The sequence below is a fragment of the Thermaerobacter subterraneus DSM 13965 genome, from assembly GCF_000183545.2.
GTDB lineage: Bacteria > Bacillota > Sulfobacillia > Thermaerobacterales > Thermaerobacteraceae > Thermaerobacter > Thermaerobacter subterraneus.
In genome coordinates this window covers 2,359,236-2,474,578 of the sequence record NZ_JH976535.1, presented here as the reverse complement: position 1 = coordinate 2,474,578, position 115,343 = coordinate 2,359,236, and the positions used below count along the sequence as shown (strand labels likewise).

The following is a 115,343-nucleotide window of genomic DNA, read 5'->3' as shown; positions in this document are numbered from 1 at the left end:
TGTTGCGCATGGCTCTAAGTTTTGTTTCACTCTTGATGGTGTTCCTGGTTACCGGCCGGCCCCTGGCCATCCTCGCGGCCGTTGCCGGGCTCATCCTGGCCGGTGACGCTCCCCTGTTCTTCCGGATGCGAGCAAGGAGGGAACGGGCTTGACCCCATGGCTGCAGCTGGCCGCCGCGGGCGGCGAGGCGGCGGAGGGCGGGCACGTGGTCTTCCACCTGTTCGGGCTGCCCGTGCACGAGTCCATCGTCACCATGTGGATCCTCATGGCCCTGATCATCGTGCTGGGGATCGCGGCGGCCCGCGGCCTGCACCTGGTGCCGCGCAACCGGTTTCAGATGGCCGTCCAGTGGGCCGTGGAATCCCTTTACGGCTTTGTGACCGACATCATGGGCCGGGAGCGGGCGCGGCAGTTCACTCCGCTGTTGGGCTCCTTCTTCGTTTTGATCCTGCTGAGCAACTACACCGGCCTGCTTCCCCTTCTGCCCCACGAGAACTGGTTCCAGCCGCCGACGAGCCGCTGGGGCGTGACCGGCGGCCTGGCCATCTTCACCTTCGTGGCCGTCCAGGTCTACGGCTTCCGGCGCCACGGGCTGGGGTACTTCCGGCGCTTTCTCGAAGGGCCTGTCTTCCTCTGGCCGCTGACGGTTCCCCTGGCGGTCATTGAAGAGCTGATCAAGCCCTTCTCCCTGTCCTTGCGTCTGTTCGCCAACATCTTTGGTGGCGAGGCGGTCCTGGCAGGGCTTTTGGCCGCCCTGCCCTGGTTCCTGCCCATGGGCGTGATGTTCATCGAGGTCATTGCCGGGTTCGTGCAGGCGCTGATCTTCACCATGATGTCGGCCCTGTACATCGAGGCGGCCACCGCCGAGTTCCACCACGAGCATTGAGGAAGATTTTCAGGCTTGACCCGCGGGCGGCTGCGGCGGCCCGCCGGGCAAAGTTTTCGGAAAGGAGGGGGAGACGCGGTGGAAGGAATCACCGGGATTGCGTTCTTCTCCGCGCTGGCGGTCATCGGCCTGGCCATCGCAGCCATCGGCTCGGCCACCGGCCAGGCGCGGGCGGCGGCGGCGGCGCTGGACGCCATCTGGCGCCAGCCTGAGGCGGCCGGCCGTATCCAGACGGTCCTGATCCTGTCGCTGGCCTTCCTCGAGTCGCTGACCCTGTTCACCTTCGCCCTCGCCTTCCTGTTCGCCGGCCAGGTGGCCGGTTGATGGGACGCCGGCAGGGGCGTAGCAGCCCCTGCCGGCGGCGAAGCGGATCGGGTGGCGGGGGGCGGCCGGGCCCGGGCTCGATCGGTTGCATCGGACCGCCCCCCAATGGCGTTGTGGGGCCATGGACCACGCCCCGGCGGGGCCGGGCAGGCTACGGCCTGCGACGGCAGGCCACGGCCTGCCAACGGGTACCGCCCGCGGCTGGAGGGAACAACGGTGCATATTTCACCCGAGTTGATCTGGGCGTTCATCAACTTTTTCCTGTTCGTCATCGTGCTCGCCCGGTTCTTCTGGCGCCCGGTGATGGAGTTGCTGGACCGGCGCCGGGAGGAGATCGAGGTCAACCTGGCCGCTGCCGAGCGCGCCCGGGAGGAGGCGGCCCGGGCCGAGGCCGAGTACCGCCAGCGGCTGGCGGTCGCCCAGCGGGAGGCCCAGAGCATCCTGGAGCGGGCGACCCAGCTGGCGGAGCAGGAGCGCCAGGAGCGGCTTGAGGCAGCGCGCCGCGAGGCGGAGCAGCTGCTGGAACGGGCCCGGGCCACCATCGAGCGGGAGAAGGAGCAGGCCATCGCCGCCCTGCGGCGGGAGGTGGCCGATCTGACCCTGCTGGCCACGGAGCGGGTGCTGGGCCGGGTGCTGGACGCCGAAGACCAGCGCCGGCTGGTGACCGAGGCCGTGGAAGAGGTGGCGAGCCTGCGATGAAGCGCCGCCCCCTCGCCCAACGCTACGCCCGGGTTCTGTACGATCTCGGCCGCGAGAGCAGTGAACTCGACCGCCTGGCCGCCGACCTGGCCCGCGTGCTCGACGTCTTCAGCGAGCATCCCGAGTTGCGCCAGCGCTTCGAGAGCCTGGCCGTCCCGGCGCGTGACAAGCACCAGCTGATCGAGTCCGTCTTCGGGGACCGGGTCCATCTGTGGGTAGGCAACCTGCTGCGGCTGCTGGTGCGCCGGCGGAGGGAAAACCTGCTGCCGGACATCGTGGCCGAGTTTACTGCCCTGCGCGACCGGGAGGCGGGCGTGCTGGAGGCCGAGGTGGAGGCGGCGGCGGAGCTGGATGCCGCCACCCGGCAGCGCCTGGAGGAGGAGCTGGCCCGCTCCCTGGGGGCTCGCCAGGTGCGCCTCGCGGTGCGGGTTCGTCCGGAGCTGCTGGGCGGCCTGGTGGTGAAGATCGGCGACCGCCGGCTGGATGCCAGCCTGCGCCGCCGGCTGGTGCAGCTCCACCGCCGGCTGGCCACGGGCGGTCAGGCGTAGGAGGGACGAGCTGGTGAGCATTCGTCCGGAAGAGATCACCGCCATCATCCGGCAACAGATCGAAAACTTCGAGGGCCGCGCCGAGCTGGAAGACGTGGGCACCGTGATCCAGATCTCCGACGGCGTGGCCACCGTGTACGGCCTGGAGAAGGTCATGGCCAGCGAGCTGGTGGAGTTCCCCAAGAGCGGGGTCTACGGCATGGCCCTGAACCTGGCCGAAGACTCCGTGGGCGTGGTCGTCCTCGGGCCCTACACGGACATCAAGGAAGGCGACGAGGTGCGGCGCACGGGCCGCATCATCCAGGTGCCCGTGGGCCCCGAGCTCCTGGGCCGGGTGGTGAACCCCCTGGGCCAGCCCATCGACGGGGGCCCTGCCATCAATGCCACCCGGACGCGGCCCATCGAGTCGCCGGCTCCCGGCGTCATCGTGCGGCAGTCGGTGAACCAGCCCCTGCAGACGGGGTGGAAGGCCATCGACTCGATGATCCCCATCGGCCGCGGCCAGCGCGAGCTGATCATCGGCGACCGCCAGACCGGCAAGACCGCCCTGGCGGTGGACACCATCATCAACCAGAAGGACCAGAACGTCATCTGCGTCTACGTGGCCATCGGCCAGAAGGCGTCCACCGTGGCGGGCGTGGTGGAGACCCTGCGCAAGTACGGCGCCATGGACTACACCATCGTGGTGTCCGCCACCGCGTCCCAGCCGGCGCCGCTGCTCTACATCGCGCCCTACGCCGGCTGCGCCATGGGCGAGTACTTCATGTACGAGGAGCACCGGGACGTGCTGGTCATCTACGACGACCTCACCAAGCAGGCCTGGGCGTACCGCGAGCTGGCCCTGCTGCTGCGGCGGCCGCCGGGACGCGAGGCCTACCCCGGTGACGTGTTCTACCTGCACTCCCGCCTGCTGGAGCGGGCGGCCCGGCTGAGCGACGAGGTGGGCGGAGGGTCCCTGACGGCCCTGCCCATCATCGAGACCCAGGCCGGCGACATCTCGGCGTACATCCCGACCAACGTCATCTCCATCACCGACGGCCAGATCTTCCTGGAGTCGGACCTGTTCTACTCCGGCGTCCGGCCCGCCATCGACGTCGGCCGGTCGGTGTCCCGCGTGGGCTCGGCCGCCCAGATCAAGGCCATGAAGCAGGTGGCCGGCCGCCTGCGCCTCGACCTGGCCCAGTACCGCGAACTGGCCGCCTTCGCCCAGTTCGGCTCCGACCTGGACAAGGCCACCCAGGCGCGCCTGGCTCGCGGCCAGCGGGTGACGGAGATCCTCAAGCAGGGCGAGCACCAGCCCATGCCCGTGGAGGAGCAGGTCGTCGCCATCTACTGCGGCGTCAACGGGTATCTGGACGACGTGCCCGTGGAACGGGTGCGGGAGTTCGAGCGGGAGTTCCTCCAGTACCTGAAGCGGTTCAATCCGGAGGTGCTGGAGTCCATCCGCACCCAGAAGGAGATCACCAAGGAGAACGAGCAGCGCCTGCAGGCGGCCATCCAGCAGTTCAAGGCCGGCTTCCTGGCGGAGGGGCAACAGGGCACGGGGCAGCCCGCCCCGCAGGCGCAGCGGGCGTCGTGAGCCCGGCCGGGAAGGGTGAGTGGCCATGGCCTCGATGAGGGACATCCGGCGGCGGATCCGGGCGGTGCGCAGCACCCAGCAGATCACCCGCGCCATGTACATGGTCGCCGCCGCCAAGCTGAAGAAGGCCGAAGAGGCCGCCCGTTCCGGCCGCCCCTATGCCGCCGCGCTGCGGGCCATGCTGGCCCGCCTGGCAGGCTCCGAACAGGCGCGCCAGCATCCCCTGGTGGCGCCGCGGCCCGTGCGCCGGGCCGGGCTGGTGGTCATCACCGGTGACCGGGGCCTGGCGGGCAGCTACAACGCCAACGTCATCCGCCGGGCCGAACAGGAACTGCGCCAGCTGCCCGAAGGGGTCGAACCGGTCCTGGTCACCGTGGGCCGCAAGGGCCGCGACCACTTCCGCCGCCGGGGCTACCCGCTGGCCCATGAGCTGACGGGCATCGGCGAGGACGTGGACTTCGCCACGGCCCGGGAACTGGCCCGCTGGCTGGTCGACCGCTACCTGGCGGAGGCCATGGACGAGGTCCGGCTGATCTACACCGAGTACCGCTCGGCCATCAGCCAGCGGCCGGTGGTGATGCGCCTCTTGCCGGTGGCCGGCCTGGAGGAGCAGCCCGGCGGGGAGCCGGGCCGGGGCGCCGCGAGCGCCGCCGGGGCCGAGCCTGCAGGACGGCAGGCTCCCGGTTCCGGCCCCACGCCCGGCTCCTGGCGGGAATACATCTACGAGCCGTCGGAGCAGGCCATCCTGGAGGCGCTGCTGCCCAAGTACGTGCAGATCCTGGTCTTCCGCGCCCTCCAGGAGGCGAAGGCCAGCGAGCACGGGGCCCGCATGACGGCGATGAAGAATGCCACCGACAACGCCGGCGAGCTGATCGACACCCTGACCCTGGAGTACAACCGGGCCCGCCAGGCGGCCATCACCAAGGAGCTGGCGGAGATCGTCAGCGGCGCCGAGGCCCTCAAGGGCTAGCCGTCCCGGCTGGCGGCCCCCGCCGGGTCCGGCCCGGAGCGGCCGGGCCTGGACCGGCGAGGGCCAGGCCGGAGGCGGCCGGTTCGTCCAGCACCGGGCGGGACGGAGGCGCCGAGGACCGGAGGGAACACAGCAATGGCCGAGAAGAACGTGGGCCGGGTCGTGCAGGTCATCGGCCCGGTGGTCGACATCGAGTTCCCCGAGGGCAACCTGCCCGACATCTACAACGCCATCAAGATCCAGGCCAAGACCGAAGAGGTGGAGATCGACCTGACGGTGGAGGCCGCCCAGCACCTGGGCAACAACGTGGTCCGCTGCGTGGCCATGGCCTCCACCGACGGCCTGCAGCGCGGCATGCCGGCCGTGGACACCGGCGGCCCCATCTCGGTGCCCGTGGGCCGTGAGGTGCTGGGGCGGATGTTCAACGTCCTGGGCGAGCCCATCGACGGCAAGGAGCCGCCCCAGGCCAAGAAGCGGTATCCCATCCACCGGCCCGCGCCGGACGTGGCCGACGTCAACCCCGCCACGGAGATCCTGGAGACGGGCATCAAGGTCATCGACCTGATCTGCCCCTTTGCCCGCGGCGGCAAGGTCGGCCTCTTCGGCGGCGCCGGCGTGGGCAAGACCGTCATCATCATGGAGCTGATCCACAACATCGCCTACAAGCACGGCGGCTTCTCCGTCTTCGCCGGCGTGGGCGAGCGCACCCGCGAGGGCAACGACCTCTACCACGAGCTCAAGGAGTCCGGGGTGCTCGACAAGACGGCCCTGGTGTTCGGCCAGATGAACGAGCCCCCGGGCGCCCGCCTGCGGGTGGGCCTGACGGGCCTGGCCATGGCCGAGTACTTCCGGGACGAAGAGGGCCAGGACCTGCTGCTCTTCATCGACAACATCTTCCGCTTCACCCAGGCCGGTTCGGAGGTATCGGCCCTGCTGGGCCGCATGCCCAGCGCCGTGGGTTATCAGCCCACGCTGGCCACCGAGATGGGCAACCTGCAGGAGCGGATCACCACGACGCGGAAGGGCTCCATCACCTCGGTGCAGGCGGTGTACGTCCCCGCCGACGACTACACCGACCCGGCGCCGGTGACCACCTTCGCCCACCTGGACTCCACGGTCCGGCTGGAGCGGGCCATTGCCGAGCGCGGCATCTACCCGGCCGTCGACCCGCTGGCCTCCACCTCCCGGATCCTGGACCCCAACATCGTGGGCCAGGAACACTACGAGGTGGCCCGCGGCGTCCAGCAGGTGCTGCAGCGCTACAAGGACCTGCAGGACATCATCGCCATCCTGGGCATGGACGAGCTGACGGAAGAGGACAAGCTGATCGTGCAGCGGGCGCGCAAGCTGGAGCGCTTCCTGTCCCAGCCCTTCTTCGTGGCCGAGGTGTTCACCGGCACGCCGGGCAAGTACGTCAGCCGCGAGGAGACCGTCCGGGGCTTCAAGGAGATCCTGGAGGGCAAGCACGACGACCTGCCCGAGGCGGCCTTCTACATGGTCGGCACCATCGACGAGGCCGTGGAGAAGGCGAAGACCCTGGTCTGAGAGGGGCGACACCATGGCGGAGCGCGCCATCACCCTGGAGGTCATCACGCCGGAGCGGGTGGTCTTCCGCGAGGAGGTCGACTCGCTGATCGTACCGGGCGCCGAGGGCTTGCTGGGCGTGTTGCCCGGCCATGCCCCCATGGTGGCGGCCCTGAAGATCGGCATCCTGACCTACCGCAAGGACGGCGAGCGGCGCCGGGTGGCGGTGGCGGGCGGGTTCTTCGAGGTGGCGGACAACCACGCCGTGGTGCTCTCCGACGCCGCCGAGCGGGCCGAAGAGATCGATGTGCTGCGGGCGCGCCAGGCGGCCGAGCGGGCGCGCCGCCGCCTGGCCGAACGGGAGGCCAACTGGGACTTTGAACGGGCGCGGGCGGCCCTCAACCGGGCGCTGAACCGGCTGCGGGCCGCCGGGGCCGACACCGGCGACCTGGCCTGAACCCGCCGCTGCGCGCCGGCCCCGCGCCGGCGCGCAGCGTGCGTGGGCACGCATCGCCCGGGCCGGTCGCCGCCCCCCGGGGCCGGCGGAGGTCCACCCGCCGGACGGCGGGGACCGGGCCTGCGCGACGGGTGGGCAACCCCCAGGGCGGTGGGCGCCTTCCCAGGAGCCGCCTGGAACCCCGGACGGGCCGGGGACGATAACATACATGGGGATCCACGCGGCGGCCCCCGCCCGCCCCAGGGCGGCCGGGCGCATAACCGGGCGGCCGCCCGCGAATCCCCTATCGGCGGGCACGCCGAAGGTGCGCCGGCAGCGTGCGCGGTGCCACGGAACAGAGCACCGCGCGGCAGGGTAGGGCCCCGGCGCTCGGCGTGTCCCGGTTGCGGCCCGCCCGCCTGCGGGCGTGGCCCTGGAGGGGGTTGAGACGGTGGAACGAATCGTGGTTCGCGGCGGGCGCCCCCTGCAGGGTCAGGTGAGGATCAGCGGAGCCAAGAACGCGGCCTTGCCGATCCTGGCGGCTACCTTGCTGGCGGAAGACACCTGCTTGCTGTACGACATCCCGTCGCTGGACGACGTGGTCACCATGACCCGCATGCTGACCCAGCTGGGGGTCACGGTGGAGTCCACGGGGGAGGGTGCCCTGGCCGTCCACCCGGCGGCGGAGCTCCAGTACGCCGCGCCCTATGACCTGGTACGGCGCATGCGGGCGTCCATCCTGGTCCTGGGACCGCTGCTGGCCCGCCTGGGACGCGCCCGGGCCGCCCTGCCCGGAGGCTGCGCCATCGGGCAGCGTCCCATCGACCTGCACCTGAAGGGCTTTGCCGCCCTGGGCGCCGACGTGGAGGTCAGCGGCGGCGAGGTGGAGGTCCGGGCCCCCAGGGGGCTGCGCGGCACCTCGATCTACCTGGACGTACCCAGCGTCGGGGCGACGGAGAACATCATGATGGCCGCCGTTCTGGCCGAGGGCACCACCACCATCGAAAACGCCGCGGAAGAACCGGAGATCGTCGACCTGGCCAACTTTCTCAACACCCTGGGAGCCGACGTGCGCGGCGCCGGCACGCGGGTGATCCAGATCCACGGCGTGCCGGTGCTGGGAGGCGGGACGTACACCATCATCCCCGACCGCATCGAGGCGGGCACCTTCCTGCTGGCGCCCCTGGTGGCCGGCGGCCAGGTGACGGTCACCGGGGTGGTGCCGGAACACCTCAAGTCCCTGCTGGCCAAGGTGCGGGAGATGGGCGCCGATGTGGTGGTCGACGGGGACGAGGTGACCGTGGCGGTCAGCAGCCGGCCCAAGGCGGTGGACATCAAGACCCTGCCCTACCCGGGCTTTCCCACCGACCTGCAGGCGCCCATGATGGCGGCCCTGGTCACCGCCGAGGGAACGGCCACGGTGACCGAAACCCTCTTCGAGAATCGCTTCGCCCACGTGCCGGAGCTGCGCCGCATGGGTGCGCGGATCCAGATCCAGGGGCAGACGGCCATCATCACCGGGGTCGAACGGTTGCAGGGTGCGCCGGTCACCGCCACCGACCTGCGCTCGGGTGCGGCCCTGGTGCTGGCCGGGCTCGGGGCCGAAGGGATCACCGAGGTCAGCGGCGTCCACCACATCGACCGGGGCTACGTGGCCATCGAGCAGAAGCTGCGGGCCCTGGGCGCCGACGTGGCGCGTCTGTCCACGGAGGACGACCCGCTGGCGGCGGCCCTGCTCCTGCACTAGGCCTTGCACCAGGCCGCCCAGCGCAGGTCGCGCGGCGCCGGATCCGCCGTCGCGGAGCCGGGTGGCGCCAGGAACTCCGAACCCTTTCGGCCGAGCGCGGGCCCCGGAGCCATGGCCTGGGGCTCGCACCGCTTTTATGAAGGTCTTGCGCCCCTATCTTCCCGGGCCTCGTGCCCAGGGCCCCCGTCCCCGTGGTGCCGGCGCAGGCATGTCCCCCCTCCCCGTTGCATAGAGATGTCCCGAATCCGAGGGAGGGATCGCCCTTGCCTGTTCGGCCGGCGTGGCGCCGCCCCGTAGCCGGCTGGTTCCTCCTGGCGCTGGTGCTGACGGTGCTGCTGCCTTTTCTCGTGGTGCTGACCCGGGGCCTGCGTATCGAGACGCCTCAGGCTCCGGCCGTGCCCCTGGACCCCGGCCAGCTGCCGGTGCGGGTGTGGATTCCGGGACAGGATGGCGTGCAAACCCTGCCCCTGGAGGTCTACCTGACGGGCGTGGTGGCCGCCGAGATGCCCGCTTCCTTCCACATCGAAGCCCTCAAGGCGCAGGCGGTGGCGGCCCGCACGTACACCGTGCGGCAGATGCAGGTCTTCGGGGGGCCGGGTTGCCGGGAACAGGCGGAGGCGGACGTCTGCGGCGACCCGCAGACGGGACAGGCCTGGCAGCCCCTGGAGGCCCGGCGCCGGGACTGGGGGCTGTTGAACGGGTGGCGCTTCGCCCGGAAGATCCAGCAGGCGGTGCAGGAGACGGCCGGCCTGATCCTGGTCTACCAGGGGGCGCCCATCGACGCGGTCTACCACTCCACCTCCGGCGGGCGCACCGAGGACGCTGCCGCCGTCTGGGGCAACCAGGTGCCTTACCTGCGGCCCGTGGACTCCCCGTGGGAGACGGCCTCACCCCACTGGCGCAGCACCCGGACCATGACCCTGCAGGAGTTCGCCCGCCGCCTGGAGGTGGACCCCAAGGTCGTGCGGGACCTGCCGGGGGACCAGTGCTTTGCGCGGGTCGAATCCTCGCCGGGGGGGCGCGTGGGCCGGGCCACCGTGGGCGAGAAGGCCTTCACCGGTCCCCAGCTCCGCCAGCGGCTGGAGCTGCCCTCCACCTGGTGGACGTGCCGCCGGCAGGGGGAGCAGCTGACCTTCACCATCCGGGGCTGGGGCCACGGGGTGGGGATGTCCCAGTACGGTGCCGACGGAATGGCCCGCCAGGGGCGCACCTACCAGGAGATCCTCCGGCATTACTACCCCGGGACCAGCCTGCGGCCCATCTTCAGCGAGTAGCCCACCCGTCTCCGGCGGGAAGCCCGCCCGGCCCGTCGGCGGGTCCGGCCATCGGGACCGGACGGCCTGCCCCTTGGCCCGGGCCGACCCGCCGGGCCCCTACGCCACGGCCCTGCTGCCGGTGCGACCGGTGAAAGCCGCACTTTCCTGCATAAATGCACCAGCCCTGGTAACACTACCGCCCAGAGGTGGTGCCACATGCAGGAGACCCCGCAAAGCGGGCAGAGCCGCCTGGCGGGCCGGCTGGCCGGCTGGATGGCCAGGATGCGCGGGCGGCCGGCGCTGCGGTCGCTGGTGGGTTTCGCCGTGCTGGTGGCCGTCTTCATCGGGTCTTATCTGTACTTCCAGGGCTGGCCGGGGTTGAGCGGGCCCGAGACCGCTTCCCTGGATGAGCAGACCCCCTTGGAGACGGGTGCCGACCAGGGCGTGGCACCCAGCACGGCGACCCCGGAACCCATGACCGGCCAGGCCGGGGCCGGCACGGAGGCGGGGACACCGGCGCAACCCCGGGACAACGTGCCCACCCGGGAAGTCACGGGCGAGACGACTCCGGCCTTCATCTGGCCCGTCGCCAGCGGCAAGACGGCCATGGGCTTCGGCTGGCAGTACTCCGAGACCATGGGTGACTGGCGCTGGCACCCCGGCGTCGACCTGGCGGTCGAGGAGGGCGCCCAGGTGGTGGCCGCCGCCGACGGGCGGGTGGTCGCGGTCCACCGCGACCCCGATCGCGGCCTGACGGTGACCATCGAGCACGACGGCGGGTACCGCACGGTCTACGCCAGCCTGGCCGAGGCGACGGTGGAAGCCGGACAGCAGGTGCGGCGCGGCCAGGCCATCGGCAAGGCGGGCCAGTCGGCCCGGATCGAGGCGTCCGCCGGCACCCACGTCCACTTCGAGATCTGGCGTGGCGACGAGGCCGTCGACCCGCAGACCCTGATCGGCTAGGAGGATCTCCCGCCGGACGAACCGGCCGGAAGAACCGGCCCCCGGTCGGAGAACCGGCCCCGGCCTGGAGAACCGGGCCCGGCCCGGAAAACCGCACCGGGCCCGGCGCCGGCCACCGGGGAACCCGCATCCCCGTACCACCCGCGGCCCCGCTCCCCCGACCCCCTCGGGGGAGCGGGGCCGCGGCCTTTGGCAGGGTGAGCCGCCCCCACGCCCTGGCGGGCCCGGCGGCCCAGCGGGCCTGTCCGCCCGTCCGCGGCCGTCCGGCGGCCTGCGGCCAAGGTATGTTTGCCTAACGCCCTCATATAGATGGTACCAGACCAGGGCGAAGGGGGCAGGTCGGTGAAGGACTACATCTGGAAGCGCGTGGTGGAGGTGAGCACGTACATCGCTCGCACCCGTTCCACCGTGCGCGAGGCAGCCAAGGTGTTCGGTGTCTCCAAGAGCACCGTCCACAAGGACGTCACCGAGCGCCTGCCCAAGATCGACAGCCAGCTGGCGGCCAAGGTCCACCAGGTCCTGGAGACCAACAAAGCGGAGCGCCACCTGCGGGGCGGCGAGGCCACCCGCCTCAAGTACCTGCAGGAACAACGGGGCCAGGAAACCAGGCAAACCCCTTCGGAGCCCCCCGTCGGGGCCTGACGCGCCGTCCCTGCCCGCACCGGCCCTGGCCCCTGGACGAACGCGGCCGTGGCGGCGGCCCGCCGGGTTCCACCCGGCTGATCCCGGCCCGCAGCCCGGCCCCCTTCCTTCCCGCCCCCTTCAGGGCCCGTCCGGACGCGGCCCCCGCCGCCCCCCATCCCGGCCACGGGACGGACAACCCAGGAATTCCCCTTCGCCAGCCGGCACGGCGTGGAGCCCGGCGGTCAAGAGGAACCCGGCCTTATGGCAAAGAAATCCGCCACAGCAACCGCAGCGCCACAGTCAGACGGATTCCTGCCAGCCCTGAGGCCCCGGCGCGGCCGCCGGCACCGGGACATCCCGCCGGTTCCCCGCCGTCGCCCAGGCGGCTGCCGGGCGGTCAGGAGGGGGACAGGCTATGGTCGGGTTCGTCCGGGACCTGGGGGTCGACCTGGGAACGGTCAACACTCTGGTCTTCGTCGAAGGCCGGGGCATCGTGCTCAACGAGCCTTCCGTCGTCGCTATCGATCGGGAAACCGGGCGGGTGCTGGCCGTGGGGTCGGAGGCCCACCGCATGCTGGGCCGCACCCCGGGCCACATCGTGGCCGCCCGGCCCCTGCGGGGCGGGGTGATCGCCGACTTCACCGCCACCGCCACCCTGCTCAAGATGCTGCTCCAGCGGGCCATGCCCCGACGCCTGGGGGTCCGGCCGCGGATGGTGGTGTGCGTCCCCTCGGGGGTGACCACCGTGGAGCGGCGGGCGGTCATCGAGGCCGGCTACGAGGCGGGGGCCCGCAAGGTCTACCTCCTGGAAGAACCGGTCGCCGCCGCCCTGGGGGCCGGCCTCAACATCCACGAGCCCGGCGGCCACATGGTGGTCGACGTGGGCGGCGGCACCACGGACATTGCGGTCCTGTCCCTGGGCGGGGTGGTGGTGGCCGGTTCGGCCCGGGTGGGCGGCGACACCTTCGACGAGGCCATCGTGCGCCATGTCAAGCGCCGGTACAACGTGCTGATCGGGGAGCGGACCGCCGAGCAGGCCAAGATCGCCATCGGCCGGGCCGAGCCGCCGGAGGGGGATGGGGAGCAGTTCGAGGTTCGCGGCCGCGACCTGGTGACCGGACTGCCCCGCACCCTGCACCTGACGGCCGCCGAGGTGCAACAGGCCCTGGACGAACCCGTCTCGGCCCTCATCACGGCCCTGCGCAGCACCCTGGAGCGGGTTCCTCCCGAGCTGGCGGCCGACATCCTGCACCGCGGCCTGGTGCTGACGGGAGGCGGCTCCCTGCTGCGTGACCTGGACCGGCGCATCGCCCGGGCCACGGGCCTGCCCGTGGTGAAGCCGGAACAGCCGCTGCTGACCGTGGCGCTGGGTACCGGCGTCGCCCTCAGCATGCTGGACCGCCTGGACGGCGTGCTCATCGCCGGCTGACGGCCGCCGGTCCCTAAAAGGCACGCCGGCCGCCTTAACCGGGAAGGAATTCCCCTCCAGGTGTCGAATGGGCATGTAAAGCCTCCTGAGGCCGTACGTTCTAAGACGTGGTCCCGCGCATCAGGCGATGCACGTCGGCGAAAGTACGGCCGAGGCACCACAGGCTGCAACACGACCGTGACACGGCACGTGACCACGCCGCGATAAAGGCAAACCCGCCGAAAGGCGGGGGCGCAAAGCCACGGGTCTACCGCACGGCGGGACGGAGGGACGCCTCGCCCGGCGCGCACCGGAATGCGGGAGTCGGGCCAGGTTCCCGGGACAGAGAACCTGGCGCTAGAACGGTACGGAGGCGCCAGCCCCGGCCCGGCTCCGGTTCCGGAGAGCAGCCGGGCCGGTTCCTGCAGCGAGGTGTTCCAGCCCCTCCCGCCGGCCATGACGGCCGGGCTGCCGAACGGGTGGAAGGGATCTGCCGCCGGGTTCGCCCGCCGAACCCGGCGCGGGGCCAGGATGTTCCACCCCCGGTTGCCGCCGGGGGTTTCGTGTTTCACGGCCGGCTGCATCTCCGGCGGCGGGCGGCGGTTGCATGCTGCGGGACGGCCAGCCGGCGGGGCGGGGCGATCGCGGGGTCTGGCGTGGCGGAAGGGGTGATCCGGTGCTGCGAGGTCTTTACACCGCGGCCAGCGGCATGCTGGCCCGGGTGCTCCAGCAGGAGCGCCTGGCGGGCGACCTGGCCAACGTCAACACGCCCGGGTACAAAGCGAGCCGCAACGTGACCGAGGCATTTCCCGAGCTCCTGCTGTCGCGGCTCGACGGGACGGGAGCCCCGGTGGTGGGGCCCCTGGGCACGGGTACGGTAGTGGCCGAACCGGGCGCCGACATGCGGCCCGGACCCTGGGTCACCACCGGGCGACCGCAGGACCTGGCCCTGGAGGGGGACGGCTTTTTCGTGGTGATGGGCCCCGGCGGCCCGGCCTACACCCGGGCCGGCAACTTCACCGTGGGGTCCCAGGGGTACCTCCAGGCACCCGACGGCTCGCCCGTCCTGGACACCACGGGCCAGCCGCTGCTGGTGGGTAGCGCCCAGTTCACCGTCCGGCCCGACGGCCAGGTGGTGGTGGGGGACGCGGTCCTGGGCACCATCGCCCGGGTCACCTTCGCCAACCCCGCCGGCCTGCGGCGGGTGGGCGACAACCTGTGGCAGGCAACGGCCGAGTCCGGTCCCGCCGTACCGGCGGCCACGCCCGTGCGCCAGGGGGTGTTGGAGCAGTCCAACGTCGACCCGGTGCAGGTGGTGGTCGCCATGCTGGCCAACTTCCGCGCCTTCGAGGCCGCCCAGCGGGCCGTCCAGGCCCAGGATCAGACGCTGGGGCTGGCCATCCAGGAAGTGGGGCGGGTCACATGATCCAGCGGGCCCTCTGGTCGTCCGCCGCGGGCATGGCGGCCGCGGCCCGGCAGGTTGATCTCACCGCCGGCAACCTGGCCAACGTGAGTACCCCGGGCTTCAAGGCCGCCCGGGCGGACTTTGCCGATCTGGTTTACGCCGCGGCCCAGGTGCCGGTGGCGCCTCCTGCCGCCGCGGCGGGAGGCGTCCAGGTTGGACACGGCGTCCGCCTGGCGGCCACACCCCGGTTGTGGAGCCAGGGTCCGTTGCAGGCCACGGGTTCCCCCTGGGACCTGGCCATCGAGGGTGCAGGCTTCTTGCAGGTGGCCGATCCCGGCACCGGCGAGGTCCTCCTGACGCGGGGCGGGACCTTTGCGGCCAGCCCCGTACCCGCCGGCGTCCCCGGCGGTGGGGAGGCCGGCGAAGCGCTTCTTGTGACCGACGGCGCGGGGCGGCCGCTGCTGGCGGCCGGCGGCCAGCCCCTCCTGCTCCCGGCGGGATCCCGCGGCTGGGTGGTATCGCCGGACGGAGAGGTACGGGCCCTCCTGGCCGGGGGTCGCGAGGTGCCCGCCGGGCGGCTGGCGGTGATGGTCCCGCCGGCGCCCGATGCCCTGGAAAGCCGCGGCGAGGGCCTGTACGCCCTGGGCGGCAACCCGGTGCCGGCCGGGGCGCCCGGCCAGGACGGAGCGGGGTGGATCCGGCAGGGGATGCTGGAGCAGTCCAATGTGGACCTGGCCCTGGAGATGACCCGGCTGCTGGCGTCCCAGCGGGCGTACCAGCTCAACGCCCGCGCCGTGCTCACAGGCGATGAGATGCTGAGCCTGATCAACCGGTTGCGCTCCTGAGGCACCGCTCATGCACTCCAGTGCATGCGCCCAAGACTCTTAGCGGTTTAGCCCGACGGCCCGCATGGGCCTCCCCCCTGATGCGGCCGGAGTCCGGGCGGCAGGCGCCGCCCGGACTCCGGCCCTTTTCCGGCGTTCCGCCCTGTGCCCGGCCGGTCCCCCGGCCAGCTTCCCGCCCCCGCCCGGCCCCCGGGGGCCCCGCATGAAAGCTGCCGATGCTTGGTATATACTCGTAATCGAGCGCAGGAAAGACTGGATCCTGGGAACGGGCAGGATTCCGGTGCCACCGGGCCGGTCCTGGCGGGGCGGACCTGCTGTGCTGCCGCCAGCCTGTCCCCGCAACCGGTGGCGCCGGGGCCGGTTCGTCCCGGGAACCGGTCGCTGCGCACCTGCCGATTCAAGGAGGGATTGCCGGTGGCTTACCAGTTGCCGCCCCTGCCGTACGACTACAACGCCCTGGAGCCCCACATCGACGAGCAGACCATGCGGATCCACCACGACCGGCACCACGCCACCTATGTCAACAACGTCAACGCCGCCCTGGAGAAGTACCCCGAGCTGCAGGACAAGCCCATCGACCAGCTCCTGCGCCAGATCGACCAGGTTCCCGAGGACATCCGCACGGCGGTCCGGAACAACGGCGGCGGCCACGCCAACCACTCGCTCTTCTGGGAGATCATGAGCCCCAACGGCGGCGGCCAGCCCACGGGGGCCCTGGCGGACGCCATCAACAAGGCCTTCGGCAGCTTCGAGACCTTCAAGGACCAGTTCACCAAGACGGCCACGACCCACTTCGGCAGCGGCTGGGCCTGGCTCGTGGTCGACGAGAAGGGCGACCTGCAGCTTTACAGCCTGCCCAACCAGGACAGCCCGTACATGAAGGGCCATACGCCCATCCTCGGCCTGGACGTGTGGGAGCATGCCTACTACCTGAAGTATCAGAACAAGCGGCCCGACTACGTGGCGGCTTGGTGGAACGTGGTCAACTGGGACGAGGTGGCCCGCCGCTACCAGCAGGCCCGCGGCTGAGCCGCCCATTGCCACCCGCATCCACCCGGCCCGTGGTGACAAGGACTACGGTGGCAAGGACCGCGATGCCAAGGGGAGCCGGCGATCCGGCTCCCCTTTATTTTCCATCCAGAAGGGGGACGGCGGGGGGCGGCGAATTCTGAATCCTAGTGACGAACCTTCGTACCGGGTCGGCCACCGGGGCAGCCTGGGTGGCGGAGGTTCGCGACCAGCCAGCGTGGAGGACTGGGACCAGCCCATGGCGGAACAGGATCAGCCCCAGGGGGGCTTGGACATCCAGGCGATCCTCGAGGTGTTGCCCCACCGTTACCCCTTTCTCCTGGTCGACCGGATTCTTTCCCTCGAACCGGGACGCCGGGCGGTGGGCCGGAAGTGCGTAAGCGCCAACGAACCCTTCTTCCAGGGTCACTTCCCGGGCCGGCCCATCATGCCTGGGGTGCTGATCCTGGAGGCCATGGCCCAGGTGGGGGCGGCGGCGGTGCTGTCCGTCCCCGCGAACCGCGGCCGCCTGGCCCTCTTCGCCGGCGCCGACCGGGTGCGCTGGCGCCGGCCCGTGATTCCGGGCGACTGCCTGGAGATCGAGGTGGAGATCATCGCCATGCACGGTCCCCTGGGCAAGGGCCGCGCCCGCGCCACCGTGGACGGCGAGCTGGCCGCCGAAGCCGAGTTGAGTTTTGCTTTGCGGTAGGCGACCGGTCACCCCGCAGGCGTCACATCACCCCCCGATGGATCCCTGGCCCAGGGGCCCTGTCTCGGAACCGTTTGCACCGGCCTCGCACCGGCCTTGAACTGTTTCCCTCAGGTGGGAACCCTGGCACCGGAACCACCAGCGGGCGCAACCGGCACGGCAACTTCGGTCCTCGTTGCCCCTTGCATGTCCGTTGCCCGGCCCTGGATGGACATGGTGAAAAGCCTGGCCGATCTGCTCACTTTGGATAAGGCGGGTGCATATTCCATAACCTACATGCAGGTGCACCGTACGAGTGGCGTGGTATCGCTTGTGGCCGGGCGTGGCGGAACCCGGCCCCGGCCTTGAGGAGGCGTCTTCCCGTATGCCGGATGCGATGAAGGATTCCCTGCTTCCTGAGGAGGATTCGCCCGCGTCACCGCCCGTGCCATCGCCGGTGCCATCCGGGCCTGCTCCGCCCCCTGACCTCGCCGGACGAACCGGCCGCACCGGCCCGGGCCCGGAGCGGGAAGGGCGCGTCCCCGTTGCCCTGGAACCGGCCCGGGCGGCCGGCGCAGCGGTTTCCGCCGGGGCCGGAACCGGTTCCGCTACGGTACCGGCGGCGGGGCAGGCGGCAGGGCCGGTGGCAGCAGCGGGCGAGGGAGTGCGGGACCTGGCCGGGCTTGTGCCCCTGGCGCCCGGGACCCGGGTCCACGGCACCATCACGGGCATCGTGGACTACGGCGCGTTCCTCGTGACCGACGACGGCCGCCGGGGGCTCATCCACATCTCGGAGATCTCCGACTGGTACGTGGAACGGGCGGAAGATTACTTCTACAAGGGCGAGCGGGTCCAGGTCGAGGTGGTGCACTTTGATCCCAACAGCGGCAAGTACGCCTTTTCCACCCGCCGCCTGGGAGGCAAGCAACCCCTGGCCAACCGCTACGCCGACCGCCTGCTGGAGCTGCACCGCCATGGCGTGACGGGCGCCCGGTACCGGTACGGCACCGGTTGGGCTCGCCGCCCCCACGCCCGACGAACCGGCCGCCCCGGCCCGGCAGCCGGCGCCACGGGCTCCCAAGGCTCTGCCGGCGGCCCTGGATACCGGCTGCCGGGCGGCACGAGCGGCGATGGCCGGCGGGGCCTGGGAGCGCCGCGCAGCCTGGCGCGGCAGGGCAGTGATCCGGCCGGCGCGACCGGCACCGCCGGGAACGCCGGCCACGGGCCGGCGGGCCACCACGGGCCGGCGGAACACGGTGTCCCGAGCCACGGGCCCCGACCGGGCGGCGGCGGGAACCTGGAAACGGCCGGGGGCGCCGCCAGACCGGCGACCGGCAGCTGGCGGGACCGTGATGCGGGCCGCCTCCGCACGCGGTACCAGGCAGGTGCGGGCTGGCGCAGCGCCGCTCCGGTCGCCGGTGAGAACCGGGAATCGCGGGAGGCCCTGCTCCAACTCCTCCGCCATCACGTGGGTCAGGTATCGCCCGCCGCCCGCACCGAGCTGGACCGGCTGGTCGAGACCTACGGGAGCGAGCGGGTGGCCACCGCCCTGGCCCGGGTGCTGGAAGAGACGGATCGGGCCCTCCAGGTGATCGAGGCAGCGGGCCGCCGGTTGGCGAGCGGCACGGCGGACTGAGCGTGGGGCCGGAGGCGGGTCTGGGCCTGGCCACAGGGCTCAGGCAGGACCCGCCCGTGACCGCGGCCTGCCGCAAGCGAGGCCGGCCTGAAGGCGAGCATGGCCCCGCGGGTGAGGGCGGGCTTGAGGCGAGTGGTCCGCAGGCGAGCACGGCCCGCAGGCGAGGGTGGGCCGCAGGCCAGCACGGGCCGCGGGCGAGGGCGGGCTGCAGGTGAGCATGCCGGCCAGCATGGCCCGAGGGCGGGCATGACGAACGAATCTGCACAGCGGCGCAACCACGGGTAGAGCCTAGCGTCGCCCGCCGCCGTGATTCACCCGCAGTCATTCGACACTACCGGGCGGTCGACCACGGCAATAAACTGATATCTGGGGTCAATAGCTGGGGCCCGGGCTAGGCGGAAGACCGGAGGCTGCAGGGCGACGCCCCGGACAACCCGCCGCCCGGGCCCCGTCGTCCCCGTTGTCTTCCGGAACGTGATCCCCGGTTGCTATACAGCGTCGCCGGTAGGGTGGAGCCGGGCCCGGGCCCTCGTGGCATGGCTGAGTGGGAGCCCGGGGTGCTCGAAGTCGCCTGCCCCCGTAACCGCACCTGCACCATCATCACCAGCGCCACCGCAACCCCAACCCCAATCCCGACCACAACCACAGCCACAACCACAACCGGCGAGGACCCGCACGCACGGGATCCCGGCTCAGCATGGCCCCGCCCCGCCCTGGGCCCCGGGCTTCCCTGTAACCCTATAATAGGAGGCGGTTTGATCTTCAAAGGAGGATGCCCCTTGCTCCCTTACCTGATCGCCCTCGACGTCGACGGCACCCTCTTGGACAGCCAGGGCCGGCTGCGCCCGCGGGTGAAGAACGCGGTCCGGGCGGCCGTGGCCGCCGGTCACCACGTCTGCCTGGCCACCGGCCGCCGCTGGGTGGCCAGCCGCCCCTTCGCCCAGGAGCTGGGCCTGCGCACCCCCTGCATCGTGCACAACGGTGCCGTGGCCGTCGACCCCCTAACCGACCGGCCGGTGTGGAAACAGCCCCTGCCGGCCGAGTTCGCCCGCCAGGCCATCCTGAAGGCCCGGGAACTGGGGGTGACCCTGTTCTTCCACGACCTGGACCATCCCCACGGCGACCGCATGCTCTACGAGCCCGGGGCCCGGCTGCCCAAGGCCTCCTGGTTCTTCGAGGCGGGGCGCCTGACCCAGGAGGTGCCCGACCTGCTGGAGTGGGTGAGCGTCGGGGCGGTGCGGGTGCTGGTCCGTGACCGGTACGAGGGCGCGCAGGCCTTCCGCCGGTGGATCACGGCCGAGTGGGGCGACGCGGTGCGTGTGCTGGCGGGGACCGACCTGGAGCCGGGCCTCTACGCCGTGGAGGTGTCCGACGCCCCCGTGTGCAAGGGCTGGGCGGTGGAGCGCCTGGCCGCCCACCTGCAGGTGCCGGTGGAGCGGGTGGTGGCCTTCGGCGACTGGGACAACGACATCGAGATGCTCCAGTTCGCCGGCATTGGCGTCGCCATGGCCAACGGCTCCCCCGCCGCCCGGGCCGCCGCCAACCGGGTCACCGCCACCAACGATGAAGACGGTGTTGCCCTGGTGCTGGAGGAGCTGCTCGGCGGGGCGGTGGGGGTGGGGCGATCCTGACCTGGCTAGCGGCTGTACGGCCTATTGACTGTCCCACACCGGTAGCCTGCGGATGCCTAAGCGGATGTCTGATCAGATGTCGGAATCAGATGTCCAATCAATGGTTGTCTCTACCCGACCAGCGTTGTCACCCGCACCGGCGAACGCAATCTCGCGTTCGCGAAAGTCGCATCTGGCATCAGGCATCTGGCATTGGGTCCCCATGCGTGGGGAACCGGCCGTTGGGTGCCGTTGGCATGGAAACTGGGCAGTGGCCGCCTAAATTAGGACCGCGCCCGCCCTAACATGGCAGTCCCCTCCCCTCGATATTCCGGGTAGCCAAGCTCACCCCGGGCCGGCAGGCGCGCATGCCGTCGCCGGGGTGGAACCCGGAACAGGGAGGGCTGTACCCGATGCGGATCAACCACAACGTGGCCGCCCTGAACGCCTGGCGGAATCTCAGCCAGACGAACGGCCTGCTCAACAAGAGCCTGGAGCGGCTGTCGTCGGGCCTGCGGATCAACCGGGCGGCCGACGACGCGGCGGGCCTGGCCATCTCGGAGAAGATGCGGGCCCAGATCTCCGGCCTGCAGACGGCCCAGCGCAACGCCCAGGACGCCATCTCACTGATCCAGACGGCCGAGGGCGCGCTGAACGAGAGCCATAGTATCCTGCAGCGGATGCGGGAGCTGGCGGTGCAGGCGGCGAGCGATACGAACACAGCGGCGGACCGGGCGCAGATCCAGAAGGAAATCGACCAATTGGCGCAGGAAATCGGCCGCATCGCCCGCACCACGGAGTTCAACACCCAGAAGTTGCTGGACGGGTCGTTCGAGCAGGATGGCATCACCTTCCAGATCGGAGCCAATGCTGGTCAGAACATTTCGGTCAAGATCGGGAACATGGGCGGCTTTAGCCTGGGCGTGGTGAGTGACCAGGTCAAGGCCCAGGCGACGGTTAGCGCTACGGTAACCACAGGTACCACTCAGGACATTGCGGATGGCACCTACACTGCCCGGTCGGGTGCGAGCGGCGGCTATGAATTGGTCGATACAAGCGGAACTGTCGTAGCGAAGTCAAACGATGGTAAGGGATGGACTAGCACGGCTGGCGGCGCCGACGCGGACACGTTTACCTTCTCGGTTGCGGTGACGAACGGTACCGTCACCATTGCGACGAGTGGCACGACTACTACTGCTACTGCCAGCACTGTCGTCTCCTTCACGAACGGTGGGCTCGAGGCGGGTACTTACACCTACGACGCCACCGCCAAAGTCCTGAAGGATAGCAGCGGCAACGTGGTCGCGACCGAAGATCCGACGACGGCCGGCAAGTTCATTGATAGCAAGGGCAATGTGGTGTTGGATGCGAGCGGCTTAGGTACGCTGAGCGATGGTCAAGTCTTCACGGTTAGCGGTCTCGACGTGACCTCCCAGGCGTCCGCCAGTTCGGCCATTACCGCGTTCGACAGCGCCATCGAGAGCGTTTCGGGCCAGCGCGCCGACCTCGGTGCCATCCAGAACCGTCTCGAGCACACCATCGCCAACCTGGGCGTGGCGGTGGAGAACCTGCAGGCGGCCGAGTCCCGCATCCGCGACGTCGACATGGCGCTGGAGATGGCCAACTTCACGCGGAACCAGATCCTCCTGCAATCCGGCACGGCGATGCTGGCGCAGGCCAACGCCATGCCCCAGGCGGTCCTGCAGCTGCTGCAGGGTTAAGCGAAAGCGTAGATTCCCCCAACTAAGGTGGCGGCTTCGTCCGATCCACCGAACTCCCCCATCGATGGTCCGTGGTGAACTCCCCCCCCCACCGGACCGGAGCGGAGCCCCCATGTGGAGCCGGCCGTCAGGCGACGGCCGGCTTCCTATTTCAAGCGGCGATAAGCGAAACCGTGGCATGAGCCCAGCTTGAGTTCAATGTTACCGGTCATCCAGTAGGCGAGCCTCCCAGCCGGATTTCCGTCGTCGAAAAAGCGTGTTCGATAGGAGTCAATTCACGAATATGCTCTAACCCGAACCAAGAGCACGGCCCATGGTGACCTGGAGCACAGGCCAAGGAGCAGAAGAAGACCGGGCAGTGCCAACGAGATTAGGACCCCGGTACCGTAAACGATCCAGCGCGTCCAACCGATACGACGGGCAAACGGTTAAGCGTGGCATACGGGACTGGGTCGGGTGGGTGAACCCGGTGCACCTGCGGTCCACTCGGTAAACCGGGCCCAGCCCACCGTGGATAAGGCCTGCCGTGTGTCACTTGTTTCGCTGCGGAGTTCGACCAGGGAGACGTGAGGTCCGTGATGGTTTCACCCCAGCAACCCCTTAGGGCAGCTTTCCATCCCATGGTGGCGGCGGGCGGCGTCCCCGCCCAGGCCGCACAGCCTGATCCCGAGAGCGTGGGGCGTGTTCTTCCAGCACCAGGCACGGCTAGTAGCTCCGGAGCCATCGTCGGGGCCACGGGCCTCCGTGGTCCTGGTGGAAACCCCGGCGCCGTCGAACTCCGAGAACATGCCGATCTGGCGGGCCATGCCGGCCCGGCGCATCACGCCGCGGCTGCGGGAGACGAGGCTGCTTCCGCCGCCGCGACCGCGGGCGACTCCATGCCCCACGATTTCAGCCCGTGGATGCCACCTCTGCCCGACCTGCACCGGGACCCCTTCAGCTACCAGCTCCACTTTCACCTGGACGAGGCCACTGGCCGGGTGGTGGCGGAGGTGGTCGACCGGGAGACGGGCGAGACCGTGCGGCAGGTTCCACCCGAGCACGTGCTGCGGATTGCCATGTACGTCAAGATGCTCCTCGGGCAGCAGGTCGACCAGCGCGGCTAAGCCGGTGGGGCGGCGAGGGCCGCCATGTGATTCGGGTGATCTGGCCAGGTGACGCAGGCAACTGGGTGATTCGGGCGATCCGGCCAGGTGACGCGGGCGGTTCGGTGATGCGGACGAGGCGGTCGGGCGACTCGGCGGTTCGGTGATTTGAGCGAGGCAGGCCAAGGGTTCGGGCAAGGAGGATGTCACCATGCGCATCGGTGGACTGGCCAGCGGTCTCGACTGGGAGCAGCTCGTCGAGCAGCTGATGCAGATCGAGCGGCGGCCGCTGCTGCTGCTCGAGCGGCGCAAGCTGGAGATCGAGTCCGAGAAGAACGCCTGGAGCGACATCCGCTCCCGCATCGACACCCTGCAGGACCGCATCGCGGATGTCCTGGCGCAGGACCTGTTCTGGCGGCCGCGGTCCACCAGCAGCGACGAGGCACGGGTGACGGCGGAGGCTTCCGCCGCCGCCACCCCGGGCACCTACACGGTCGAGGTGCAGCAGCTGGCCACGGCCCACTCCATCGCCACCTACGACCCGGTGGCCGACCCCCAGGCCGCGCTGAACCTGAGCGGGACCTTTCGCATCACCGTCGGCAGCACCAGCTTTGACGTCACCGTCGACACCACGGACTCCCTGAACGCCATCCGCGACCGGATCAACGCGGCGGTCGAACAGGCGGTGCAGGCGGACCCCGCGGCGGAGGCCAGCGCCGTGCGGACGGAGGTGATCGGCGGCCATCTGGTGATTACCCGCACCCACACGGGCCAGGGCGCCATCGACATCAGCGATGTGAGCGGCACGGTGGCCCAGTCCCTGGGGCTGATCGACGCCGCCGGTGCGGAACGCCGGGTGCTGGTCACGGGCCAGGATGCCCAGTTCACCGTCAACGGCCTCGCCTTCACCCGCTCGTCCAACACCGTGAGCGACGTGGTCCAGGGGGTCACCCTGGAACTGCACCAGGCCGCCCCGGGCAATCCCGTCACCGTCACCGTGGCCTGGGACGACGACGCCGTGGTCGGCGCGGTGAAAAAGTTCATCGAGCAGTACAACAGCGCCCTGTCCTTCATGGCACAGCAGCAGGACTACCAGGGCGCGGGCGGAGGCAAGCTGGGGGGCGACGTGCTCCTCACCACCCTGCGCAACGAGCTGCGGCGCATGGTCTCGGACCCCGTGGCGGCGCTGGCGGGTTCGACCACCCTGGACCGGCTGGCCGCCGTGGGCATCACCACCCAGGACAAGTCGGGCACCCTGCAGCTGGACGAGGCGAAGCTGCGGGAGGCGCTGGCGGCTGACCGGGCGGGGGTGCAGCGGCTGCTGGCGGGCGACCCCGACGCCTCCGCCACCAGCGACGACGGGGTCTTCGTGCGGCTGCAGAAGGCCCTGGACGGATGGCTCAAGACGAACACCGGGCTCTTCGACCGGCGCATCGACTCCCTGGACGACCGGGCCCGGGACTACGCCGAGCAGATGGAGCGGATGGAGTACCGCCTCAAGTTGCGGGAGCAGAACCTGACCCGGCAGTTCGAGGCGCTGGAGACCCTGCTCTCCACCCTCCAGTCCCAGGAGCAGTGGCTGGTCCAGCAGGTGAACCAGCTGGCGTCCCTGCGGCCCAAGGACTGAGGGCGATGGGACTTGGGATGACAGGACGGGGCCAAGCACGGCTGGATCGACCTGATAATGGAGGATGGATTTCGTCCGCCGAAGCCGGGGTGAGCGCGAGGGCAACCGCGGCGCGAACACACGGGTAAACGGCGGGGCCGGCGGCTGGTGGGACCGCGGGTGCAAGGCAGGGTAAAGGCCGGGTTGAATGGCAGAGCAAAATGCCGGCGGGACGACAGGGTGACGGGCAGGGCAGCCGGCCCAGCGCGGCCGGGCAGCAGGCGGGAGGGGTTGGCCCATGCTGAAGGCAAGCGGCGGCCAGGGCGGAATCGCTGAGCAGGGCGAAATCGTCGCGGGTGTGAAGCCGGAGCCGGAGACCGGCGGGATGCTGGGATCGGAAGCCGCCGGATCCGCAACCGGCCGGCGCTCGGGCGAGGCGGGGGCACCGGCGCAGGGGGCCCGAGGGGGAGGGGTCTTCCCCACCGGCCTGCCTCGGCGGGCTGTTGCCCATCCGGCCCGGTCCTACGTGGCGACCCGGGTGCTGACGGCGCCGCCCCAGGTTCTGGTCTTGATGCTGATGGACGGCGTGCTGCGGGAGGTGGCCCGCGCCCTGCAGGTCGACCTCAAGGCCCCCGGCGGCCGCGAGCGGCTGCACCGGGCCCTGACCCGCGCCCAGGACTTCCTGCGCGAGCTGATGCTGGCCCTGGACCACCAGCAGGGGGGCGAGCTGGCCGCCCGGCTGACCGCCCTGTACCTGTTCTGCCAGGAGCGGCTCATCGAGGCCAACGTGAAGGCCAACCCCCGGCTGGCGGCCGACGCCGTACGGGTCCTGGCCCCCATACGGGAAGCCTGGGCCGCCCTGTGCACCGAGGGCGCGGGTGGAACCCGTCCGGCGCCGTCCCCGGAGGTGCCGTCATGAGCGAGACCGACCTCTGGGAACTGGTGCTGGAAACCCGCAAGGACCTTGACCGGTGGATCGAGCGGGGCCGGCGGGCCCAGGCTGCCGCCGGGCGGGGTGACTGGGAGACCGCCCGGGCGGAACTCGAGGCCCGCCGGTTCCTCCAGGAACAGGTCAGCGCCAGGCTGCACCGGCTGCATGCGGGGGCGGCCCCCGGCGGCCGCGGCTTGCCCGGCGGGGAGGCTGCCCGGCAGTGGCTGGCCCAGCTGGAAGAGCACCTGCGCCAGGCCCTGGAGGCCGACCGCCAGCTCCGCCTGGCCCTGGCCGTCCGCCATGAAGCCCTGGCCGAGCGGGCCCACTTCCTCGAGCAGGCCCGGCGGGCCGTGGCCGCCTACGCCCGCAACGCGCCGCCGTCGACACCCGTTGACAGCGCCAATTGACACCACGACGCGGGGGTTGCTAGACTAACGTGGGTTTTCGCAGGCCCGGCCGGTTCGTCCGCTCGATGGCACGGGACGCGCCGGAAGAACCGGCCGCGGGGCGGGACGCTGCGGCCTTCCGCCACCCCACCGCCCGGGCCGCAGGGATGGAGGCTCCTTCTCCTCGGAGAAGGGGTCGTTTTATCTCTATCTCTGTCTCGCGGAAAGGAGGAACCCCGCGTGACGCGAGCCAGGGGCCGCCACCTGTTTACCTCGGAATCGGTGACGGAGGGCCACCCCGACAAGATCGCGGACCAGATCTCCGACACGGTCCTGGACGCCATCCTCGAGCAGGATCCCCAGGCCCGGGTCGCCTGCGAGACGGCGGTGACCACGGGCATGGTCCTGGTGATGGGTGAGATTTCGACCACCTGCTACGTCCACATCCCGGCGCTGGTCCGCGACGTGCTGCGCGAGATCGGCTACACCCGGGCCAAGTACGGGTTCGATGCGGACACCTGCTCGGTGCTGACGGCCATCGACGAGCAGTCGCCGGACATCGCCCAGGGCGTCCTCGATGCCTGGGAGGTGCGCCACGGCGAGGCCCCGCCGGACGACTTCGCCCGCATCGGCGCCGGCGACCAGGGGATGATGTTCGGCTTCGCTTGCCGGGAGACGCGGGAGCTGATGCCGCTGCCCATCACCCTGGCCCACCGGCTGACCCGGCGGCTGGCGGAGGTGCGCAAGTCCGGCCTGCTTCCCTACCTGCGCCCCGACGGCAAGGCTCAGGTGACCATCGAGTACGACGGGACGCGTCCCGTCCGCGTGGAGGCCCTGGTGTTGTCGACCCAGCACCGGGAGGACGTCAGCCGCGCCCGGCTGGAAGAGGACCTGCGCCAGCACGTCATCGGCGCTGTCGTCCCGGCGCCCATGCTGGACGAGAAGACGCGGATCTACATCAACCCCACCGGGCGGTTCGTGGTTGGCGGGCCCCAGGGCGACGCCGGTCTGACGGGCCGGAAGATCATCGTCGACACCTACGGCGGCTATGCCCGCCACGGCGGTGGCGCCTTCTCGGGCAAGGACCCGACCAAGGTCGACCGTTCCGGCGCCTACGCCGCCCGCTGGGTGGCCAAGAACGTGGTGGCGGCGGGCCTGGCGGAGCGCTGCGAGATCCAGGTGGCCTACGCCATCGGCGTGGCCCAGCCCGTGTCCATCCGGGTCGACACCTTCGGCACGGGCGTCATCCCCGACGACCGGATCGAGGAACTGGTGCGGGAGCACTTCGACCTGCGGCCGGGCGCCATCATCCACCACCTGAACCTGCGCCGGCCCATCTACCGCCAGGTGGCCACCTACGGCCACTTCGGGCGGCCCGATCTGGACCTGCCCTGGGAGAAGATCGACCGGGCAGCCCAGTTGCGGGAGGCGGCGGGGCTGGGGGCGATGCCCGACGATCCGCTGGCCGAGGTGGCGGTGGCGCTGTAGGGTCCGGTGCTTGCAGGGCGCGACCGGGGCCGGTTGCGGGCCGCGGCCGGGGTCGCGGGGCCGCAGCCCGGTCGCAGGGCTGCCGATAAGCCGTCCGGCCGAGGAACGGCCCTGCGGCACGGCAACGCGCCACCCGGTGCAGCCAGAGAATGTGACCGGGTGCGGATGTGACCGGGTGCCCGTCGCGGCAGGCCTTCGGGGTTGCAGCCTTGTACAGCCGCTTTGACGGGCCTTATGCGTCCTGGCCGGGCAGGCGGCGGCGCCCCGCAGGGGGCGGCGGCCGGTCCGGCCTTTTCCGTCTTGGGGACCGCCCGGGTGACGGTTCGTCCGCTCAGGGACCTTCCGGCCCGCCACGGCATACCTTGGAACCGCGACAGCGCCATTACGACCCTGACCTCCCGGCCCCACGGGGGTGCCGAGTCCATGGGGCACGATGCCGTGTGGTGGGCCCTGGCGGTCCTGGCCGTCGTGACGGCGGCCGGTGTGCTGGGCGCGTTGCGGGGTGCATGGCACCGCGGGCGGCGCCGGGTCCAGCCCCAGGGGTGGGAACCCTGGCCCCTGGTGGTGCTGGTGCGGGACGCGGCTTCCTTCATCGAGGGATTCGTGGAGGACCTGGCCGCCCTCGCACCCGGTTCGCCCATCGTGGTGGTGGACTGCGGGTCTGCCGATGAAACCGCCGCCATCCTCTACCGTTTGCGCCAGCGGGTCCCGACCCTGCAGGTCCTGCGCTGGCCGGCCCAGCGTTCGGGGGCGCCCGGCCCGCTGGAGGCGGCGCTTTTCGTCACCGGGGCGCCGCTGGCGGTGACCATCGACCTGACGAATCCCGGCGGATGGCGCTGGCAGGACCTCCGCGTACCCCTCATTCACCTGCTCGAGGCGTCGGCATCCAGCAGGAAATGCATGACAGGTTGAGAATGAAATAAGGACCGCGACACGGGGTGGGGGTCACGATCGCCGGTGAGGTCCTGGCGTAGCCCGCAGCGGGTGTATATCCTGGCCGTCGGTGTGGGCGGGATGGTGGCTCTGATCCTGGCCTTGCGCCAGTGGGAGCCCGTTCCCGCCCTGCCCATGTTGATGATGCTGGCCGCGGCCGTCCTGATGGACGCCTACCCGCTGCCGATGCCCGGCGGCGGGGCGATGTCGCTGACTTTCGGGGTCACCCTCACGGCCCAGTTGCTGTACGGTACCGTGCCCGCGGCCATCATCAACGTGCTGGGCAACCTCATCGGCTACGGGGTGCTGAACCGCCGGCCTTGGGACCGCACCCTGTTCAACGCCGGCCAGTTCGCCCTGACCATCCTGACGGCAGGGGCCGTTTCGACGCGGCTCGGCCTCCATCCCTGGCCCGCGCCCACGGGGATCACCGTTCCGCCGCTCCACCTGGTCTTTGTTTATGTGGCGATCTACTGGGTGATGAACAATGCCCTGGTGGGCCTGGCCCTTTACTATCACCAGGCCCATCCCACCCGGGAGTTCCTCCGCCTGTTCTTCCGCTGGTTGCCGGTGGATGCCCTCAGCACCGCCTTCGCCGTGGCCGCCCATTCGGTGGTGATGATCGCCTTTCAGGCGTACGGTGAAATCGGCATGGCCGTGGGCCTGACCCTCTTCCTGATGATCAACTACCTGCTCCGCCTGCACATGCGGCTGGTGGAGGCCCACCACGACCTGCAGTCGCTGTATGAGATCACCAAGGGACTGGCTTGCGTGCTGGAACTGGACGATGCCTTCGGCTGGATCGACCGGGCCGTGCAGCAGCTGGCACCGTCGGACGCCTTCGCCGTCTACCTGGCGGAGGAGGGCGACGTGCTGCGCCTGCAGCATGCGGTCCATCCCGATGCCGGGGAGGTTCAGGGCCGGGTGGCAGGGGAGGGGGCTGTCCGGCGGGCCGCCAGGGAGCGCCAGCTTGTCGAGCACGTGGACGAGCCCACCCTGGTGACGGAGAACTTCGAGCCGTCCAGCGTGCTGGCGGTGCCCCTCTCGGCCGACGAGCGGCTCATGGGCTGCCTGTGCCTGGCCCGGCGCCACCGGGCCTTTGGCGATCGCGAGCGGCGCCTGCTGTCCATCCTCGCGTCGCCAATGGCCATGGCCATCCAGAACGGCCTGATCTATGGCCGGACCCAGACCATGGCCCACACCGACCCGATGACGGGCCTCTACAACTACCGGTTCTTCAGCATGCGCCTGCGGGAGGCGGTGCGGCGGGCCAGTGCTACGGGCCAGCCCCTGGCGCTGATCCTGATCGACCTGGACAACTTTTCCGACATCAACAACCAGTTCGGCCACCGGGACGGCGATCACGTCCTGCGGCAGTTCGCCGACCTTTTGCGGCATTCGGTACGCCAGCAGGACCTGGTTGCCCGGTATGCGGGCGACGAGTTCGTCGCCATCCTGCCCGGTGCCCGCCGGGAAGAGGCCGAAGCGGTGGCCGACCGCATCCGGGAAGCCGCCCTGAGGTACCGTTTCACCGACCTCTCGGGCCAGATCTTCTTCCCCCTCCGTTTCAGCCTGGGGGTCGCCGTGTACCCCTATGACGGCCCCTCCGATGAAGACCTCATCGCCGCCGCCGACCGCAACATGTACCGCGAAAAGCGCCACCACCGGGAGCGGTACCGCCGCGAGCACGCGTGAGGCTTTTCCGGCCGGCGGCCGCCCAGGGCTGTCACCGCCTGGCGAGCGCAGGGAGAGGGGCTGGGAGGCGATGCCCCCGCAACGTTCCGGGGAGTGCCGGGCAGGCTGGGCCTTCACCGGCCCCCGCCCGAGGCCAGGGGGGAACTGGCAGAAGGTGTGGGCCGCCGTGCGCGACGAGCTCCTGGCCTGGGTCTTCCCCTGGCCACCCTATTGCCTGGGCTGCGGGGCGGACCTGCCCCACTGGCCGCCGGCCGACCCTGCGATATGCCCGCGCTGCCAGGCCCGGCTGGGACACGAGCCCGGCAGCCGGTGCCTGTGGTGCGACCGGCCTGCCTGGCTTGCCCATCCGGACGAACCCTGCAGCCAGTGCCGCACCCTGGGACCGCCCTGGGTGGCCGTCCGGGCGGTGGGGACTTACCGGGGCCTCTTACGGCGCCTCATCCTGCGGATGAAATACGAAGACGAGCCCTACCTGGCCGAACTCCTGGGTCGCGCCATGGCCGCCCGGACCGGGGGCTGGCCGGCAGCGGCGCTGGTTGTACCCGTGCCCATGCACCCCGACCGGCTGCGCCAGCGGGGCTTCAATCAGGCGATCCTTCTGGCTCGGGCCGTGGCCCGGACGGGAGGCTGGCAGCTGGCGGAAAACCTGCTGGTGCGGCGCCAAGCCGGAGCCGGCCAGGCCACCCTGGGGGCGGCGGGGCGGCGGCTGAACGTGGCCGGCGTCTTCGCCCCCTCGCCCAGGGCCCGTCGGCTGGCGGGGCGGCCGGTTCTTCTGGTGGACGATGTGCTCACCACCGGGCGCACCCTGGCTGCGGCCTGCGAGGCCCTCCAGGCGCTGGGGGCGGGGGCTGTCTACGGCCTGGTGGCAGCGGCCACCCCCCTCCAGCCCGCCCGGTATACCGCGCCCGAACGCTCGGGGGAGATGATGCCGTTGTAACGGTGCCGCAGTCCCCTCTAAACATCACGACCCGGCGTCACGAAAACCGGGTTAGTCACAGCTGGCGAGGAGGACGGGGCAATGATCATCTCCCGGCAGCAGGTCTTGAATGCGCTGAAGGCCTACGGCATGCAACCAGGCGCCGGTACCCCGGCCGCTGGCCCGGCGGGGAGCCCGGGTCCCGTCCAGCCGGCCGCACCCGGAGTGTCTTCGGGTACCGGGGCAGCCGGCGGCGCACCAGTACCCGGCCGCGATCGGGTCGACCTTTCCCCCGCGGCCGCGGCAGTCCAGCGGCTGGTGGACGAAACCCGCGGGTTGCCCGAGGTTCGGGCGGAGCGGGTGGCGGCGTTGCGGGCGCAGATTGCCCGCGGGGAGTACCGGATCGACGCCCAGCAGGTGGCGGAGCGGATGCTGTACCGCCTGCTGGCGGACCGGGTTCAGGAGGACCGGTGAGCATGGCGCCCATTGTCCCGGCCCGGCCCGGCCCCGCCCTCCCGGCCGCCGGCGAAGGATCGGAGCCCGCCCCTGCCATTCCCGTGGCCCCGGCCCCTGCGACCGGCGAGGCACCGGCCGCACCTGCCGCAGCCCTGGCGCATCAGCTGGTCGCCCAGCTGGCGGCCATGGTGGAACCCTGGGCGCGGCTGCTGGAAGCCACCCGGGCGACCAACCGGGCCCTGGTTGCGGGGGACCCGGCGGTCATCGAGGCGGCCCTGGCCTCCGAAGAGGAATGCCTGCGGGTGATCGGCGAGCTGGAGCGGCGCCGGTTCGACCTGCAACAGGAGCTGGCGGCGGCATGGGGGCTCGATCCCGCCCGCTTGTCCTGGGAGGAGCTGGCCCGCCGCGTTCCCGACCTGGCCCCGGCCCTCGCCCGCTGCCGGGATCCCCTGAAGGCGCTGGCAGAGGGTGTAGAGCAGCTCAACCGCCAGAACCGGGCGCTGGCGCGCCAGGGCCTGGCCTGGGCCCGGTTCGGCCTGCAGAGCCTGGCGGCGGCCCGAGGTACCGCCGGCCCGGGGTACGGACCCGACGGCCAGTTGCAGTGGCGGCCGCCGGCCCTGGCCGTGGACCGGGCCTTTTAGGCTTCTTATGTTAGGCATTTAGGTGTTTAGGCGTTTCAAGGGTCAAAGGATGATGCCCCCGTGCGCAGCACCTTCTTCGGACTCGAACTGGCCCGGCTCGGCCTCTGGGCCCAGCAGCGAGCCCTGGATGTGACCGGGCACAACATCGCCAACGCCAACACCCCCGGTTACTCCCGGCAAGTGGCGCGCCTGGCGCCCACGCCTGCCTACGCGCCACCCTCCCGGGCCATGGCGGTGGAAGCCGGCCAGGTGGGGACCGGGGTGCAGGTGGCCGGGATCCAGCGGGTCCGGGACCTGTTCCTCGACCGGCAGGTGCGGGACTTGCAGGGGCAGCTGGGACGCTGGCAGGTTCGCACCCAGACCCTGGCGGAGTTGGAGACCATCCTGGGCGAACCATCCGACGCCGGCTTGGCCCGGGCCCTCGCCGACTTCTGGGAGGCCCTGGGGGTCGTGGCGAACCGTCCTGACAGCCTGCCGGCCCGGACGGCGGCCATTCAGCAGGCCCATACCCTGCTGGAACGCTTTCAGGAGGCGGACCGCCAGCTGGCGGACCTCCAGCGCAACCTGGACGCCAGCATCCTGGCCCGGGTCGACCGTGCCAACCAGATCGCCACCCAGCTGGCCGACCTCCACCGCCGCATCCAGGTCGCCACCGCAGCGGGGCAGTCGCCCAACGACCTGCTGGATGAACGGGACCGGCTGGTGGAGGAGCTGGGCGGCCTGCTGCCGGTCCGGGTGACGGAACGGGAGGGCGGCGCCCTGCGGGTCGAGGTGGCCGGGCTGCCCCTGGTGGACGGCCGGGTCGTCCACCTGCTGGTGGTCCGGGAAGAACCGGTCGCGGCCACCGGCGCCGGCACCGGTGGCGCCGGCAGCCCGGGCGGGGGGCCGGCCCCCGGCGATCCGGGTGCCGGCGACCTGGTGGTCCGGATCTACTGGTCGGGAACGGCCCAGGTCCTGGCGGAGGGTACCGGGACGGGTGCCTTGGCCGGTGAGCCGGGTGCCGGCACCGGGGCCGGACCCGCCCTCCTGCCCCTGGACGACACGGTGCTGGAGGGCGGCGAGATCGACGGCTTTCTCGAGTCGCGGGACCGGCTGGTGGCGGGCTTGCGGCAGGATCTGAAGGCGCTCTTTTTCGCGCTGGCCACGGCCGTCAACCAGGTCCACCGGCAGGGGTACGGGCTCAACGACGCCCCCGCTCCCGGCTCCCAGGGCGGCGGGGCAGGCCGGGACATGTTCCTGCTGGGGACGGGGACCGACCTGCAGGCGGTGGTGGTCAATCCCGCCCTGGACGATCCGGCCAACCTGGCAGCGGCCCTGGAGGCCGGTGCGCCCGGAGACGGGCGCAATGCCTTGGCCCTGGCGCAGCTGCGCCACGCCGCCCTGGCTCTGCCCGGCGGGGCGCCGGCCCAGGATTACCTGGAGAGCGTGGTAGCGGGGCTGGGCATCGCGGGGCGCCAGGCCCAGGAAGGCCAGCGCACCACCCAACTGCTCATGGATCAGGTGGCGGCCCAGCGGGAGAGCGTGCGAGGCGTTTCCCTGGACGAGGAGATGACGCAGCTGGTCCGGTACCAGCACGCCTACGCGGCGGCGGCCCGGCTGGTGACGGCGGTGGACTCCATGCTGGCCGTCCTCATCGAGCGGACGGGCCTGGTGGGTCGTTGAGGCGGCGTCCTCGAGGGCTGCTCACAGGAGGGAGCACGGGTGCGCATCACCGGCGGAATGATGATCACCACCCTGCTGGCCGACCTGCGCCGGGCTCAGCAGCGGCTGAGCACCTTTCAGAACCAGCTGGCTTCGGGCAAGCGGGTGCAGCGCCCTTCGGACGATCCCGTAGCCACCGTGGACAGCCTGCGCCTGCGGGCGCGCCTGGCCGAGGTGGAACGCCTGCGGGCCAACGCCCAGGATGCCCGGGACTGGCTCGAGATGACCGACAGCGCCCTGGACCGGGCGACCCAGATCCTCCAGCGGGCGCGGGAGCTGGCGGTCCGGGCGGCTTCGGGTACCCTGCCGGACAGCTCCCTCCAGGCCATCCAGGCCGAGGTCCAGCAGTTGCAGGACCACCTGCTGGAGGTGGCCAACAGCACCCTGGGCGACAGCTACCTGTTTGGCGGTTTCGGGACGCAGCAACCGCCCTTCGTGGCCGATCCGGCCAGTCCCAGCGGCGTCACCTATCAGGGAATCAACGGGCCCATCCAGCGGGAGGTGGCGCCCGGCACCACCCTGACCATCAACGTGCCCGGGGACGCCGCGTTCGACCCGGCTTTCGCGGCCCTGAGCGGGTTGCAGGTGGCCCTTCAGAATCGGGACCTGCAGGCCGTATCCGCAACCGGGATCGCGGCTCTCGACCAGGCACTGGACGGCCTGCTGCGGTTCCGCGCCGAGGTGGGGGCCAAGGTGAACCGAATCGAGCTGGGTCTTTACCGCATGGACGAGATCCGCGTCGACACCGAGCAGCTGCTGAGCGGCGTAGAGGATGCGGACATCGCCGAAACGGCCATGCGCCTGTCGGTGTCCCAGGCGGCGTACCGGGCGGCGCTGATGGCCGGTGCCCGTATCGTCCAGCCCACCCTGATGGACTTCTTGCGGTAACCGGGATGGACTTCGCGCGGTAACCTACGGCCCTCCGTAACGGCGGCGCCGTGGAGTCCTCCGGCTGCGCAACCAGGTCTCCCCGGGAGGAACCCTAAGCCAGGTTGCGAAGGTTCCACCGAGGTGAGCACCGGGTGAGCGACGCGCAGCAGAAGGGACACGCAGACCGGAACCATTCCCAGTCCCAGCCCCAGCCCCAAACGGCATCGGTACCCGCCACGCCCATCCGCTTCGGCACCGACGGCTGGCGGGCGGTCATCGCGGAAGAATTCACCTTCGCCAACGTACGCCGGGTCGCCTGGGCCCTGGCGGAGCATCTCGAGGCCACCGGCCGCGCCGGCCAGGGCGTGGCCGTGGGCTATGACTGCCGGTTCCTCTCGGACCGGTTCGCTGCGGCGGTGGCGTCGGTGCTGGCGGCTGCCGGCATTCCCGTCCTTCTTTCCCGGTCCGCCTGCCCGACGCCGGCGCTGAGCTGGGCGGTCGTGTCGCGAAAGCTTGGCGCCGGTGTCATGATCACCGCCAGCCACAACCCGCCCGAATACAACGGGTTCAAGCTCAAGGGCTGGTTCGGAGGCCCGGCCCTGCCGGAAGAAACCCGCCAGCTGGAGGCGATCCTGGCCCGGCAAGAAGCCGGGCGGGCCGGGGCTGCGCCGCCGGCCGGATTGGACCTGACGGAAGCCCGGCGCCTGGGCCGGGTGGAAGAGGCCGACCTCGTCGGCCCGTACGTCCAGCAGCTGCGGAATCTGGTCGACTTCGAGAGGCTGCGGGCGGCCCGGCTGCGCCTGGTGGCCGACCCGATGCACGGGGCAGCCCGCGGGGTCTTGGCGGACCTTCTGCGGGAGGCCGGCGCCGAAGTGACCGAGATCCGGGGCGAGTTCAACCCCAGTTTCGGCGGACTGGCCCCCGAGCCCATCGCCCGCAACCTGGGCCCGGCGGTGGAGACCGTACGGCGCCTGGGGGCCCAGGCCGCCCTGGTCACCGACGGGGACGGCGACCGGGTGGGGGCGGTGGACGCCACCGGCGAGGTGCTGGACGCCCAGCGCATCTTCGCGCTGCTGCTCCAGCACCTGGTGGAAGTGCGCGGCTGGAGGGGGTCGGTGGTCAAGACCTTCGCCGGCACGCGCATGGTCGACAAGCTGGCGGCCCGGTACGGACTGCCCTTCCATGAGACGCCCATCGGCTTCAAGCACGTCTGCGAATATGCCCTCAAGGAAGACGTCCTCATCGGCGGCGAGGAAAGCGGCGGCATCGGCATCAAGAACCACATGCCCGAACGGGATGGCCTTCTCTGCAACCTGCTGCTGGCGGAGATCATGGCGACCCGCGGCCGCACCTTGGGCGAGCAGGTGGCGGCCCTGATGGCGGAGATCGGGCCGCACTACTTCCAGCGCCGCGACCTCCACCTGACGCCGGAAGGGAAGAACCGGCTGATGGCCCTGCTGCGGGACGACCCGCCGGCCCGCCTGGCGGGCTGGCCGGTGGAGAAGGTCGACCCCTTGGACGGCTACAAGCTGATCTTCGGGCCGAGCCGCTGGATCCTCTTCCGTGCTTCCGGTACCGAACCCGTGGTCCGCGTGTATGCGGAGGCCGAATCGCCCGAGGAGGTCGGTGCCCTGCTGGACGACGGCCTCCGGCTGGTGGAGTCCGCCACCCGCTGACCGGCCGGTCTTGCACCGCGGGCACCGCCGGCACCGTCGCCCCGCAGGCCCGTGGTCCGCGGCCTGCAGGCCCGTAGCCCGCGGCCCGGGCGGGCACCGGCGGTTCTTCGAATGTTGCAGGGCGTGGTGGCCTGTTCGTCCGGAATTTAACGAAGAATGGATAGGCTCGGATGGTCCCTGGTAGGGAACGGAGGGCCGGTTATCCCCAGCCCAATGAACAAGGAGGTGCCGGCCCTTCGCCGTACAAAAGGGGCGAACTCGTACTTATCAACAGATCATCCACATTATCCACAGTGGCCCGGGGGCAGACTATCCACACCAGGCATCGCCGGGAGCGGTGATTGGTACCATACTTTGGAATCGGGGCCCCGGCCGCAGGTACGCGGAGCGGGCAGGTTGAGTCCCCGCTGAGAACCGGGAGAGCCGGCCGCCCGCCGCCTTCGCCCGGTAGGAGGACGCCGGTCGGGTGCGGAACTACTGCAGTAGTTCAGGGGAAGGAGTGAGGGCTGTTGAACATCGCCATCTACGGCAAGAACATCGACGTCACCGAAGCCCTCAAAGAGTACGCCCGCAGGAAGGTTGGCAAGGTGGCCCGCTACTTCAACGGCGAACCCCTGCAGGCGCAAGTCACCCTGAGCATCGAGCGGGACCGGCACATCGTCGAGGTCACCATCCCCGTACCCACCAACGGCCTCCTGATCCGCGCCGAGGAAGAATCCGACGACATGTATGCCTCCATCGACATGGTGGTCGACAAGCTGGAGCGCCAGATCCGCAAGTTCAAGACCCGCCTGAACCGCAAGGCGCGTCGCCTGGAGGCCACCACCGGCCAGGTCGTGACCGAGCTGGATACCGCCGTGGACGAACCGGCGTGGCCGGAGGGAGAGGAGGAAGGCCGGGTCGTCCGCACCAAGCGTTTCGCCGTCAAGCCCATGACGGTGGACGAAGCGATCCTCCAGATGAACCTGCTGGGCCACGACTTCTTCGTCTTCGCCAATGCCACCACCGGCCAGGTCAACGTGCTGTACCGGCGGCGTGACGGGCAGTACGGCTTGATCGAGCCGGAGTTCTAGGCCGGGGGAACGGGTCGAACGCGGCCACGGGCCCGGCGCCCGTGGCCGCGTTCGCTTGCGCCCGCGCCGCGGCCCCGCGGCCGATCCCGGATCGGACGGCCGTCTTCTGGTCCCCAGTTGCCGGGTTCTGGCTACGCCACCGATTGACCTCGAATCTCGCTCCCTCCGCTGCTCGCCCCGGGCCGCTGGCTCCCGGATGGGATGGGTGAGGTTGGATGCGCGCTGCGATTTCCAATTTCGACACTTCTCGTCTCCGTACGGGAAGGAGAAACCCGTATCCGCGGGTTCCGCTGGGGGAGCAGGGATTTTGGGACTATACCGGACCCGTGGGGGAGGTTAAGGTGGAGAAAGGCAGAATCGTCTATTCCTGACACCAGGGGCCGTCACCGCGGCCGGCGGGAGGATGCTACGGGTGTCGCAGCAATCGTCGTGGTCCGATCAGACCGCCCGGGCCATGGAGTCCGCGCTCCTCGGTCTGCCGGGCGTGCTCTCGTCCCATGTGGAGGTCGACGCCGGCGGCCGTGTTCAGGAAATCCACCTGCTGGCAGGACCCGGACGGGCCGAGCACCAGCTGTTTCGCGATGTCCAGTCCCTGATGGCCATCAGCTTCGGTCAGGACGTGGAGACCGGTGCCATTCACCTCACCCGGGTCGGTGCCGGTGACGAGTACGGGGAGTCCCGCTTGCGCCTTCTCCGTCATCGCCTGGAGACCGAGGGGACCCAGATCGGCGTCGTGGTGGAACTCGGCAACGGCGAGCGGATCTTCCGGGGCGAGGCCCGCGGCACGCGAGGCCCCACTTCCGTCCTCCGTATGGCCGCTGCGGCCACGGCGCGAGCCGTCGTCGCCGCCCTGTACCGCATGGTGGAGGTTGAGGTGTTTTCCGTGCAGCGGGTACGGCTCGGCCACCGGGCTGTGGCCCTGGTAGGCATCACGGCCGGGGGCGGCATTCTGCCCGTGCAGGAATACGTGGGCGCAGTCCTCATCAAGCTGGACGAGACGGAGGCCACGTGCCGGGCAGTGCTGGACGGCGTGAACCGCTTCTTTGCCCTGGCCGGGCAACTGGCACCGGAAGGAATCAGCGGTAGGACAACGAATGTGTGAAGCACGCGCTGGCACGGATTACCGGCCGCTCTCAGGACACGGACTTCCAGGGCGAATCCACCGTGCCGCGGCGATGTTTGTCGATACGAAGTTTTGACAACAGGTTTCGGTTACTGTGGCCGGGTTTTACGCAGCGTGGCCATGAGCGGAGCTCGCTTCCCGGCGGTCGAGTGACCGCCGCGGGGGCAGATCGAGCGGAGTGATTCTTCATGGCCCGCGTGATCAAGGTTCTGCTTCTTCTGGCGACCCTGGTTCTGGCTGCTGGTTCGAGCGTCCAGGTTAGCTGCTAGCTGCTGGCTGCCCTCCGGCCACAGTAACCAGTTATTGTTAAAAGGGATGTGAACATGCTCGCCTTGCCAAGGGACCCGAAGGTTAAGTACCTGATTTACGCGTTGGTGACAACAAGCATTGTTGCTTGGACCTCAGTATTGCTTAATCAAGCCAAACCAAACCATATTCTGCTATTATTCTTCTTTACTCTTCTTGCTGAAGCCTTTCCAATTCAGATACCTGCTATTCGTGGTTCTGTATCATTAAGCTTCATCCCGATATACGTTACAATCATGTCGCAAGGTGTTTGGCCCGGTGTGGTGGTCGCAACTCTAGGAACTGTCCGGCCCGCGGACTTCGCGGGTATGCCTGTACGGGCTGTTGTTTTCAACCGTATTCAACTTGGAGCCGCGGCAGCCGCAAGTGGAATCGTGTTCCATTGGTTGGTTAAGGGTGAGTCTATAACTGATCCGTGGGTTGTATTTAGTTTTGCGGTAGCGGCCGCTGTCTATTTTGCCACTAACATTGGTCTCTCAATCTTGTATCTGAAGCAATTCAGCCAGGCAAGTTTGGGGAAGCTGGTTCACCAATTCAAGAGTACAGTTGCCCTGAATTATCTTGCGCTGATGCCTTTGGCGTATTTAATTGCCGTTATTGAAGAGCGGGTTGGCTTGTTCGGAGTGCTTCTTTTTATGTTGCCGCTCGTCGTTGCCCGATTCTCCTTTCAGAGATATGTTGACATTCATCAGATGTTTCTTGGAACCATTCGTGCCCTTGCTCTTGCTCTTGAAGCTAAGGATCGTTACACGTACGGCCACGCCGACAGAGTGGCCAGGTTGGCTGTAAATATCGGGCGCCAGCTCAACTTGAACGATATTGAGTTGGAACAATTGCAGTATGCCGGAATCCTTCACGACATTGGCAAGATTGGTGTCCGTGACGAGATCTTGAACAAACCAGGCAAGTATTCTCCGGAAGAATACGAGGAGATGAAGAAGCGCCCTGTTATTGGTGCCCGTATCGTAAGTGGTGTCAATTCCTTAGAGACAGTTGCCTACTGGATTCGCCACCATCACGAAAGATATGACGGTACGGGCTATCCGGATGGACTCAAGGGAGAGGAAATTCCTTTGGGTTCACGGATCATCGCTGTTGCTGATGCATTTGATGCTATGCTTTACGATCGTCCCTACAAGGCAGGTCGGCCCTTGCCCGAGGTGATTGATGAGTTAAAACGTTGTTCTGGAACGCACTTTGATCCAAAAATCGTGGATGTGCTGCTTGATCTGATATCGAACCCTGAACGGGTTGCCGATCTAACACGTCCTCCGGAGCTTCAATTCATCCAGTATCTCGCAACACTATACGGCTGGGTTCCCAGGTCGCCCAGGGATTATGTGGATGATGTCGCAGTAGCTGCCGAAGAACCCCTCTTGGTAGTGGACGATGATGCCTCGCATGATGCATACGTGCCGAGGCAGTGAGGGCCGGAACCGGGGTGATGGGTGCCGATGTTCCTTTTTGCCTTGGCTTTGGCCATGCTTGTTGGCTGGTTGCGAGGCGGCACCATTGTTAATGTGGCAAGGCTCCCGTTGCGCTGGGGGCTGGCCGTGCCTGTGCCCTTTGCCATTCGCGCCGTGCTGCTGCACACCGAGGCTTCGAGCAATCCATGGCTCCATCATTGGTCACCCGTACTGCAGGGAATAGCTTATGGGTCAATGGTCATTCTTGCTCTGGTCAATCGCCACCTCCCCGGGGCAGCCTTCCTGATTACGGGAACCCTCGCCAATGCCCTCGTCATCATGGCCAACGGTGGGCGGATGCCGGTCAGTGAATGGGCGGTTCGGGTTGCCGCCGGGGGGGCGGACCGGGCTACGGCCCTCACCCTTCTGCGTATGGAGGACAGCCTCACCCACCAGCTGCTGGGACCGGGGACGCGGCTTCCCTGGCTGGCGGACATCATCCCTTTGCCTCGACCCTTCCCCTTCCCCTCCGTCGCAAGTGCGGGAGATGTAGTGCTGGCAATCGGCCTGATGTGGCTCATCCTGGCGGCCATGGGGAAGCGGGCCGGGACGGCCGTTGATGAATCGGGCCACCCTGACCCGGGCGCAGGTCCGGCGAAGCGGGCACTGGATCGGTGTGGCTCGCTATGACGAGGGTAGGCCAAACCGCCGGCCCAACCAGCGCCGGGCGCTTCCAGGCGCCGGGTGCCCTTCGGGCGTGGAGGGGGCCCGGGCACGTGGTAAAATAACTAGGACGTACAGGACGACGGGTGGACCGCGCCAGCCGGGTTCAGCCGGCCCTGCGGGGGATCCGGATCTGCGACCGGGCGTGACAGCATCCCCGCACAACGGCGTCCCCGCACATCGGGGCGCGCGCCGTGGCACCGGGTGACCGGGTTGAGCCGTGCCGCCCGCCATCCGTTCGGGCCGCAGGTAGCCCGTGGCGAGGAGGCCAACAAGGCAAACGATTGAGACGGGCTTACGAAAAGGCTGGGTCGGGCTTTAGAGGATACTGCAACCCGCAGTGAATCCGGCTCGGTGGATCCGGCGCGATGCACGGTGCGGCCGCATTCCCCTATGCCGCCGACCGGCTCAGGTGTTTGGGCCCGCTGAGGTGGACGCGGGCCGGATTCCGCGGCGTGAGAAGCTAGCGGCGGGTGGAGCGTCCAACCAGCGGTCCGCGGCCTGGTGCCGATTCGACCGTGCCGGCGCGACTCCAGACGCCGGTTTTTTCTTCAGGAGATGAGAACGCCATGCTGGGGCTGTTGCGCAACCTGTTCAACTACAACGAGCGGGAGATCCGGCGCCTGTCGCGAGAGGTCGAGCGGATCAACGCCCTCGAGCCGGAGATGGTGCGTCTCACCGACGCCGAGCTCCGCGGCAAGACCGGCGAGTTCCGCCAGCGCCTGGCCGCCGGGGAGACGCTGGACGATCTTTTGCCCGAGGCTTTTGCCGTCGTCCGGGAAGCGGCCCGGCGCACGCTGGGGATGCGGCCCTTTGATGTCCAGCTGATGGGCGGCATTGTCCTCCACGAAGGCAAGGTCGCCGAGATGAAGACCGGCGAAGGCAAGACTCTGGTGGCGACCATGCCAGCCTACCTGAACGCCCTGCTGGGACGCGGCGTCCACATCGTCACCGTGAACGACTACCTGCCGCGGCGCGACGCCGAGTGGATGGGCCGGATCTACCGCTTCCTGGGCCTGACGGTGGGTGTCATCGTCCACGGGCTGAGCTTTGACGAGCGCCGCCGGGCCTATGCGGCCGACATCACCTATGGCACCAACAACGAGTTCGGCTTCGACTACCTGCGGGACAACATGGCGCTGTACCCCGACCAGATCGTGCAGCGCGAGCTGTATTACGCCATCGTCGACGAGGTGGATAGCATCCTGATCGACGAGGCGCGCACGCCGCTCATCATCAGCGGCATGGCCGACAAGCCCACCGAGCTCTACTACCAGTTCGCCCAGATCGCCCGCAAGCTGGAACGGGACCGGGATTACACCGTCGACGAGAAGGCGCGCACCGTCGCACCGACGGAGGAGGGCGTCCACCGGGTCGAGCAGATGCTGGGCGTCGAGAACCTCTACGCGCCCGACAACCCCGTGGACTACGCCCACTACCTGATCAACGCCCTGAAGGCCAAGGAACTGATGCGGCGCGACGTGGACTACGTGGTGAAGGACGGCCAGGTGATCATCGTCGACGAGTTCACCGGCCGCCTGATGTTCGGCCGCCGCTACTCCGACGGGCTGCACCAGGCCATCGAGGCCAAGGAGAACCTCAAGATCGAGCGCGAGTCCCAGACCCTGGCCACCATCACCTTCCAGAACTACTTCCGCATGTACCAGAAGCTGGCCGGGATGACCGGCACGGCGGCTACGGAGGAAGAGGAGTTCTCCAAGATCTACGGCCTGGACGTCGTGGTGATCCCGACGAACAAGCCCATGATCCGGCGGGACCTGCCCGACGTGATCTACAAGACCGAGGCGGCCAAGTTCCGGGCCGTGGTGGAGGAAATCGCGGAGTGCCACCGGCGCGGCCAGCCGGTGCTGGTCGGCACCATCTCCATCGAAAAGTCCGAGCGCCTCAGCGAGATGCTCAAGCGCCGCGGCATCCCGCACCAGGTGCTGAACGCCAAGTACCACGAGCGGGAAGCGGAGATCATCGCCCAGGCCGGCCGCGTGGGCGCGGTGACCATCGCCACCAACATGGCCGGGCGCGGCACCGACATCCTGCTCGGCGGCAATCCCGAGTTCCTGGCGCGCCAGCGCATGCGGAAGCTGGGCTATGAGCCCGACGTGATCAGCGCCGTCTCCGGACAGCTGGACCCGGACGACCCGGAGCTGGCCGAGGCCCGCCGCGATTACCTGCGCCTCCTGGAAGAGGCCAAGCGCGAGACCGAAGCGGAGCATCAGCGGGTGGTCGAACTCGGCGGCCTGCACATCATCGGGACCGAGCGGCACGAGTCCCGGCGCATCGACAACCAGCTGCGGGGCCGCGCCGGGCGCCAGGGAGACCCCGGCTCGTCCCGGTTCTACCTTTCCTTGGAAGACGACCTGATGCGGCTGTTTGGCTCGGACAGCATCCGGAGCATCATGGACCGCCTGGGTGTGGAAGAAGACGAGCCCATCGAGCATCCCCTGATCACCCGCGCCATCGAGAACGCCCAGCGCAAGGTGGAGCATCGCAACTTCACCCTGCGCAAGCAGGTGCTCGAGTACGACGACGTGATGAACAAGCAGCGCGAGGTGATCTACGCCGAACGCCGGAAGGTGCTGAGCGGCGAGGACGTGCACGAGCACATCCTGGGCATGATGGACGACATCATCCAGCATGCCCTGGACAACTACTGCAACGAGCACGCCCACCCCGAAGAGTGGAACCTGGAAGGGCTCGTGGAGTACCTGGAGGGCAACTACCTGCCCGCCGGCACCCTCAAGGCGGAGGAATTGGCCGACCTGGGCCGCGATGCGCTGGCCCAGGAGATCAAGGCCGCGTTCCTCCGGATCTATGAGGAGAAGGAGAAGGCCATCGGCAGCGCCATGATGCGCGAGCTGGAGCGGGTCGTGCTGCTCCGGGCGGTGGATCAGAAGTGGGTCGACCACCTGGCGGCCATGGACGATTTGCGGGACGGCATCGGCCTCCGGGCCTACGGCCAGCGGGACCCGCTGCTGGAGTACAAGTTCGAGGCCTTCGAGATGTTCCAGCAGATGATCGAAAGCATCAAGGAAGACGTGATCCGCATCCTGATGCACATGGAGGTCCGGCCGGGCCAGGCCGAGCCCCAGCGCCGGCGAGTGGCCGTGGGGGCCCGGGAGGAAAGCGGGCGGGTGCCGGTGTTCGCCCTGGCGGCGGGTGCCGGCGGAGAGCACGAGGACGGTCAGGGCTTGGCCCCTGCCCGGGCCGGTGCCGGTCCCATGGGCGCGGCGGCCTCGCCGGCCCAGGGCCCGCGGGAGCCGGTGCGGGTGCAAAAGGTGGGGCGAAACGACCCTTGCCCTTGCGGGAGTGGGAAGAAGTATAAGAAATGTTGTGGCCGGACGGCCTGATGGCCGGCCCCGGCGGCGCCCGCCGGCGCGAGCGGGACCTGCAGGGGCAGGTGCAACGGCATCGCAGGTGCAACGGCATCAGGGGAGGATGAGAGCATGTGGGATGAGGTGCTGCGCCGCATCCGGGCCCTGCGCCCGCGGCTTGACGAATTGAGGGATGATCTTTGACCTCGCCGGGAAGCGGCGGGAGATCGAGCGCATCGAGCAAGCCATGACGGAACCCGGTTTCTGGGATGATCCGGAGCGGGCCCAGCACCAGGTCCGGCAGCTGAAGGTCCTCAAGGGGCCCGTGGAGCGCTACGAGGCCCTGGACCGCCAGCTGGAGGACCTGCAGGTGCTGGCCGAACTGGCAGCGGAGGAGGCCGACGTCTCGGTCATCCCGGAGCTGGAAGAAGGCATCGCGCAAGTGGAGGAGGGCCTGCGGCAGCTGGAGCTGGAGCTGCTGCTGACGGGGCCGTACGACGGGTACGACGCCATCGTCTCCCTGCACCCCGGTGCCGGCGGGACCGAGTCCCAGGACTGGGCCCAGATGCTCTGGCGGATGTATACCCGCTGGGCGGAAGACCGGGGCTACCAGGTGGAGGTCCTGGACCTGCTGGAGGGCGAGGAGGCGGGCATCAAGAGCGTCACCTTTGCCGTCCGCGGGCCCAATGCCTACGGTTACCTGCGTAGCGAGCACGGGGTGCACCGGCTGGTGCGCATCTCGCCCTTCGACGCCGCGGGGCGGCGCCATACCTCCTTCGCTTCGGTGGACGTCCTGCCCGATCTGGGGGACAGCCCCGAGATCGAGATCCGGCCGGAGGACCTGCGTATCGACGTCTTCCGGGCGGGGGGTCACGGGGGCCAGCACGTCAACAAGACCGAGTCGGCGGTGCGCATCGTGCACCTGCCTACGGGGATCGTGGCCACGTGCCAGAACGAGCGCTCCCAGCACTCCAACCGGGAGACGGCCATGAAGATCCTTAAGGCCCGCCTGGCCCGCTACTACGAGGAACAGCGCCTGAAGGAGATCGCAGCCCTGCGGGGTGACGTGGGCGAGATCGCCTGGGGCAACCAGATCCGATCCTACGTTTTCCAGCCCTACACCCTGGTCAAGGACCACCGCACCGGGGTGGAAGTCGGCAACGTCCAGGCGGTGATGGACGGCCAGCTGGACGTGTTCATCAACGCGTATCTGAAGTGGGAGGCCGCGCGGAGCGGGAAGCTGGGGGCGCGCAGCGGGGAGGGGCCCGGCCAGGCCCGGGATGCGGCGGCCGCCCGGGGTCAGGGCGAGTAGCAGGCTCCCGGCCCCCGGGGGTGCCGGTCCACGGGCCGTCCATTCCCACAAGCGAGCCGGCCGCGGGAGGCGAGCCGCTGCCCGAGGTCAACTCCGGGCGGCGTCATACGATAACTGTACGGGAGGTCCACCGCCGGCCTCCCCTTTTTGCGTCTCCGCAGGACGCCGGGGATACCGATTTTCGGCCATGGTGGCGAATTCCACCCATCAGCGGGGAGGGTTTGACCCCGTAAGGTCGAAGTACGCCGGGCGCGGGAATTGTCGAGAGGTGGCACCCCCCGTGATCGAGTTCATCAATGTCAGCAAGGTCTACCCCAATGGCGTCACGGCGCTTCAGGACGTCAGCCTGCACATCGAACGGGGCGAATTCGTGTTCCTGGTGGGGCCCTCGGGGGCGGGCAAGTCGACCCTGGTTCGCCTGATCTATCGCGAAGAGGTGCCCACCCGGGGCATCGTGCTGGTGGACGGCCTTAACGTGGGGCGGATGCGCCGCCGGGACGTGCCGTACCTGCGGCGGCAGATGGGCGTGGTCTTCCAGGACTTCAAGCTGCTGCCCAACCGGACGGCCTACGAAAACGTGGCCTTTGCCATGTTCGTCACGGGGCACACCCAGCGCCAGATCCGGCGCCGGGTGCCCGAGGTCCTGGAACTGGTGGGCTTGCGGGACAAGGCCGGTGCCCTGCCGTCGGAACTGTCGGGCGGCGAGCAGCAGCGGGTGGCGGTGGCCCGGGCTGTGGTCAACCACCCCAAGATCCTGCTGGCCGATGAGCCGACGGGCAACCTGGACCCCGAGACGGCGTGGGGCATCATGGAGCTTCTGGTGGAGATCAACCGGCGCGGGACCACGGTGGTGGTGGCGACCCACGCCCACAACATCGTGAACGCCCTCAAGCGGCGCGTGGTGCGGGTTGAAGCCGGCCGCGTCATTGCCGATCAGACCCAGGGGGTGTACGAGCGTGCGATTTGAGACGCTCGGGTACTTCCTGCGCGAGGCGTTGACGGGGATCCGGCGCAACGGGTTCATGAGCTTTGCGTCGGCATCCACGGTGTTCGTTTCCCTGGTGGTGCTGAGCCTGCTGCTGGTGGTGGCGGCCAACGTCCGCCACCTGGCGGCCTACGTCGAGTCGCAGGTCGCGGTGGTAGCCTTCCTGGCGCCGGGTACCGGCCGCGCCGAGGGCCGGGCGCTGGAGCAGCGCATCGCCGGCATGGAGGGCGTGGCCGGCACCCGGTTCGTCACCCGGGAAGAAGCCTTGCAGGACCTGAAGACGATGTTCGGCGACCGCGCCGACCTGCTGGAGGGCGTGGAGCAGGAGAACCCGCTGCGCGACTCCATCGAAGTCCGCCTGGCGGATCCGCGCTATGGCGAGAAGGTGGCCGCGGCGCTGCGCCAGTCGGCCGGGGTGGAAGACGTCAAGTACCGCCGCGACCTGGCGGACCGCATCCGCCGCGTCGGTGACGCGGTGCGGACGGGTTCCGCCGTGCTGGTGGGCTTGCTGGCGGTCACCACCCTGTTCCTCATCTCCAACACCATCCGGCTGACGGTGTACGCCCGCCGGCGGGAGATCCAGATCATGAAGCTGGTCGGGGCCACCGACTGGTTCATTCGCTGGCCCCTGATCATCGAAGGCATCCTGCTGGGGCTGGCCGGGGCAGGGGCGGCGGCCGCTCTGGCCTGGTGGGGATATGACCGGCTGCTGGTCGAGGTGACCCGGGCGATGCCCTTCATCCCCCTGGTACCCCGGGAGCCGCTGCTGCCGCAGGTGGCGCAGGTGGTGGTGCTGGGCGGAGCCCTCCTGGGAGCCCTGGGCAGCTCCTTGTCCCTGCGCCGGCACCTGCGGGTCTGAGCCGGGGCAACGTCTTGGCCGGGCCCGAAGGGCTCTGGCCGTAAGGGGACCGCCGCAGGCGGAGGCGACGGCCGGGCCGGGTGCGACGGGGCGCGTTGCCCGGCCGGGCAGCCCGGCCTAGACCGCGTCCATCGGCCCTGTCACGGCGAGTCCGGCAAGTCGAGTCCGTTGTGTCCGTTGTTCAGAGGGGACGAACCGGCCACGGGCGCGGCCGCTCCGGGGGTGGGCACCCCGGGCTGGCGGCCGCGCGGGTTCGCCGCGGCCGGGGTTCATCCGGGGAGGGCATTGCGCATGGCGTGGTGGCGAGGGCCGTGGTTTGCGCGCTGGGGGGAGGACGAGCCCTGGGCCGGAAACGTGCAGCCCCGGGGTGTTCGCAAGCTCCTGGGGCGGGCGGGCGCGAAGAGCGGCCGGCCGGGGACCGGCGCCCTCGAGGGGTGCCGCGGCGGGTGCCGTGGCGAGGGGGCGCCGGCCGGCGGGGGTGCGCCGGAAAGGCCGCTGCCGGTTCCCAACGCCGGGTCGTCCCCGGCCCGTGACGCTGGGGGCGGGACCGCCGTCCGGACCAGGACAGGGGAGGCTCCGGGCCGGCCGGGTCGCAACCGGAGGGCGGTGCGGCGCCGGGGGACGCGGGCCGTCACGGTGCTGGTGGCGGCCGCCCTGGTGGCGGGGGTGCTGTCCGGGGTGGCCGGACCGGCGCCGGCTCCGGTGCGGGCGGCAAGCTCCATCAGCGAGCTCCGCCAGAAGATCAACGAGGCCAACGAGACCCTGCGCCAGCTGGAGCAGCGCCAGGCGGAAGCCCAGCGCAAGCTGAAGGCGCTCAAGCAGGACGAGGCCTCCATCGCCGAGCGGGTGCGGATTCTGGAGGCCCAGATCCGTGAAACCCGGGTGAAGCTGGCGGAGCTGACGGAGAAGGTGCGCGAGGCCGAGGCCCGGGTGGAAGCGAAGCAGCAGGAGATCGACGAAGCCACCCGCCAGCTGGAGCAACGGGAAGATTACGTGGCCCGGCGGATTCGGGCGATTCAAGAGAACGGCACCGTGGGCGTGCTGGAGGTTCTCTTCGAGGCCAACAGCTTCTCCGACTTCCTGACCCGCCTCGACCTCTTGAGCCAGATCCTGCGCCACGACCTGGACGTGATGGCCCAGGTGCAGGCGGAGCGGGAGCGCCTGGTGGCCGAGAAAAAGGAGCTGGACGCCGAGCGCCAGAAGCTGGTGGCGCTGAAGGCCGAGGTGGAGCGGCAGCAGAGGCAGCTCAACGCCACCGTTGCCAGCCACAAGGACGAGCTGGCCAGGCTGGCGGAACAGCGGCGGCGCATGGAAGAGCACCTTGAGGCCCTGGAGGCCGACTCCAAGGAAGTGGAAAGGCTGCTGAAGAACCTGCAGGCGGATCTGAAGCGCCAGCTGGAGGCGCTCAACCGCAACCGGGCGCCCCGGAGCGGGGGCCGCTTCCTGTGGCCGGTGCCCGGCGAGTACACCATCACCTCCGGGTTCAACCCGGCCCGCCGCCATCCCATCTACGGGACGGTGCGGCCCCACACGGGGATTGACATCGACGGCCAGGGGCCGCCGGACCCGAATCCCAGCACCTGGGATGAGATCGTGGCGGCCGACGACGGCATCGTGGTGGCCTCGCGCTACATGTCGGGTTACGGCAACACCATCATCATCGCCCACGACGAGACGTACTCCACCCTGTACGGCCATCTGAGCCGCCGCTACGTGGAGCCGGGCCAGGTGGTGCGGCGGGGGCAGGTCATCGGGCTGATGGGCACCACGGGTGCGTCCACCGGAACCCACCTCCATTTTGGGGTTTGGGTCAACGGCCAGCCCGTCAACCCCATGCCGTACCTGCGTTGATGTCGCGGCATGGACGGGTGGGCCTGCGCTGACGGTGCGGTACGGTGACATCGGCGTACGGCGGTGGGTGGCGCCAAGCTGCCGGTGGGGCCGCTGGAGCCCCCCGAGCCGCCGGATTTGACGGAGCAGGGCCGGGAAGCCGGAGCCGGGTTCATCGCCGGGTTCTTCCGCGGCAACCCGGCCCGCTTGTCCTTGAGGGGGGCCGGACCTGTACCCTCACCGGCTGCGAACCCGGGGAACTGCCGGGGCCGGCCACGGCGCCCGCCGGTTCGACCGGCGGGCGGCTCCAGCGCCGCCGCTGCTGCACCCGGGACCGGCCCCCGCGCCGGGTGCCCCTGGCCCGGCAACCGCCCCGCCACCCCAGCCCTCCCACCCCGGCCCCGCCGCCCCGGAGCCGCCCCCGGACCCGCTGTCCCGCACCAGCCGGTTGCCGGCCCCGGCCCGGGCCTGCCGGTGGGGCCGTCGGGCGATGTGCTATCCTGAATTGAGTGAATCGAGATGGCCCTGCTGGCGTGACCCCGCCGGCCCTGGCCCTGCCGGCGAGGCCTTCGGGTACGCATCCGGGGGCTTCGCTCTCCGGCCCTCGACAGTGCGGGCGGAACGGCCGGGGGCATAGGCTGGTGGAGGCACGAGCCTCGCACCGGCTGGGAGGATCGGAACCACCATGACGTCCTTCGGCCATTCCTTCGACACCGGACCGGCCGGGCGGCAGGGGGACCGCCCGGTCTTGACCTTGCGCCAGGCGCTGGCCGGCGCGCTGGTCCTGGTCGTCCTGACGGCGGTGGTGACCCTGGCCGTCTCCGACCGGGTGGAAGGCTTCTGGCTCCGCCTTTTCCCCCAGAGCGTGGCCCTCACCGATGCCGAAAAGCAGCAGCTGCTGGACGAGCTGGTGCGCTCGCCCAACTTCGACCGGTTCCTCACCGTGTTTCAACTGGTGAGGAACCAGTACGTCGACCCGCTGCCTGTGGACCAGCTGCTGGAAGGCGCCACCCGGGGGGTGGTCGAGGCCACGGGGGATCCCTTCTCCGCCTATTTCGATCCGCAGGAGTTTCGCGAGTTCCAGATCGACGTGTCGGGCCACTACAGCGGGATCGGCGTGGTGGTGTCGGAGGGGAAGGATGGGGGCGTGGTCGTCCAGACCCCCTTCGAAGGCTCGCCGGGGGCCACCACGCCCTTCGAAGGGGCGGGGCCGGACGATCCCGTGGGCCTGCGGCCGGGGGACGTGATCATCAGCGTCGACGGGCAGGACGTCACCGGGGAGAGCGTGGAGGCGGTGGCCCGGCGCATCCGCGGCCCCGAGGGAACCCAGGTCACCCTGGAGGTGCTTCGGGAGGGCTATGACAAGCCGCTGAAGTTCGTCCTGACGCGCCGCAACATCGACGTGCCGTCGGTGCAGGCCCACATGCTGGACGGGAAGATCGGCTACATCCACCTGACCCAGTTCCTGCCCGATACCCCCGACGACTTCGATGCAGCGCTGGACGAGCTGCGCCGGCAGGGCATGCAGGGCCTCATCCTGGACCTGCGCAACAACCCCGGGGGCGAACTCCAGGCGGTGGTGCGCATCGCGGACCGGCTCCTGCCCCGGGGGCCCATCGTCCACATCGAGTACCGCCATCGCGGCCGGGAGACCCACTCTTCCGACGCCGCGGCCCTGGGCCTGCCGCTGGCGGTCCTGGTCAACCAGGGGAGCGCCAGTGCCTCGGAGATCCTGGCGGGTGCCATCCAGGATTACGGCGTCGGGGTGCTGGTGGGCGAGCACACCTTCGGCAAAGGCACCGTGCAGACGGTGTGGCCGTTGGACGGCAAAGGCCGCGCCGGCCTGGGCCGGCAGGAGGAGGCGGGGGCGGGCGTCAAGCTGACCGTGGCCCGTTACCTGACACCGAAGGAACGACCCATCGTCACGGGCAAGGGGATCGAGCCCGACGTGCACGTGCCCTTCGACCTGGAAGACCTGAAGGAGATGGGCGACCTGCGCCGCGACCCGCAGCTCCGGGCAGCCTACCAGCGGGTTGAGCAGATGGTCGCCGGCGGCGCATGAAGGGGTCTCTCGAGCTCTGGGGATTGCCGCTCGGGGAGCTGGCCCGGCTGCTGGCCGCCGACACCCTGCCGGCGGCCCTGCTCAACCCGGGCACGGCGCCCCTCTTCCTCCTGGTCCTGGGGCTGGTGGCCTTTCAGTACGCCCGCATCGGGCAGATGGAAGCCCGGCTCTACGGCCGGCCGCTGGTGCCGTTGTGGCACCGGGTGCTGACGGCCATCGCGGCGGGCTTGCTGGGCGGGTTCATCGGAGGGCTGGTGATCACGGCGGCCGGCGTGGTGCTCGAGCCCCGGGACGTCACCCCGCTGTGGCCCGTGGCGCTGGGGCTGGCGCTCATCCGGCCGCGCTTCCTTTGCTTTGCCTACGCCACCGGGCTGATCGGGGCCAGCCACCTGCTGCTGGGGTGGCCCCAGGTCCATGTACCGGGGCTGGTGGCCCTGGTGGGGGCGTTGCACCTGGCCGAGGCCGTGCTGGTTTACGTCGACGGGGCCGAGGGGGCCACGCCGGTCCTGGCGCGCAACGGTCGCGGCGAGGTGGTGGGCGGGTTCCTCCTGCAGCGGTTCTGGCCGGTGCCGGCGGCCATCCTGGTGCTGGTCAACCTGACGGCGCCGGGCGGTGGCATCGAGATGCCCTCCTGGTGGCCGCTGGTCGGACCCGCCGATCCTGCGCGGTTGAACGCTGCGGGCTGGATCGTGGTCGCGCTGCCCCTCGTAGCGGGCCTTGGCTACTCCGACCTGGCCCTGACGGCCACCCCGGGCTCCCGCTCCCGGCAGACGGCCCTGGTGATGGTCCTCTACAGTGCCGCCCTGATGGCCATGGCGGCCCTGGCGGAGCGGGACGCCCGGTGGCTGTGGCCGGCCGTCCTGGCGTCGCCGCTCCTGCACGAGGGAATGATCCAGCTGGGAATTGCCCGCGAGCGGTGGGGGCGCCCCCTCTTTGGCCCGCCCGCCCAGGGGGCCCGGGTGCTCTGGGTCTGGCCGCGGTCGCCGGCAGCGGCGCTGGGCCTGCATGCGGGCGACGTGATCCTCACGGCGAACGGGCGGCCCGTGCGCCGGGAGAGCGATCTGGGGGCCGTGTCCATGGACCTGTGGGAGGGGCCGCCGCGGGTCGTCGACCTGGAGCTGGAGATCCAGCGGGGCAACCGGCGCCTGACCCGGCGGCTGAAGCGTTTCGACCCCGGGGCACCCTTCGGGGCGCTGCTGGTTCCTCCGCCAGGGGACCCGGTGTCGCCGCTGATCGACCTGAGTCGCGGCAAACACTTGTTTGGCGCTTGACAACAGGGGTACACTGGAAGGCGCACCGGCTGGGCCACTGCGGCGCCTGCAGAGGCCCCGTGATCCGGCGGGCCCCGTGCCCGGGCCCCGGTGTCCGGGGACAGGGGCTCCCGTGCCAGCAGCAGGGATGGGGAGGCGGAAGCATGCCTGCGTTCAAGGTGGTGGCCGAATTCGAGCCCCGGGGGGATCAGCCCAAGGCCATCGAGGCCATCAGCCGTGCCTTCCGGGAGGGGGCGCAGGTGGTCACCCTGCTGGGTGCCACGGGCACGGGGAAGACGGCCACCATGGCGTGGGTCATCGAGCAACTGCAGCTCCCCACCCTGGTCATCGCCCACAACAAGACCCTGGCGGGCCAGCTGGCCGCGGAGTTCAAGCAGTTCTTCCCCCATAACGCGGTGGAGTACTTCGTCAGTTACTACGACTACTACCAGCCCGAGGCCTACGTGCCCCAGACGGACACCTACATCGAGAAGGATGCGCTGATCAACGACGAGATCGACAAGCTGCGCCACTCGGCCACCAGCAGCCTGTTCGAGCGCAAGGACGTCATCGTGGTGGCCAGCGTCTCCTGCATCTACGGCCTGGGCGCGCCGGAAGACTACCGGGACCTGGTGCTGTCGCTGCGGGTGGGCAACGAGATGCCCCGGGAACAGATCCTGCGCAAGCTGGTGGACATCCAGTACGCGCGCAACGACGTGGACTTCCAGCGGGGCACCTTCCGGGTGCGGGGCGACGTGATCGAGATCTTCCCGGCGTCCATGGCCGAGCGGGCCATCCGGGTGGAGCTCTTCGGCGACGAGATCGACCGGCTGACGGAGATCGACGCCCTGACGGGAGAGGTGCTGGCCTACCGGGACCACGTGGCCATCTACCCGGCCAGCCACTACGTCACCCACGAGTGGAAGCTCAAGCGGGCCATCGAGTCCATCGAGCGGGAGCTGGAGCAGCGGCTGGCGGAGCTGCGGGCCCGGGACAAGCTGCTGGAGGCCCAGCGCCTGGAGCAGCGCACCCGGTACGACCTGGAGATGCTGCGCGAGGTGGGCTACTGCAGCGGCATCGAGAACTACTCGCGCCACCTGACCGGGCGGGCGCCCGGCGAGCCGCCCTATACCCTGTTGGACTACTTCCCCCGGCCCTTTCTGTGCATCATCGACGAATCCCACGTGACCATCCCCCAGCTGCGGGCCATGTACGAGGGGGAGATGTCCCGCAAGGACTCGCTGATCGAGTATGGCTTCCGGTTGCCGTCCGCCCGGGACAACCGGCCGCTCAAGTTCGAGGAGTTCTGGGAGAAGGTCGGGCAGGTGCTCTTCGTCTCGGCCACGCCGGGGCCCTTCGAGCGGGAGCACTCCGACGTGATCGTGGAGCAGATCGTCCGGCCCACGGGCCTGCTGGATCCCGAGATCGAGGTGCGTCCCACCCGGGGGCAGATCGAGGACCTGCTGGGGGAGATCCGCCAGCGGGTGGAACGCGGCCACCGGGTGCTGGTGACCACCCTGACCAAGCGCATGGCCGAAGACCTGACGGACTACTTGCGGGAGATGGGCGTCAAGGTCCGCTACCTCCATTCGGAGGTCGACACCCTGGAGCGGATGGAGATCATCCGCGACCTGCGCCTGGGCGTGTTCGACGTGCTGGTGGGCATCAACCTGCTGCGGGAAGGGCTTGACCTGCCCGAGGTCTCCCTGGTGGCCATCCTGGACGCGGACAAGGAAGGGTACCTGCGGTCGACCACCGCCCTGATCCAGACCATCGGGCGGGCGGCGCGCAACGTGGAAGGCAAGGTCATCATGTACGCCGACACCATCACCGATTCCATGCGCCAGGCCATCGAGGAGACCTACCGGCGGCGCAAGATCCAGGAGGAATACAACCGCCGGCACGGGATCACGCCCCAGACGGTGCGCAAGGCGGTACGGGACGTGATCGAGGCGACCCATGCCGCGGAGCGGCCGCCGGAGTACCTGGCGGGGAAGCGACTCTCCGACCTGCCCCGCCACCAGATTCCCGAGATCGTCAAGAAGTTGCGCAAGGAGATGGAAGAGGCGGCGCGGGATCTGGAGTTCGAGCGGGCGGCCCTCCTGCGCGACATGATTCTGGAGCTGGAGGCGCGCCGCTTGGGCCAGCCGGCCGGCCGGGACACCCTGCGGGCGGCGGCCACCGCCGGCACCGGGGGCGGCCCATCCCCCGCCGCCCGGCGCCGGGGCCGGGCCGGGCGCGCCGGCAGGTGAGAGCATGGCACAGGACCGGATCGTCATCCGCGGGGCGCGGCAGCACAACCTGAAGAACATCGACCTGGAGCTGCCCCGGGACAAGCTGATCGTCCTCACCGGCCTCAGCGGCAGCGGCAAGAGCTCGTTGGCCTTCGACACCCTCTATGCCGAGGGCCAGCGGCGGTACGTGGAATCGCTGTCCGCCTACGCCCGCCAGTTCCTGGGCCAGATGGACAAGCCGGACGTGGACATGATCGAGGGGCTGTCGCCGGCCATCTCCATCGACCAGAAGACCACCACCCGCAACCCCCGCTCCACCGTGGGCACGGTAACGGAGATCTACGACTACCTGCGGCTGCTCTTCGCCCGGGTGGGGCATCCCCATTGCCCCCAGTGCGGCCGGCCCATCAGCCAGCAGACGGTGGAGCAGATGGTGGACCGGGTGCTGGAGCTGCCCGAAGGCACCCGGGTGCAGGTCCTGGCGCCCCTGGTCCGGGGGCGGAAGGGCGAGCACGAGAAGGTCTTCGACGAGGCCCGGCGGGCCGGGTTCGTCCGGGTGCGGGTGGACGGCCAGGTGCGGGAGCTGGCCGAGCTGCCGCCGGGTTTCAAGCTGGAGAAGAACAAGAAACACACCATTGAGGTGGTGGTCGACCGCATCGTGGTGCGGCCGGGGGCCCGGTCCCGGCTGGCCGACTCCATCGAGACGGCCCTGGGGCTGGCCGACGGGCTGGTGCTGATCGACGTGCTGGACGGGGAGGCCATGCTCTTCAGCCAGCGCTTTGCCTGCCCCGAGTGCGGCACCAGCCTGGAAGAGCTCAGCCCCCGCATGTTCTCCTTCAACAGCCCGTACGGGGCTTGCCCGGAGTGCTCCGGGCTGGGCAGCCGGCTGGAGATCGACCCCGAGCTGGTGATCCCCGACCGCCGCAAGTCCCTGGCCGACGGCGCGGTGGTGCCCTGGAGCCGGGGAACCTCCAACTACTACCCGCAGCTGCTGATGGCGGTGGCGCGCCACTTCGGGGTCGACTGGGAGGCGCCGCTGGAGGAGGCGGGGGAGGAGTTCATCCGGGTGCTGCTCTACGGCACGCCGGAGCCCATCCGCTTCCGCTACGAGAACCGGTACGGGCGGGTGCGGGACCGGTACGTCCAGTTCGACGGCGTGGTGGCCAACCTGGAGCGGCGCTACCGGGAAGCCACCACCGACTTCCAGCGGGAAGAGATCGAGCAGTACATGAGCGCCCACCCCTGCCCGGCCTGCCGTGGGGCCCGCCTGCGGCCTGAATCCCTGGCGGTCACTGTGGGAGGCAAGAACATCGCCCAGGTGACGGCCATGTCCGTGCGCCAGCTGCTGGGCTTCCTGGACCAGCTGCGGCTGACGGAGCGGGAGGCGGTGATCGCCCGGGAGGTCATCAAGGAGATCCGGGCGCGGCTCCACTTCCTGGCCGACGTGGGGCTGGATTACCTCACCCTGGACCGCCCGGCCGGCACCCTGTCGGGCGGCGAGGCCCAGCGCATCCGCCTGGCCACCCAGATCGGATCGGGCCTGGTGGGCGTACTCTACATCCTGGACGAACCCAGCATCGGCCTGCACCAGCGGGACAACGCGCGGCTGATCGCCACGCTGCAGCGCCTCCGGGACCTGGGCAACACCCTGGTGGTGGTGGAGCACGACCAGGACATGATGGAAGCCGCCGACTTCATCGTCGACATCGGACCGGGCGCCGGCGAGCACGGCGGCCGGGTGGTGGTGGCCGGTACCCTTCAGGATGTGATCCGCTGCCCCGAGTCGGTGACGGGCCAGTACCTCTCGGGCCGGCGGTCCATTCCGGTGCCGGAACGGCGGCGGCAGCCCAACGGCCGGTGGCTGGTGGTGAAGGGGGCGCGGGAGCACAACCTCAAGGGCATCGACGTGCGCTTCCCCCTCAACCTGCTGGTGTGTGTAACGGGCGTGTCGGGCAGCGGCAAGTCGACCCTGGTCAACGACATCCTCTACCGGCGCCTGGCGCAGCACGTCTACGGCACCAGGACGCGGCCCGGCGAGCACGACGGCATCGAGGGCCTGGAGCACGTCCGCAAGGTGGTCAACGTGGACCAGTCGCCCATCGGGCGGACGCCGCGGTCGAACCCCGCCACCTACACCGGCGTCTTCGACTTCATCCGCGAGCTCTTCGCGGCCACCCCCGAGGCCCGGATGCGGGGTTACACCAAGGGACGGTTCAGCTTCAACGTGCGGGGCGGCCGCTGCGAGGCCTGCAAGGGCGACGGCATCATCAAGATCGAGATGCACTTCCTGCCCGACGTCTACGTGCCGTGTGAGGTGTGCAAGGGCAAGCGATACAACCGCGAGACCCTGGAGATCAAGTACAAGGGCAAGTCCATCGCCGACGTGCTGGACATGACGGTGGAAGAGGCGCTGGAATTCTTCGCGGCGGTGCCCCGGGTGCAGCGGAAGCTGCAAACCCTGTACGACGTAGGGCTGGGGTACATCCGGCTGGGGCAGCCGGCCACGGAGCTGTCCGGCGGCGAGGCCCAGCGGGTCAAGCTGGCCACCGAGCTCTCCCGCCGGTCCGACGGCGGGACGGTCTATATCCTGGACGAGCCGACCACGGGGCTGCACTTCGCCGACATTCACCGGCTGGTGGACGTGCTGCAGCGGCTGGTGGACGCCGGGGACACGGTGATCGTCATCGAGCACAACCTGGACGTGGTCAAGGTGGCCGACTGGGTCATCGACCTGGGGCCCGAGGGGGGCGACGGCGGCGGCCGGGTGGTGGCCGAGGGGCCGCCCGAGGCCATCATGGCCGAACCCGCCTCCTACACGGGCCGGTTCCTGCGCCAGCATCTGGAGCGCCAGGCTCGCCGGTCGGGCACGGGCGGCCAGCTGCCCGGGGCGGTCCCGGCGGAGGGGATGGTCGCCGCGGACGGCCTGGCCGCCGGGGATCGCCCGGCCTCGCGGGACGGTGGCGCGGTGGCCCGGGCCGCGGGGCGATAGACCGGCCGCTCTCAGGCGGGCCGGCGGGTGATGACGACCCGCGGGCCGCGGGCGGGGGGCGGCGGGTCTTGCCCCTCGCGGGCCGGTTCCTGCTCGCAGCGTTCCGGGGGCAGGGGCCCGGACGGCCCAGCACCGGCCGGGCCGTGCGGCTCCCCGCCGGGGTTGCGGTCACCGTTCCCGGACGGGTCCGGAGGTTGCGCCCCCACGGGGCGGGGTGCCCGGCTGGGGCGGCGCGGCCGGCGCCGGTTGTCCCCAGCGCCGGGCTCGCCGGGGTCCGGGTCGGGGGGGTTGAACTCCCGCAGCAGCGCCTGGGCGACGGCGGCCACGGGCACGGCCAGGATCGCCCCCAGGATCCCGGCCACCTCGTATCCGGCCAGCAGGGCCAGCAAGGTGGCCAGGGGGTGGAGCCCCACGGCCTGGCCCGTGATGCGGGGCACCAGCAGGTTGCCCTCCACTTGCTGGACCACGATGAAGAACAGGGTCACGTAGAGAACGGCGGGCCACGGCTGGAACAGGGCCACCAGGATGGCGGGGATGGCCCCTAGGACGGCGCCCACGATGGGCAGCAGCTCCATGACCCCCGCGATGACGCCCAGCAGGGCCGGGTAAGGAATGCCCAGAAGGCTGAGACCGATGCCGACCACCACGCCGATGATCAGACCCAGCAGCAGCTGGCCCCGCAGGTAGCCGCCGAAGACGCGCAAGGCCACCGCCTGGGCGCGGCGGACGGGCCGGCGGTACCGGGCGGGCAGGTAACCTAGCATCTGCCGGTTGAGCCCGGAACCGTCGACCACTAGGTAGATGGAGATCACCAGGACCAGCACGGCGTTGGCCAGGGTGGTGCCGATACCGGTCACAACGGCGGTCAGGCCGGCCAGGATGCGGTTGGTGCTGCCGGCTACCCGCTGCAGGAACTGGCCGGCGAGATCCTGGGGCTCCACGCTGACCCCGTAGCGTGCCAGGAATTCCCGCAGGAGTTCCATGTACTTCTGCAGGACGGGAACCGCTTCCGCCACCTGCTGCCGGTAGCGCGGCACGGACCAGAACAGCTCCTGGGCCTGCTCCTTGATAGGGCCGGCCAGGTAGACCACGCCCAGGGCCAGGAGCGCCACAAACGCCAGGTAGAGCAACAGGGCGGCCAGGGCCCGGCTGCGCATGCCGCGCTCCAGGAAGCTGACGGCCGGTTCTAGCAAAAACGCCAGCACCCCCGCCAGCCCGAGCAGGGTCAGGGTGCGCCCAAAGTGGGAAAGCACCCACCAGGCGAGCCAGAGCACACCCGCGCCGGCCAGGATGTTGAGGAGCCCCACCAGGGTAGACCAGGCCGGTCCCGCAGGCCCCGGCGGTCCCGCCGGGGGTGAGGCCGGCTGCTTGGGCGGTTCCGTTGCCAACGACCATCCCTCCGCCGCCCGAGATGACCCGCATCCGAGTGCCCGGCGCCGCGCCCGGGTGCACGCACCAACCGGATCCTTGAGCGCCACCGGCCCATCTTCGACGGCAGCGCCGCCGGTTTCCTTCTTTCTCGATGGACGGTATGGTCGCCAAGAGACGGTATGGTCGCCAAGCCGGTCGTTTATTTCCCCTTCATCCTGCGGGGGACCGGCGCTGCAGGCCGGCTTCAAACGCCGGTCAACGGCAGGGCGATCTGGCCGGGAACCCCGCGGGAACGCCGGGTCCCGTGCCCGGGGAGGCCCCGGCGACCGGCCACAGGGGCACGGCCCGATGCGCCGGCCGGGTTCCTGTCGCGGGTGGCGGCGCGGGCAGGCTGTTCGAATGCGCCGCCGGCGGCGGGGAGCGGGGCGGCGGCGGGCTGGCGGCCGGCAGGCCTGGGCCCTGCCGGCCGGTTCGCCGGCGGGAGCATCGGGAACATGGCCGTCACGCCTGCCATGGCGGCGACGGGCACCGTGGCGACCGGGGCCGCGAGCCCGGACGGGGCAGCCGCCCGCTTGGCGTCACCGCCGGCGGAAGGGGAGGTCCCAGCCGGCGGGGTCACCCGCTGTGCCCGCTCCGGTCGCGGTCCGGCCAGACCCCACCGGGTTTTCAACTCTTCGACCCGCCGGAGCACGCTTTCCCGGTAGAACGGTGCCGCCTCCCTCCCCCGATAGAGGGCGCGGTACATGGGCATCAGATCGGGCCGCAGGCGGGCCAGGGCCGGGAAGACCCACTCCCGCACGCCGGGCCCCAGGTGCATGACCCCTGGCCACAGGAAGGCCGCCCCGTGCTGCGCGGCCGCTTTCACCACGGCTTCCAGGTGGAGCCGGTCGTCGGTGATGCCGGGCAGGATGGGGGCCAGGAAGACACCAGCCCGGATACCAGCGGCCCGCAGCCGTTCCAGGACCCGCAGCCGCTGGGCAGGGTGGGGGGTGCCGGGCTCCAGCTGGCGCCACAGGCCGGGATCGACCGTCGGGATGGAGATGTTCACCGTGCAGCCGGCCCGGCGGCTGGCCTCGACCAGCAGGTCCAGGTCGCGCAGGACCAGGGTGCTCTTGGTGGTGATGGAGAAGGGGGTCTCGGCGTCGATCAAGGCCTGCAGGATGCCGCGCATTAGCCGGTACTTCCCCTCGATGGGCTGGTAAGGGTCGGTGGCGGTGCCGATGGCCACCAGCTCCCGGTTCCATCCCGGCCGGGCCAGGTCCCGGCGCAGGGCTTCCACCGCACCCTGCTTCACGAAGATCACCGATTCGAAGTCCAGGCCGCCGTCGAGCCCCAGATAGGGATGGGTGGCCCGGGCATAGCAGTACACGCAGCCGTGGGTGCACCCGCGGTAGGGGTTGATGCTCCACTGGAAGGGCATTCCCGAGACGCGGTTGATCAGGCTCTTACAGGGCAGCCAGCGGTACTGGATGCGGCGGGTGCGGGGACGCACGAGACCACCACCTCCCCGGCAACCTGGATCGGTTGCGAACACGTGTTCCCTACCAGACATTGTAGGAGGGAATGGGTGTTCGGTCAAGGGCTCCGGATCGTGCTATGATCAAATCTGCGGCGTGAGAAGCCCGCCGGGAGGTGGGCCCTACCGGGTGAAAGGAGGCGGGATGGTGCCGAACGGGCGACGGCGCGGCGATCCCCAAACCCCAGCCCCGCCCCCGCCTGGGGTTGGGGCGGCGCCTACAAGCCAGCTCGAGCCCGCGGGCGAGCGCGGCCCCGCAGGCGGGTTGGGGACTGCCGGCCGGCGGGGTCCCGCGGCCGGACCGGATCCCTCCGGCTCGCCCGTCCCCCCCGGGGACCTGGGGCCCGCCCGCCCTCCGGATGCCCCCGCCGGGACGGGGGTACCCGGAGGGGCCCTTCGCCAGCGGGCTGCCGACCTGCCCGAACAGCCCGGCGTGTACCTGTTCAAGGACGCCCAGGGCCAGGTGCTCTACGTGGGCAAGGCGCGCTCCCTGCGCCAGCGGGTCCGGTCGTACTTCCAGTCCTCCCGCCACCTGCCGGCCCGCATCCAGCGGATGGTGGAGCGGGCGGCCGCCCTGGAGTTCATCGTGACCCGCAACGAGGTCGAGGCCCTGGTCCTCGAGAACACGCTGATCAAGCGCTACCGTCCGCGGTACAACGTCCGGCTGCGGGACGACAAGACCTATCCCTACCTGAAGGTCCACGTCCATGAGGACTGGCCCCGGGTCAGCATCGCACGGCAGGTGCAGGACGACGGCGCCCGCTACTTCGGGCCCTACACCCACTCCGCGTCGCTGCAGGAAGCCCTGCGGCTGATCCGCCGGGTCTTCCCCTACCGCAGCTGCTCCGATCACCGGCTGCGGCGGGGCGGCCGGCCGTGCCTGCACTACTACATCGGCCGCTGCCTGGCTCCGTGTGCCGCCCTGTGCGACCGGGACCGGTACGACGCCATGATCCGCGACCTCATCGCCTTCCTGGAGGGCCGGTCGCGGGAGGTCCTGGAACGGGTGGAGGCGGAGATGCAGTCCGCCGCCGCCCGCTGGGAGTTCGAGCGGGCCGCCGAGCTGCGCGACCAGCTGCGGGCGCTGCACCAGGTCCTGGAGCAGCAGCAGGTGGCCAGCCCCCGCCGGGCGGAGGAAGATGCCATCGGCATCGCCCGCCAGGGCGACCGGGCCCACGCCCAGGTCTTCTTCGTGCGGGAAGGACGGATCATCGGTCGCGAGCAGCTGTCCATGACGGGCGTCGACGGCCTGGACGACGGGGAGCTGCTGGCGGCGTTCCTGACCCAGTACTACGGGCGGGCGACCTTCGTTCCGCGGGAGATCCTGCTGCCCGCCGAGCTGCCCCCGGGCGAGGCGGAGGTCATCGGCCGGTGGCTCAGCCAGCGCCGGGGTGTTCAGGTGCGCCTGCACCGGCCCCAGCGGGGCACGAAGCGCCGGTGGGTCGAACTGGCCGAGCACAACGCCCGCCTGCTGCTGGCCCAGGCGGAGACGGACGACCAGGTGCGCCAGGACCGGGCCCGGCGGGCCCTGGAGGAGCTGGCCCGATACCTGGACCTGGACGAGCCGCCGCGGCGCATCGAGTGCTACGACATCTCCAACTTCCAGGGTGCCCAGCCGGTCGGCTCCATGGTGGTGATGATCCGCGGCGAGCCGGCCAAGGCCGAATACCGCCGCTTCCGCATCCGCACGGTGGAAGCGCCCAACGACTTCGCCAGCATGCAGGAGGTGCTCTACCGCCGCCTGCGGCGCGGCCTGGAGGCGCAGGGGGTGCCCGTGGAAGGCGACGTGCCCTCCACGGCCGGCGCCGGGGAAGGCGACCTGCCGGCCTCCGTCGACCCTGCCGGGGAGACCCCCGCGGCACCGCCGCCTGCGCCCGGCCAGGCCGGCGCGGGTGAGGCAGGGGCGGGACAGGCCGGGGCCGACCGGGCCGGGGCGGGTCTCTCCGGGACCGCCGTCGGCGGAGCCGGCCGGACTCCCGCCGGCGATCCCGGCGCCGCGGAGCTGCGGGGCTTTGCCGACCTGCCGGACCTGATCCTGATCGACGGGGGCAAGGGGCAGCTGTCGGCCGCCCAGGAGGTCCTGGACCGCCTGGGGCTGGTGGACATTCCCGTCTTCGCCCTGGCCAAGCGGTTCGAGCTGGTTTACGCTCCGGACCGGCCGGATCCCATCGTGATCCCGCGGGACTCCCCCGCGCTGCACCTGCTGCAGCGGATCCGGGACGAGGCCCACCGCTTCGCCTTGAGCTACCACCGGCAGCTGCGCCAGCGGGCCGGGTTGCACTCGGTGCTGGAGGAACTGCCGGGCATCGGGCCCCGGCGGAGGAAGGCGCTGCTGGAGGCCTTCGGCTCCCTGGAGGCCATCGCCCGGGCAAGCGAGGACGAACTGGCGGCCGTACCGGGGATGAACCGGGCGGCGGCCCGCACCGTTTACCGGGCCTTCCACCGCCTTCCCACACCGGACACCGGCCCGCCCGGTGGCGATGCCGGGGAAACGGCCACCGGCGGTGGTGGCGATCCCGCCTGAGGGACGGGCTCCCTGCCCGCCCGGCGGGATGCCGGGCCAGGGGTGAGCCGGGACCCGCAGGGTGCCGCCGGGGCCGGTTCCGCCAACCGTGGGCCCCGAGCGCCCCCGCTCGCCAATTCGGAAACGTGAGGAAGTGAGGACCATGGACCGCTTCTGGGAACAAGGGCTCATCAGCCGCCTGCGCCCCTATGAGCCGGCTCTGGTGGTGACGGCCGGGGAGCCCCTGCCCGCCCCCCTGGCGGCCGCCGCCGCCGACGGTGCCGCCCGAGCCACGGGGCGGCCGGCGGTGCTGGTGGCCGGGTCGGGCGCGGAACTGAACGGGATGCTCCCGGCCCTGGCCGTGGCCGACGCCGATTCCGTCCCCCTGGTGGTGCTGGTCCGGGGCGGCACCGCCGCTGACCTGGAGGCCGGCCGGGAGCGGGCGGGTGCCCTGCCTGACACCCTGCGCCTCACCGAGCCGGTCACCGGCTGGAACACCCGGGTGGACCGGCCGGAGGACCTGGACCTGGTGCTGGAGGCCGCCTTCACCGACCTTGCCCGGCGCCGCCCCCGCCCGCTGCTCATCGAGCTGGCCGTCGAGGCCTTGCCGCGCCTGACCGCCGTCCCCCCGTCGGGGACCGCTTCAGGACCGGCTGCCGCCCGGCGGTGGGCCGGCGCCCCGGGCCCCGCCGTTGGGGAGGAACCGGCCGGGGACCCGGCCGCGGGTCTGGCCGGGGGCCTTCTTGCCGGCCTGTCCGGCCCGGGCGACGGTGGGGGCGATCCGGCCGGTGGCCGGGCCGGCCAGACTGGTGCGGACGGCGCGTACGGTGACCCGGCCGGACCCGGAGGGCGGCGGGACGGCACGGCCGGGCCCGGGACCTTCGTCGACCGCCGCTGGATCGACCAGGTGGCGGCAGCCCTGGTGCGGGGCCGGCAGCCGGCCATCATCGCCGGAGGCGGCGCTGCAGGGGCTGCCGAAAGCCTCCGGCGGCTGGCCGAAATCCTGGGTGCCCCCGTCTTCCTGACCCTGGCCGGCCGGGGGCTGCTCCCGGCGGAACACCCCCTGGCCGTCGAGGGACTGGGTGCCACCCCCGCCCGGCGCTGGCTGGAGGAGGCCGACGTGCTGCTGGTGGTGGGCACCACCCTGTCCCCGGCCGAGCACGGCGACCTGCAGCTGAAGGGGCGGGTGGTGCACATCGACCGGGATGCCGAGCGGCTCGGCCGCAACACGCCCGTCTGGCTGGCCCTGCCGGGCGATGCCGCCCCTGTGCTGGCTACCCTGGCCCGGCGGGTCGAAGCGGAGCAAGCCCGGCCGGGCGGGCCCGAGGTGTACCTGGGCGCCACGGGGCCCGAGCAGCGCCGCCAGGCGGTGGCCCGGCTCAAGGACGACCTGGCCGCCGCACCCCCGGCGGTGGCGCAGGCCATGGCCGGCTGGCTGGCCGGCCTGGAACCCCGCCTGACGGCGGCCGAACCCGGCGCCCTGAGCGTGGCCGAGGCGAACCTGCTGCCGGTCCCCGGGCCCCGGTCGCTGCTGGTGCCGGTGCGCCTGGGCCAGCCCGGTTACGCCATCCCGGCCGCCTGGGGGGCCGTACGGGCCACCGGGCGACCGGCCCGCGCCATCACCTCGCTGGCCGGCCTGCTGGCGGCGGCCGCGGTGCTGCCCTGGATCACCTCCCTGGACGCCGGCCTGGAGATCCTGATCCGGCTGGACGCGGGGGACGCGGGCGAGGAACCGGGCGTGCCGCTGGACGGCCGGCCCGGCCTGCCGGGTGGGGTGACGGGGATGCCAGGAGCCCGTGGCGGGCAGGGCCTGGGTTCCGCGGTGGCAGAGTTCTTCCGCCGGGCAGCCGGGGCATTCCAGCTGGAGTGGGACGAACCCGGCCCCCGCGGGGCCGTCCCCTTTGCCCGGCTGCGCCCCGCGGGGCCGGCCGGCCAGGGGCCGGGGGGTTTCTAGCGGCCCGGTAGGGGCCGGAAGGGCCTGCGGCGAAGCCTCTTCCCGGTGCACAACCTGCGCCTGCCAGAGCCGGTGCGGCGGGGCACGGGGCGCCCCCACGCCCCTCGGCGCCCCGGCGCCCCTGGGCGTGCCCCGTGGCCCGCCCGGCCGTAGCGGAGCCTGGCTGGCGGGTGGGTAGGAACAGGGAAGGCTCGGGCGAGGCCGGCGGGGTGGCAGCCCGCGCGCCCGTGCTTTGGGGGCTGCCCGCCGGCCGCCGGGATGGAGGCATGTCATGCTGGCCCTGACCGCGTTCTTCGCCGGGGCCGTCCTGATGGCCCTCGAACTGCTGGGCAGCCGGCTCCTGGCGCCGAGCCTGGGGAGTTCCATCTTCGTCTGGGGCAGCCTGATCGGCGTGGTGCTGGCCGCCCTCAGCGCCGGTTACGCCCTGGGCGGCCTGGCGGCCGACCGCTGGCCGGCCCGGGCGGGTCCGGCCCTGGTGCTGGTGCTGGCCGGCGCCTGGACCCTGGTGCTGGCTTCCCGCGGCGAGGCCTGGGTCGCAGCCCTGGCGGGCCGGGTGGCGGACCCCCGCTGGGGGGCGCTGCTGGCCTCGGCGGTCCTGTTCCTCCCGCCGGGGCTTCTGCTGGGCAGCATCTCGCCCTGGCTGGTGCGGCTGGCCGCCCCGGCCACCCACCGGCTGGGCCGGGTGGCGGGGAACCTCTACGCCGTCTCCAACGCCGGGAGCATCGCCGGGACCCTGGCCACCTCCTTCTGGCTGATCCCCTGGTTGCCGGCGGCCACCATCCTCAAGGCGCTGGCGGCCATCCTGGCGGGCGCCGCCGTGCTGCTGGCCGGGCGGCGCCATCTGGCCGTGGCCCTGCCGGCGGCGGCGGTGCTGGGGGTGGCCGTGGTGCCCGCCCCGGCTCCCGCCCCGTTGACCGCGGACGGGGCCAGGGTGGTCTACCAGCGCAACACCCTCTACCACCACCTGCGGGTGGAAGACCGCGGCGACAGCCGCTTCTTGCGGTTTGACAACTCGTGGCAGAGCGGCATGTACCTCCACGACCCGGTGACCGCCCGCTTCGCCTACACGGACGTGATGCACGCCGGCTGGGCGCTCAACCCCGGCGCCCGGCGGGTCCTGCTGGTGGGGCTGGGGGGCGGCTCGATCCCCAAGCGGGTGCTGGCGTCCTATCCTGACGTCACCATCCACGTGGCCGAACTGGACCCGGTGGTGGTCGACGTGGCCCGGCGGTTCTTCCACCTGCCCGGCGACCCGCGGCTGCGGGTGTACGTGGAGGACGGCCGCCGGTTCATCCGGCGGGCGCCCCAGCGGTATGACCTGGTGCTGCTTGACGCCTACTACGCCGATGCCATCCCCTTTCACCTGACCACCCGCCAGTTCCTGGAGGAAGTGCGGTCCCGGCTGGCGCCGGGGGGCGTGGTGGTGGCCAACGTCATCGGGGCGCTGGAAGGACCGCGCAGCGCCCTGCTGCGGGCCTTTTACCGCACCTACCGGGAGGTCTTCCCCGAGGTGTACCTGATGCCCGTTCTGCCGGTGGAACCGGCGGAGCTGCAGAACGTGATCCTCCTGGCCCGGGAGGACCAGGGGGAGCCCGGCCCCCTGGACAGGGAGGAACTGGCCCGGGCGGTGGAGGCGTGGGCGGCCCGCCACCCGGAACTGGAGGCGCTGGCCGCGGCGGCCCGGTGGATCTATGACCGGCCGGTGCCGGTGGACGATGTCCCCGTGCTGCAGGACGATTACGCGCCCGTGGATGCCCTGCTGCACTTTGAGCGGGACAACCCGCTGCCGGATGGGCTCCGGCCGGGCGGCGGGAGCTGAGGAGCGCGGGGCGGCGCGGAGCGGCGGTTGGAGGCGCACGGAAGGAGGCCGGCTGATGAACCTGCTGCTGCGCTGGCTGATCAGCGCCGGATCCATCCTGCTGGTGGCCTGGCTGCTGGAGGGGATCGACGTCGCGGGGCCGGGGGCGGCGCTGGTGGCCGCCCTGGTGCTGGGCCTGGTCAATGCGGTGATCCGGCCCGTGGTCCTGTTTCTGACCATGCCCATCGGCTGCCTGACCCTGGGCCTTTTCACCTTCGTGGTCAACGCCCTGATGTTCTGGCTGGTGGCGGCGGTGGTGGACGGCTTTGAGGTCCAGGGCTTCGTCCCCGCCCTGATCGGCTCCCTGCTGGTCAGCGTGATCAGCACGGTGGCCAGCCGCCTGTGGGCCGACAGGGGCGAGCGGTGACGGCAGCGGGGGCGGCAGCGCCGCGGGCGGCGCCGGCGGTCGGGGCGAGGGCTGAAGGCAGCACCGGACCGGGACGCCGCCGCAAGCGGTGACGGCAGAGGCGGCCGGTCATGGCACCGGCGCCGGTGACAGGCTGCGGCGGGCGGGTCATGGCAGCGGCTGCCGGTGACGGGCCACGGCCCGCGGTTACGGCCGCCGTCCCTCAGGGCCCCTCGGCAGTTCCGGCCCCGGGCCCGGGCGCCAGGCCCGCCAGGGCCAGCAGTCCCTCCAGGGCCAGCAGGTACCCCGTCACCCCCAGCCCGCTGATCACGCCGCGGCTGGCACCTGCCGTCAGCAGCCGGTGGCGGAAGGGCTCCCGGGCGTGCACGTTGCTGAGGTGCACCTCGATCACCGGCACTCCCAGACCGGCGATGGCGGCCACTGCGTCCCGCAGGGCCACGCTGGTGTGGGCGTAGCCGCCGGGGTTGAAGATCACGCCCAGGTACCGGCCGGGCGCCTGGTGCAGCCGGTCGATCAGCGCGCCTTCGTGGTTGCTCTGGAAGCATTCCACGGCCACCCCGTAGCGGGCGGCCCGCCTTTGCAGCAAGGCGTCCAATTCCGCCAGGCTGGTGTGCCCGTAGACCTCGGGTTCCCTGCGACCCAGCAGGTTGAGGTTGGGCCCGTGCAAGACCAGGACGGCCGGGACCGGGGCAGGTTGCGGGCTGCCCCCAGGGCTGGGCCCGTCCGCCGCGCCGCCGGGGGATTCCTCCGGCCGGTCCGGGCCGGGCGTTCCGGCCGGCCCGGGCTGAAAAGGGGTCGTCACCGGTTCGTCCACCTCGCCATCTTCGGGATCTCCGGCGTGCGTCCAACGCCTGCCTTCAGGCCGGGGTACGCCCGGCACCTGCAGCCGGCGACCGGCCGGCCAGCGACCGGCGAACCAGCTCCTCGACCACCGCCTCCGGCACGTCGTCCCGCACGGCGACCTGCCCCGGCGCCCCGAGCAGGACGAACCGCACCCTGCCCTGCCGGTTCTTCTTGTCATGCTGCAGGCGGCCCAGCACCTCGGCGGCGGTGGGCGGCTCCGCACCCCACTCCCGGCAAGCCTGGGCCAGGGTGACGGGAAGGCCGAGGCGGGCCAGCAGTTCCTCCACCCGGCCGGCCAGCCCGGCGGGGGCCATGCCCAGCCGCTCGGACAGGGCCAGGGCCAGCACCAGGCCGGCGGCCACGGCATCGCCATGGGGCACCCGGTAGCCGGCGGCGGCCTCCAGGGCGTGGGCAAAGGTGTGGCCCAGGTTGAGGAAGGCGCGGGGGCCGCGTTCTTCCGGGTCCTGGGCGACGATCCGCGCCTTGACGGCCACCGAGCGGGCGATGAGGGGCGCCAGCCCGTGGGGGTCGCGGTCCAGCAGCCGGGATACGGCAGCCTCCAGGGCGGCCAGGTGGCCTTCCCCGTCCAGCAGGGCATGCTTGACCATCTCCGCCAGGCCGCCCCGGTAAGCGGCCTGGGGCTGGGTGGCCAGGGTCGCGGGGTCGGCCACCACCAGCCGCGGCTGGTGGAAGGCCCCGATCAGGTTCTTGGCCCGCGGGTGGTTGACGGCCACCTTGCCGCCGGCGCTGGCGTCCACCTGGGCCAGGAGCGTGGTGGGCAGCTGGGCGAAGGCGATGCCCCGCATGTAGGTGGCGGCGACGAATCCCGCCAGGTCGCCTACCACCCCCCCGCCCAGGGCGAAGACCCAGGCGTCGCGGCCCGCACCGGCTTCCACCAGCCGGTCGTAGAGGCGGGAGGCCCACTCCAGGGACTTGGCTTCCTCCCCGGCGGGCACCACGGCCCGGACCACCCGGAACCCCGCCCGCTCCAGGGCGCGGGCGACCCCCCGGCCGTAGAGGGCGGACACCACGGGGTCGCTGGCCAGCAGGGCCACGGGCGCCCGCCCGCCAGGCTGGGCGGCCGGGCGCTCTTCCGGCAGGGGACCGGCCGCCAGGGGGCTCGCCAGAGGGTCGGAAGGGCCGGGCGCTGCCTGGGGAGCCGCCGGGCCCGGCCGGTCCGGAGCCCCCCGGGGCGGTGTTCCGCCGGCGGGGACGCCACCGGTCCACGCGGCGGCCAGCAGCGCCTCCAGCCCCACCTCCCCTGCGGTGCCCGCCAGCGTGCCCGCCACGACACCGGGACGCACCCACAGAGGGTAGCGTTCGGCCCCCGCCTCGATCACCAGGTCCGGTTCCGCGACGGCGGCCGGCGCCGCAGGCGCGGAAGACGCCCCGCGGGGGGCCGTCGCGGCGGAAGGCACGGTGCCGGGACCGGCGGGGGGAGGCGCCACGGCAGCATCCGGGGCGGAGGAAGGTGCGCGGGCGTGCGGCGGGACGCCGGGCGGCAGGGCGGCGGCCACCGGACCCGGGGCGGTGGTCACGGAACCCGAGGGGCCGTGGGGGCCTTGGGCGCTCGTGCCGGTCCCCGGGCGGTCAGCGGGGCCGGGGACGGGTGCCGGCAGGAGGTGTTCGAGGACCGCCTCCGTGACCGCCGCCACCGGCCGGCCGGCGGTGGGGATGCGGTACCGGGCCACGGCCGCGTAGGCGCCGGCCCGCTCCTGGAGCAGCTGGGCCAGGCGCTGCGCCAGGCCGGCCGGCGGGTGATCCGGCGGCCCGCCGGCCGGGGAAGCGCCCAGCTTCCGAGACGCACCCACCATTGAGACAGCTTCTGAGACAGCTTCTTCTGCGGCAGCTCCAGCCACCGAGCCCGCCAGCAGGGGCCGGCCGGCGGCCTCCGGCCCGGCCAGCCGGCGGGCCAGTTCCTCTGGCGGGGCCTCCAGCCAGACCACCCAGGGCTCGGCGGCCAGCTTTGCCCGGTTGGCCTCCGAGAGCACCACCCCGCCCCCCGTGGCGATGACCACCCGCTCCAGGGCCAGGGCCCAGGCCAGCGCCTGTTCCTCCCGGCGCCGAAACCCCGCCTCCCCCTCCTGGGCGAAGAGGGCGCCGACGGTGCGGCCCGCCGCCTGCTCGACCAGGTCGTCCAGGTCGAGAAAGGCCCAGCCCAGGCGGGCGGCCAGGGCCCGTCCCACGGTGGTCTTGCCGGCGCCCATCATGCCGACCAGTACGAGCCGCAGGGGCCTTCCCGTCACCGGGGGTCCCTCCCCGGGGTGGGGGCGCCGGCCTGGCTCCCGCCCGCCGGAGGGGACCCGGCAGCCCGGGACGCCTCCGGTGCCGGGGCACGGTGGACCCAGGCGGCCAGGCGCTCGCAGTATGCGATGTAGTTGCGCAGCATGTCGTCCACGCTGTCGCCGCCGAACTTCTCGATCCACGCCGCGGCCAGCTCCAGCGCCACGATGGCCTCGCCCACCACCGCCGCCGCCGGCACGGCACAGATGTCCGACCGCTCGTGGTGGGCGGCGAAGGGTTCCCCCGTGAGCAGGTCGGCCGACGGCAGGGGCCGGCGCAGGGTGGCGATGGGCTTCATCGCCGCCCGCAGGACCAGGGGCTCGCCGTTGGTGATGCCGCCTTCGATGCCGCCGGCCCCGTTACGGTACCGGAAGAACCCGGCCGCCGGGCCGCGCCAGCCGTCGGCCCCGGCCCGGGCTGCGGCAGCCCGGGCCGCCGGGTGGGCGGGACCGGGCGCCGCCGGGGCGGGTTCCGTACCCTCCCGGCGAGGCGGGCGGAACCCGATGGGGTCGTGGACCCGGGAACCCGGCAGGGCGGCGGCGGCGAAGCCCAGGCCCACCTCAACCCCCTTGATGGCGTTCAGCGCCATCAAGGCGCCGGCCAGCCGTCCCTCCAGCCGCCGGTCGCCGCTGGCGTGGCTGCCCAGCCCCACGGGCACCCCGGTGACCAGGATCTCGAACACGCCCCCCAGGGTGTCCCCGGCCTGGCCGGCGGTCCGGATGGCCTCCACCATCCGCTCCGACGCCACCGGGTCCGGGCAGCGGACCGGCGAGGCTTCGGTGGCTTCCTCGAGGGCCGCCGGGTCCACGGGCGGGCGGCCGTCCTCGCCGTACTCCAGAACCGGCGAGGGGATGGCCACCTCGCCGATGCGCAGCACGTAACTCTGGATCCGGATCCCGAACAGGCCGAGCAGCTTGCGAGCCACGGCCCCCGCGGCCACCCGCGCCGCCGTCTCCCGGGCGCTGGCGCGCTCCAGGACGTCCCGGATGTCGCGGGCGCCGTACTTCAGGGCGCCCGCCAGGTCGGCATGGCCCGGGCGGGGGCGGGTGACGGGTTCCAGGCGCCAGTCGCCGTCCGCAGCGGCCTGGGCGGCATCGTCCGGGGGCTCCGGCGCCATGGCCCGGCTCCAGTTCTCCCAGTCGCGGTTGGGAATCCACAGGGCGATGGGGCTGCCCAGGGTGCGGCCGTGGCGCACCCCGCCCACGATCCGCACCCGGTCCTGCTCGATCTTCATGCGGCCGCCCCGGCCATAACCCCGCTGGCGCCGGGCCAGGTCGCGGTCGATGTCGGCGGCCGTCAGGGGCAGCCCGTGGGGCACGCCTTCCAGGACGGCCACCAGGCCGGGTCCGTGGGATTCGCCGGCGGTCAACAGCCGCAGGGCCACCGGGTTCACGCTCCTTGCTCCGGAGATGACGCCCCCCGGCCCGTGCCGTCCCAGGCCCCCGCCGGAACGTCCCGGGCCCCGGGGGCACCCGGGTCGCCGGCGGCCAGGGCCGCCTGCAGGGCGGCCCGCATGGCGGCCAGGGGGGCGGGCCGGTTCGTCCAGAGTTCAAAGGCGGCGGCCCCCTGGTGCAGCAGCATGCCCAGGCCGCCGATGGCCCGGGCGCCGGCCGCCGCCGCCCGGGCCAGGAAGGGGGTGACGGCCGGCCGGTAGACCAGGTCGTAATACACCTGGCCGGGCAGGGGGCGGCAGGCAGCCGGCAGCGGGTCCACCCCCAGCTGGGGCGCCATGCCGGCGCTGGTGGCGTTGACCACCAGCAGGCAGCCGGCGGCCACCTCCGGCAGGGCCGGGTCGTCCAAGGAGAGGGCTTCCACGGGCGCTACCACGGGCGCCGGGTCCGGGGAAGGCCCGCAATCTTGGTCCCGGGCGCCGGCGGGCCCCCCCGGTTGCGGGGACCGGTCCGCGCCGCCGGACCCGGCCGGGCCCGGGATCCCGTGCCGGGGGTGGGGCCGGGCCGGAGGCCCGCCGGCCGCGCCCGGATCCATGGGTGGCTGCGCCAGCTCCCGGGCCAGCGCCCGGGCCCGAGCGGCCGTCCGGTTGGCGATCACCACGGCCATGCCGGCTTCCAGCAGGGCGAAGACCACGGCCCGGGCGGCACCGCCGGCTCCCAAAACCAGGGCCCGCCGGCCGGCCAGGCGGCCGGGGGGGAGGCCGTGCTCCTCCAGGTCCCGGAGGAACCCGGTCCCGTCGGTGTTGTACCCCACCAGCGCCCCGCCGTCCTCCCGCACCACGGTGTTGACGGCGCCGATGCGGCGAGCGGCGGGATCGATCCGGTCCAGCAGGGCGAGGGCGGCTTCCTTGTGGGGGATGGTGAGGTTGACCCCGGCCCACCGGGGATCGGCCCGCACCTGGGCCAGGGCGGCTTCCAGGTCCCCGGGGGGCACGTCCCAGGCCTGGTACGACCAGGGCAGGCCCGCCGCCCGGAAGGCGGCCGACTGCAGGGCGGGCGAGAGGCTGTGGCCGATGGGATGGCCCAGGACCGCCAGCCGCCGCGGCGGCGAGCCGGAGGAGGCCGGGGGGCGGCTCATGCCGGTTCATCCCCCACGGCCGGTGCCGGGGCCGGCAGGGAGGAGGGTGCCGCACCCGCCTCGCCCGCTTCTTGGGAAACCAAGCCTGCCCCCAGGGGCACCGGGCTTGCCGGCTGGGGCTCCGGGCCCCCCGGCAGGCCTTCCGGACCCTCCACGGGAGCGCCCAGCCGGCGGAGGTTGCTGAAGAAGCCAGGGTCCGACACGGCGGCGCTGGTGGCGCCAGCGATCACCGTCTCGCCGGCCGCCACCAGCCCGGCCACGGCCAGGGCCATGGCCATGCGGTGGTCTCCCCGGGAAGAGACCACGGCGCCCCGCAAGGGGGTGGGGCCGTGGATGTCCAGGCCGCCGGGGTGCTCGTCCACCCGGGCGCCCAGCCGCCGCAGTTCCTCGGCGATGGCCGTGAGGCGGTCGGTCTCCTTGACCCGCAGCTCCGCGGCGTCGCGGATGCGGGTGGTGCCCCGGGCCTGGGTGGCCAGCACCGCCAGGATGGGGATCTCGTCGATCAGCCGGGGGATCAGGTCGCCGCCCACGTCCACGGCCCGCAGCTCGGAGGTTTCGGCGGTGAGGTCCGCCACCGGCTCGCCCGGCCCGCCCGCCGTTGCGGAAGAACCGGCGGGCCCGCCGCCGGGCTGCAGCTCCCGCACGGCCTCCACCCGCACCCGGGCGCCCATGGCCTGCAGCACCTCCAGGAACCCCGTCCGGGTGGGGTTGACCCCCACTCCCTGCAGGGTGATCCGGCTACCCGGGCAAAGGAGGGCGGCGGCCAGGTAGAAGGCGGCCGCCGACGGGTCGCCGGGGATGGCCAGCCGCTCCGGGGCGGCCAGGACCTGGCCGCCGTCGACGGCCACCATCGGCCCGTCCCGCTCCACGGCGACGCCGAAGAGGGGCAGCAGTCGCTCGGTGTGATCGCGGGAGAGGGCGGGCTCGCGGACGCTGGTTCGTCCCGCGGCAAAGAGCCCGGCCAGCAGGATGGCACTCTTGACCTGGGCGCTGGCCACGGGGCTGTCGTGGTGGATGGCCCTGAGGCCCCCGCCCCGGATGGTCAGGGGGGCCCGGCGGCCGCCCTCCCGGCCGCTGATCCGGGCGCCCATGCGGCGCAGGGGCTCGACCACCCGGTCCATGGGCCGCCGGCACAGGGAGGCATCCCCGGTCAAGGTGGCGGTGAAGGGGCGGGATGCCAGCAGCCCCAGCAAGAGGCGCATGGTGGTGCCCGAGTTGCCCGCGTCCAGGGGAGCTGCGGGAGCCTGCCAGCCGGCGATGCCCGGCCCCTCCAGCACCACCTGGTGGGGCGCCGGACGCCGCACCGTGACCCCCAGGGCGGCAAGGCACGCCAGGGTCGAGGCAGCGTCCCGCCCCGGGGCGTAACGGTCCAGGACGACCCGGCCCCCGGCGGCGGCGGCCAGCAGGGCCGCCCGGTGGGCGATGGACTTGTCCCCCGGCACCGGCAGCGTACCGCGCAGGTCCCGGGCGGGCCGCACCCGTACCAGGCCGGAGTCCAGGGCGGGGTGGCCGGCGGCCGGTTGCGGGGCCGCCCCGGGGAGCCCGGCCGGTTGGGCGGCTGCGGCCGGGACAGGCGCGCCGGCGGGTCCGGGCGCCGCTCCGGGCAGGGCCCTTCCAGGCGCTCTGCCCGCCCGGTGGTGCCGGCCATCGGATTCAGGTTCAGGCGTCGGGCTGTGCATGGGCGTCACCCATCCTCGCTGGAGCCTGGCCGGGCGGTCTCCGCGGACGGCCCGGGCCGGTGCAGGATGGCCTCCCGGAAGCGGCGGGCCGCGTCCAGATAGCGGAAGAGGGGATCGCCCCCTTCGTCCCCCTGGGGCAGCGCGGTGAGGTCATCCCCTCCGGCGCCGGTCCCCCCGGCGCGGCCTTCCGGACCCGCCGGTCCTTCCCCGGGCCCGGCCGGGCTCACCGCCCGGGCCAGCCGGTCAAGTTCTTCCTTCAGAATCTCGAGCCACGGGGCCAGATGGACCCAGTTGGCGCGCAGCATGTCCCGCCCCAGCACGGGGTGGCCGCCGGCCACCCGGGTGGTGTCGCGAAAGCCGCCGGCCACCAGGCCGGCCAGGTGGGGGAGGCTTCCCGCGCCCCGGCGGGCGGTGCCTGCCAGGGCGGCGGCCACCAGCAGGGGCAGGTGGCTGGCCAGGGCCACGTGCCGGTCGTGATCGACGGGATCCATCAGGAGGACCCGGGCACCGGCGGCCTCCAGCAGCGGGATCCAGGGCCGGGCCGCCTCGTCGCCCCAGGGGGCGGCGGGGGTGAGGACCCAGGTGCACCCCCGGAAGAGCCCGGGATCGGCCGCGGCGGCGCCCCACCGCTCGGTGCCGGCCATGGGATGGCCGCCCACAAAAGCCACCTGGGCGGGCACGTGCTGCCGGGCGGCGGCCACCACCGGCCCCTTGACGCTGCCGGTGTCGGTGAGCAGCACCCCCGGCCGCAGGAAGGGCCGGGCCTGCTCCAGCACCGCCGGCATGGCGCCCAGGGGCACGGCCAGCACGACGGCATCGGCCTCCCTGAGCAGGTCCAACCCGGCGGACGAACCGGCGTCGACCCACCCGGCCGCCAGGGCGTGGTCCAGGGCGGCCGGATCCCGGTCGAACCCCAGCACCCTGCCCACCAGGGGGCGGGCGGCGGCGGCCAGGGAGCCGCCGATCTGGCCCAGGCCGACCACAGCCAAAACGCGCCCCCGCCAGCGCTCCAGCCGGTCGCCGCCCGGACGGCCGCCCGGCTCGGAGGCCGCGACGGGCCCGTCCCCTCGCGGCCCTGGCAACGGATCAGGAAGCCTCCGGGATTCGAAGGCGGGGTCGCAGGCCGGGCCGGGGGCCTCGGGGCACACCGGTCAGTTGCCCCCACCGGCGGCGGCCCGCCTCGGGGAGGGTGCCGCCCCCCCCGCCGCCGGCCCGACGGGTACGTCCGGCTCGCCGGGGCGGGGAAGGCCGGGTTGGCCGTCGCCCCGGCCTTCGCGGCCGGCGCCCGCCCGTCCTTCCCGGCCTGCCCCGGTGACGGTCCCGTCACGGGCCGCCTGCCGGCCGGGTTCGTCCCCGTGGCGGAACAGCCGGCGGCCGAGGGCCCGGGCCACGGCTTCGACCTCTTCCACCAGCTGCTGGAACTGGGCGAAGTCCAGGCTCTGGTTGCCGTCGGACAGGGCCTGGTCGGGCCGCGGGTGCACCTCCACGATCAGCCCGTCGGCCCCCACGGCCACGGCCGCCCGGGCCAGGGGGATCACGTACTCCCGGTGACCGGTGCCGTGGCTGGGATCGACGATCACCGGCAGGTGGGTCAGGCTCTTGGCCACGGCCACGGCGTTGAGGTCCAGGGTGTTGCGGGTCGACGTCTCGAAGGTGCGGATGCCGCGCTCGCAGAGGATCACGTGGGGATTGCCCTCGGCCAGGATGTACTCCGCGGCCAGCAGCCACTCTTCCACCGTGGCCATGAAGCCCCGCTTGAGGAGCACCGGCTTGCGGGTCCGGCCCACCGCCTGCAGCAAGGGGAAGTTCTGCATGTTGCGGGCGCCGATCTGAAGGACGTCGGCGTAGGCAGCCACCTGCTCCACCTGCTCGGGGGCCATCACCTCGGTCACCACGGGCAGGCCCGTCACCTGCCGGGCCAGCGCCAGCAGCCGCAGGCCCTCCTGGCCAAGACCCTGAAAGCTGTAGGGGGAGGTGCGGGGCTTGAAGGCACCGCCGCGCAGGGCTGCGCCCCCCGCCCGCCGGAGGAACCCGGCGATCTCCAGCAGCCCGGCCTCGCTCTCCACGGAACACGGCCCGGCGATGATGGGGATGGCATCGCCGCCGAAGGGCACGCCGCCCGCCGCCACCACCGTCGGCTCGGGCCGGAACTCGCGGCTGGCCAGCTTGTAGGGCCGGCTGACGGTGACCACCCTCTCCACCCCCCGCAGGGTCTCCACCTGCTGGCCGTCCAGAGCGCGGGGATTGCCGTGGCCGTGGATCACCACCCGCTCGTCGCCCTGGGCCACGTAGGGCCGCAGCCCCGCCTGGCGGAGGCGCTCCTTGACCTGCTCGACGTCGTCGGGTGTGGCGTGGGGATGCATGATAACGATCACCCTCGATTCCCTCCCGCCAGGGCCTGGGCGACGGCCAGGCCGTCCAGGCCGTCCAGGACTCCGCCGGGTTGCCAGGTGGCCAGGTCGGGCCGCAGGCAGCGGGCCTGGCCCAGGTAGACGTGCCGGATCTCCCGGGGCGACCGGTCGGTGTTCACCAGCACCAGGGCCCGGATGCAGCGGGGCAGGTCATCGTCCACCGGCGGCGCCATGGCGTCCAGCAGCGGGACGTGGGTCCAGCCCAGCTCCCGCACCGCGGAAGCGGGGAAGGCACGGTCCAGGTCCCGGGTCACCGTGAAGAACACCGCAACAATATCATCGACTGAAGCTTCATTCATCGCAACCATGGCCTGCAAGAGCTCGCGGGTCGCCCGGCGGATCGCCTCGGGACTGTTGTCCTCGGCGACTACGGCACCCCGTATCCCGCGCACCATCCTTCCCTCCTTGCCCGGCCCCTGCGCAGCGAGGACAGAAAGGAAAAAGCCACCGAAGGGTGGCGGGAGGAATCCGCCCCTACCGTCCTGCCGTTCTACGCAGCGGCTGCCGATGGATTTGAAAAGGAGTCGGGAACCGGCCGCGTCTTACCGTGAAGCCTACCGTCCTGCACCGGCTGCGGCCGGTTGTTATTCGCGAATTATACAAGGCGCCCGGGCGTCCGGCAAGACCTCGCAATCACTCAGCCAAAATGTAACCGAAGGGGTCCCGGATCACTCACGGAGAAATCTTACCGAAGGGACGTGCTGTGCCGATGTCACTCGCCAGCCGCCGCGAGTATCTCGCCACCATGCGAGAACGGTACTGGGCGGCCCGAACCCGCCGGGAACGCACCGAGATCCTGAACGAAGTCCAGCAAGTCTGTGGTTACCACCGCAAGTACACGATCCGGGTCCTCCGACAGGCCACGCCGCCGGCCCCGGCCAAGCGCCGTCGCAAGCGGGCCCTGCGCTACCTCGAGGCCTTGCCGGTCATCGCACGGATCTGGGAAGCACTGGACTACCCTTGCGCCGAACGGCTTCACCCGGTGCTCTTGCCCATGGCCGAGCACCTGGCCGCCCACGGGGAAGTCGTCCTCACAGACGCCGTGCGCGAGGCCCTCCGGAAGATCAGCCGGGCCACCCTGGCCCGCCGCCTCGCTGCGATGCCCTCGCCCAAGCCGCGCCGCCGGCTTCCTCGTCCGCGACCGGGGCTGCTGCAAAGCCAGATCCCCATGGCCACCTACGACTGGGACGAAGCCCGCCCCGGGGCCTTGGAGGTCGATCTGGTTGAACACAACGGCGGCTCGACCGCCGGCCAGTACGCGTACACCCTCAGCATGGTCGACATCGTGACGGGCTGGAGCCGCCGCCGCGCCTTGCTCGGCCGAAGCCAGCGCGCCGTCCACGAAGCCATCCAGGACCTGATCGCCCAATGGCCCTATCCCGTCTGGGGGCCTGCACACCGACAACGGTGCCGAGTTCGTCAACCATCACCTGCAGCGGTACGCCAAGGTACACCACCTGACGTTCACCCGCAGCCGCCCCTATCGCAAGAACGACAACGCCCACGTCGAGCAGCGCAACCGCCAGCTGGTCCGGGAGATCGTCGGCTACGCCCGCTACGACCGCCCCGAGCAAGTCGAACAGCTCAACCGGCTCTACGCCCGCTTGGACCTCTACGCCAACCTGTTCCTCCCAACCCGGAAGCTCAAGAACAAGGTCCGGGACGGCGCCCGGGTGCGCAAATCCTACGACGCCGCCCGGCCCCCGCTGGATCGCATCCTCGAGCGCGACGTGCTCTCGCCCGAGGAACGGGCGCGCTGGCTGGCCCTACGGCAGTCCCTCAACCCGCTGCAACTCCATCGGGAGTTGGATGAGCTCATCGCGGGCCTGCAGCATCCCCCGGAAACGGCCATGTCCGCCGATTGAGGCGTTCGGTGACATTCTTACGTGAGTGATCAGGACCCGTTGGGTAACATTTTTAGCTGAGTTGACACGGACCTTGTAGCGCTGGCCGCCAGGCCGGCGGGTTGCCGAGGCCCGCGGGTTGCCAGGGTCCGCGGAGCAGGTAGCGGGTGCCGCCGCCGGATCCGCCGGACCGCCGCCGGTCACGGCAGACCCGCCGGTCACGCCGGACCGCTGCGGGGCGCCACGTCAGGCACGGCCCGGTGGGCCAGGCCCACGGCCACGTCGTCCAGGTGCACCAGGCCGACCCCCACGAAGACGGCACAGGCCAGGTGCTCCCCCAGCCGGGCGATGGCCACCTTGCCGCCCACGTTGAAACCCAGCGCCCGGCCCGCCAGCTGGGCCAGCGCTTCCCTGGCCGCCCCGGCCACCGCCCCCTCGTGGGGGTGGATGGGTGCGATGACGCCCTCGCGCCGGGCGGCGACGATGGCCCTCTGCACCATGCTGCCGATGGACTCCACGTACGGTCCGCCGAAGTCCACCGCCACGCCCCGGATGCCCTGGCGCAGGAGCTCGTCCTTGATCCGGCCCTCGTCGCTGCGGGTAGCCGAGGTGGCCAGCCGCAGGGCGGCCCGCGCCACCGCCAGGTTGGGACCTTCCGCTTGGGTCATGGCCTGATCATCCTTCCGGGTGCGTTCCCTGCCGGTTGTGCATCCCCTGCCGGTTTCGTCCCGCCTATGCCTTCGGCCGGCCCGGCGAGCTTCCCTGTCGGGCCGGGTCCTCTCCCTTGGGAGAGGAGGCCGGTCCGGCCACCAGCCGCCAGCGGGCTCCCGCCTGGACCGGGTAGAGCTGCACCGCCCACCAGCCCAGCCGCCCCAGGTCGCGGGCGACCCGGCGGGCCGCGCCGCCGTCGCCCGCTCCCGCAGGAGCCAGCCACAGGGCCCAAACGGGCCAGGCCACGTGCCAGGCCGGCCAGGCGGGGGGGCTTCCCGGCCCGCCGGGGTCCCAGCCCAGCTGCCGCAGCGCGGCCTCCAGCCGCTCGCCGGCCGTTGCCACCGCCGGCGGGACCAGCCCCTGGTCCCGGACGAACCGGCCCAGGGCTGCAGCCTCCCGCAGCAAGGCGCCCAGGACCCGGTCGGGATCGCCGGCGGCAGCTGCGGGCCGGCCGCCGCCCCCCGCCGGGTCCGTCTCCGGCCCCGGTGCTCCCCCCGTGGGGCGGCGGGGGCGCGGGTCGGTGGGAAGGTCGGCAGGTAGCCGGCGGCGCCAGCCCGCCAGCCAGCGGGCTTCCCGCTCCAGCACCCGGACCAGGACGGGGTCGGGGCCCTGGGACCAGCGGGCAGCCCAGCACCACTCCGGCGGCGGCGGCAGCTCCGGCCAGGTATCATCCGGCCGGGAAGTCGCCGCGGGAAGGGGGCCGGCCAGCAGCAAGCCCCGGCTCAGGGGTTCAAGCCAGCCGGCGGGCAGGGCGGCAAAGGCCCGAGCCCGTCCGGCCGCCAGGGGCGACGGCCAGCCCCCCTCGTCTCCCGGAGGGGGTCCGGAGGGGGCGCCGGTCCCGGCCCCTTCCGGGGGGTGTCCCGCCGGGCCGCCCGTGCCCGCGCCCCCGGCCGGCCCGCTTCCGGCCACCCGGCCTCCTGGCCTTCCCCCTGCGTCCCCGGCGACCGGGGCCGGGCCGGGCGGGCCCAGACCCGCGACGGAGCCCAGGTCCGGCGGCGGACCGGCCCAGCGCAGCCCGCCCAGGGCCATGGCCACCGCCCGTGGCCAGGCACCCAGGGCCAGCGCCGCCTCCCGGGCCAGGGCCAGGACGGAGGGCGGGGGGCCGGGGCGAAGGGCTGCGGCCTCCAGCAGCCGGCCCATTCGCTCCCGCAGCGGATCCCTAGGAAGGAGCGGGCCCTTACTCGGTTCGGGATCCGCCCCACGGGCGGTGCCGGGGCGGCGGCAGGGGCGGGTTGCCACCGCCAGGCCGAGACCTAGAGGCGGAGGGCCGGGCAGGTCCGCAGGGACCGCGGCCCGCCCTCCTGCCAGCCAGAGGGGTAAGGCCCCCAGCACGTGACCGCCCAGGAGGATGGCGCCGGGCACCCGGGGTACGGCCGTCATGTCCGGGCCGGGGGCAGGCGGGTTCCCCTGGCGGCCGGGCCTGTTCGTCCCACCAGAGTAACGGCCGGCGTCCGGTCCGCAGCTCACGGCCGTGGGCCCCCTAGCTCAGGTTGAGAAGCGCGCGGGCTACGGAAAAGTAGATGAAGAGTCCCGTCCCGTCCACCAGGGTGCTGATGAAGGGACCCGACACCACCGCCGGGTCGACCCGCAGGCGATGGAGCAAAAGGGGCAGCACCGCCGACACCATGGACGCCCAGACCACGATGAACAGGGCCGTCACTGCCACCACGGGACCCAGCTGGTGGCCCACGCCCAGCATGTAGGCACGGATCAGGGCAGCGGCGGCCATCACCGCGCCCAGCAGCGCCCCCGTGGCCACTTCCCGGGCCAGGACGCGCAGCATGTCCCGGAAGGTGACCTCGCCCACCGCCAGGGCCCGGACCAGGGTCGCCACCGTCTGGCTGCCCGTGTTGCCGCCCGTGCCGATCAGCAGCGGGATGAAGAAGGTCAGCCCGACCACCTGGGCCAGCAGGCCCTCGAAGTGGTGCAGGACGGTGCTGGTGTAGGCGCCGGCGATGAACAGGGTCAGCAGCCACCCCACCCGCTTGCGGAACAGCATGGGTACGGGGGTCTTGAAGTAGGACTCGGCCAGGGGCACGCTGCCGCCCAGCCGCTGGATGTCTTCCGTCGCCTCGCGGTGGATCACGTCGACGATGTCGTCGATGGTGATGATGCCCAGCAGGCGATGCTGGTCGTCGACCACCGGCAGGGCCACGAAGTCGTAGTCGGTCAGGAGGCGTGCCGCTTCTTCCCGGTCCGCCGTGGCCCGGACGGTGATCACGTCCGCCCGCCCCACGCTGGTCAGCGGCGCGTGGGGATCGGCCAGGATCAGCTCCCGGAGGGATGCCACCCGTACCAGCCGGCCGCGGGCGTCCACCACGTAGACGTAGGAGACCACCTCGGCGTCGTGGCCCACCTTGCGCACGTGGTCCAACGCCTGCTGGACGGTCCAGCCTTCCCGGGCGGCGATGTACTCGATGGTAGCCAGGCTGCCTGCCGTGTTCTCCGGGAAGGTCATCAGGGTGTCGATGCGCTCGCGGTAGGCGGGCGGCAGCCAAGCCTTGAGCCGGGCCGCCTGCAGCGGGTGGAGGGCGAGCAGCAGGTCGACCACCGTGTCGCTGGACATTCCCTGCAGCAAGGCGGCGGCCCGGGGCTCGTCCAGGTGATCGAGGATGCGGTACTGGGTTTCGGGTTCCAGGTATTCCAGGGTCTCGGCGGCCAGGGGCACGGGCATGCTCCGGACCAGGCGCAGGCGGTCCTGGGGCTCCATGTGGGCCAGGACCTGGGCCCGGTCGAAGGGCTGCAGGCGGGCCAGCCGTTCCAGGGCGCCCTGCTCGTCCTGGCCGTGAAGGATGTCGGTGATGTCGCGAGCCCACTCGGCGGCCTGCACGGCGGGATCCCCCTTTTGGGCCGCTGGCCCAGTGTGGTGCCCGTGGTCCCGATGCCTTGCCCATTATAGTGCGGGCCGGGGAGGTGGCGGAAGACGCCGCTTCCGGCCGAAAAGCGGCTTACACCTGCCAGGAACGGGCGGGAAAACGCCGTAGTACCGTTGCAGCCGGGCCGGCCCGCAGCCCCGTGCCGGGGCTGGTCCGCTGCAGCCGGGCTGATCCGCTCCAGCCGGGCCGCAGCCCCCTTCCCGAGCGGCTCCGGTTCTGCCGCAACCGGCCTGCCCGGCCGGCCCGGCGCCGAGGAGGTGTGGGAGTGAGGGAGCGACCCCGCGTCTTCGTCACCCGGCAGGTGCCTGAGGGCGCCCTGGCGCCCCTCGAAGGCTGGGCCGAGGTGGAGGTGTGGCCCGAGTTCCTCCCGCCGCCGCGGGCCGAGCTGGCCCGCCGCCTGGCCGTGGCCGACGGGGTCATCACCATGATCACCGACCGCATCGACGACGGGCTGCTGGCCGGAGCGCCCCGGCTGCGGGTGGTCAGCAACTGCGCCGTGGGCTACGACAACGTGGACGTCCAGGCAGCGCAGCGGCGGGGCATCCTGGTGACCCACACGCCGGGGGTCCTGACGGAGGCCACCGCCGACCTGGCCATGGCCCTGATCCTGGCCTGCGCCCGGCGCCTGCCCCAGGCGGAGGCGGACCTGCGGGCCGGCCGCTGGACCACCTGGCACCCCCTGCAGTGGCTCGGCCTCGAGCTGGACGGGGCCACCCTGGGCATCGTCGGCCTGGGGCGCATCGGCCGGGCCGTGGCCCGCCGCGCCCGGGCCTTCGGCATGCAGGTCCTGTATTCCAGCCGCCGGCGCCATCCGGACGCGGAGGAGGAGCTGGGCGTCGCCTATGCCGACCTGGACTCCCTCCTGGCCCGCTCCGACATCGTCACCCTCCACGTGCCCCTCACCCCGGAAACCCGCCACCTGCTGGACGGGCGGCGGCTGGCCCGGATGAAACCCGGAGCCATCCTGATCAACACCGCCCGGGGCGGCGTGGTGGACGAACAGGCCCTGGTCGAGGCGCTGCGCCAGGGGCACCTGGCCATGGCGGGCCTGGACGTGTACGGCCAGGAGCCGGTTCCACCCCATCACCCGCTGCTGCAGCTGCCCAACGTGATCGCCCTGCCCCACATCGGCAGCGCCACCCGGCGCACCCGCTGGCGCATGGCCCGGCTGGCGGCGGAGAACTGCGCCGCCGTGCTGCGGGGGCTGCGGCCGCCCCACCCGGTGCCGGAGATGGCGTAGGTGTGCGGCGCCTTGCTCGGCCTGAGCTGCCGCGCCCCGCGCCCTGCGGCAGCGGTGGCCGGCCCGGCCGCCCGGAGGCCGTGGCCGGCCGGGGATCCTGATGGCGGCGGCATCGGGAGGGCGGCCAGGGGGTCCAGTCCAGGGGGTCCAGTATGGTCCAGTATAGTGGGGGCGGGCGGTGCGGGCGCGGTGCCCGCGAACGCGCCGCCCGGCCAGGGCCACACCTGCAGCCGGGGCCCCGGAGACCTCGGGCCCCGGAGGGTGGGAAGGAGGCCGGAGATGGGCGGAGTCCTCGACATCCTGATCCTGATCGGCAAGGTGCTGATCAGCGTCACGACCATTGCCCTGGGCATCTCCTGGGGGGTGCGGGGGGAGATGCGCACGGCGCTGGCGGTCTGCGCCGTGTTGCTGGCCGTAGGGATCTTCTGGACCAACTTTGCGGGTCTTCTCATCCCGACGATCCTGCTGGCCTACATGGCCGGCGTCCTGATGGAGCGCGGCTGGCACCGGGCCGCGCGCCAGCGGCGGCAGGACCAGGAGGACGGCTCCGCCGCAGGCTAGCAGGCCGGAGCCCGCAGGAGACGGGCGGCCCGGCCCGCGCGGTGAGCAAGGCCTGTGGGGCCGGACCGGGGTGGCCGGGCGGTTTGGCCCTGCAACCGGCCGCAACCGGCCGCCGCGCGGCCCGGCGGGGAAGGGCGCGCCGCGCGGGTGACCGGCGCGCGTGCAACGGAGGGAGCGGCCCTGGCGCACCGGGCAGGCATGCTCTGGCGCATTGCCACCTTCAACATCCGCCACGGGCGGGGACTGGACGGCCGGGTCGACCTGGAGGGCATCCGGCGCGTGCTGGAGCGGGCCAGCCCGCACTGGGCCGGCCTGCAGGAGGTGGACGGCGGCCGCCGCCGCAGCGGCCGAGTGCACCAGGCCCGGTGGCTGGGCATGGCCCTGGGCCGCGCCTGGTTCTTCCACCCCACCCTGCACCGGGGCGGCGCCTACGGCCTGTGCTGGCTCGGACCGCCGGTCCCCCCGGCGGGGAGTGGGGTGGTGGCCGTGGAGGCCCAGCCCCTGCCTTCCCGCTGGGAACCCCGGGCCTGCCTGTGGCTGCGGGTGTCCGGCTTCGGTCCCCAGGACGAACCGGCCTGGCTGGGGGTGACCCATCTGGGGCTCGGCGCGGCGGAGCGCCGGGCGCAAGCCCGCGCCCTGGCCGAGCAGGCGGCCCGGCTGCGGCAGGAGGGGCCGGTTGTCCTGGTGGGGGACTTCAACGCGCCGGCGGAGGCACCGGAACTGGCGCCCCTGCGGGCCGTTCTGGCCAGTGCCGCGGCGGCCCGGGCGCAGGCGCCGGCGACCTACCCGGCCACCGGTGGTGCGGGAGGCGAGCCCTGCTGGGTCGTGGCGGCGGGCGGCGGGAGCTCAAGGGGTGCCGGAGGCTCCGGGGGCGGGCCGCGCCGGGGGGACCGTGAGGGGGCGCCACAGTCCGGGCCGGCCATCGACCTGATCTGGGTGGCCGGCCTGCGCGTGGTGGAGCTGCAGGTCCTGGACCACGGGGCCTCCGACCACCGGCTGGTCCAGGCGGTGCTGGGATGCCTGTGAGGGCCGGCGGCGGGCCGGTACAGGAGGATCGTTCCTTTTCCCGGCGGAAGATTTGAAGGATAAAGGGGTCTGGGATTCGGTGGGGGTCCGGGATCCGGTGCCGCCCCCCGAGGGTGCGGCATGCAGGCCCGGGCCCGGGGCCGGGCAGGGAGGTGGGGGCGATGGAAAAGGCGCCGGAAAGGAACCCGGCGGGACCGGCCGGACATCCGGACCCGGCTGCAGGGGACGGCGCTCCGCGCGCCGGGGAAGCCAGCGACGGGGTCGCCGGCGGAGGGCCAGGGGGGCCTGCGCCGGGGGTGGCACCGGCTGTCGCGCCCGGGGCCCCGCAGGCCGCCGTGCCGGCAGTGCCGCAGGCCGCTTCGCCGGCGGTACCGCAGCCTGGCGTACCCGTGGCCGCGCAGGCCGCCGCGCCGGCGGGCCAGGGCCAGGAGGCGGGTGCCGGGCGGGACCTGCAGCTGGTGGTGGTCACCGGGCTGTCCGGCGCGGGCAAGACCCAGGCCATCCACGCCCTGGAGGATCTCGGCTTCTTCTGCGTCGACAACCTGCCCCCCGCTCTGCTGGCGCCCTTCGCCGCCCTCTGCCGCCAGCCCGACAGCCCCGTGCGGCGGGTGGCGGTGGTGATGGACGTGCGCGGCGGGGACTGGTTCGACCAGGCGGTGGAGGCGCTGCAGGAGCTGGACCAGGCCGGCGTGTTCTACCGGATCGTGTTCCTGGAGGCCTCCGACGAGGCGCTGGTCAAGCGGTTCAAGGAGACGCGGCGGCGCCATCCCCTGGCCCCCCAGGGCCGGCTGCTGGAGGGGATCCGGGCGGAGCGGCAGCGGCTGGGCGCCCTGCGCGGCCGCGCCCACGTGATCCTCGATACCAGCGAACTCTCGCCGCGGCAGCTGCGGGAGCGCATCGCCCAGCTGTGGGGCGGGCCGGAGACGCCGCGCCTGATTGCCCACGTGGTGAGCTTCGGCTTTCGCTACGGGCTGCCGGCCGACGCGGACCTGGTGTTCGACGTCCGCTTCCTGCCCAACCCCCACTACGTGCCCGACCTGCAGCCCCTGACGGGCCTGGACGACCGGGTGCGGGATTACGTGCTGCGCTGGCCCAGCGCGCGCCGGCTGCTGGAGCAACTGCAGGACCTGCTGGATTTCCTGCTGCCCCAGTACATCAACGAGGGCAAGACCCAGCTGACCGTGGCCGTGGGCTGCACCGGCGGCCAGCACCGCTCGGTGGTGATCGCCGAGGCGCTGGCGGCCCACCTGCGCAACCAGGGGCACCGGGTGCTGGTCGAACACCGCGACGTGGAGCGCTCCCTGGCGGAGCGGGCCCAGGGGAAGCGAGGGTGACGGATGAAGCTGGCATACTGGCTCTTGCCGGGCCTGCGGATCAAGCGATGGCTGGTGGTGTTCGCCGCGGGCCTCTACCTGGTGGCCCTGGGCGGCGCCATGGCCGCCGGGGCCGACCTGTGGGCGGCCGCCGAGGGGTGGCTGCGCCGCCAGGTGCTGGCGGCCACGGGCCGGTTCGTCCCCGAACCCTGGCCGGGGGTCGCGGTGATGGCGTTGGGGGCCTTGCTGGCCGTGGGGGCCACCTACCGCGTGCTGCGGGTGGTGGCGGAACTGCTCACTCCGGCCGGCGGAGCCAACGGCGCCGCCATGGACCGGCTGGTGCTGCGCCGGCGCCTGGACCGGGGGCCGCGGGTGGTGGCCATCGGCGGCGGGACGGGGCTGTCGGTGCTCCTGCGCGGCCTCAAGGAGTACACCGGCAACGTGACGGCCATCGTCACCGTGGCCGACGACGGCGGCAGCTCGGGCCGCCTGCGCGGCGAGCTGGGGATCCTGCCGCCCGGCGACATCCGCAACTGCCTGGTGGCCCTGGCCGACGCCGAACCGCTGATGGCCCAGCTCTTCCAGCACCGCTTCACCCAGGGCACCCTGGCAGGCCACAGCCTGGGCAACCTTTTCATCGGCGCCCTGGCGGAACTGCTGGGCGACTTCGAGCAGGCGGTGTACGAGTCCAGCAAGGTGCTGGCGGTGCGGGGGCAGGTGCTGCCGTCGACGCTGACGCCCGTGACGCTGGTGGCCCGCATGGCCGACGGCCGGATCGTCCGGGGGGAGTCGGCCATCGCCGCCGATGCGGCGCCCATCGACAAGGTGTGGCTGGAGCCCTCGGGGGTCGAGCCGCCGCCGGCGGCCGTGGAAGCCATCGAGTCGGCCGACCTGGTGGTGCTCGGCCCGGGGAGCCTGTACACCAGCATCCTGCCCAACCTGCTGATTCCCGGCATCCGCGACGCCCTGCGCCGCTCCCGGGCGGTCAAGGTGCTGGTGGTGAACGCCATGACCCAGCCCGGGGAGACCACGGGTTACACCGCCGCCGACCACGCCCGGGCGCTGATCGACGCCGTGGGCCCAGGGCTTTTCCACCACGTGCTGGTCAACGTCCAGCAGCCGCCGGCTGCGCTCCTCCAGCGCTACCGCCAGCAGGGGCAGGACGTGGTGCGCCTGGACCGGGAGCGGCTGCGCCAGATGGGCCTGCAGGTGCATGCGGCGCGCCTGCTGGCGGGGGACGACCTGGTCCGGCACGACCCCCAGCGGCTGGCCCGCGCCCTGCTGCGGGTGCTGCTGGCTGCCCGCCCGCGGGTGAACCCGCGCCGCCGGCTGGACTTCTTCCTTTTGGGCGAGCGCCTGTGGCGCGAGGAGACCGGGGCGGACGAACCGGCCCGCGTGGCGCGGGACGCCTGAAGGCGGCCCGCGGGGCGCGGGGCGCCGGCAGCCGGACCGCGGGTGCGGGACCCCGGCAGCCGGCCCGCGGGGCGCGGGGCGGGCCAAGCCGGCCTGCCGCGACCGCCGCTTGCGGTTCCGCCCGCTGGCGGCGCTTCCCGGATGGGGTTCTGGACCCCGGCGGCCCGGGTGCTCGACCCCGGCCCGCCGGGCTGGAGGGATGCCGTTGATCCGGGACACTTTCTCGGGCCAGGTCAAGGACGAGCTGGCCCGGCTCTGGCCGGCCGACGGCGCGGCCCTGGCCTGGGAGCTGGCCGGCCTGTGCCTGGGGTGCGGGATGCCGGTGGAGGGGAAGGGCTGGCGCTGGCGTACGGAAAGCGCCGCCACGGCGCGCCTCCTGGTTCGCCTGGTGCGGGCCCGCTACGGGGTGACGCCGCGGCTGGTGGTCGACCGGCGGGGCAAGCTGGGCCGGGGCAACGTCTACGAGCTCTGGCTGGACGAACCGCCCGAGCCCGCCGGGGCCGGCGGCTCGGGCCTGGTGCTGGCCGGCCTTCCCGATCCGGGCGCCGGGGAACAGCCGCGGCGCCGCCAGGACCGGGAGGCGTTCCTGCGGGGCCTCTTCCTGGGGGCAGGCAGCGTCAGCGGGCCCGGGCACGGGTATCACGCCGAGGTGGTGGTCCCGGGGGCGGCCGCCGCGCGGCGGGTGGCTGCCGAACTGCGCCGCTGGGGCTTGCGGCCCGGCCGTGCCCGGCGCCGGGGCCGGGTGGGGCTCTATCTCAAGGAGGCCGACCAGATCGCCGAGTTCCTGGGGCGCCTGGGAGCCCACCAGGCGGTCCTGGCCCTGGAGAACCACCGGGTGGTCAAGGGCATGCGCAATCAGGTCAACCGCCTGGTCAACGCCGAGACGGCCAACCTGCGCAAGGCCGTGGACGCCGGGTTGCGGCAGGTGGCGGCCATCCGCCGGCTGGTCGAGGCGGTGGGATGGGAAGGTCTGCCCCCATCGCTGCGGGAGGTGGCCCGGGTCCGGATCGAGCACCCGTCGGCCAGCCTGCGGGACCTGGGCCAGTTGCTGGATCCGCCCCTGAGCAAGTCCGCCGTGGGGCACCGCATCCGCCGGCTCCAGGCGCTGGCGGCCCGGTACCAGGAAGGGTAAAATGAATCATGTCCCGCGTGTTGACGGAATCTCCTGCCCCGGGGAGCGCCGCAGGCGCCGCGGGTGCGCCGGGGGAAGATGCATGGCAGGCGAAGGGCAAGCATCGGTGACCGTCGCGGCGGGGGCGGTCTTCGAACCGATCCGCAACGACCTGGCCGCGGTCGAGGTGGCGATCCGGCGGGCCCTGGACGGTCCTGATCCCCACATCGTCGAACTGGCCACCTACCTGCAGCGTGGCGGCGGCAAGCGGTTGCGCCCCGCCCTGGTCCTCCTGGCCGCACGCAACTTCCAATACGATCGCGAGCGGCTGCTGCCGGTGGCGGCGGCGGTGGAACTGATCCACATGGCGACCCTGGTCCACGACGACATCGTGGACGGCGCCACCGCCCGCCGGGGGCTGCCCACGGTCAACGTGCGGTGGGGTACCGGGACGGCGGTGCTGACGGGCGACTTTCTGTTCGCCCGGGCCTTCTCCCTGCTGGCCGCCGACGGCGACAACCGCGTGGTGCAGGTCATGGCCGAGGCGGTCTACGAGATGTCCACGGGCGAGATCGAGCAGCAGGCCCAGCTCTTCGACCCCAGCACCGGGGAGGAGGGCTACTACCGCCGGATCTACAAGAAGACCGCCCACTTCATCAGCCACTGCTGCCTGATGGGCGGCCTGATGGGCGGCGCCACCGAGCAGCAGGCGGAGGCCCTGCGGCGCTACGGTTACGGCATCGGCATGGGCTTCCAGGTCATCGACGACATCCTGGATTTGACGGGCAGCCCCGAGCAGCTGGGCAAGCCCCGGGGAACGGACCTGCGCAGCGGCGTCCTCACCCTGCCCGTCCTGTTCGCGCTGGCCCGGGATCCCCAGCCCTGGCTGCTGGAGCGCCTGGAAGCCCGGCAGGTGGACGATGCCACGGTGGAGCGGGTGACCGGCTGGGTGGAGGCGGTGGGCGGGCTGGAATATGCCCGCCGCCGGGCGGAGCAGTTTGTCGGTGATGCGCTGGAAGCCCTGGATGAGCTGGCCGGTGCGCCGATGGAGCCCAATCTGAGGGCCCTGGCCCGGTTCATCCTGGATCGGAAGCACTAGGCGTCGCGGGACGAACCGGTGCCGCCGGCGGCCGGAGGCCGGGCAGGGGGCGGCGCCGCCCGGGGCCGGGTGCCCGGGTGGGCCGGAGGGGCCGGTTGGCGGCAACCGTCGCCGCGATCGGGAACCCAAGGGAGGCGGGCATGGCGGTCAGGCCAGGGGATGGGGAGCCCAGGCTGTCCGGCCGGGCGCCAGCGGCGGGCAAAAAGGCGGGGGCCGAACCGGAGCCGGCGGTCGTCCCGGACCAGGAGACCGGCGGCGCCCCCGCCCGCGTGCCCGACGTGGCCATCCGCCGGCTTCCCGTCTACCTGCGGGCCCTCGAGGAATTACGGGCCGAGGACCACGAGATCGTCTCCTCCGCCGACCTGGCTGCCCGTACCGGTTATTCTTCCGAGCAGATCCGCAAGGACCTGGCGTACTTCGGTGCCTTCGGCACCCGGGGCGTGGGCTACCGCATCGATGTGCTGGTGGACCGGCTGCGGCATATCCTGGGCTTGGACAGGGAAGTGCCCATCGCCCTGGTGGGGGCCGGGCACCTGGGTACGGCGCTGGCGCGGTACAACCGCACCCGCCACCGGGACGTCCGGATCGTCGCCATCTTCGACAGCGACCCGGCCCGCATCGGCGAGCGCATCGAAGGCCTGGAGATCCAGCCGGCCGACGCCATGGAGGCGGTGATCCGCCGCCTGGGGATCCGGCTGGCGGTGATCGCCGTTCCGGCGGGGGCGGCCCAGGCCGTGGCCCGGCGGCTGGTGGCCGCCGGCGTCGAGGCGATCCTCAACTTCGCCCCGGTGACCCTCCAGGTGCCACCGGGGGTGGTGGTGCAGAACATCGACCTGACGCTGGAGCTGCAGAGCCTGGCGTACTACATCCGGCCCGAGCCGGCCACGGGGTAGCCGCCGGCCCGGCGCCGGGTCGAACCAGGGGGCGGTCGGGATCCGCCTGCCGGCCGCCGGCCCGCAAGCCGCGCCCTGGGGCGGAGGGTCCGGTGCCGGGGTCCGGGGGGCCGGCTTCCCGTGCCCGTGCTCGCCTGGGGACGGGGCCGGGGACACGGGGCCGGCCACGGTGGATCCGGCCGGGGTGAGAGCCTGCTGCCGCGCGGGAGCCGTTGCCGGCCGGGCGCGGCAGTCCCGGGAGGGAGGCCTGAGGTGCCGCTGCCCGCGTTCCTCTTCACCATGACCTGGGTCGACTGGCTGATCTCCCTGGTGGACATCGCCCTGGTCGCCTACCTGTTCTACCGGTTCTTCCTCTTGATCCGCGGGACGCGGGCCGTTCCCATCCTGAGCGGCATCCTGGTGCTGGTGGTCTTCACCAGCATCAGCGGCTGGCTGCGCCTGGACACCATCCACTGGCTGCTGCGGCAAGCCCAGCTGGCGCTGATCGTCGCCCTGCCCATCGTCTTCCAGCCCGAACTGCGCCGTGCGCTGGAGCAGCTGGGACGGGGGCGCTTCTTCGCGAGGCCGCTCTTCGCCCTGCCCCAGCAGGACGTGGCCCGCATGATCGACGAGGTGGTGCGGGCGGTCGAACAGCTGTCCCGCAACAAGGTCGGCGCCATCGTGGTGATCGAGCGGGAGACGGGCCTCAACGAGATCATCGAGACGGGGATCATCATCGACGGCATCGTCTCCGCGCCCTTCCTGGTCAACGTGTTCATCCCCAACACGCCCCTGCACGACGGGGCGGTGATCATCCGCGGCAACCGGGTGATGGCCGCCGGCGCCTTCCTTCCCCTGACCGAGGAGGCCGGGCCGGGACCCGAGCTGGGCAGCCGCCACCGGGCGGCCCTGGGCATCAGCGAGCATTCCGATGCCGTGGCCATCGTGGTCTCGGAGGAGACGGGCCGCGTCTCCCTGGCCCAGGGCGGCAAGCTGATCCGCAACCTGGACGAGGCCACCCTGAAGGAGCTGTTGACGTCCCTGCTGGCGCCGGAGGAGACGCCGTCCCTTTTGCCCTGGATGCGGGGGTCGTCCTGATGGAGCGGCTGTTCGAGAACGAGACGCGTTTGAAGGTCCTGTCCGTGATCCTGGCCATCATCCTCTGGTTCGGCGTGATGAGCAGCCAGAACCCCGACCACGCGCGGACGGTGTATGACGTGGAGGTCGTCCCCGAGGGCCTCGACCCGGGGCTGGCGGTGCTCTCCCTGGAACCCCACGCGGTGGACGTCACCTTGAGCGGCCCGCCGGAGTTCCTGGAGGATCTCGGCGCCCGCGATGCCCGGGTGACCGTGGACCTCAGCGGTGTGGGGCCGGGCGAGACCACCCGCCCGGTGACGGTGATCCCCGCCCGGGGGCGGTTGCGGGTGGTGCGGGTCAGTCCCCAGTACGTGACGGTGCGCCTCGAGCAGCGCATGGAGAAGACGGTGCCCGTGGAGCTGCAGCTGAACGGCGAGCCGGCACCGGATTACATCATCGAGAACCCGGCGGTCTCGGTGGAGCAGGTCACCGTCAGCGGTGCCCGCAGCCTGGTGGAACGGGTGGCCAGGGTGGTGGCCTCCGTTCCCGTCAGCGGGATCCAGAGCACCATCGCCCACTCGGTGACCCTGGTCCCGGTGGACGCGTCGGGGCGTCCGGTGGAGGCGGTGTATCCCCAGGCCCTGGTGCTGGAGCCCCAGACGGTGCAGGTGACGGTGCCGGTGGTCTTCATGCCGCAGAAGGTGGTGCCGGTCCAGGCGCGGCTGGAGGGAACGCCGGCCGAAGGCCATGAGATCGGCAACATCACCATCGAGCCCGCCGAGGTCACCGTGCGGGCGCGCGAGGAGCGGTTGCTGCAGCAACTGGAGTTCCTCCAGACCGAACCGGTCAACATCGGCGGGCTGGACCGGACGGTGACCCGGGAGGTGGGCTTGGCGCTGCCGGAGGGAGTCGTGCTGTCCGGCAGCCCGCGGACCGTGCGGGTCACCGTCGAGATTCGCCCGGCCGAACCGGCGGCCGGCGCAGGCGGCGCCGGGAACGCGCCGGGGACCGGGACCGGAGGCGGCGCGGACAGCGGCACGGAAGGCGGCGGGACCGCGAGCGATGGAGAGGCCGCCGGGGGACGGTGACGGCCCGTCGCGGCGGGCCGGCGGCGGGGCCGCCGGGGCGGCCGCCCCCGAGCGTTCCTGGATGTCTTGCAGGAGTCGAACAGGAGGACCGGTATGGCGCGCTTGTTTGGAACCGACGGTGTCCGCGGCGTGGCGAACACCGAGCTCACCGCGGAGCTGGCCCTGGCCCTGGGCCGGGCCCTGGCCCGGGTGCTGGAGGAGCGTGGCGGCGGACAGCCCCGGATCGTGGTGGGCCGGGATACCCGCGCATCGGGAGAGCTGCTGGAGGCGGCACTGAGCGCCGGCCTGATGTCGGCCGGCGCTCTGGTGGTGCCCCTGGGGGTGATGACCACGCCCGGGGTGTCGTATCTCACCGGGGCCCTGGGAGCTACGGGCGGGGCCGTGATCTCCGCCAGCCACAACCCGCCGGAGTACAACGGCATCAAGTTCTTCGACCCGCAGGGGCGCAAGCTGCCCGACGAGCTGGAGGAAGCCGTCGAGGGACTGGTGGCCGAAGCCGGCGGCGGGGCCGGGTTCGTCCCGCCGGTGGGCGGAGCCGTGGGGCGCCGGCAGGCGGCGGCGGACGCCGGCGACCGGTACCTGGCCCACCTCCGGCAGGTGGCCGGGACCGGCCTGGAGGGTCTCCGGGTGGTTCTGGACTGCGCCCACGGCGCCGCCACTCCCTGGGCGCCGGCGGCCTGGCAGGCGGTGGGGGCCCGGGTGACGGTGATCCACGACGCGCCCGACGGCACCAACATCAACGTGGGCTGCGGCTCCACGGCTCCTCAGGCGCTGGCGCAGGTGGTGCGCCAGCAGGGGGCCGATCTGGGCCTGGCCTTCGACGGCGACGCCGACCGGGTCATCGCCGTGGACGAGCGCGGCCACATCGTGGACGGCGACGCCATCCTGGCCATCCTGGCCCTGGACATGGCCGCCCGGGGCGAGCTGGCCGGCAACACGGTGGTGGCCACGGTGATGAGCAACCTGGGGCTCGAGCGGGCCCTGAAGGCCGCGGGCCTGCGGCTGGTGCGTACCCGGGTGGGCGACCGGCACGTGTTCGAGGCCATGGAGCAGGGCGGGTTCGTCCTGGGTGGTGAGCAGTCGGGGCACATCATCCTGCGGCGCCACGCCGTCACCGGGGACGGCATCCTCACCGGCCTGGCCCTGGCGGCGGTCATGGTGCGGGCGGGCAAGCCCCTTTCCCAGCTGGCGGCGGTGGTGCAGCCCGTGCCCCAGGTGCTGCTCAACGTGCCCGTCACCCGGCGGGACGGCTGGGAGGAGGAGCCGTCCATCCAGGCGGCCATCGCTGCGGCCCGGCAGCGGCTGGGCGAGGAGGGCCGCATCCTGGTGCGGGCCTCGGGCACCGAGCCGCTGATCCGGGTCATGGTGGAGGGGGACGATGCCGCCCTGGTCCGGGAGCTGGCGGAGTCGGTGGCGGGCGCCATCCGGCGCGCCCTGGGGTCGCCGGCCGATTGACAGGGGGCGGGCCGGGGCGCATAGAATGGGGTGCCTGGAACAGGGTGGTGCCCTGGCGGGTTGCCCGGCCCAGCACCGGGTCGCCGGCCAGGCACCCCCGCGCAAGGGAGTCGCAGGGCACCGGGGGCGCGCGGCGGCATGGTGAGCGCCGGTGTCCGGGGAGGAGGTGAGGGCCGAGGGCCGGTGGCGGGCAGGAGCCGGTAGCCGGTAAGGCGGAAGCCGATCCGAACGCCGCCCATGGGGAAAGGGAGCCGCGAGGTGCGGCCGTCACGGACCGTCCGGTAGCGGGTTCGTCGCGGTGCACCATGAGGGTTTGCCAGGACAGACCGAAAGCAGGAACGGAGCCTGCTAGCGCCAGGACTCGCCGGCGGCAGGCCGGCGAGTTGACGAGGACCGGGCGTATCGAAGGTTTCGGCGGATCGCCCGGCGGTTGGCCACGACCGTGAGCGGCCCGGCAAAACCCGGGAGCGATCCCGGGGACAAGACGGGCCAGGTGGCGCGAACCCTCACCCGCCATCCCGCCTCCAGTGCATCGCCCTTCCCCATGCCCTCAGCGGGTTTTCCCGTGCTGTTTTCCCAGAAGGCTGTCCGTGTCCGCGGGCCGCTTCGGCGGGCGCCCTGCGCGTGGATCGCCGGTGGCTGCCCCTGCGGCCCGGCGCGGCGTGGCCGGGGGTTATCGTGTGCTCCCGGGTCGTGGGGTCCCGACCCCGCGGCGCCGGCCCAGAGTCCGTCGTGGGCCGTCGCACGCCGGGGTGCCCCGGGCAGGCCGGCCGTTTCGTCCTGGCCGGCGGGCGGGCCCGCATGCCCGCCGGACGGCTTGCACGCATCCGGATTCAGGCCTGTCAGATTCACCGCTCGCGCCAGCAGCTGCGCGCAGTGGTAGCCAGGCGGACGCTGTGAGGAGGGACATGGCGAACATGTGCGGCATCGTCGGTTACGTCGGACCCAAGCAGGCCGTTCCCATCCTGATCGGCGGCCTGCGGGCGCTGGAATACCGCGGCTACGATTCGGCGGGCATCGCCGTCAGTTACAACGGCACGGTGGACGTCCGCAAGCGCCAGGGGCGCATCGACGGCCTGGAGCAACTCCTGAGCCAGCGACCCCTGCGCGGCACGGCCGGGATCGGCCACACCCGCTGGGCCACCCACGGCCGCCCTTCGGACGAGAACGCCCATCCCCACACCGACTGCACGGGCGCCTTCGTGGTGGTGCACAACGGGATCATCGAGAACTACGCCGAGCTGCGGGACGAACTGGCGGCCCGGGGTCACCGCTTCGCCTCGGAGACCGACACGGAGGTTGTCGCCCACCTGCTGGAAGAGCTGTACGACGGCGACCTGGTGGGGACGGTGCGCCGCGCCGCCCAGCGGCTGCAGGGGGCCTATGCCCTGGCGGTGCTGAGCCGGCGGGAGCCCGGCAAGATCGTCGCCGTCAAGCAGGCCTCGCCCCTCATCGTGGGCCTGGGTGAAGGCGAGAACTTCCTGGCATCGGACATCCCGGCGCTCTTGCCCCACACCCGCCGCGTGATCCCGCTGGAAGAGGGCGAGATGGCCGTCCTGACCCGCGACGGCGTCCAGCTGCTGCGCCTTGACGGCACCCCGGTGGAACGGGAGCCGATGTTCGTCCAGTGGGATCCCGGCCAGGCGGAGCGGGGCGGCTACCCCCACTTCATGCTCAAGGAGATCCACGAGCAGCCGCGGGCCGTGCGGGATACCCTCTCGGGGCGGGTGCACCCCTCGGGGGAGGGTGTGATCCTGGACACGGTGCGGTTCGACCCCCAGTGGATCCAGCAGCTGCGGGCGGTCTATCTGGTGGCCTGCGGCACGGCCTACCATGCCGGCCTGATCGGCGGCCGGCTGATCGAGCGGCTGGCCGGCATCCCGGCGTGGACGGAGATCGCCTCCGAGTTCCGTTACCGGGAACCCCTGGTGGACGAGCGCACCCTGTTCGTCGCCATCAGCCAGTCGGGCGAGACGGCCGACACCCTGGCCGCCATGCGGGAGGCGAAGCGCCGGGGTGCCCGGGTGCTGGCCATCACCAACGTGGTCGGCAGCTCCGTCGCCCGCGAGGCCGACGACGTGGTCTACACCTGGGCCGGGCCCGAGATCGCCGTGGCGTCGACCAAGGCCTACACCACCCAGATCGTCGCCCTGACCCTGCTGGCCGTCCATCTGGCCGAGCTGACGGGCTTCACCGGGCCCCTGGGCCGGAAGAACCTGCTGGAGAGCCTGCGCCAGCTGCCCGAGGCGGTGGAGGCCGCTCTGCACGTGGAGGAGGACATCAAGGCCATCGGGGACGCGGCCGGCGGCTGGCGGGATGCGTTCTTCATCGGCCGCGGGCTCGACTACTTCGCGGCCCTGGAAGGCCAGCTCAAGCTGAAGGAGATCTCCTACATCCACGCCGAGGCCTATCCGGCGGGCGAGCTCAAGCACGGCACCCTGGCTTTGATCGAGCAGGGGACGCCGGTCATCGCCCTGGCCACCCAGCCGGCCCTGCGGGAGAAGATGATCAGCAACATCGAGGAGGTCCGGGCCCGCGGCGCCACCGTCTACGCCGTGGTCCGGCGCGACCTGAGCGGCTTCGAGCGGTACGCACGCCAGACGGTGAAGCTGCCCGTGGTGCATCCCTTGCTGATGCCCGTGGTGGCGGCGGTCCCCTTGCAGCTCCTGGCGTATTACGCGGCCGTCGCCAAGGGCACGGACGTCGACAAGCCGCGCAACCTGGCCAAGAGCGTGACCGTGGAGTAAACCGTCACCGGATGGCACACCGGGGCCGGGATGCCGGAAAACCGGTAGACCGCGAAGATCCCGAGTCCTGAGCCGGATTGCAAGGGACGGGCGCCGCGGAGCGAAAACGAAGCGGAAGCCGGGCAGGCCGGAGGTTTCCCAAAGTCGCCTGCTCGGCTTCGTTTCTTGCCCGGGTGGCGTCGCCCGGTCAGCGGGGCAGGAACAGGCCGGTGGCCGCGCCCGCCGCAATCAGCCAGGCCGAGTTGAGCCGGGTTCGTCCCAGGATGAGCAGGGCGCCGGCGAACAGCCCCGCCGTCCAGAGGTTGAACACGGCGGTGCGGGCCAGCTGCCAGGTGACCCCCGCCATCAGGGCGAAGGAGGCAACGTTGAGCCCGTCCAGGGCCGCTGCCAGGACCGGGGAGCGCCGCAGTCGGTCCGCCAGGGGCCGGATGGCCGCCACAAAGACGAAGGCCGGCAGGAAGATGGCCACGGTGGCCACGGCTGCCCCCGCCCAGCCGCCGGTGACATACCCGACGAAGGTGGCGGTGGTGAAGACGGGCCCGGGGGTGAACTGGCCCGCGGCGATGGCGTCCAGCAGCTGCCGCTCGGTGAGCCAGCCCAGCCGCTGGACGAAGTCCCGCTGCAGGAAGGCCAGCAGCACGTACCCGCTGCCGTAAAGGACCGATCCGATCTTCAGGAAGGTGAGGAACAGGGTACCCAGGCTGAAGGGTACCGGCGCCGTACCCGCCGCCGCCAGCAGGACGCTGCCCAGGCCGGGGCCGCCGGCCGTTCCCAGGACGCCTACCGCCAGGGTGGACCGCGGCGGCCGCTGGCGGGACTGGTGGTGAGGTTGGTGGCGAAGGGCGGCGGCCCCGCCCCCCAGGGCCGCTGCGGCGAGAAGCAGCAGCAGCTCATGGACACCGGCCAGGTAGAGGGCCAGGATCGCCAGGGCCGGCGCGGCCCGGGTTGCCCCGGCCCGAACCGCGCCGGACCAGGCCGCGCCGGCCCGCAGGGCGGTGGCCAGCTGGCGCCGGGAAACCGGGACGGGGACCCCCCGCCCGCCAGGCTCCGGCCGGTCGCCGCCGGCAGGCGCTGCGGCCGGTCGGGCGGCCGGGCGGAAGACGGTGCGGCCCAGGCTCCACAGCGCCTGGACGACGATGGCCAGGACCACGGGCAGCGCGCCTTCGAAGAGGCGCTCGGCCACCGGCGTCCGGCCGTAGACGGTGTACGCATGGGCCAGCACCCCGACCATCACCGCCGCCGGCACGATGAAGCAGGCGCCTGCGGCCAGCCATCCCCGCCAGCCGGCCCGTTCCATCCCCAGGTGCATGGCCAGCTCGGTGGAGTTGGGCCCGGGGATCAGGTTCGTGATGCTCAGCAGGTCGAGGAAGCGCCGGTCGTCCAGCCAGCGCCGGCGCCGGACCAGTTCTTCCTGCATCATGGCAATGTGGGCGGCGGGCCCGCCGAAGGCCACCACCCCCAGCCGGAGGAACACCGCAGCCACTTCCGCGACGCTGCTTCGTCCCAAGACCGATCCTCCTCCCGTCAGGCGATGCTGCCCAGCCGCCCTGTCCTGCGCGCCCAGGCCCATTGCCGCCGCGCCACCAGCCATCCCACCCCAAGCCAGAGGAACGCCACGCCCCAAGCGGCAAGCAGCACCGGCCCCAGCGGCCCACCCTGCCACGTTGACCGCAGGCCGTCCACCACCCGCGCCAGCGGCGAGACGGCATTGAGAACCTTAAGCGGAACCGGTATGGCACCCGGAGGAAGAAAGAACCCTGAGAAAACCAGCAGGTAATACAGGAACACCTCTACCAGCGAACCGACTTGTTTGTAACGAAGGGATAGTCCCAGGGCGACCAGGCCGCAACCGATCATCCCTCCCAGGCCCGCCAGAGCCAGGGGAAGTGCTGGCCAGCCCACGGTTCCCCATCCGCTCAACAGGGCACGGGGGCCGGTCAACACCGCCGCGATGACCGTGAACATGGCAACCCAGGTGCAGGAGAGCGCCAGCTCCACGCCTACCGTAGCGGCCAGCCACCGGGCAGGGTGGGTGCGGGTGACCAGGACCTGCTGGGCCGTTCCCAGATAGGCCTCCTCCAGGGCCATGTTCCCCATCTTGGCAACCACGTGGGCGCTCAGGTACCAGAGTCCAAAACCCAGCACCCGCAAGGCCAGTTCCGCCGGCGGCGCTCCGGGGACCGCAAACAAGGCGCCCAGAAAGAAGATGCACTTGATGGAGAGACCCACCAGGAAGTCCAGCCAGTACCGCCGGTACTCCGCCCGCTTCTTGATCCAGGCCGCCCGCAAGGCGTTGCCGAAACGGGGTTGCGCCCCCGGCGGCAGGGTCAGGCTGCGGGAAGATTCAGCTCTCGATGCGCCCTTGGAGGTAAGCCGCCCCGCTGCCTGCCGGATCGCGTGTGGGTGTTCCGTCCCGGTGGCTGTCTTCCTGACCACGGCCAGATAAAGGGCTTCCAGTGCCTCGGGTCCGCCAACCTCATCGGGTGTCGCCTCGATCAGGATCCGGCCACCTTCAAGGATCAGGTAGCGTGTACCGACGGCGCAGGCAAAGCTGGCGTCATGGGTGGCAATGAGGAGGCCGAGGGCGGGATCCATCTCGTCCCGGATGAACCGGCGCAGGTTGTGCTGGGCTTCGATGTCCAGACCCAGGGTCGGCTCATCCAGCAGCAACAGCGGAGCCCCTCGGGTGAGGGCTACAGCCAGCGCCAGCTTCTGGCGCTGGCCCCGGGAAAGGGACTGGGTGAGGTGGCCCGCCTGCTGATCCAGGCCCAATGCTGTGAGGGCCTGAAGGGCGCGCCGGCCGGCTTCCGCCGGCGGCCACCCGTTGAGCAAGCCGAAATACAGTACGTTTTCCAGGGCCGTCAGGTAGGCGTAACTGTTACCCGCGTCTTCGAACATCACGCCCACGCCCTGGGCGCGCCATCGCGCGGGGTGAACCGGCACACCGCCCAACCAGATCTGGCCCCGGTCGGGCTGGACGAGGCCCAGGATACACCGGATCAGGGTGGTCTTGCCCGCACCGTTCCGGCCGAGCAGGATCACGCGCTCACCCGGGTCGATGCGCAGGTTGACGCCGTCGAGAGCCTTGGGCCCGTCCGGGTACCGCTTCGCAAGATCACGTACTTCCAACAGGGGAACGGGATACTGCTCCATGCCCCTTGTGTTCGCCGCCGGCAGGCGGTGTCCTGGCCCGCCGGCGGTGCCCGTTCTGCCGGAGGGGCCGGTGTGGCAGTCATGCCCAGCCCGGGGCCGTCACGAAGCCGTGACCGGCCCGGGCTGGTCACGAATGTGAATGAAAATTTATAGGTCCACCCCGTTGACGCTTTCCTCCGCCCCATGATAGCCTCCAGATGGGGCATGTACGTCTATAGACCTCTACCCCAGCCTCTGCTGGGGTCCCATGGGTACGCCCAAGGGCACCGGCGGCCCGCCGGCGCGGCGCGGTCCCGGTGCCCGTGGGCCTTTGGGGGCAGCAAAGACTCTCCCGTCGAACGAGGGCACCCAGCCCTAGCGGCATGGCCGCCTTGGGTCGTCGCACCCGGGTGCCGGTGGCCAGGAGTCGAGGGGAACCGGGGGGATGGCGGTGGACGGACCGCAGCTCGACCGGACCAGTCCCGTTCCGCTCTACCTGCAGATCAAGGAGTGGATGCTGGACCAGATCCGGACGGGCCGCTGGCCGCAGCGCTACAAGCTGCCTGCCGAGGAAGACCTGGCCGGTGCCGTCGGCGTGAGCCGCGGCACCCTGCGCAAGGCCATTGCCGAACTGGTCCGGGAGGGCGTGCTGCACCAGATCCACGGCAAAGGCACCTTCGTGACCGCCGGTGGCATCGAGCAGCCGCTGGCCCAGCGCCTTTCCGCCTTTTCCGAGTTGCTTGAGGAACGCGGCATCCGCTACAGCACTCGTGTGCTGCAGCAGCGGGTGGAGGAGCCTGCCGGGCGGGTGGCGTCCCTGCTCCGGCTGGAACCCGGGCAGCAGGTGGTCCACCTGGCCCGCATCCGGCTGGTCGAATCCTGTCCGGTGGCCTACATGGAGAACTACGTCCCGGTCCACCTGGCGCCGGGGCTCGAGCGGGTCGACTTCGCCCGGCAGGGGCTGTTTCGCACCTTGGAGCAGGATTACGGCCTGACCCTGGCCTGGGGCCAGCGCACCTTCGAGGCCCTGGGGGCCGAGGGCGAGGTGGCCGAATACCTGGAACTGCCCGCCGGGGCACCGGTGTTCTACATCCAGCAGGTGGTCTACCTGGACGACGGCCGCCCCGTCGAGTTTTCCGACGTCTGGCTGCGCGGCGACCGGTTCCGCCTCTCCGCCGTGATCCGGCGTCCCCGGGAGGGACGCGGCGAGGGCCGGGGCCGGGAACCGGCGGGGCTGCCGCGTGGCCTGCAGCCGGCGGGTGCCGGCCTGGAACCGGGGAGGCCGGCGCCCGCGGGGGCATGGCCGGATCCCAGCGGGGCCAAGCTTTGCTTCTAAGTCGCCCGTTGATCCGTTTCCTTCGCGCCGATCGGCGGCATGTCGGCGTGCCCAGGGGGATTCGCCATGGCAGGGCAGAGTGGGGGCCGGCGGCCCGTGGTGACGGTGGTGGGCAGTTTCGCCGTCGGCCTGACCTTGCGGGCCGACCGCTTCCCGGTGGCCGGTGAGACGGTGGTGGGGCGGGACTTCGACCGCGGGCCCGGCGGCAAGGGCAGCAACCAGGCCGTTCAGGCCGCCCGGCTGGGTGCGGACGTGGAGTTCGTAGGGCTGGTGGGCGACGACGACCTGGCTGCCATCGCCTGGGAACTCTACCGCCGGGAGGGAGTGGGCACCCGGTACCTGGGCGTGGTGCAGGGCCGGAACACCGGCGTCGGCTTCATCGTGCTCAATGCGGCGGGGGAGAACCTGATCGTCCTGGACCCCGGCGCCAACGAGTGCCTGGAGCCTTCCCACGTGGAACGGGCTCGGGAGCGCCTGGCCCGGAGCCACGTGGTGCTGACGCAGCTGGAGATCCCGGCCCGGACGGCGGTCCACGCGTTGCGCCTGGCCCGGGAGGCGGGGGTGACGGCCATCCTCAACCCGGCCCCGGCCCGGCCGTTGCCCCTGGAGGACCTGGCCCTGGCGGACATCGTCACGCCCAACGAGACGGAGCTGCGCATCCTGCTGGGCCTGGCCCCCGACGACCCGTCCGATTCCCTGAACCTCTGCCGGCGCCTGCTGGATGCCGGCGTGCGGACGGTGGTCCTGACCCGCGGCGCCCGCGGCGTGCTGGTGGTCGAACCCCGCGGGGTGACGGAGGTGGCGGCCTTCCCGGTCCCGGTGGTGGACACCACCGGGGCGGGCGATTCCTTCAGCGCCACCCTGGCGGTTTCCCTGGCCGAAGGACGGCCCCTGATGGAGGCGGTGCGGCGGGCAGCGGCGGCCGGAGCCCTGACCTGTACTGCCCTGGGGGTCATCCCGGCCCTGCCGCGGCGGGAACAACTGGAGGCGTTCCTTGCCGCCCGCGGCTAGCGGAGGGCCCGGCGGAGCCGGGGCTGCCGGCGGGGACGGGCCGCAGGCGGCGCCGGTCGAACCCGTCCCGGGCGGCAGGCGGTGGCCGGCGGGGCGGCAAGGTTCCGGCCGGCTTGATCTGCCGGCACGGGCTGTGCCCAGGTCGCGCAGAGGAGGAATGGGGATTGCCGGTTCGCTTGATCGTCGACACCGATACGGCGGGGGATGACGTCAACTCCCTGCTCATCGCTCTGCTCCATCCCAACATCCAGCTGGAGGCCGTCACCATCTCGGTAGGGAACGTGGGCTTCGAGCAGCAGATCGAGAACGCCCTCTACACCATCGAGATGGCCGGGCGCAGCGGCCAGGTCCCGGTCTACCCCGGCTGTGCCGTTCCCCTGGTCAACGAGTGGGTGGCGGCGGACTACGTCCACGGCCGCGACGGAATGGGCGACTCCTTCTTCCCCCGGGCGCGGCAGCGCCCCGAGCCCCAGCATGCCGTCGACGCCCTGATCGAGCGGATCCACGCGGCACCGGGTGAGCTGACCATCCTGGCCCAGGCGCCCCTGACCAACATCGCCGTGGCGGTGACCCGGGACCCCTCCATCGCCCGTAAGGTGAAGACCCTCTACATCATGGGGGGGACCTACTTCGCCCCCGGGAACATCACCCCCGCAGCGGAGTACAACTTCTACGTCGACCCCGAGGCTGCACGGATCGTGTTCCGGGCGGGGTTCGACATCCGGCTGGTCGACTGGGGCCTTTGCGTCCGGGACACGGTGCTGGATGACGGCGACCTGGAGGACATCCGCCGGCTGGATACGGAGCTGGCCCGGTTCTACCTGCAGGTGAACCGCGTGGTGCGGCAGTTCAATGAGACGGTGGGCATCCGGGGCGTGACCCACCCCGACTCCATCGTGGCGGCCATGATCGCCGATCCGGCCATCGCCCGCGGGTGGCAGCCCTGCCAGGTGGACATCGAGACCCGGGGCGAACTGACCCGCGGCGCCTCGGTGATCACCCCGGCGCAGTACGCGGGCGTGGAGAAGCGGGTGGAGAGGCCCAACGCCCAGGTGTGCCTGGGTGCGGACCGGGAGCGGTTCAAGGCCCTGCTGATGGACATCCTGGCGCGGCGGTAAGCTTGCCGCGGCCGCAGGCGGGCGCGAAGCCGGCGGCATGGAGAGCGAGGCGTCCGGCCGGCGGGACAGCGGTACGGCGGGCGGTGGCGGGACCGCAGGAAGGGCGCCGGTGGTCGCAGGGCGTGGCGGCCAGTTGCCCACCGGACGGCTCGCGCGGCCCGCCCGCCTGGCCCGCTGGACGGGGGCTGAGACCGGCCTGGTCCGCTGGACGGGGGCCAAGACCGGCCGGTCAGGGGGCATGGCGGCCGGCCAGGGCAGGAGGACGGCCGGGCGGGGCAGCGGGGTGCCGCGGGACGGGGCAGCAGGCAAAGAAGGAGGCGGGTTGTCCTGTGACGGCAGAAGGCTATCCCAGCGGGGCGGTGGCCGGCGGGGCGGGGCGCAGCGGGGCGCGTCTCGCCCGGTTCATCCAGTCGACCCTGATCGCCAGCGACGTGACGGAGGAACAGGTGGTGGCCCACTGCCGGGCGTGCCTGGAATACGGCTTCCACGCGGCCATGGTGCCGCCGCTGTGGGTCCCGGTGGCCCGCCGGGTCCTGGCCGGCTCGCCGGTGCGGGTGGCGTCCTTCGTCGACTTTCCCCTGGGCTGCATGACCACCTCCGCCCGGGTGGCCCAGGCCCGGGAGCTGGCCGAACTGGGCGTCGACGAGATCGACGTGATGGTGCCCCTGGGCCTGTTCCGCAGCGGCCGGCTGGACGACTTCCGCGCCGACCTGGAGGCGGTGGTCCGGGCGTCCCGGCCGGCCGAGACCAAGGCCATGCTGGAGCTTCCCCTGCTGAACGCTGCCGAGCGGGAGCAGATGGTCCGGCTGGCCGTGGCGGCCGGTTTCGACTGGGTCAAGAACGCCAGCGGCGGTGCCGTGGGCGTGGCCACGCCGGACGACATCCGCTTCCTGCGCCAGCGGGTGCCCGCCGGCGTGCGGGTCAAGGCTTCGGGGGGCATCAAGACGGCGGCCCAGGCCTGGGCGCTGATCGACGCGGGGGCCGAGCTGCTGGGCACCAGCGCGGCCGTGGCCCTGGTGACGGGGCGGGCCGGTGGGGACGGGTCGCCGTCCCGCCGGGGCGGCGACGGGGCTGCCGGTTCTTCCCGGGACGAACCGGCCGGCCACGCCGGTGCGGGCGCGGTCGGCCCCGGGCGCGACCCGGCGGTCACCTATTGACGGCATGCGGGGCCATGGCCACGGGCGGGTGAGGGCGGGCGGGGTCATCGCCCTCGACGGGACGCTGGCGGGGAAGCCGGGCCCCGCCAGCAGGTGAGGAACGGCAGGCGATGGAAGAAGGGCCGGAGGCGCGGGTCGCCCCGGCCCTTCCCGTGCCGATCCGGGGCGCCCTTTGGGAAGCCAGGGCACCCTTGAGAAGCCCCGCCAGGGGGAGCGGGGTGCGACGAAGGGAGTGGCGGCGCCATCGAACCGGTCCCGCTGACAGCGAGGGTCACCCTGTTGCACGGCGCGGTGAACAGCGGGCTGGTGCGGACCGGGGACGGCCTGGTGCTGATCGACACAGGCCTTGACCGGTCCGCGGCCAACAAGATCCTGCGGGCTGCGGAGGCCACGGGGGAGCCCGTGCGGGTGGTGCTCAACACCCATGCCCACGCCGACCATTTCGGCGGCAACGCCCAGATCCTGCGCCGCACCGGTGCCCGGGTCTGGGCCCCCGCCGGGGAGGCGGAGGTGATCCGCCACCCCCTCTACGAGCCGGTCTACCTGTTCGGCGGGGCGGCGCCCGTGGCGGCCCTGCAGAACCGGTTCCTCCTGGCGGAGCCGTCGCCGGTGCATCAGGAGCTGGTACCCGGGCAGGTCCTGGAGCTGGGCGGCGTGGCGCTGGAGGTGGTGGACCTGGCCGGCCACAGCCTGGCCCAGGTGGGGTTCTGCGTCGACGGCGTGTTCTTCGCCGCGGACAGCTTCATGGGCCTCGAGCCCCTGGCCAAGCACCCCATTCCCTACCTGGTGGACGCCGGGCGGATGCTGGCATCCCTGGACCGGGTGCGCCAGGTGGGTGCCCGCTGGTTCGTCCCCGGCCACGGCCCGGCGGTGCCGGCGGGCCCGGAACTGCAGCAGGTGCTGGAGGCCAACGCGGCGGCCGTCCGCCGCCTGCTGGACTGGGCTGCTGCCCGCCTGGGGCAGGGGCCCGCGGGAACGGAGGACCTCCTGGCCGAGCTGGCCCTGCACCTGGGGGTGGCCATGGACAACCCCGCGGCCTACGTGCTGAACCGCACCGCCCTGCTGGGCGTGCTGGCCACCCTGGAGCGGGAGGGTGCCGCCCGGGTCGAGGTGCGGGAGGGGCGGTGGTGGTGGGCGGCGTCGTGACCGCCCCACCTACCCCTCGATGAGGAACCGCCCCTCGCGGTAGATCAGCTCGCCGTCGGCGTAGATCTCGCCGCCCTGGCGCAAGTCGCAGATCATGTCCCAGTGGATGGCGGACCGGTTCTTCCCCCCGGTAATGGGGTAGCTGGCCCCCAGGGCCAGGTGGACGGTGCCGCCGATCTTCTCGTCAAAGAGCAGGTTGCGGCTGAAGCGGGTGATCTGGTCGTTGGTGCCGATGGCGAACTCGCCCACGTAGCGGGCGCCCTCGTCGGTGCCCAGCAGCGCCTCCAGCAGGTCCTGCCCGCGGGCTGCCCGGGCTTCCACCACCCGGCCGTCCTCGAAGCGGAGGCGGATGTCCTCGATCTCCTTCCCCTGGAAGATCCCCGGGAAGCTGAAGCGGATGGTGCCGCGGACGCTCTCTTCCACCGGGCCGGTGAACACCTCGCAGTCGGGGAAGTTGATGTGGCCGTCGGCGTTGATCCAGGTCCGGCCGGCCACCGAAAGCGTCAGGTCGGTGCCGTCACCCACCACCCGGATCTCCCGCACGCCGTTCAGGAACGCCACCAGCCTCTGCTGGCGCCGGCTCACGGCCTGCCAGGAGGCCACCGGGTCGTCGTCGTCCAGGCGGCAGGCTGCGAAGACGAACTCCTCGTAGTCGCTCAGCGACATGCCGGCTTCCTGGGCCAGGGCCTGGGTGGGGAAGAGGGTGACGCAGTACTTGCCGCCCTGGCCGATGCGGGACATCAGCTTGTCGGCCAGAGGCCGCCGCGCCTCCTGCATGATGGCCAGGCGGCGAGGGTCGACGCCGCTGAGGGCCTTGACGTTGTGGGGCGCGTGGATCACCAGGGCGTGCCGGTATTCCTCAAAGGCGATTCGCTCCAGGGGGGTCAGCACCCGCAACTGCTCTTCCGACGCTTCCTTCAGGTAGATCTCACCCAGCCCCTCCAGCTGGGCCAGGACCTGGGGAAAGGCACCCACCCGGAGGGCTTCCCGGTAGATGGCCTGGACCAGGGGCGTGGCCAGGTCGGAGGTCTGGATGAGGAAGTGGTCGCCGGCCTCAAGGCCCAGGGAGTAGCGCACCAGCACCTGGGCCAGCTTCCGCACGCGGGGGTCGGTCACCGTCAACGCTCCTTTCCGGTCTTAGGATTGCGACGCGGGGGCGCGGGGTTCCTCCCGGTGGCAAACTACCGGTACAGTAGCACCGGGAACGACCAGTCCCGGCCGTCGTCCTGCTGACCGGGGAGGCCGGGCCGCCGTTCGGGGTCCGAAGGAAGGGGGAGGTGGGGGCATGGCATACCCGCCGTTTGCGCCGAACCATGACGGCGCGGCCAGCCACCCCGCGCCGGAGGCTGGGCGCCACGGGCGCAGGGGCCACGGCGCCGGGCACCACGGACCGTGGGAGGCCCAGGTCTCCTGGGCGGAGATCTTCGAGCACCAGCAACGGCGTCAAGCCCTGGTGGAGGAATGGCTGGAGTGGCTGGATCTCCGGCCCGGGGATCACCTGGTGGACCTGGGTGCAGGTCCGGGGCTCACCAGCCTGCTGGCCGCCCACCGGGTGCGGCCCCATGGCCGCGTGTACGCGGTGGACCACTGGCCCGAGGCCCTGCGCTTTCTGCGCCGGCAGGTGGAGGGGGAGGGCCTGGACAACGTGCACGCCGTCCAGGCGGACATCGCCCACGACGATCTGGCCGGGGTCATCCCGCCCCAGCATGCCCGCAAGGTGGTCCTGGCCCATGTGCTCCACCATATTCCGGATCCCCGGGCGGTCCTCGGTCGCCTTCACCGCTGGCTGTTGCCGGGCGCCCGCATGGTGGTGGCGGAGTTCGATCCGGAGGGGGCCGGCGAGGTGGGCCCGCCCCGGGAGGAGCGCATTGCTGAAGCGGACCTGGCCGGATGGTTGGCCGGTGAGGGCTTCACGATCCTGGGCCGCAAGCACCATCCGGAGCATGAGCAGTACGCCATCCTGGTCGAGCCGGCTTGACCGGGGTGGGCATCCTTGCCCCTGCCGGCCGTCCTTGCCCGCCGCCCTGCCGGCGGGGTGCCACAGCAACCCGCCGGCCTCCCCTGGAGACCGGCGGGTTGTCGTGGGCGAGGGAACCCTGTCAGGAAAGGGCCTCCTTGATCAACGCCAGCAGGTGCGGTTCCGGTGCCGCGCCCTCAACGGCAGCCGACCCGTTCACCACGGTCTTGGGAACACCGAAGACCGCGAACCGGTTGGCCAGATCGGGGAACTCCATGGCCTCGATGGCGTCGGCCCGCACCCGGTCGCTGGCGAGGGCCATCTTGTGAGCCAGGCGGACCGCCCGGGGACAGTACGGTCACGTCGGCGTGACGAATACCTGCAGGTGGACGTCGGTGTCCAGCGACCGCAGGTATGCCTCGGTTTCCGGGGACAGCCCCGCGACACCGCGGGAGACGTCGACGATGTCGTCGATCAGCGTCCCGAACTCGTAACCGGCCGGAATGCCGTAAAACCGCATCCCGGTGTCGCTGCCGTCCGCCCGGGCGAACAGGATGGCCGGGACCATGTCGACGCCGTGGCGCTCGGCCAGCTCGGGTTCCCGTTCGACATCGTGGACCTCGAGGGTGATGCGGTCGTCGAGCTCCGCCACCGCTTCCAGCAGCTGGCGGGTGTCCTCGCAGTAGGGGCACTCGTCTTTGTCCGCGCGGACGAACAGCTTGAGGACCACCGGTGATTCCATCGCCTCAAAGCGCCGCTGGATCTCCCGCCGGTCCTGCTCGGATATCTTCATCCCTTCCGTCACCTCCTCTCGGGGATCCCTCTCTTTGCGGATCCCGGGAGCCCCGGCCGGGCGGCGCGCCGGCTGCCGGTTGGCGCCGAACGGGCACCGCCCGACCGGAAACCTTCAAAACCTCCAAAACCAGTGAAACCAGCGCTCTCGGGAACAGTGTTCCCGCCTGCGGGGGCGACCGGCTGCATGCGCCGCCGGAGACGCATCTAGTCCGCCACGCCCCGGATGGCGTTCATGGCCTGGCGAGCGGCCACCAGCACCGGATCCCACACGGGCGCGAAGGGGGGTGCGTAGGCCAGGTCCAGTTCGTAGAGCTGGTCCACCGTCATGCCTGCATGGAGGGCTGCCACCAGCGCGTCGATGCGCAAGACGGCGTCGACCGGTCCCGCCATCTGGGCGCCCAGCAGGCGGCCGTCAGGCCCGTGGACCAGCCGTACGTGCAGCTTGCCGGCACCGGGGTAGTAGTGGGCGCGGGAGCCGTGACGGATCGTCGTGGCTGCGGCCTCCAGGCCCGCCAGTGCGGCCTCGCGGGTGGTCAGGCCCGTCCGGGCGACACCCAGGTCGAAGACCTTGACGATGGCCGTACCCAGTACGCCGGGGAAGCGGGCGTGGCCGCCGGCGGCGTTCTCCCCGGCCACGCGCCCCTGCTTGTTGGCCGTGGTGCCGAGGGGAATGTAGGCGCGCCGGCCGCTGACCCGGTGGACGGTGTCGGCGCAGTCGCCGGCGGCATAGACCGCCGGGTGCGACGTGCGCATGAACTCGTCCACCTTGATCGCCCGCCCGGCGCCCAGCTCGATGCCGGCCGCCTCGGCCAGCTCGGAATTGGGCCGCACGCCCACGGCCACCAGGACCAGATCGGCCGGCAGGGTGCGGGCGTCGGTGTCCAGCGCCCGCACGCGGCCACCGTCGCCCAGCACGGCCCGCGCCCCCTCGCCCAGATACAGCGCCACACCGTGACGGCGCAATTCATCATGGACCAGCTCGGCCATCTCCCGGTCCAGGTTGGGCATGACCTGGGGGAGACGCTCGACGATGGCCACCTCCATGCCGACGGCGACCAGGGCCTCGGCCATTTCGAGCCCTACGTAGCCACCGCCGATGACGACCGCCTTGCGTCGCCCCTGGGCCACCAGGGCCCGGGCGTGCTCGCGGATGGCGATGCCGTCCTCGACCAGCCGCAGGAAATGGACACCCTTCAGGTCGAGGCCGGGAATGGGCGGCTCGACGGGGCGGGCGCCCGTGGCGAGGATCAAGGTGTCGAACTCCACCTGCCGCTGGCGCCCGGTCACCAGGTCGCGTACCTCCAGGTAGTGTTCGTCCGGATGAATGGCCGTGACCTCGTGCTGGACGTGAACGGCGATGTCGCGTTTCTGGCGGAAGAACTCCGGCGTGTAGACCACCAGCTCGCCGGGTTCGCGAACCAGGCCGCCGACGAAGTAGGGCAGGCCGCAAGACCCGTACGAGACGAAGCCGCTGCGCTCGAACACCTCGATCTCCAGGTCAGGATCGAGGCGACGCGCCCGGGAGGCGGCGCTCATGCCGGCCGCGACGCCCCCGACCACCACCAGGCGCTTTCTCCGGGACATGGTCCACCATCTCCTGTGGGCGCGGGGCGGCGGCGGCTACGCCGGGCCGCTCGCCCCGCACCGGTCCCCACCGGCGCGGCGTGGCCGCCCCGGAACAGGATGCGGCGGCCTCAGCGGGCCGCCGCATCCACCGCCGCGCGCAGCTCCTGTTCCACCTCGGTCGCCAGGTCACGAAACCGCTCGTCGCCCAGCAGGCCGATCAGCGTCTGCGGGCGCAGCAGGCCGATCTTCGTGCGGTTGCCGTCGTTGCGGTCGGCGTACACCACGATCTTGCAAGGCAGCAGGTAACCGACCTTCTGATCGGTCTCCAGGGCCTGCTTGGCCTTGGCGGGATTGCAGACCTCGAAGATGTGGAACTCGGGTTCGAGGTGGAAGCCCTTCTCTTGGAGCTTCTCGTTGACGTGCAGGTGCCAGAGGGCGCTGAACTTCCGTTCCGCCAGCGCGGACTGCAGCGCTTGGATGGCCTCGTCCACCGGCTTGTCCGTGGCCACCGTATAGTCCAGCTCCGCCATCGCCGATCCCTCCCTGCGGTTCCTACCTGCGCTGGGCCCTGACCCGTTGGGCTGATGCGTCAACGGGCCGGCAGGCCCGGTGGGGGTTGTGCGGCGTGACCTGCCCGGTACGGGGCGCCGGCGCGCTTGGGGGCAGCCCCGCAAAGCATGGCGTACGGGCTCGCCTCGTCACGGCTGCCCGGGTTGCGGACCGGCGCCGCCCTGAGCGGCCAGCATCGCACTGCGCCGCAAGTGCTCGAGGAGCACGTGGCGCACGGCCTGGCACGCTTCCAGGATCTCGCGCGAGGCGAGCCGGTAATACACGTTGAGCCCTTCCTTCCGCGACTCCACAAGCCCGTACTGGCGCATGAGGGCCAGGTGCTGGGAGAGGTTGGCGGTGGTGGTGTCGACGACCCGTGCCAGCTCACCGGCCGTCATCTCACCGCCGGCCAGGGTATAGAGGATCTCCAGGCGCTTGGGGCTGGCCAGCACATGACAGAGTCGCGCCTGCAGCTCCAGCAACTGCTTTTCCGTGTCCGTCCGCTCCGCAGTCATGGGTTACCGCTTCCCCGGCTCCTTGCTAAGTAACTTCTAAACTACTCCCAATATGATCCCCCGTGCGCCCGCTGTCAAGTCGATCTTCTCCTGCGCCCCGGCGCGTCATCCGGATCACGGTGGGCGCACCGCGTGCCCCCGGCCCAACCCGGCGCCCGGTCCGGCCGGAACGGCCGGCACCAATCCGCATGGGGGTTGCGCGCGGGGCAGGCACCTCGTAAACTGGTTGCTAGTTTCAGTAGTTGCTTAATCTCAAATAAGAATAGGCGTCATCCGGCCGAGCCCGGCAGGTGGCCCGCAGGCGCCCCGGACCGCTGGTCCGGCCGGGACCAAAGGGGGGAACACCATGGCGATGCGCGCTCCGTGGCCGGACACCGTCACGCCCGAGGAGCTGCGCCGGCGGCTGGAGGCGGGCAACGCCCCGCTGATCATCGACGTGCGCGAGCCCGACGAGTACGCCGGCGGGCACATCCCGGGCGCGCGGTTGCTCCCGCTGGGGCAGGTACCCGTGCGGTACCGGGAGTTGCCGTCCGACCAGGAGATCGTCCTCGTCTGCCGGAGCGGGAACCGCTCCGGCCTGGCCCAGCAATGGCTGCAGGGGATGGGTTTCCGCAACGTCCGCAACCTGGTGGGCGGCATGCAGCGGTGGAAGGGCCCGGTGGAATACGGCCCCGGGCGGGGTCGCTGAGGGGAGGGAGAGAGGTGGATCCAATGACGCGTACTCCCTCGGAAATCGATGCCGCTGAGCTCAAGCGGATGCTGGACCGGGGCGAAACCCCGTTCCTGATCGATCTCCGCAACGACGAGGAGTTTCGCCGCTGGCGGATCGAAGGCCGCCAGCCCCTGCAGGTGATCCACGTGCCGTACTACGAGATCCTGGCCGAGGCCGAGGAAGACGACCTGGTCGCATCCGCCAAGGCCTACGCGCGCCGGCACTGGGTGGACCACCTGCCCCGGGAAGGGCGGATCGTGGTCGTGTGCGCCCACGGCGGCACCTCCGGGTATGTGGCCCAGGGGCTCCGCGAGCTGGGCTATGACGCCGTCAGCTTGCGCGGCGGCATGATCGCCTGGGGCGACCATTACGAGTTTGTTCCCGTGGTGGAGGAAGAGGGCCTTGCCGTTTATCAGATCAACCGCCCGGCCCGCGGCTGCCTGAGCTATCTGGTGGCCTCGGAGGGGGAGGCGGTGATCATCGACCCCCTGCGCCACGCCGAGCGCTACCTGGAGTTCGCGCGCCGGCACGGCCTGACCATCACGCGGGTCCTGGACACCCACGCCCACGCCGACCACATCAGCAGCGGCGCGGAGTTGGCAGAACAACTGGGCGTGCCCTATCACCTGCACCCCTACGACGCCATTCACCCCATGGACGTGTTGCCCGCTACCTTCCGCTACCAGCCGGTGTACGACGGGCAGGAGTTCCGTGTGGGCCGTGCCACCTTGCGTGCAATCCACGTGCCCGGCCACACCCTGGGCCAGGTGGTCTACCTGCTGGACGGTCGCTACCTATTCAGCGGTGACACCATCTTCGTGGAGTCCATCGCCCGACCGGACCTGGGTGGCCGGGCCGAGACCTGGACGCCCCTTTACTACCGGTCCCTTCTGCGCCTGATGGAACTGCCGGACGCGACGCTGGTTCTTCCCGGGCACTTCAGCCGGCCGCAGGAAGCGGACGCCCGCGGCCGCGTCGCCGGTACGCTGGGCGACCTCAAGCAGTCGAACGAGGGCCTGCAGGCCCTGGCAGCAGGCGAGCGGGCTTTCGTCGACTTCATCATGGGCCGCTTGCCGGAGTTCCCGCAGCAGTACGTGGACATCAAGCGGGTGAACACCGGTTTGCTGCGGCCGAGCGAGGAGCAGGCGTCCGAGCTCGAACTGGGGCGCAATGTCTGCGCGCTGGCGGAAGAAGCAGCCTGAGGGAGGGAGTCGTCCGTGAACGCTACGTTCAAGCCGAGCGCCACCGTGGATGCCCGCGGCCTTTCCTGCCCGTTGCCGATCGTGCGGGCGCGCAAGGCGATCGATGCCCTGCAGGTCGGGGAGATCCTCGAGGTGCTGGCGACCGACAAGGGCGCACCCGCCGACTTCCGGGGCTGGTGTGAGCAGACGGAGCACAAGTTCCTGGGCGTGGTGGAGGACGAAGGTTTCCTCCGGCTGTATGTCAAGAAGCTGGTCCCGGAAACCAAGGAGAAGGGACAGCTCTTCGACCGCGAGATCAGCAGCCAGGAACTGGCCCGGCGCCTCGAGGCCGGGGACGCCCTGACCGTGCTCGACGTGCGGGAACCGGAGGAGTACGAGGCCGGCCATATCCCCGGTGCCCTCTCCGTACCCATCGAGACGCTGTCCGAGTTTGCCGCCAGGCTCGACCGCACGGCGGAGATCGCCGTGGTCTGCCGCAGCGGCCGCCGCAGCGCCTATGCCTGCCGCATCCTGCAACAGGCCGGCTTCGAGAAGGTGGTCAACGTCGTGCCGGGCATGTCCGCCTGGTCGGGCCCGGTCGAGCAGGGCGGTGCCGGGTCCGCCCCGGCACCGGCATCCCGCTGACGTCACGCCGGCATTCGGGTGCCACGGGTCAAAACGGGCTTCCGGAACGGCGAATTCAGGAGGGAGGGGTACACGGTGTCCGTCCGTCGCGTGGCCATCATCGCCAGCCACGGGAACATCGACGACGCGTACAAGGTGCTGAACATCGCCACGGCAGCCGCCGCCATGGGGGCGGAGGTCCAGGTCTTCTTCACCTTCGATGGCCTGAAGATCATCCATAAGGAAGCGAACCGGCAGTTGCCGGTGCCCGAGCACCTGCAGCCGGCGCTGGAGGGCTTCAAGAAGAACAACGTGCCTTCGGTGCCTGAGCTGCTGGAGATCGCCCGGGAATCGGGAGTCAAGCTGATCGGCTGCCAGATGACCATGGACGTCATGGCCATCGGCCTCGACCAGCTGGTGGACGGGGTCGAGCCCGGCGGAGCGGCCACCTTCCTGGCCTTCGCCGCTGAGGCGGACGTCAACGTCACCTTTTGAACGGTGGGAACGGGCGCCCGGGACCGGACCCGGGCGCCCGGTGCACCCCGCGGCCATGTGCGGTAACGGGGCGCTTCAGGAAATCTGAGGACATGGGACAAGGGGAGGAAGGTCCGGATGAGCGCCCTCCTTTTCCTGATCGGCCTGGCCGGCGGGTTCTTCTCGGGATTGCTGGGGCTCGGCGGTGCGATCCTCATGGTTCCGCTGCTCCTGTTCGTCCCGCCGCTGTTCGGCTTCCCGGCCCTGGACATGAAGCAGGTGGCCGCCATCACCATCGTGCAGGTGTTCTTCGCAGCGCTGTCCGGCATGGTGGTCCACTGGCGCAACCGGTTCGTCCACAAGGATCTGGTCCTGACCATGGGAGGAGCCAGCGCCCTCGCCGCCCTGGCGGGCGGCCTGCTGTCCGATCTGGTGAACCCCCGCGCGTTGCTCCTTCTCTTCGCCGGCGTTGCCACGGCCGCGGGCGTGCTGATGTTCCTGCCCCGCCGGGAAGAAGATCCGGACGCGACGGCGGACCACGTCCGCTTCAATCGGCCGCTGGCGGTGGCCATCGCCCTGGC

The 115,343-nt window shown here is 71.7% G+C and carries 95 protein-coding genes and 1 riboswitch (2 of these 96 cut by a window edge); of the genes, 75 read left to right on the top strand and 20 right to left on the bottom strand.

Features of this window, described 5'->3' with window-relative positions; translation table 11 throughout:
• From THESUDRAFT_RS10075 to uvrA, 47 genes are all read left to right on the top strand, one after another.
• A protein-coding gene (locus THESUDRAFT_RS10075) for a hypothetical protein (protein WP_006904688.1) crosses the window boundary here: on the top strand, positions 1-152 show its 3' portion. 175 nt of this gene lie to the left of the window's left edge; 152 of the gene's 327 nt are visible here — the last part of the coding sequence; the start codon falls outside the window, past its left edge; the stop codon is at positions 150-152.
• On the top strand, positions 149-886 hold the full coding sequence (gene atpB, locus THESUDRAFT_RS10070) for a F0F1 ATP synthase subunit A (protein ID WP_006904687.1): 738 nt from the start codon (positions 149-151) through the stop codon (positions 884-886). The genes THESUDRAFT_RS10075 and atpB overlap by 4 nt, the downstream gene beginning before the upstream one ends.
• 78 nt (positions 887-964) lie before the next feature.
• Positions 965-1,210: an ATP synthase F0 subunit C gene (locus THESUDRAFT_RS10065; protein ID WP_006904686.1), complete on the top strand. Its 246-nt coding sequence runs from the start codon at positions 965-967 to the stop codon at positions 1,208-1,210.
• A 216-nt stretch (positions 1,211-1,426) separates the two neighbouring features.
• Positions 1,427-1,909, top strand: a complete 483-nt coding sequence (gene atpF / locus THESUDRAFT_RS10060) for a F0F1 ATP synthase subunit B (RefSeq protein WP_006904685.1) — start codon at positions 1,427-1,429, stop codon at positions 1,907-1,909.
• The gene (gene atpH, locus THESUDRAFT_RS10055) at positions 1,906-2,457 is read left to right on the top strand and encodes an ATP synthase F1 subunit delta (protein ID WP_006904684.1); all 552 of its coding nucleotides are present in this window, start codon (positions 1,906-1,908) and stop codon (positions 2,455-2,457) included. The genes atpF and atpH overlap by 4 nt, the downstream gene beginning before the upstream one ends.
• Positions 2,458-2,470: 13 nt before the next feature.
• Complete coding sequence (gene atpA, locus THESUDRAFT_RS10050) at positions 2,471-4,036, top strand: F0F1 ATP synthase subunit alpha (RefSeq protein WP_006904683.1); 1,566 nt, start codon at positions 2,471-2,473, stop codon at positions 4,034-4,036.
• Between the two features lie 25 nt (positions 4,037-4,061).
• Positions 4,062-5,006 carry an ATP synthase F1 subunit gamma gene (gene atpG / locus THESUDRAFT_RS10045; protein ID WP_006904682.1) on the top strand — a complete coding sequence of 315 codons (945 nt, stop codon included), beginning with the start codon at positions 4,062-4,064 and terminating at the stop codon, positions 5,004-5,006.
• Positions 5,007-5,141: 135 nt separating this feature from the next.
• Positions 5,142-6,551, top strand: coding sequence for a F0F1 ATP synthase subunit beta (gene atpD, locus THESUDRAFT_RS10040; RefSeq protein ID WP_006904681.1), 1,410 nt, complete (start codon positions 5,142-5,144; stop codon positions 6,549-6,551).
• Positions 6,552-6,564: 13 nt separating this feature from the next.
• Complete coding sequence (locus tag THESUDRAFT_RS10035; RefSeq protein ID WP_006904680.1) at positions 6,565-6,987, top strand: F0F1 ATP synthase subunit epsilon; 423 nt, start codon at positions 6,565-6,567, stop codon at positions 6,985-6,987.
• Positions 6,988-7,417: 430 nt separating this feature from the next.
• The gene (gene murA / locus THESUDRAFT_RS10030) at positions 7,418-8,713 is read left to right on the top strand and encodes a UDP-N-acetylglucosamine 1-carboxyvinyltransferase (RefSeq protein ID WP_006904679.1); all 1,296 of its coding nucleotides are present in this window, start codon (positions 7,418-7,420) and stop codon (positions 8,711-8,713) included.
• A 263-nt stretch (positions 8,714-8,976) separates the two neighbouring features.
• A complete protein-coding gene (spoIID, locus tag THESUDRAFT_RS10025) occupies positions 8,977-9,987 on the top strand; it encodes a stage II sporulation protein D (RefSeq protein ID WP_006904678.1) in 1,011 nt (336 codons plus the stop codon).
• Between the two features lie 198 nt (positions 9,988-10,185).
• Positions 10,186-10,932 carry a M23 family metallopeptidase gene (locus tag THESUDRAFT_RS10020; RefSeq protein ID WP_006904677.1) on the top strand — a complete coding sequence of 249 codons (747 nt, stop codon included), beginning with the start codon at positions 10,186-10,188 and terminating at the stop codon, positions 10,930-10,932.
• A 342-nt stretch (positions 10,933-11,274) separates the two neighbouring features.
• Positions 11,275-11,574 (top strand): sporulation transcriptional regulator SpoIIID, encoded by a 300-nt coding sequence (gene spoIIID / locus THESUDRAFT_RS10015; RefSeq protein WP_006904676.1) that lies wholly within the window; start codon positions 11,275-11,277, stop codon positions 11,572-11,574.
• A gap of 397 nt (positions 11,575-11,971) precedes the next feature.
• Positions 11,972-12,985, top strand: coding sequence for a rod shape-determining protein (mreB, locus tag THESUDRAFT_RS10010; protein WP_006904675.1), 1,014 nt, complete (start codon positions 11,972-11,974; stop codon positions 12,983-12,985).
• Between the two features lie 198 nt (positions 12,986-13,183).
• Positions 13,184-13,240, top strand: a riboswitch (cyclic di-GMP riboswitch).
• A 400-nt stretch (positions 13,241-13,640) separates the two neighbouring features.
• On the top strand, positions 13,641-14,390 hold the full coding sequence (locus THESUDRAFT_RS10005; RefSeq protein WP_040827546.1) for a flagellar hook-basal body protein: 750 nt from the start codon (positions 13,641-13,643) through the stop codon (positions 14,388-14,390).
• Positions 14,387-15,214, top strand: a complete 828-nt coding sequence (locus THESUDRAFT_RS10000; protein ID WP_006904673.1) for a flagellar hook-basal body protein — start codon at positions 14,387-14,389, stop codon at positions 15,212-15,214. Before THESUDRAFT_RS10005 ends, THESUDRAFT_RS10000 begins: the two co-directional genes overlap by 4 nt.
• A 414-nt stretch (positions 15,215-15,628) precedes the next feature.
• A complete protein-coding gene (locus THESUDRAFT_RS09995) occupies positions 15,629-16,243 on the top strand; it encodes a superoxide dismutase (RefSeq protein WP_006904672.1) in 615 nt (204 codons plus the stop codon).
• Positions 16,244-16,481: 238 nt separating this feature from the next.
• A complete protein-coding gene (fabZ, locus tag THESUDRAFT_RS09990) occupies positions 16,482-16,931 on the top strand; it encodes a 3-hydroxyacyl-ACP dehydratase FabZ (protein ID WP_006904671.1) in 450 nt (149 codons plus the stop codon).
• A gap of 622 nt (positions 16,932-17,553) precedes the next feature.
• Positions 17,554-18,546 (top strand): S1 RNA-binding domain-containing protein, encoded by a 993-nt coding sequence (locus tag THESUDRAFT_RS12480; RefSeq protein ID WP_006904670.1) that lies wholly within the window; start codon positions 17,554-17,556, stop codon positions 18,544-18,546.
• A 779-nt stretch (positions 18,547-19,325) separates the two neighbouring features.
• Entirely contained in the window at positions 19,326-20,177 is an 852-nt protein-coding gene (locus THESUDRAFT_RS09980; protein ID WP_006904669.1) for a Cof-type HAD-IIB family hydrolase, read from the top strand.
• A gap of 392 nt (positions 20,178-20,569) precedes the next feature.
• Entirely contained in the window at positions 20,570-21,877 is a 1,308-nt protein-coding gene (locus THESUDRAFT_RS09975) for a flagellin N-terminal helical domain-containing protein (protein ID WP_006904668.1), read from the top strand.
• Positions 21,878-22,455: 578 nt separating this feature from the next.
• Positions 22,456-22,983, top strand: coding sequence for a flagellar protein FlaG (locus THESUDRAFT_RS13945; protein WP_006904667.1), 528 nt, complete (start codon positions 22,456-22,458; stop codon positions 22,981-22,983).
• A 190-nt stretch (positions 22,984-23,173) separates the two neighbouring features.
• The gene (fliD, locus tag THESUDRAFT_RS09960; protein WP_006904666.1) at positions 23,174-24,589 is read left to right on the top strand and encodes a flagellar filament capping protein FliD; all 1,416 of its coding nucleotides are present in this window, start codon (positions 23,174-23,176) and stop codon (positions 24,587-24,589) included.
• Between the two features lie 277 nt (positions 24,590-24,866).
• Entirely contained in the window at positions 24,867-25,487 is a 621-nt protein-coding gene (gene fliS, locus THESUDRAFT_RS12475; RefSeq protein ID WP_006904665.1) for a flagellar export chaperone FliS, read from the top strand.
• A complete protein-coding gene (locus tag THESUDRAFT_RS09950; RefSeq protein WP_006904664.1) occupies positions 25,484-25,906 on the top strand; it encodes a hypothetical protein in 423 nt (140 codons plus the stop codon). Before fliS ends, THESUDRAFT_RS09950 begins: the two co-directional genes overlap by 4 nt.
• A 219-nt stretch (positions 25,907-26,125) precedes the next feature.
• Positions 26,126-27,373, top strand: a complete 1,248-nt coding sequence (metK, locus tag THESUDRAFT_RS09945) for a methionine adenosyltransferase (protein WP_006904663.1) — start codon at positions 26,126-26,128, stop codon at positions 27,371-27,373.
• A 315-nt stretch (positions 27,374-27,688) separates the two neighbouring features.
• A complete protein-coding gene (locus tag THESUDRAFT_RS09940) occupies positions 27,689-28,285 on the top strand; it encodes a glycosyltransferase family protein (protein ID WP_242823316.1) in 597 nt (198 codons plus the stop codon).
• Positions 28,286-28,330: 45 nt separating this feature from the next.
• Positions 28,331-30,001, top strand: coding sequence for a GGDEF domain-containing protein (locus tag THESUDRAFT_RS09935; protein WP_006904661.1), 1,671 nt, complete (start codon positions 28,331-28,333; stop codon positions 29,999-30,001).
• A 166-nt stretch (positions 30,002-30,167) separates the two neighbouring features.
• Positions 30,168-30,938: a ComF family protein gene (locus THESUDRAFT_RS12470; RefSeq protein WP_242823315.1), complete on the top strand. Its 771-nt coding sequence runs from the start codon at positions 30,168-30,170 to the stop codon at positions 30,936-30,938.
• A gap of 81 nt (positions 30,939-31,019) precedes the next feature.
• Positions 31,020-31,391, top strand: a complete 372-nt coding sequence (gene flgM, locus THESUDRAFT_RS09925; RefSeq protein WP_006904659.1) for a flagellar biosynthesis anti-sigma factor FlgM — start codon at positions 31,020-31,022, stop codon at positions 31,389-31,391.
• Between the two features lie 2 nt (positions 31,392-31,393).
• Positions 31,394-32,014, top strand: a complete 621-nt coding sequence (locus THESUDRAFT_RS09920; RefSeq protein ID WP_006904658.1) for a flagellar protein FlgN — start codon at positions 31,394-31,396, stop codon at positions 32,012-32,014.
• A gap of 60 nt (positions 32,015-32,074) precedes the next feature.
• Positions 32,075-33,676 carry a flagellar hook-associated protein FlgK gene (gene flgK, locus THESUDRAFT_RS09915; RefSeq protein WP_006904657.1) on the top strand — a complete coding sequence of 534 codons (1,602 nt, stop codon included), beginning with the start codon at positions 32,075-32,077 and terminating at the stop codon, positions 33,674-33,676.
• 39 nt (positions 33,677-33,715) lie between these two features.
• Entirely contained in the window at positions 33,716-34,603 is an 888-nt protein-coding gene (flgL, locus tag THESUDRAFT_RS09910) for a flagellar hook-associated protein FlgL (protein ID WP_006904656.1), read from the top strand.
• A 134-nt stretch (positions 34,604-34,737) separates the two neighbouring features.
• Positions 34,738-36,261, top strand: a complete 1,524-nt coding sequence (locus THESUDRAFT_RS09905; protein ID WP_006904655.1) for a phosphoglucomutase/phosphomannomutase family protein — start codon at positions 34,738-34,740, stop codon at positions 36,259-36,261.
• A 509-nt stretch (positions 36,262-36,770) separates the two neighbouring features.
• A complete protein-coding gene (gene hpf, locus THESUDRAFT_RS09900) occupies positions 36,771-37,334 on the top strand; it encodes a ribosome hibernation-promoting factor, HPF/YfiA family (protein WP_006904653.1) in 564 nt (187 codons plus the stop codon).
• Positions 37,335-37,746: 412 nt separating this feature from the next.
• The gene (locus THESUDRAFT_RS09895) at positions 37,747-38,436 is read left to right on the top strand and encodes a hypothetical protein (protein ID WP_006904652.1); all 690 of its coding nucleotides are present in this window, start codon (positions 37,747-37,749) and stop codon (positions 38,434-38,436) included.
• Positions 38,437-38,780: 344 nt separating this feature from the next.
• The gene (locus tag THESUDRAFT_RS13035; protein WP_006904651.1) at positions 38,781-40,190 is read left to right on the top strand and encodes an HD-GYP domain-containing protein; all 1,410 of its coding nucleotides are present in this window, start codon (positions 38,781-38,783) and stop codon (positions 40,188-40,190) included.
• 27 nt (positions 40,191-40,217) lie between these two features.
• A complete protein-coding gene (locus tag THESUDRAFT_RS09890) occupies positions 40,218-40,859 on the top strand; it encodes a DUF5317 domain-containing protein (RefSeq protein ID WP_006904650.1) in 642 nt (213 codons plus the stop codon).
• Positions 40,860-41,461: 602 nt separating this feature from the next.
• A complete protein-coding gene (gene secA, locus THESUDRAFT_RS09885; protein WP_006904649.1) occupies positions 41,462-44,257 on the top strand; it encodes a preprotein translocase subunit SecA in 2,796 nt (931 codons plus the stop codon).
• A gap of 96 nt (positions 44,258-44,353) precedes the next feature.
• Positions 44,354-45,533, top strand: a protein-coding gene (gene prfB / locus THESUDRAFT_RS09880; protein WP_156821787.1) for a peptide chain release factor 2 whose coding sequence is annotated in 2 segments (ribosomal slippage) — positions 44,354-44,422 and positions 44,424-45,533 — 1,179 coding nt in all. Because the reading frame shifts where the segments join, the coding sequence is not laid out codon by codon here.
• Positions 45,534-45,813: 280 nt separating this feature from the next.
• Complete coding sequence (ftsE, locus tag THESUDRAFT_RS09875) at positions 45,814-46,500, top strand: cell division ATP-binding protein FtsE (protein ID WP_006904648.1); 687 nt, start codon at positions 45,814-45,816, stop codon at positions 46,498-46,500.
• A complete protein-coding gene (gene ftsX, locus THESUDRAFT_RS09870; RefSeq protein WP_006904647.1) occupies positions 46,490-47,377 on the top strand; it encodes a permease-like cell division protein FtsX in 888 nt (295 codons plus the stop codon). Before ftsE ends, ftsX begins: the two co-directional genes overlap by 11 nt.
• A 291-nt stretch (positions 47,378-47,668) precedes the next feature.
• Positions 47,669-49,228: a murein hydrolase activator EnvC family protein gene (locus tag THESUDRAFT_RS09865; RefSeq protein WP_006904646.1), complete on the top strand. Its 1,560-nt coding sequence runs from the start codon at positions 47,669-47,671 to the stop codon at positions 49,226-49,228.
• A 664-nt stretch (positions 49,229-49,892) separates the two neighbouring features.
• Positions 49,893-51,269 (top strand): S41 family peptidase, encoded by a 1,377-nt coding sequence (locus THESUDRAFT_RS09860; protein ID WP_006904645.1) that lies wholly within the window; start codon positions 49,893-49,895, stop codon positions 51,267-51,269.
• Positions 51,266-52,540 carry a PDZ domain-containing protein gene (locus THESUDRAFT_RS09855; RefSeq protein WP_006904644.1) on the top strand — a complete coding sequence of 425 codons (1,275 nt, stop codon included), beginning with the start codon at positions 51,266-51,268 and terminating at the stop codon, positions 52,538-52,540. Before THESUDRAFT_RS09860 ends, THESUDRAFT_RS09855 begins: the two co-directional genes overlap by 4 nt.
• A 143-nt stretch (positions 52,541-52,683) precedes the next feature.
• The gene (gene uvrB, locus THESUDRAFT_RS09850) at positions 52,684-54,771 is read left to right on the top strand and encodes an excinuclease ABC subunit UvrB (protein ID WP_006904643.1); all 2,088 of its coding nucleotides are present in this window, start codon (positions 52,684-52,686) and stop codon (positions 54,769-54,771) included.
• 4 nt (positions 54,772-54,775) lie between these two features.
• Positions 54,776-57,742, top strand: coding sequence for an excinuclease ABC subunit UvrA (uvrA, locus tag THESUDRAFT_RS09845; RefSeq protein ID WP_006904642.1), 2,967 nt, complete (start codon positions 54,776-54,778; stop codon positions 57,740-57,742).
• Positions 57,743-57,753: 11 nt separating this feature from the next.
• On the opposite strand, the gene THESUDRAFT_RS09840 is transcribed toward uvrA, so the two are convergent.
• On the bottom strand, positions 57,754-59,130 hold the full coding sequence (locus THESUDRAFT_RS09840) for an AI-2E family transporter (RefSeq protein ID WP_006904641.1): 1,377 nt from the start codon (positions 59,128-59,130) through the stop codon (positions 57,754-57,756).
• Positions 59,131-59,357: 227 nt separating this feature from the next.
• Positions 59,358-60,605, bottom strand: a complete 1,248-nt coding sequence (locus THESUDRAFT_RS09835; protein WP_242823314.1) for a radical SAM protein — start codon at positions 60,603-60,605, stop codon at positions 59,358-59,360.
• Positions 60,606-60,777: 172 nt separating this feature from the next.
• Here THESUDRAFT_RS09835 and uvrC point away from each other — a divergent pair, with 172 nt between their 5' ends.
• The 4 genes from uvrC to THESUDRAFT_RS09815 all read left to right on the top strand — a co-directional run bounded on the left by uvrC (position 60,778) and on the right by THESUDRAFT_RS09815 (position 67,311).
• Positions 60,778-63,153, top strand: coding sequence for an excinuclease ABC subunit UvrC (uvrC, locus tag THESUDRAFT_RS09830; RefSeq protein ID WP_006904639.1), 2,376 nt, complete (start codon positions 60,778-60,780; stop codon positions 63,151-63,153).
• A gap of 142 nt (positions 63,154-63,295) precedes the next feature.
• Positions 63,296-65,086 carry a thiamine pyrophosphate-binding protein gene (locus THESUDRAFT_RS09825; RefSeq protein WP_006904638.1) on the top strand — a complete coding sequence of 597 codons (1,791 nt, stop codon included), beginning with the start codon at positions 63,296-63,298 and terminating at the stop codon, positions 65,084-65,086.
• A gap of 271 nt (positions 65,087-65,357) precedes the next feature.
• Positions 65,358-66,905, top strand: a complete 1,548-nt coding sequence (locus tag THESUDRAFT_RS09820; RefSeq protein WP_006904637.1) for a fused MFS/spermidine synthase — start codon at positions 65,358-65,360, stop codon at positions 66,903-66,905.
• Between the two features lie 55 nt (positions 66,906-66,960).
• Positions 66,961-67,311, top strand: a complete 351-nt coding sequence (locus THESUDRAFT_RS09815; protein ID WP_006904636.1) for a phage holin family protein — start codon at positions 66,961-66,963, stop codon at positions 67,309-67,311.
• Between the two features lie 202 nt (positions 67,312-67,513).
• Here THESUDRAFT_RS09815 and aroQ read toward each other — a convergent pair whose 3' ends face one another.
• The 8 genes from aroQ to aroH all read right to left on the bottom strand — a co-directional run bounded on the left by aroQ (position 67,514) and on the right by aroH (position 77,451).
• A complete protein-coding gene (gene aroQ, locus THESUDRAFT_RS09810) occupies positions 67,514-68,113 on the bottom strand; it encodes a type II 3-dehydroquinate dehydratase (RefSeq protein WP_006904635.1) in 600 nt (199 codons plus the stop codon).
• Between the two features lie 55 nt (positions 68,114-68,168).
• A complete protein-coding gene (gene aroB, locus THESUDRAFT_RS09805) occupies positions 68,169-70,400 on the bottom strand; it encodes a 3-dehydroquinate synthase (protein ID WP_006904634.1) in 2,232 nt (743 codons plus the stop codon).
• Positions 70,397-71,821, bottom strand: a complete 1,425-nt coding sequence (aroC, locus tag THESUDRAFT_RS09800; protein ID WP_006904633.1) for a chorismate synthase — start codon at positions 71,819-71,821, stop codon at positions 70,397-70,399. The genes aroB and aroC overlap by 4 nt, the downstream gene beginning before the upstream one ends.
• A gap of 5 nt (positions 71,822-71,826) precedes the next feature.
• Entirely contained in the window at positions 71,827-72,966 is a 1,140-nt protein-coding gene (locus tag THESUDRAFT_RS12465; RefSeq protein WP_006904632.1) for a shikimate dehydrogenase family protein, read from the bottom strand.
• Entirely contained in the window at positions 72,963-74,645 is a 1,683-nt protein-coding gene (aroA, locus tag THESUDRAFT_RS09790) for a 3-phosphoshikimate 1-carboxyvinyltransferase (protein WP_006904631.1), read from the bottom strand. The genes THESUDRAFT_RS12465 and aroA overlap by 4 nt, the downstream gene beginning before the upstream one ends.
• A 5-nt stretch (positions 74,646-74,650) precedes the next feature.
• A complete protein-coding gene (locus tag THESUDRAFT_RS09785) occupies positions 74,651-75,727 on the bottom strand; it encodes a prephenate dehydrogenase (protein WP_006904630.1) in 1,077 nt (358 codons plus the stop codon).
• A 69-nt stretch (positions 75,728-75,796) separates the two neighbouring features.
• On the bottom strand, positions 75,797-77,020 hold the full coding sequence (aroF, locus tag THESUDRAFT_RS09780; RefSeq protein ID WP_006904629.1) for a 3-deoxy-7-phosphoheptulonate synthase: 1,224 nt from the start codon (positions 77,018-77,020) through the stop codon (positions 75,797-75,799).
• Positions 77,017-77,451, bottom strand: coding sequence for a chorismate mutase (gene aroH, locus THESUDRAFT_RS09775; RefSeq protein WP_006904628.1), 435 nt, complete (start codon positions 77,449-77,451; stop codon positions 77,017-77,019). The genes aroF and aroH overlap by 4 nt, the downstream gene beginning before the upstream one ends.
• 1,209 nt (positions 77,452-78,660) lie before the next feature.
• Between aroH and THESUDRAFT_RS14685 the strand changes: the two genes are divergently transcribed.
• On the top strand, positions 78,661-78,921 hold the full coding sequence (locus THESUDRAFT_RS14685) for a hypothetical protein (RefSeq protein WP_242823312.1): 261 nt from the start codon (positions 78,661-78,663) through the stop codon (positions 78,919-78,921).
• A 197-nt stretch (positions 78,922-79,118) separates the two neighbouring features.
• On the opposite strand, the gene THESUDRAFT_RS09765 is transcribed toward THESUDRAFT_RS14685, so the two are convergent.
• From THESUDRAFT_RS09765 to mgtE, 3 genes are all read right to left on the bottom strand, one after another.
• Entirely contained in the window at positions 79,119-79,568 is a 450-nt protein-coding gene (locus tag THESUDRAFT_RS09765; RefSeq protein ID WP_006904627.1) for a HutP family protein, read from the bottom strand.
• A gap of 64 nt (positions 79,569-79,632) precedes the next feature.
• Positions 79,633-80,751: a hypothetical protein gene (locus THESUDRAFT_RS09760; RefSeq protein ID WP_040826465.1), complete on the bottom strand. Its 1,119-nt coding sequence runs from the start codon at positions 80,749-80,751 to the stop codon at positions 79,633-79,635.
• Between the two features lie 340 nt (positions 80,752-81,091).
• Positions 81,092-82,441, bottom strand: coding sequence for a magnesium transporter (mgtE, locus tag THESUDRAFT_RS09750; RefSeq protein WP_006904625.1), 1,350 nt, complete (start codon positions 82,439-82,441; stop codon positions 81,092-81,094).
• Between the two features lie 311 nt (positions 82,442-82,752).
• On the opposite strand from mgtE, the gene THESUDRAFT_RS09745 reads away from it, so the two are divergent.
• From THESUDRAFT_RS09745 to glmS, 12 genes are all read left to right on the top strand, one after another.
• Positions 82,753-83,727, top strand: coding sequence for a 2-hydroxyacid dehydrogenase (locus THESUDRAFT_RS09745; RefSeq protein ID WP_006904624.1), 975 nt, complete (start codon positions 82,753-82,755; stop codon positions 83,725-83,727).
• Positions 83,728-84,006: 279 nt separating this feature from the next.
• Positions 84,007-84,288 (top strand): hypothetical protein, encoded by a 282-nt coding sequence (locus THESUDRAFT_RS09740; RefSeq protein WP_006904623.1) that lies wholly within the window; start codon positions 84,007-84,009, stop codon positions 84,286-84,288.
• Positions 84,289-84,435: 147 nt separating this feature from the next.
• Positions 84,436-85,314 (top strand): endonuclease/exonuclease/phosphatase family protein, encoded by an 879-nt coding sequence (locus tag THESUDRAFT_RS12460; protein WP_156821785.1) that lies wholly within the window; start codon positions 84,436-84,438, stop codon positions 85,312-85,314.
• A 449-nt stretch (positions 85,315-85,763) separates the two neighbouring features.
• The gene (gene rapZ, locus THESUDRAFT_RS09730) at positions 85,764-86,648 is read left to right on the top strand and encodes an RNase adapter RapZ (protein ID WP_040827522.1); all 885 of its coding nucleotides are present in this window, start codon (positions 85,764-85,766) and stop codon (positions 86,646-86,648) included.
• 3 nt (positions 86,649-86,651) lie between these two features.
• Positions 86,652-88,040, top strand: coding sequence for a gluconeogenesis factor YvcK family protein (locus THESUDRAFT_RS09725; RefSeq protein WP_006904620.1), 1,389 nt, complete (start codon positions 86,652-86,654; stop codon positions 88,038-88,040).
• Between the two features lie 205 nt (positions 88,041-88,245).
• On the top strand, positions 88,246-89,172 hold the full coding sequence (gene whiA, locus THESUDRAFT_RS09720; RefSeq protein ID WP_006904619.1) for a DNA-binding protein WhiA: 927 nt from the start codon (positions 88,246-88,248) through the stop codon (positions 89,170-89,172).
• Positions 89,173-89,254: 82 nt separating this feature from the next.
• A complete protein-coding gene (locus THESUDRAFT_RS09715; RefSeq protein ID WP_006904618.1) occupies positions 89,255-90,250 on the top strand; it encodes a polyprenyl synthetase family protein in 996 nt (331 codons plus the stop codon).
• A 140-nt stretch (positions 90,251-90,390) separates the two neighbouring features.
• Positions 90,391-91,143 carry a redox-sensing transcriptional repressor Rex gene (locus THESUDRAFT_RS09710; RefSeq protein ID WP_006904617.1) on the top strand — a complete coding sequence of 251 codons (753 nt, stop codon included), beginning with the start codon at positions 90,391-90,393 and terminating at the stop codon, positions 91,141-91,143.
• Positions 91,144-91,395: 252 nt separating this feature from the next.
• Positions 91,396-92,220 carry a diadenylate cyclase CdaA gene (gene cdaA / locus THESUDRAFT_RS09705; protein WP_006904616.1) on the top strand — a complete coding sequence of 275 codons (825 nt, stop codon included), beginning with the start codon at positions 91,396-91,398 and terminating at the stop codon, positions 92,218-92,220.
• Complete coding sequence (locus tag THESUDRAFT_RS09700; RefSeq protein ID WP_006904615.1) at positions 92,220-93,287, top strand: CdaR family protein; 1,068 nt, start codon at positions 92,220-92,222, stop codon at positions 93,285-93,287. Before cdaA ends, THESUDRAFT_RS09700 begins: the two co-directional genes overlap by 1 nt.
• A gap of 93 nt (positions 93,288-93,380) precedes the next feature.
• Positions 93,381-94,742 (top strand): phosphoglucosamine mutase, encoded by a 1,362-nt coding sequence (gene glmM / locus THESUDRAFT_RS09695; RefSeq protein ID WP_006904614.1) that lies wholly within the window; start codon positions 93,381-93,383, stop codon positions 94,740-94,742.
• Positions 94,743-95,659: 917 nt separating this feature from the next.
• A complete protein-coding gene (gene glmS / locus THESUDRAFT_RS09690; RefSeq protein ID WP_006904613.1) occupies positions 95,660-97,489 on the top strand; it encodes a glutamine--fructose-6-phosphate transaminase (isomerizing) in 1,830 nt (609 codons plus the stop codon).
• 187 nt (positions 97,490-97,676) lie between these two features.
• On the opposite strand, the gene THESUDRAFT_RS09685 is transcribed toward glmS, so the two are convergent.
• Together THESUDRAFT_RS09685 and THESUDRAFT_RS13030 are read right to left on the bottom strand one after the other, a co-directional pair.
• Positions 97,677-98,996, bottom strand: a complete 1,320-nt coding sequence (locus THESUDRAFT_RS09685) for a chromate transporter (RefSeq protein WP_006904612.1) — start codon at positions 98,994-98,996, stop codon at positions 97,677-97,679.
• 17 nt (positions 98,997-99,013) lie between these two features.
• On the bottom strand, positions 99,014-100,642 hold the full coding sequence (locus THESUDRAFT_RS13030; RefSeq protein WP_006904611.1) for an ABC transporter ATP-binding protein/permease: 1,629 nt from the start codon (positions 100,640-100,642) through the stop codon (positions 99,014-99,016).
• A 430-nt stretch (positions 100,643-101,072) separates the two neighbouring features.
• Between THESUDRAFT_RS13030 and THESUDRAFT_RS09670 the strand changes: the two genes are divergently transcribed.
• From THESUDRAFT_RS09670 to THESUDRAFT_RS09650, 5 genes are all read left to right on the top strand, one after another.
• Entirely contained in the window at positions 101,073-101,957 is an 885-nt protein-coding gene (locus THESUDRAFT_RS09670) for a GntR family transcriptional regulator (protein WP_006904610.1), read from the top strand.
• Positions 101,958-102,023: 66 nt separating this feature from the next.
• Positions 102,024-102,968 (top strand): ribokinase, encoded by a 945-nt coding sequence (locus THESUDRAFT_RS09665; protein ID WP_006904609.1) that lies wholly within the window; start codon positions 102,024-102,026, stop codon positions 102,966-102,968.
• Between the two features lie 164 nt (positions 102,969-103,132).
• Positions 103,133-104,086 (top strand): nucleoside hydrolase, encoded by a 954-nt coding sequence (locus tag THESUDRAFT_RS09660; protein WP_006904608.1) that lies wholly within the window; start codon positions 103,133-103,135, stop codon positions 104,084-104,086.
• A 329-nt stretch (positions 104,087-104,415) separates the two neighbouring features.
• On the top strand, positions 104,416-105,243 hold the full coding sequence (gene deoC, locus THESUDRAFT_RS09655; protein ID WP_006904607.1) for a deoxyribose-phosphate aldolase: 828 nt from the start codon (positions 104,416-104,418) through the stop codon (positions 105,241-105,243).
• 279 nt (positions 105,244-105,522) lie between these two features.
• The gene (locus tag THESUDRAFT_RS09650; RefSeq protein ID WP_242823311.1) at positions 105,523-106,389 is read left to right on the top strand and encodes an MBL fold metallo-hydrolase; all 867 of its coding nucleotides are present in this window, start codon (positions 105,523-105,525) and stop codon (positions 106,387-106,389) included.
• Between the two features lie 9 nt (positions 106,390-106,398).
• Here THESUDRAFT_RS09650 and THESUDRAFT_RS09645 read toward each other — a convergent pair whose 3' ends face one another.
• Positions 106,399-107,505 (bottom strand): aminopeptidase, encoded by a 1,107-nt coding sequence (locus THESUDRAFT_RS09645; protein WP_006904605.1) that lies wholly within the window; start codon positions 107,503-107,505, stop codon positions 106,399-106,401.
• Positions 107,506-107,674: 169 nt separating this feature from the next.
• On the opposite strand from THESUDRAFT_RS09645, the gene THESUDRAFT_RS09640 reads away from it, so the two are divergent.
• Positions 107,675-108,367 carry a class I SAM-dependent methyltransferase gene (locus THESUDRAFT_RS09640; RefSeq protein WP_006904604.1) on the top strand — a complete coding sequence of 231 codons (693 nt, stop codon included), beginning with the start codon at positions 107,675-107,677 and terminating at the stop codon, positions 108,365-108,367.
• A gap of 121 nt (positions 108,368-108,488) precedes the next feature.
• Here THESUDRAFT_RS09640 and pdo read toward each other — a convergent pair whose 3' ends face one another.
• From pdo to THESUDRAFT_RS09620, 4 genes are all read right to left on the bottom strand, one after another.
• Positions 108,489-109,139: a protein disulfide oxidoreductase gene (pdo, locus tag THESUDRAFT_RS09635; RefSeq protein ID WP_006904603.1), complete on the bottom strand. Its 651-nt coding sequence runs from the start codon at positions 109,137-109,139 to the stop codon at positions 108,489-108,491.
• A 206-nt stretch (positions 109,140-109,345) separates the two neighbouring features.
• The gene (locus THESUDRAFT_RS09630) at positions 109,346-110,725 is read right to left on the bottom strand and encodes an FAD-dependent oxidoreductase (RefSeq protein ID WP_006904602.1); all 1,380 of its coding nucleotides are present in this window, start codon (positions 110,723-110,725) and stop codon (positions 109,346-109,348) included.
• 110 nt (positions 110,726-110,835) lie between these two features.
• Entirely contained in the window at positions 110,836-111,237 is a 402-nt protein-coding gene (locus tag THESUDRAFT_RS09625; protein WP_006904601.1) for a DUF302 domain-containing protein, read from the bottom strand.
• A 168-nt stretch (positions 111,238-111,405) separates the two neighbouring features.
• Entirely contained in the window at positions 111,406-111,771 is a 366-nt protein-coding gene (locus THESUDRAFT_RS09620; protein WP_006904600.1) for an ArsR/SmtB family transcription factor, read from the bottom strand.
• 346 nt (positions 111,772-112,117) lie between these two features.
• Here THESUDRAFT_RS09620 and THESUDRAFT_RS09615 point away from each other — a divergent pair, with 346 nt between their 5' ends.
• The 5 genes from THESUDRAFT_RS09615 to THESUDRAFT_RS09595 form a co-directional block, all read left to right on the top strand.
• On the top strand, positions 112,118-112,459 hold the full coding sequence (locus tag THESUDRAFT_RS09615; protein WP_006904599.1) for a rhodanese-like domain-containing protein: 342 nt from the start codon (positions 112,118-112,120) through the stop codon (positions 112,457-112,459).
• Between the two features lie 23 nt (positions 112,460-112,482).
• Positions 112,483-113,685 carry an MBL fold metallo-hydrolase gene (locus THESUDRAFT_RS09610; RefSeq protein WP_040826461.1) on the top strand — a complete coding sequence of 401 codons (1,203 nt, stop codon included), beginning with the start codon at positions 112,483-112,485 and terminating at the stop codon, positions 113,683-113,685.
• A 15-nt stretch (positions 113,686-113,700) separates the two neighbouring features.
• A complete protein-coding gene (locus THESUDRAFT_RS09605) occupies positions 113,701-114,309 on the top strand; it encodes a sulfurtransferase TusA family protein (RefSeq protein WP_006904597.1) in 609 nt (202 codons plus the stop codon).
• A 75-nt stretch (positions 114,310-114,384) separates the two neighbouring features.
• Positions 114,385-114,783: a DsrE/DsrF/DrsH-like family protein gene (locus THESUDRAFT_RS09600; protein ID WP_006904596.1), complete on the top strand. Its 399-nt coding sequence runs from the start codon at positions 114,385-114,387 to the stop codon at positions 114,781-114,783.
• A 117-nt stretch (positions 114,784-114,900) separates the two neighbouring features.
• Positions 114,901-115,343: the 5' portion of a sulfite exporter TauE/SafE family protein gene (locus tag THESUDRAFT_RS09595; protein WP_006904595.1), read on the top strand. 331 nt of this gene lie beyond the right edge of the window; 443 of the gene's 774 nt are visible here — the first part of the coding sequence; it begins with the start codon at positions 114,901-114,903; its stop codon lies beyond the right edge, outside the window.

Bases quoted from the DNA above. Each gene is read 5' to 3' on its own strand.
- THESUDRAFT_RS09920 (WP_006904658.1), top strand. From the start codon at position 31,394: ATGGCGCCCATTGTCCCGGCCCGGCCCGGCCCCGCCCTCCCGGCCGCC.
- uvrA (WP_006904642.1), top strand. From the start codon at position 54,776: ATGGCACAGGACCGGATCGTCATCCGCGGGGCGCGGCAGCACAACCTG.
- fliS (WP_006904665.1), top strand. From the start codon at position 24,867: ATGCTGAAGGCAAGCGGCGGCCAGGGCGGAATCGCTGAGCAGGGCGAA.
- THESUDRAFT_RS10020 (WP_006904677.1), top strand. From the start codon at position 10,186: ATGCAGGAGACCCCGCAAAGCGGGCAGAGCCGCCTGGCGGGCCGGCTG.
- THESUDRAFT_RS09975 (WP_006904668.1), top strand. From the start codon at position 20,570: ATGCGGATCAACCACAACGTGGCCGCCCTGAACGCCTGGCGGAATCTC.
- aroH (WP_006904628.1), bottom strand. From the start codon at position 77,451: ATGGTGCGCGGGATACGGGGTGCCGTAGTCGCCGAGGACAACAGTCCC.
- secA (WP_006904649.1), top strand. From the start codon at position 41,462: ATGCTGGGGCTGTTGCGCAACCTGTTCAACTACAACGAGCGGGAGATC.
- flgM (WP_006904659.1), top strand. From the start codon at position 31,020: ATGATCATCTCCCGGCAGCAGGTCTTGAATGCGCTGAAGGCCTACGGC.
- THESUDRAFT_RS09620 (WP_006904600.1), bottom strand. From the start codon at position 111,771: ATGACTGCGGAGCGGACGGACACGGAAAAGCAGTTGCTGGAGCTGCAG.
- atpD (WP_006904681.1), top strand. From the start codon at position 5,142: ATGGCCGAGAAGAACGTGGGCCGGGTCGTGCAGGTCATCGGCCCGGTG.
- THESUDRAFT_RS09765 (WP_006904627.1), bottom strand. From the start codon at position 79,568: ATGACCCAAGCGGAAGGTCCCAACCTGGCGGTGGCGCGGGCCGCCCTG.
- THESUDRAFT_RS09630 (WP_006904602.1), bottom strand. From the start codon at position 110,725: ATGTCCCGGAGAAAGCGCCTGGTGGTGGTCGGGGGCGTCGCGGCCGGC.
- THESUDRAFT_RS12465 (WP_006904632.1), bottom strand. From the start codon at position 72,966: ATGAGCCGCCCCCCGGCCTCCTCCGGCTCGCCGCCGCGGCGGCTGGCG.
- THESUDRAFT_RS13030 (WP_006904611.1), bottom strand. From the start codon at position 100,642: ATGGAGCAGTATCCCGTTCCCCTGTTGGAAGTACGTGATCTTGCGAAG.
- mreB (WP_006904675.1), top strand. From the start codon at position 11,972: ATGGTCGGGTTCGTCCGGGACCTGGGGGTCGACCTGGGAACGGTCAAC.
- atpH (WP_006904684.1), top strand. From the start codon at position 1,906: ATGAAGCGCCGCCCCCTCGCCCAACGCTACGCCCGGGTTCTGTACGAT.
- THESUDRAFT_RS09610 (WP_040826461.1), top strand. From the start codon at position 112,483: ATGACGCGTACTCCCTCGGAAATCGATGCCGCTGAGCTCAAGCGGATG.
- fabZ (WP_006904671.1), top strand. From the start codon at position 16,482: ATGGCGGAACAGGATCAGCCCCAGGGGGGCTTGGACATCCAGGCGATC.
- THESUDRAFT_RS09865 (WP_006904646.1), top strand. From the start codon at position 47,669: ATGGCGTGGTGGCGAGGGCCGTGGTTTGCGCGCTGGGGGGAGGACGAG.
- THESUDRAFT_RS09665 (WP_006904609.1), top strand. From the start codon at position 102,024: ATGGCAGGGCAGAGTGGGGGCCGGCGGCCCGTGGTGACGGTGGTGGGC.
- THESUDRAFT_RS09760 (WP_040826465.1), bottom strand. From the start codon at position 80,751: ATGGGCCGGCTGCTGGAGGCCGCAGCCCTTCGCCCCGGCCCCCCGCCC.
- THESUDRAFT_RS09950 (WP_006904664.1), top strand. From the start codon at position 25,484: ATGAGCGAGACCGACCTCTGGGAACTGGTGCTGGAAACCCGCAAGGAC.
- THESUDRAFT_RS09725 (WP_006904620.1), top strand. From the start codon at position 86,652: ATGAAGCTGGCATACTGGCTCTTGCCGGGCCTGCGGATCAAGCGATGG.
- THESUDRAFT_RS10035 (WP_006904680.1), top strand. From the start codon at position 6,565: ATGGCGGAGCGCGCCATCACCCTGGAGGTCATCACGCCGGAGCGGGTG.
- glmS (WP_006904613.1), top strand. From the start codon at position 95,660: ATGTGCGGCATCGTCGGTTACGTCGGACCCAAGCAGGCCGTTCCCATC.
- THESUDRAFT_RS09815 (WP_006904636.1), top strand. From the start codon at position 66,961: ATGAACCTGCTGCTGCGCTGGCTGATCAGCGCCGGATCCATCCTGCTG.
- THESUDRAFT_RS09820 (WP_006904637.1), top strand. From the start codon at position 65,358: ATGCTGGCCCTGACCGCGTTCTTCGCCGGGGCCGTCCTGATGGCCCTC.
- THESUDRAFT_RS13035 (WP_006904651.1), top strand. From the start codon at position 38,781: ATGCTCGCCTTGCCAAGGGACCCGAAGGTTAAGTACCTGATTTACGCG.
- THESUDRAFT_RS09625 (WP_006904601.1), bottom strand. From the start codon at position 111,237: ATGGCGGAGCTGGACTATACGGTGGCCACGGACAAGCCGGTGGACGAG.
- THESUDRAFT_RS09615 (WP_006904599.1), top strand. From the start codon at position 112,118: ATGGCGATGCGCGCTCCGTGGCCGGACACCGTCACGCCCGAGGAGCTG.
- THESUDRAFT_RS13945 (WP_006904667.1), top strand. From the start codon at position 22,456: ATGGTTTCACCCCAGCAACCCCTTAGGGCAGCTTTCCATCCCATGGTG.
- THESUDRAFT_RS09700 (WP_006904615.1), top strand. From the start codon at position 92,220: ATGGAGCGGCTGTTCGAGAACGAGACGCGTTTGAAGGTCCTGTCCGTG.
- aroA (WP_006904631.1), bottom strand. From the start codon at position 74,645: ATGCACAGCCCGACGCCTGAACCTGAATCCGATGGCCGGCACCACCGG.
- atpG (WP_006904682.1), top strand. From the start codon at position 4,062: ATGGCCTCGATGAGGGACATCCGGCGGCGGATCCGGGCGGTGCGCAGC.
- THESUDRAFT_RS09710 (WP_006904617.1), top strand. From the start codon at position 90,391: ATGGCGGTCAGGCCAGGGGATGGGGAGCCCAGGCTGTCCGGCCGGGCG.
- THESUDRAFT_RS09715 (WP_006904618.1), top strand. From the start codon at position 89,255: ATGGCAGGCGAAGGGCAAGCATCGGTGACCGTCGCGGCGGGGGCGGTC.
- uvrB (WP_006904643.1), top strand. From the start codon at position 52,684: ATGCCTGCGTTCAAGGTGGTGGCCGAATTCGAGCCCCGGGGGGATCAG.
- THESUDRAFT_RS09860 (WP_006904645.1), top strand. From the start codon at position 49,893: ATGACGTCCTTCGGCCATTCCTTCGACACCGGACCGGCCGGGCGGCAG.
- THESUDRAFT_RS09640 (WP_006904604.1), top strand. From the start codon at position 107,675: ATGGCATACCCGCCGTTTGCGCCGAACCATGACGGCGCGGCCAGCCAC.
- THESUDRAFT_RS10000 (WP_006904673.1), top strand. From the start codon at position 14,387: ATGATCCAGCGGGCCCTCTGGTCGTCCGCCGCGGGCATGGCGGCCGCG.
- glmM (WP_006904614.1), top strand. From the start codon at position 93,381: ATGGCGCGCTTGTTTGGAACCGACGGTGTCCGCGGCGTGGCGAACACC.
- fliD (WP_006904666.1), top strand. From the start codon at position 23,174: ATGCGCATCGGTGGACTGGCCAGCGGTCTCGACTGGGAGCAGCTCGTC.
- THESUDRAFT_RS09890 (WP_006904650.1), top strand. From the start codon at position 40,218: ATGTTCCTTTTTGCCTTGGCTTTGGCCATGCTTGTTGGCTGGTTGCGA.
- THESUDRAFT_RS09825 (WP_006904638.1), top strand. From the start codon at position 63,296: ATGGACCGCTTCTGGGAACAAGGGCTCATCAGCCGCCTGCGCCCCTAT.
- THESUDRAFT_RS09855 (WP_006904644.1), top strand. From the start codon at position 51,266: ATGAAGGGGTCTCTCGAGCTCTGGGGATTGCCGCTCGGGGAGCTGGCC.
- THESUDRAFT_RS09740 (WP_006904623.1), top strand. From the start codon at position 84,007: ATGGGCGGAGTCCTCGACATCCTGATCCTGATCGGCAAGGTGCTGATC.